This window comes from Chromobacterium sinusclupearum, from assembly GCF_002902845.1.
Taxonomy (GTDB): Bacteria; Pseudomonadota; Gammaproteobacteria; order Burkholderiales; family Chromobacteriaceae; genus Chromobacterium; species Chromobacterium sinusclupearum.
This window is the reverse complement of sequence record NZ_PPTF01000073.1, coordinates 109,873-220,824: the sequence shown is the minus strand read 5'-3', so window position 1 is coordinate 220,824 and position 110,952 is coordinate 109,873. Positions and strand designations below refer to the sequence as shown.

Genomic DNA, 110,952 nt, shown 5'->3' with positions numbered 1-110,952 from the left:
TGATGACTTGGCCTGTTTTCACGTCTGGCCCGGTGTGGCCGTAGCCTATGGTCCAGACGCCCACCATGTCCTGGTAGGCGATCAGTCTGAGGCCTTCGAACTGCTTGATCAGCGCCAGGCCGGCGGCATTGGTTTTCATGGAGCTTCCTTTGCGCATGGTAGGGTTTGCCGCACCGGGTTTGCGCGGCGAGGATGGGATGGGCGCAGTGTGCGCGGCGGCCGGTCTTCAGGCCGCCGGCGCCTCATCCGGCGGCGGCGTCAGCCATTGGCGCAGGCATTGCGCCAGCGCCGGCGGCAGCTCGCTCAGCGTTTGCTGCAATGACTCCATGCGCTCGTCCCACAGCTGGCGGCCTTCTTGGCTGGCGGCGTTTAGGGCGAGCAAGGCGTCGCCGTCGCCGCGCGCCTCTTGCAGCGCCTGCTGCAGCTTGTAGCCTTGTCCACGCCAGGCGGCGGCCCATTGCAGCTGCCACAGCAGGCATTGCCGAGCGTATTCGGTCCAGGTGTCGTCGCACTGGCGGCCCAGCTCCAGCCAGGACGCCGCGCCGGCGCGCTGTTGCCAGGCCTCCCGCCATTGCTGTAAGGCCTGTTGCTGCCATTCGCTCAGTTTCTCGCCTCCGTTCAGCCCAGCCAGCAGCCAGGCTTTCCATTGTCCTTCTTCCGGCAGACCGGCGAAAACGAGCCGGCTCCAGTCATCGGGGGTGTTCGCGCTCATGGCGGTCTCCTTTGAGGCGTGGGCTGTTCAAGCGGTCCACCATCGCGCGGATCGCGGCCATCTGCGGCGCTTTTTTGACGTAGTAGTCCGGGTTGACCGGGTCTTTGCTGCTATAGCCCCAGAAGTCCCAGCAGCCTTGCGGATTACGGTTGGGGTCGCTGCGGATTTGCGGATACAGCACCACGATGCGGTTGCTGTCGGCGATCTCGTTGTAGCCGGTGGAGGTGTAAAAGCGGTTGCCCATGCCTATGCTTTTGTCGTTGCCGTTGTCTTGCTGGGTACAGCCATGGAACACCACGTGCGCGCGGCAGCTTTCCTTGCGGCAGGCGGCTGGGATATAGATATGGCCGATATCGGACAGCCCGGTATAGCCCTTCTTGGAGAACTCCGTCTGATCGAAGTCTCGCAACTCGCCGGACAGCTTGGCGACGGGCGGTTTCAATTGTCCGTACAGCTGGCGCAGGATGTCCTGCGACTGGAAAAAGCCGCAGTTGTTGAGATTGGGCGCGGCATTGGCCGGACAGGCCAAATCGTCCTCATTGGCGGTGAGCAGCGCGTGGCCGGCGTTGACGTTGTCCACGTAGCGGATCTGGGCGTCCGGCACCCCGGCGTTTTGATAGAAGGCGCGGGTCTGCGCCACCACCTTGGACAGCACAATGCTGTCCGACGCGCCGGTGAAGATGTACAGCCGCTGGCGCTGGATATTGGCCACCGGGTCGATCAGGCCTTGGCCGGCGAACTTCTGCGCCGCCTGCCAGGCCGCCGCGCCGGAGGGGACCGGACCAAGCGGGCGCATGCATAGGGTGGTGGCGGTGGTCAGGAAACGCTCCGCACCATTCAGGCTGCCCAAACCGGCGCAATAGAACGGCCCGCCGGCCACGATGCCGGCGCCGGACACCGCGGCCGAGTTGGCCACGCTGAACTGCGCCGCCATGAAGGCGCCGGACGACAAGCCGGACACGGTGTTCTGTTTGGCGTCGGTTCCCAGGGCCGGCAGCGGCGCGGCGGCATGGGCCAGGCTGCCTGCGGCCAGCCACAGCGCGGCCAGCAAAGCGGATTTGAGGAAGGTGAGGCGCATGGTGGTTCTCCTTATGTGAGTTTCACTGGTTCAGTTTTTGCAGCTCATTGATGCCGGACCAGCCAACAAAGATCAGTCCCAATTCCGTGGCGCCGAACGAGTAAGGCAGCCCTACCAGAATGCCCATCGCCAGCCCCTTGGCCAGCGCCATGCCGGCATCGTCCATCTGCGTCAGCGCGGCGCTGGCCGTGGTGAGCAGCAGCAACAGCAGCCCGGCCAGCAGGAAGAAACGGATCTTCTCCTGCAGGGCCATGGCCTTGGCCATGTCCAGCAGCATCACGTCCCACAGCTTGTCCGACGCCAGCGCCACGATGGCGGACAGCAAATGCACCGGGCTCTTACCCAGCTCCGGGATGCTGCCGCGCAAGAGGCCCGCGGGCTGGGCGGCGCTGCTGTCCTGATCGGCGTTGTCCATGGCGTGGCGTCTCTATTCATGAAAGGCGGGGCGCAAGCGGCGGCCTGGCCGCGCCGTGGATGTTGATGGGACGGCGATTAGGCCTTGTCGTGAATGGCGCGGGACCCGTAGCGCGGGTTGGCCGGAGGCCATACCTGCGAACCCTATTTCATGTCATCGCATGCGGCGCTGTGGCATCTGATTGTGTGTATGGCCTAGCGGGCCAAGCCGCTCGACGGGCTGAGAATGGATCGCTTGCGTCCGCAGACAAAAGCCAGGCGTCAATATTGCAGGGAGTCGTTGGCAATGGCCGCCATGGCCTGCCGGTAAGCCCCGTAGTTGACGGCTACCTGTTCATCGGCAAGGTAAGGGGTGTCATAGATCAGAATCACCACCAGGGTGATGGAGATGGATACCGCCAGCGCGGCAATCATCACAAATTGCAACGCAGGCCTGGAGAAGTGCAGCAGCCAGGCCAATACGACAATCAGCACTTCACCAATCAGCGAAATGATCCAGGCTTCCGGCGGCACGGCCATAGTCTGGTGGCTGAGTCGGGCATGGCGCGCAGCGTAAAGCGATTCGAGTTGTTGTGATGCTTGCTGTTTTGCCGCCAACTGCCCGGCGGTGTCGGGATGGATATTGCGCAGTGCGGCGCTGATTTGTGCCAGTTCTTCGGATTGCATCGAGAGAATGGCTCCGTTCATTTGCTGAGGCGCCTCCTTTTCAACGACGGTCCTTAAATAATTCAGTAGCGGCGGTTTGAGCTGAGGTGCCAAAGCCGCATCGCCGTTCAGAGCTGCTCGGTAAAAAGAGGTGCTGACTTGCGCTTCCTGTTCCACGGCTTCCGACGCAATATCGAAATGGGCTATCGCTCTCATCAGCAAGGCTGCGATGATCAATCCGTAGAACACGCCTATCACGGCGATGATGACGCCCAGTTCGTCGTTTTTGTCATGCTCCAGCCAGGGTCTGAGCGGTCGTAACAATAGCCCGACGCAGGCTGTCAAAAGCAGGCCATGCAAACTTCCCACGTAGATTTGCGTGGTAGAAGGCAGGGCATTGAACACATCAAATAGCGACATGGGAAGTTCTCCAATGCAAAGTCCGGTATTGGATGTACGGCCATCGCGGATGTGGGTGAGGAGTGTTGGCTGGCCTGGATGCAAGTGCGTGAAAGGGGACGCAGGCCTGAGGCTATCTTGCGATGGGCATGATGCGATGACGACGGATCGCGTGAATGGTCAGGCAGGCTACTCCGCGCTACCTGGCTGGCCTATCGGCCCGGCGCGCCGGCGCATATGGCGTGCAAGAGTGGGCTTTTTTGCCGAGACCAATATATGGCCCGTTTTCGGCGAGACCGCCTGCTCGGCGGCTGCTATTTCTTCACCGTGGTGACCGAGCGCTGGCAACGCATCCTGCTGGAGCCTGATGTGCGGGGCGCCTTGCGCGAGGCTATCCTGGCGGTGCGGCGCGAACGGCCATTCGCCATCGATGCTTAGGTGTTGTTGCCGGATCATTTGCACGCGATTTGGACTCTGCCGGACGGCGATGCCGATTACGCCATGCGATGGCGCGAGATCAAGCGGCGCGTCACCCGCGCAGTGGGGCAACGGTATTTCCGGGCCGAATGGCAGAGCGCCCGCCGCGCCGCCAAAGGATGCGGCACCTTGTGGCAGCACCGCTATTGGGAGCACCGCATCCGCGACGAAGCCGATTTCGCCGCGCATTGGGATGACGCGCATTTCAACCCGGTCAAGCATGGCCTCGCCGCCAGCGCGGCGGCGTGGCCGTATTCGACGTTTCACCGTTACGTCCAGGCCGGACGGTATCCCGCCGATTGGGGCGGAGCCACGTAGCGCGGGTTGGCCAAAGGCCATACCCGCGGAATGCGGCGGAGAAGTGGTGCGTGCGTTGTGGAAGGGGCGAGTAAGGACAATGAACAGCGGCGAGGAAATCGCGGGTATGGCCCATTGGGCCAACCCGCGCTACCTGGCTTTATCTCGGTGAACATTGAGCTTCGTGAAACTTAGACCAATCTATGGGCTAAAAATTAATCCTTTGTTTTGTAATACTGATATAACCTAGGGATTACGCCTAAGTGTACTATATTATTTAATAGATAATTTGGTGGGCCATATATTGAGGTGGTTGATTCAAAATTACCTCCTGAATCTGGCAAGTCATTTATCACATCGTTATATGTTTTTCTTATCTGATCTGTTAGGTAGTAATTGGAATATTCTTTGAGTAATCTATTAAGTCCTACTACCTTAGCATATGCCAAAATATCTGCTTTCATCCACAGGTCAGCTCCATAAGTGATATTTATGGTTTCAATTATTGGCCTGAGGACGTTGAATGTTTTGTATGATCCTGTTCCAGCTCTTGCTTTTATCAAATACCCTTTGTCTGACAATGTCGTTCGATGAAGTAGTGCTCCTTGAAGGGCATGTGATGATCTGGTGTATGCATATACTTCGGAATATGGGTTTCCATTGGAAAATCCACCGCGAAATCCATCTAAAAGTATCTCGTCACCAGAGTTTAATGTTATTTTGACTGATTTTTTTTCTGCAATGTAATGTTTAAATCCGCAAGAAAACTCAGAGAACGATGCAATGTTTTGAAAGGTAAGATGTACAATGGTTTGCCTTTTTTCTTCGCTTAGTTCCTGATCTAGCTCCATGTAATTGTTGACTATTTCTTGTGCCAATTTATATAGTTCTGTGTGATTTTTTTTTGCTTCTTCCCATTCTGCATTTGTTGGGGAGTTAAACTTAATTGAAAATACATAGTCATGGAAATGGTCGGCATACCCAGAAGAGATATCAACGATATCTTCATTGTTGGAAATGAAATCTGTTATTTCTGATACTTTACAACTGAGATGTTCTTTCAGATAAGCGCCTTCTAAAGAGCTCATCATGAATTCTCCAGTTCTTTCCGCTCCTCTTCTATTGTCGAATTCCTTGTAATGTTCATCTATGGCGATGGGAATTGATAATGCTTTATTAATGGACTGCTTGATTTTTTCATTCATCGCATAGTGTGTTGTGTAATTATTTTGTATTCGTGTTGTGTATTTAAAAAATTTATACATGATTCTTTCGATTTTTGGTGGCATTTTATTTCCTTCGTATTCGGTGAATTGAAGCTGATGAGAGAGGGATGTTGTGTGTAATGTTGCGGTATTAATGTTTTCGTGAATGCGATGTACATTACTCCATGGGTATGCTGGTGAGATTATTTTTGCCAATTAATTCTTGATACTTACTCAAACTCTGATCAATCTTTTCCAAGGCAAAATGCGCCGCCTCGCCTTCCATGGCGCCGGAGGCCGCTGCCACGGCGGCAGCCGTGCCGACCAATAGATCGGTGATCAAAATGCCCAGCGCGTCCTCGATGCCGCCTTTGACGTCCTCGGCGGCGAATTTTTCGGTCATGTTTTTCAGCAGCACGCTCTTGCTGGCCAGGGCCAGTTTGCTGGCGCCGTCGAAGTAGTTGGCGCCGGCCTGGGCCACCAGGCCGCCGGCCTGGGTGATCATCATGTTGGGCGCGACGGCGATCTGGTTGCCGGCGTAGGCGGCGGTTTCGCTGTTGGAGAGCTGCACCGCCTGCACGATCTGGCTGTTCAGCGCGTCGCCGCCGCCGCCGCCGGATGGCGCGGTGCTGAGTTTTTCGGTGAAGCCGCGCAGCGGGCTGGATGAGGGCGGCGGCGCGGCGGGCTGGGGCGGCGCCGCCGGGGCGGCGGCGGGCGCAGGCTGGCTGTTGGCAGCCGACGCCGCAGGGGAGGGCGGCGCGTTGTCCGTTGCCGTTGGCGTTGGGGGGGAGGCGGCTGGCGCGCTGTTGGGCGCGGGGGCGGCGCTCTCTGCGGCAGGGGCGGCGGGATTGGCGGCTGCGGCAGGCGTGTTAGCGTCCGCCGGCGGCGCGGCGTCGCCGCTGGGGCTGGGCGCGGCTTGCGCCGCCGATGAGGGGGCGGCGCCGCCGCCCAGCTTGTTTTTGATAAAGTCTGTCAGGCCCATGCTTCCATCCTCCCTGGCTTAATGGCGTCAGCTCTTGTCGCCGACGGACAGGATCATGGACACCGCTTTGGAAATCACCGCGCTGTTGATCTGGTTCAGCGCCTGCTGGCTGTGCACCGAGTTTTGCAGCGCCAGGCCGGCGGAGTGGCTGGCCACTTGGTACAGCGAGGCCATGGCCTGGGCCGGGGCTTCGGCCACGACCTTGACATTGGTCTGGGTGACGGCATCGGTGATTTGTCCGTTGACTGCGGTGTTGTCTGCCATGATTGCTCCTGGTGTCGGGATCGGTGAGAAAAACGCGCCTTATGCGCTTGCCATGTGGACGGCGGCGCCAGCCGCGTGTGAAAAAATTTTCCTCACCAGTCCAGGCTGCCGGCGTGGATGGCGCGCAGCGCTTTTTCATATGGCTCCGGCGACACGCAGATGTCGCCATAGAAAGGCGTGTCGTAGATCAGGATGATGGCCAGCACGATGGAGATAGACACGGCCATGGCGCAGGTGAGGAAGAAGTGCACGCCCTTGCTGGGCACATGCATCAGCCAGGCAAAGAACACCAGCAGCACCTCGCCTATCAGGCTGACGGTCCAGATTTCCCAGGGAATGGTCATGGCCTGGTTGAATAGCCGGGTGTGGCGGCTGGCGTAGAGTTCGTTGAGTTTGTTCTGCGCCAGCGTCAGATATTCGGCCTCGCGGTGAGTGGCGGGATGGACCGTGGCGAGGATTTTGCTCAGATGGCCTAGCTGCGATGAGGAAACCGGCACTTCTTCGCCTTTTTGCTGGCGCGGCCATTCATGCCGGATCACATTTTCCAGATAGCTTTGCAGGCCGGTTTTGACTTTATGGCTGGCTTCTGGCAGCCCTTGGGCGCTGAGGCGGTACAGCGTGCTGGAGAGGCTGGCTTCGCGTTCCGCAATTTCCATGGAGGCGTCGAAGTGGGCGATGGCTCGGACGAGCAGGGCGGCGATGATCAGGCCATAGAAGATGCCGACTACGGCGATGATGACGCCCACTTCGTCGCTCTGCATCTCCGTGATGTGTTCCGGCGCGAAACGGCGCATGACAAAATGAGTGGCAATGGCGATGGCGCAGCCGGATATGGCCCAGGCGGCGATTTGCAGCGCAGAAGGCATCGATATGAAGTGCAGCAACATAAAGTTCATCCTTGAGGTCTCCGTGGCGGGTGGGCGGGCGGCCAGGGACGATGTCCGAAGTGCAAAAGCGCTATATGGGAGCTTGCCGCCTGGCCGATGGTGGGCGGCGTTGCCGCGCGTCATGCCGGCGAGGATTTGGCTGCAAGAGGCGGCGAAGGCTGCGAGGACGGCGGAGATTCGAGCGGCCTGGTCTCCAGAGTTTTGCTGAAGGCTTGCAGCAGCAGCTTGACGCCTTCCGGCATGGCTTGTTGCTCGGCTTTGATTTCCACATGGTAGTGGGCGCTGTTGCTCTGGTTGCTGTCTTGCTTGTCTTGTCGAGTCTGGCTGGACGCGCGCGCGACCGTTCCCTTAAGCTCCACGCCAAAAACGCCCCAGCCGGCGCGCGCGTCCCAAGTGGCGTCGCCTTCCTGCTTGCTGGCGTTCTGGTCGTTGGTTTCGCGTTCGAAGCTGGACTTCACTTCCATGTCGAAGGCAATGTCCACCGATTGGATGGCAAGCGCCGGCAATTGCAGCAGTGTCATCACCGGGAGGTTGAGCGTCAGGGCCGATGAGGCGGGGCCGTTGCTGGCCGATAGCTCGATGGCGGCGGTCAGCGGCCGGTAGCCGGTCAGTTTGCCCTGGGCGTCAGTGACGCGGCTGAAGCCGGTTTCCAGCAAGGTTTGGGTTTGCGCCAGCGCCAATCCGTGCTGTGCCTGGACGGCGGCCTGTAGCGGGCCGCCTATCAGCGCTTTCATCGGCAGGCCGGAAAAGTGCTGGGCCATGCTCAGCAGTTTTTCATCGTTTGTGTCAGGCATGTTTTCTCCTTTGACGGTGAGCGGCGAGGTTTAAGTGGGCAACTGGGCGTTAAGCAGTTTTTCGTAGGCGGCGACCAGCTGCTGATAACCGGCTGGCGGCTCTTGCGCCTGAATGACGATTTTCAGCTCGGCGGTTTGTTCGTCTTGCCGGCGCATCGATACCAGCACGTCGGCAGCGTCTTCGTTTGCTTCGCTGTGCGCCTGTTCCGCCAGCGCCAGACTGAGGGTGGTCAGCACTTCCACTTTTTCAATCGCGTAGCTTTTCAGCGGCAGCAGCGCGATCAAGGGCACTTGCACTTCGTGGTGTTCTAACGTTACCGCGCCGTTGCGGCATACTTCTTTGGGCACATTCATGCCCACCATGCGCGCGGTCCAGGCGCCTTCGGGAAAGCGCAGCTTGGGGTCTTGCTCGCGGTCCGGCACGAAGAACTGGCGCAGTTCCTCAATGTGTTGATGGCTGACGCTGCGCTGCGCTTCAATCACGGCCTTTTTCAAACCGCTGATCAGATTGCTTAGCGTGGTGGTCATTTCCGGCGCTCCGGGCGTAGGGGATAGGGTGATGTAGTCAGGCTGCCCAAGCGGAAAACGCGCCGTTCTTGTTTGGGGGCGGCTTGCGACTTATTGCTTCGGGCATGCCGCAGCAGGCCGGCCAGCGCGATGATCCCTAGGGCCGTCAGGCCCGCATCCGCAGCATGGGGCAACAGCACCGGCTGCAGGGCTGCTGCGGGGGCGATTCGCAACAGCTGGCTCAGTGGGTATGCGCAGCAGAGACAGCACAGTTCAAACCAGGGAAGTGAGCTATGGGAGCGAGGCAATAACAAGGCCAGCGCTCTCTCAAGCAACAGAGCTAGTAAGGTGCACAGCGCGAAGGCGCTGGCAAACGAGGAGGGGTAGAAGTGGGTCATATGGCCTGGGTCCTTGGTTTTCAAAGGGGTTGAACCGACAGTTGATTCGAGGAACGGGCGCCGGCGGGCGGCGTGAAAGCGGTTTCCAACTGCTTGCGCAGCGCTTTGCGCAGCAATTCCACCCGCTTGCGCGCCAGCGCTTCGTTGATGCCCAGCTGTGCGGCGATTTGCGGATAGGGCAGGTCTTCCTCGAATTTCAGACGGAACAGTTGTTGCTGTTCCGGCTTGAGGGCGGCGATGGCGCTGTCCATGCGCGCGAGCTGCTGCTTCAGGGAGAGCTGCTGTTCCGGTGTGGGGGCGCTGCCGGCGTGCGCATGCACCGGATCGCTGTCCAGTTCGATGTCGGGATCGATCACCTTGCCTTCCCGACCCTTGCGGCGGACATGGTCGAGAAAGGCGTGGTTCAGCGCCAGGAACAGAAAGCCGGCCAGGTTTTGCACCTTGTCCGGCGAGTGCTGCAAATACAGGTGGACCTTGAGGGCGGTGTCCGACAGCAGCTCGTCGGCGCGGTGGACATCGCCTTTGCACAAATGGCGCGCGCGGCGTTGCAGCTTGGCGTGGACCTCGCGCCAGACTTGATCGAAACAATGGCCCAGCGGGGGCATGGGAGCGATATTTGGGTTCAGCATTTCGCCATCCGTTCATGACAATGGGGATTGCAGGATGGCGAAATGCGAGAGGCTTATCTGTTACTTCTGTGACATGTGAATGCTAATTAAATTTAAAATAGGCATTTGTCTTATCAATTCTGTCTGGCAATTTCTTGCAGTCGGGAGGGGTCGCACACTTGCAGCGCATGGCGGGATAGCTGGATCAGCCCGGCGCGCTGCCATTGCTTTAGCTGCGCGTTGAGCCGCGGCCGGCTGGCATTGAGCATGGCGGCGAGTACGGTCTGATTGACAGTCATGGGCAGGATGGGACCGCCGGGGCCGGCCCGCCCGCGTTGATCGATTTCCATCAGCAGATGGCGTGCCAGTCGCGCCTCCAGCCGGTACAGGCAGACGGTTTCAACAAAGTTGCTGACGCGCTGCAGCCGCTTGCACAATTGCTCTTGGACGCGAGCCATCAGCAAAGGCTCAGCCTGCAGCGGATGGAAATGCTGGCGGTGCAGCAGCAGCAAGCGGCAGTCGCGGCTGAGCTGGGCGGTGCAGGTGCGCCGCCCTGGGTGCAGCAGCGCGCTTTCCCCCACGATGTCGCCTGGGCCAGAGCTGTCGATGATGACTTCGTGTCCGTCAGGTTCCTGAAGCGTGTGGTAGGCGTTACCCTGCAGTACCACTCCGATGAAGTTCTCCGGATCGCCGCGCAAGAACAGCAGCCGTGTTTGTTTACCGCTGATCAGGGTGGCATGACGTTCGATGTGGCTCAGCACATCCGGGGGGAGGCTTTCGAACAGTGGAAAACTGTCCAGTCGTATTGTCGGGGTTGAGCGGCGTGAAACAGCGGGTGGGGTGTGCATCGTAATTCCGCAAAAGGTATGGCAAGTTGAGTCAGGCAGCTTGGCGGCCATGGGACGCTATCGACAAAGCGGTAGATCAAGGTTGATGGCATTGGCCATGGCTATGGCATGCACAGGGGAAACGGCGTGCGCGGACATCTGTGAATGACATGTTCATTTTGCGGTGCTGCCTGGGGCGTCCCGCTTATCGCCGCGCCTGCCGGATGCCGTGAATGGTTGACAGCTGTATTACAAGCCGATAAGATGCGCCGCTCTGGAGGGATTCCCGAGCGGTCAAAGGGATCAGACTGTAAATCTGACGGCTCTGCCTTCGAAGGTTCGAATCCTTCTCCCTCCACCAGATTCAGCAAAAAGCCAGGCCTCGCGCCTGGCTTTTTTGCGTTTTCAGCGGCGCGGTGGGCATAATCGCCGGCATTGTCTAGCGGAGTGGGAAATGAGCATGATCATTGCGGAATCGAGGGTGGAGTCCATGGTGGTGCACCGGGTGGGCAACCCGACGCGCGGCGAGCCCTTGCAACTGTCCGAACGCACCACGCTGGTGGATGAAGCGGTGTCCGGCATGCTGCTGGACGGCTATCTGAAGGGCATCGTATCTGATCGCAAAAAGCACCAGTTCGTCCACGAGACCGACCTGAATCTGAACGAGGTCTACCATTACAGCCGCCAGTTCTTCCGCGGCGAGATCGATTTTCTGGAAGTCTCGCAGCGCATCGCCAAGCATTTGTACGGCCGCTCGCAACACCCCAATATCAGCGCCGGCGACTTGCTGGTGATCCAGTTTGCCGGCCTCACCGATGGCGAGCGCGAGGTGCGGGCGCTGGGCGTGTTCAAGTCCGAGATCCGCGACGACTTCCTCACCATCATCGAAGGCGGCGGCGTGTTCGACATCAGCCATGCCTCCGGCATCAATCCGCGGCTGATCGACAAGGGCGCGCTGATCCTGGAGCACGGCCCCACGGTCTACGCGGTGGACCGCTTGAGCCGCGAGGCCAAGTTCTGGCTCGATGATTTCCTCAAGGCGCTGCGCGTGCCGGACAAGGCGTCCAGCAGCAAGATGCTGGCCAGCGTGGTGGAGCAGCTGAGCAGCGAGATCGAAGATCCCATGCAGCAGGCGCGCTTCAAGGACGAGCTGCTGACCTTGGTGGAAAGCCAGCCGGAGGAGGTGCAGGCCAAGGCGCTGACCGCCGCCGCCGAGCGCTTTGTGCCTCGCGAACAGGTGGAGGAGGCGCTGGGCAGCGCGGCGGAATCCTACGGTTTTGAGCTGGACGACGAGGCGCGGCTGCCGGCCAAAGGCGTGGCCAAGCAGCTGGAGAAGACGCTGTCGCGCTACGGCGTGGGCCACGGCATCAGCGTGCTGTTGCCGTCCGGCATCACGCTGAAGAACATCCAGTCGCAAAATGACGGTGAGGGTGGGCTGACGCTGACGCTCTTTCTGAACAAGCGCGATCACTGATTGTTGAATTGATCCGACCATAACGGCGGCTGTCTTCGGATGGCCGCCGTCTCCGCATTTAGGGTTTGCTTAGCCACAGCGCCGCCAGCGGCGCCAGGTTGAACACCAGAACCAGGATTTTATAGAGGCCGATGCCGCCGTAGTTCAGCAGATCGAAGGCCGGTTCGGACAGCCGGAACCAGCGGCTGTGCAGCCGGTACAGCCAGCCGTGGAAGCAATGAAAAACGCCAAACCAGAGGATCAGGATGGCGTAATGAAAGGCTAGGTTGATCAGCAGCAGGCGTTCGATTTGGGCGATGTCCATGGCGGCGCTCCTGAGGCGTGGGATGCTCTCACAATAGACCGGTAGGGCGGGCAAGCCGGAAGGCCTTGCCCGCGTCGCGCTTGGATTACGCCTGCAGCGCCAGCGTGCCGCTGCGGCCTGGGATTTCGCCCATGATGACGCGGCCCTTCGGCAGCGCGGCGGCATCCAGGCTGTGGAAGAGATCGACGCAGCTGACCAGCTCGTAGCCCTGGCGCGTCCAGCCAGAGAGCAGCCGGTCGAAGGTGTCCATCAGCCGCATGCCTTCCAGCTCCGCGTGCAGGGTGTAGACGTGGCCGGTTTCCGGTGTGGCTTCAGTCAGCTTCAGCAGATGCTCATGCACGTTGTCGTTGCTGAGGCCGTCCAGTCCGATCAGTTCGTCCAGCGTCGGCAGCGTGGTGGGCAGCTGCGGCACGCCCAGCGGCTGGCCGGCGGCGTCCACCGGCTGGAAGGCATGCGTGCCGCGGCCGTCGGACGCGTAGAGCATGCCCAGCTCTTTCTGGTACGCCAGCGCGGCGTCGTTGATCTGCCAGCCGGCCGCGCCGTGGGTGCGCGCCGGTTCGCCGAAGATCTCGCGGAAGCGGTGGGCGGCCTTTTTCATTTCGGCGCGGGTCCAGGCCGCGTCCTTGCCGGCCACGTAGTCCTGCCACTTGATGTGGTCCCAGCAGTGGATGCCCACTTCGAAGCCGGCGTCGCGCACCCCGCGCAGCAAGGCCGCTTCGCGCTTGCCGATGTCGGGCCCCGGCAGCACCGTGCCGTACAGCAGGGTGCGGATGCCGTAGTGCTCAACCACGGAAGTGCGCGATACCTTGGACAGAAAGCCGGGACGGAACACGCGCTTGATGGCGCGGCCGGTGTGGTCCGGGCCCAGGCTGAACAAAAAGGTGGCGCCAGCCTGGTGGCGTTTGAGCATGTCCATCAGCCGCGGCACGCCCTCGCGGGTGCCGCGCCAAGTGTCGACGTCTATTTTCAGTGCGAGTTTTTTCATGGTGTCAAAGTAGGGCGGAAGCCCGGCCATGCCGGGCGTTCCGCCAAGCTCCCGGCGGATATGGGGTGGGCAAGATGGTCTTGCCCGCAAGAATTTGCTGCGAGTTTACCGCTTTGCCGCCGCCAGCGCTGCGTTGATGAAGCCGCTTTTGGCTTCGGTGTAGCCGGCGCGGTCGTCGCCGTTTTGCTCGGCTAATTGTTGCTTCAGCGCGGCGTAGCGTTCTCGTAACGCGGAGTCGGCGCGCAGCGCGTCGCGGAACAGCAGCTTGTCCCGCCAAAAATCCGAGTCCAGCGTCACCGCATGCAGATGGACTTGGCGCGGCAGATGGGCGGGCTGGGTGAAGTAATGCCGGTCCGGCATGGCGGCGGCCATTTGCGGCTGATGATGAAAACCGGCTGCGGCCAGCGCCGGAAAATAGGGTTCGAGGTCGCTTAATCGCGGCAAGCCCAACATGATGTCGATGACGGGTTTGGCGGGCAGACCCGGCACGGCGGTGCTGCCGATGTGCTCGATGATGGCCTGATCCGCCAGTTCGCCCAGCGCGACGAGGATAGTCGCTGCCGTTTGTTCAAAACACTGCGGCCAGCCAGGGTGGTAGGGAGCGATCTGTAGGGTGTCGGCCATGTTTGGAAGTAGGGCGGAAGCCCCAAAGGGGCGTTCCGCCATCAGCGCGAGGGGCGGAACGCCCCACGGCTTGGGGGATTACACCGACAGATCGCGGCTGGCGGCCACTTGGTCGCGGTAGTAGTCGTAGATGCCGCGCAGGGCGTCGGCCATGGTCACGCTCGGCTTCCAGTCCAGATCAGCCATGGTGTTGCTGATTTTGGGCACGCGGTTTTGCACATCCTGATAGCCCTTGCCGTAATACTGGCCGGAGGTGGTTTCTTCCACTTTGACCTTGTCGGCGTTCAACTGGTATTCCGGGTAGACGCGGGCCAGGTCGATCATCATTTGCGACAGCTCGCGGATGGAATAGTTGTTGGCTGGGTTGCCGATATTGTAGATCTGGCCGGTGGCTTTGCCGTCCTTGTTCTCGATGATCTTCATCAGCGCGCTGATGCCGTCGTCCACATAGGTGAAGGCGCGCTTCTGATTGCCGCCATCCACCAGCTTGATGGTTTCGCCGCGGACGATGTGGCCCAGGAACTGGGTGATCACGCGGCTAGAGCCTTCCTTCGGCGTGTTGATGTTGTCCAGGCCGCCGCCGATCCAGTTGAAGGGGCGGAACAGGGTGTAATTCAGGCCTTCTTCCATGGCGTAGGCGTGGATCACGCGGTCCATCAGCTGCTTGGAGCAGGCGTAGATCCAGCGCGGCTTGTTGATCGGGCCGTAGATCAGCTGGGAGTTTTCCGGGTCGAACTCGGCGTCCTGGCTCATGCCGTAGACTTCCGAAGTGGACGGGAATACCAGGTGCTTCTTGTACTTCACGCACTGGCGCACGATGGGCAGGTTGGCTTCGAAGTCCAGCTCGAACACGCGCAGCGGGTTATTCACATACGTGGACGGCGTGGCGATGGCCACCAGCGGCAGCACCACATCGCACTTCTTGACGTGGTATTCGATCCACTCCTTGTTGATGGTGATGTCGCCCTCGAAGAAGTGGAAGCGCGGATGGTCTTTCCACTCGGCCACGCGGTCGGCATGCATGTCCATGCCGTAGATTTCCCAGTCGGTGGTTTCGATGATGCGTTTGGTCAGGTGGTGGCCGATGAAACCGTTCACGCCCAGGATCAGTACTTTTTTCATTGGATGTCCTCACTCGCCCATAGGCGGAATAATCGAATTCTTTTACAGCGCCAGCGCGTCGGTTCCAACGCGGCCGGCGAAGTTGTCGGCAGTCAGCGGCAGGCCTTCCAGCTCCGCTTCCAGCACCATCAGGCAGCCGCCGTCGGAGCAGCGCAGCCACAGCTGGCCGTCGGCGGCGTAAAGCTCGGCGCGCGCGGCTGGTTTGGATTCGCCTGCGCGCAGCGTTTTCCACAATAGCAGGCGGCCGGCGCGGGTGTCGGCGAAAGCGCCTGGAAACGGCCGCGTCAGCGCGCGCACGAAGTTGTGCAGTTGTTCGGCACTGGCTTGCGCATTGATGCGGCCGTCTTCCGGCTTGCGCCCGCCAAAATAGCCGCCCAGGCTTAAATCCTGCTGGATATGCGGCGCGCTGCCGGCGATCAGGCCGGGCAGGCTGCGCCACAACACTATTTCCGCCGCCAGCGTGACCTTGGCGAATACTTCGTCGGCGGTATCGTCCGGCAGGATGGGCACCGCCATCTGATCGACGATGGGGCCGTTGTCCGGCTTGACGTTCATCTGGTGCAAGGTGGCGCCGGTTTCGGTCTCGCCATGGATGATGGCCCAGTTGATCGGCACCCGGCCGCGGTACTTGGGCAGCAGCGAGCCGTGCATATTGTACGCGCCGCGACGGGCGGCTTCCAACAGCGGCGCTTTCAGCATGTGGCGGTAATAGAAGGAGAACAGGAAATCCGCCTGGCAGGCTTGGACCTGCTCCACCACTTCCGGCGTATTTGGATCGTCCGGCGTGATGACGGGAATGCCGTGTTCGCGCGCCACCTGGGCCACGCTGCCAAACCAGATGTTTTCGTTTGGGTTGTCTTGGTGGGTGACGACCAGAGAGACATCGACGCCGCGGCCGATCAGCGCCTTCAGGCAGCGCACGCCGACATTGTGGTAGGCGAAAACCACGGCCTTCATGCCTGCTCTCCCTTTTGTTCCAGCACCGCCTGAATCACATAGCGCGGGCGCGAGCGCACTTCTTGATAGATGCGGCCGATGTATTCGCCCAGCAGGCCGATGCCGAACAGCGCGATGCCGATCAGGAAGAAGGCGATGGCGAACAGCGTGAACACGCCGCCGACTTCCGGCCCCAAGATCAGCCGGCGCAGCAGCAGGTAGACCACCAGCAGGCCCGAGCCGGCGGACACCGCCATGCCCAGCAGCGAGAACCATTGCAGCGGGACGATGGAGAAGCCGGTCATCAGGTCGAAGTTCAGCCGGATCAGGCTGTACAGCGAGTACTTGGATTCGCCGGCGAAGCGCTCCTCATGGCCGACGGTCACTTCGGTCGGATTTTGCGCAAACTGGTAGGCCAGCGCCGGAATGAAGGTGTGCAGCTCATTGCATTGATTGATGGTGTCGATGATGCGGCGGCTGTAGGCGCGCATCATGCAGCCTTGGTCGGTCATTTTGATGCGGGTCAGCTTCTCGCGCAGCCGGTTCATCGCGCGGCTGGCCACGTGGCGCCACAGGCTGTCGTTACGCTGGCGGCGGATGGAGCCGACGTAGTCGTGGCCCTTGTCCATCTCGGCCAGCAGCAGGCCGATGTCTTCCGGCGGGTTCTGCAGGTCGGCGTCCAGCGTCACCACGCGTTCGCCGCGGCTGTGCTCGAAACCGGCCAGGATGGCGCGGTGCTGGCCGAAGTTGCCGTTGAACAGCACCACGCGCGTGACGTCCGGCCGCTGGGCAAACTGATCGGCCAGCATGGCGGCGCTTTTGTCGCGGCTGCCGTCGTTGACGAACACGATCTCGTAGCGCAGGTTCAGCGCATCGAGCGCGGGGTACAGGCGGTCGAACAGCGCCGGCAGCACGTCCTGTTCGTTGTAGACCGGGATGACGACGGAAAGGTTGATGGCGGTATTCATGAGTCTCAGTGTAAAACGGCGCGCAGCACGGCGCTGAAGGTTTGGCAGACGCGGATCACGTCTTCATCGCGCATGGCCGGGAACAGCGGCAGCGTGACGGTGCGCGCGCCGACGTCTTCTGCCATCGGGAACTGCCCCTCGGAGTAACCCTTCTCGCGGAACAGCGTGAACAGGTGCATGGCCGGGTAGTGCACGCCGACGCCGATGTGCTCGGCCTTCATGCGGGCGATGAACTCGCCGCGGCTGATGCTCATCCGCTGCAAGGGCAGCAGCGGCTGGAACATGTGCCAGTTGGACTGCTCGAAGTCCGCCGGCGGCAGCTCGCAGCCGAGCGAGCGGTCAAAGTGGGCGAAATACAGCTTGGCCAGTTCGCGGCGGCGGGCGTTGAAGCCATCCAGCTGTTTCAGCTGGCCGAGGCCGATCGCGGCGGCGATGTCGGTGAGGTTGGCCTTGCCGCCCAGCACGTCCACGTCCATGGTGCCGTCGGCGAAGCGAGTCACGCCCTGCAGCCGCAGCTTCTCGAACAGCCGGGCTTCCTCTGCATTGTTCAGCACCAGGCAGCCGCCTTCGCCGCTGGTCATGTTCTTGTTGGCGTGGAAGCTGAACGAGATCAAGTCTCCCTCGCTGCCGATGCGCCGGCCCTGCCAATTGGCGCCCATCGATTGAGCGGCGTCTTCCACCACGCGCAGGCCATGGCGGCGCGCGATGTCGTACAGACGGTCGCGATCCACCGGCAGGCCGGCCAGGTCCACTGGAATGATGGCCTTGCTACGCGGGGTGATAGCCGCTTCCAGCTTGGAGAGGTCGATATTGCGCGTGGCCGGATCGGCATCGACGAACACCGGCGTCGCGCCGATTTTCAGGATCACGTTGGCGGTGGCGATCCAGCTGAGCGGGCAGGTGATGACTTCGTCGCCGGGGCCGACGCCGGCGATCTGCAGCGCCATCTCCAACGCGGCGGTGGCGGACGAAACCAGCCGCACCGGACGGCCGCCGCAAAAGGCGGACAGCTCGGCTTCCAGCTGTTGGCAGCGCGGGCCGGTGGTGATCCAGCCGGAGCGCAATACTTCGCCGACGGCGGCGATGGTGTCCTCGTCTATGGCGGGACGGGTAAACGGCAGAAAATCCATAAGTGTCTTTTCAAAACCTTTTCTTATGGCCACGAAAACCACGAAATAACACGGAAAAAACTTAACGCGTAATAGTATGCGGCCATAGCTGGCGGAACCAGGCAAGACGAAGCGTTGAGATTGTGTTCGTGTGCTTTCGTGGTTTTCGTGGCAAAAAAAATCAGCTGCGCGCCACCAACACCACGCCGACAATGATCACGGCGATGCCGATCAGCTTCTGCGCGGTGAGGGCCTCGCCAAACATCCAGTAGGCCAAGAGCGCGTTGACCACATAGCCGATGGACAGCATGGGGTAGGCCACGCTGACCTCGACGCGCGACAGCGCCATGATCCACACCACCACGCTGACCACATAGCAGGACAAACCGCCGATGATGGGCAGATTGGTGGCCAGCGACCAGGCGGTCGGCCAGGCATTGGCCAGCGAAAAATCAAAGTGGCCGATCTGGCGCACGCCGGCCTTCAAGCATAGCTGCGCGGCGGCATTCAGCAGCACGCCGAACAGGATCAATCCAAATTCAATCAGTTTCATGTCTTAATCTTAATGAGCCACGAAATCCACGAAACAACACGAACAAAGTCTTTGCTGGATTTCATGGCAAAAGTCTTATTGAGCGCGTTAAGGCTTCGTCACCACCATGCGCCGCGGGTCCTGATAGATCACCTTCATCGGCAGGCCCTGTTTCAGCAGCTCCTGATAGGTATCGTCTCCCAGCATGGCCACGGCCTTGGGCGCGGCGCGCCAGCGTTCGACAAACTGCCCGATATGCGGCATCCAGCGTTGCGGCTCTTGCCCTTCGCCAAACTCGAACTCGTCGATGAACTCCACCAGCGTCACCGGCCGGCCCACGTAATACGGGAAGGTCTGATCATAGTAGCGGACGGAGTAGATTTCGCTGTCCGGCGTCAGATACGGCTGGATTTGCGCGACGATTGCCTTGCTGCCCTTGAGCCGGCCATAGCTGTCGTGGCCGCTGGCGGCCAGCGTCACCGCCAGCAGGCTGCCAAAGGACAGCGCGGCCACGGCCGCCAGCATCTGCTGGCGGCCCAGCGCGCGCCAGGCGAAGACCGCGCTGATCAGGAACAGCGCCGCGCCGGCGGCGATGAAGCGGGCAAACTGCAGGATCACGTCCAGCGGCGAATCGGCGTTGGCGAAGCGGCCGGCGAACGGCCAGGCGGCCAGCAGCGCCAGCCACAGCAGGGCCGGCGGGATGATGTGCTTTTTCAGCTCGCGCGGCGCCATCCGGCTGAAGCTGTGCGCCAGCAGCAGCGCCAGCGCCGGGAACAGCGGCAGGATGTAGGACGGCAGCTTGGAGCTGGACTTGCTGAAGAAGGCGAAGATGAACACGCTCCAGATCAGCAGCAGGCGGCCGACGCGCAGGCCGGCGGCGCGGTCGGCCCAGCCCTCCTTGACGAGGCGCGGCAGCAGCGTGGTCCACGGCAGCAGGCCCAGAATCAGGTAGGGCACGAAATACCATGGCGCGCCGGTACGTTTGTGTTCGGTGGTCAGAAAGCGTTCGAAATGTTCGCGAATGAAGAAAAAGTGGGCGAAATCCGGATTGCGTTCCGAAACCAGCACGAACCACGGCGCGGTGAGCGCGAAGAACAGCGCCAGGCCGCTGAGCCAGTGCATGCGTTTCCAGAACGCCCATTGCCAGTTGATGAGGCTGTACAGTACCAGCGTGGCGCCGGGGATCAGCAGGCCGATCAGACCCTTGCTGAGCACCGCGCCGGCCATGGCCGCCCAGGTCAGCCACATCGCCCAGCGGGTTTCCGCGCGGCTCGCGCCGTCGCGCTGGGCCAGCAGGAAGCCGCACAACGCAGCGGTCAGGAAGAAGCTGACGCCCATGTCCAAGGACAGGAAATGGCTGTTGGCGATGATCCAGGCCATGCCGCCTGCCGCCAGCGCGGCATAGCGGCCGGCGTCCACGCCCCATAGCTTGCGCGCGGTCAGCGCCACCGCCGCCACGCTGAGGAAGCCGGTCAGGCCCGGCCAGAAGCGGGCGGCGAACTCGTTGACGCCGAAGGCGGCGAAGCTCAACGCGCCCATCCAGTATTGCAGGATGGGCTTTTCGAAATACAGCAAACCGTTGAGCCGGGGCGTGATCCAGTCGCCGCTGTGCAGCATGAACAGCGAGATGGTCGCGTAGCGGCCCTCGTCGGCGTGGATCAGGCCGCGGTAGCCGAGACTGCCGAACCAGATCAGCGCGAACAGCAGCCAGAGCGCGGTTTCCAGCGCGCGGGGCAGGTCAGTGGCCTTGGAGTGGTGCATCGATGATTCCGGAGTCGTTGGTCAGAAGGCGCTTAGGCCAGCAAACCGGCTAGGATACCCGATCCCGCCGCCGCTGTGGGTTGCGCGAAGGCCAGCCCATGCTGGTTCACACCCAGTCGCGCGCTGGCAGGAAATCGGTGTACAGCTGGGCTTCCGCGCTGCCCGGCTCCGGTTGGTAGCCGTATTCCCAGCGCACCAGCGGCGGCATCGACATCAGGATGGATTCGGTGCGGCCGCCGGACTGCAGGCCAAACAGCGTGCCGCGGTCCCATACCAGATTGAATTCGACGTAACGCCCGCGGCGGTATAGCTGGAACTGGCGCTCGCGCTCGCCCCAGGCGGTGTGCTTGCGCTTGTCCACGATGGGCAGGTAGGCATCCAGATAGCCGTTGCCCACGGCTTGCATGAAGGCGAAGCTCTGGTCGAAGCCCCATTCGTTCAGATCATCAAAGAACAGCCCGCCGACGCCGCGCGCCTCGTTGCGGTGTTTCAAGTAGAAGTATTCGTCGCACCATTTCTTGTAGCGCGGGTAGACCTCGGGGCCGAACGGCGCGCACAGATCGCGCGCCACCGAGTGCCAATGCACCACGTCCTCCCGCGCCGGGTAGAACGGCGTCAGGTCGAAGCCGCCGCCGAACCACCACACCGGCGCCTCGCCTGCTTTCTCCGCGATGAAAAAGCGCACATTGGCGTGGCTGGTGGGGACGTGCGGATTATGCGGATGGATCACCAGCGACACGCCCATCGCCTCGAAGCGGCGGCCGGCCAGCTCGGGGCGGTGCGCGGTGGCGGAGGCGGGCAGGGCGTCGCCATGGACATGCGAGAAGTTGACGCCGGCCTGCTCGAACACTGCGCCGTTGCTGAGCACGCGGCTGCGTCCGCCGCCGCCGGCCTCGCGCTGCCAGGCATCCTCGACAAAACGCCCATCGCCGTCCGCGCCCTCCAGCGCCGCGCAGATGCGGTCTTGCAGGTCGAGCAGAAAGGCTTTTACGGCGTCGCTGTGCGGGTGGCTCATGTCGGGGTCCGTGGATCGGGGTAACAGAGGGCGATTGTAGCAGAGCCGGCGCTTATGCTGCCCGGTTGCCGCCATGGCGCGGAAATCAAAAAATTGCCCGCCTAGCGGCGGGCCGAATCGTACAAAGGGATGGAACTGAGTCCGGCGTTCAGGCCGCCACGTAGGCGGTCCAGCCGTAAGAGGGTTCTGCCGCCTTCGGTTGTGGGGCGGCGTTGAAGAATTTCAGGCTGCGCTGCAGCACCTCGGCGCGCTCGTTGTCCACCATCACCATGTGGTAGCTGTTGGACAGCGGCATGAAGTCGACCGGGCCGCCCAGGTATTGCATCAGGTAGTGGGCGGAGCGCGGGCTGGTGATGTCGTCCTCGTCGGCGTGCACGATCAGCGTCGGACAGGTGATTTCGTGCAGATGGCGCTTCAGCTGGCGGCGCAGGCGGTCCACTTCGCGGATGCAGGCCAGCGGGATATAGGCGTAGTGGAAACGATCGCCGCGCTCGAAGCGCTGCTGGATGGCCTTGCGGATGCGCACGTTCTTGATGCCGAACGGCGACACCTCCGGTACGCGCATCTTTTTGGCCAAGCGCGGGATGTGATAAACCGCGTGGCGCAGCCAGGTCAGCTTGGGCAGGCTCCAGCCGTCCAGGAACATCGGCGGTGCGTACAGCGCCAGCTTGTCCTGATGGTTTTCCCGGCGCGCCACTTCCAGCGCCACCAGGCCGCCCAGGCAGACGCCGGCCAGGTGCACCACCTTGTGCTTGGCCTTCAGCGCGCGGTATTCCTTGCGAATGCTTTCCACCCAGTCCTCCCAGCCGACGCTGAGCAGGTCTTCCGGCGAGCCGCCGTGACCGGGCAGCACCGGGGAGTGGGTAACGATGTCGGCGTCTTCCAGCGTGCGGCCCAGCGCGCCCAAATCATAAGCGGTGCCGCCTAGGCCGTGTACCAGCAACGCCGCCGGTCGAGTGGAAACCATTCTGCATAATCCCTGATGAGTTGATGATGGGATTATCCGGAATGGCCGGCAAGCGGTCTGTTGGCTTCCTGTCGGCGCTTTGTGACGGTGAGTGACTTATTGCGGCGGCAGCGACGGTTGCGCAATGATCATGCGAAAGCGCGCGCCGCCCAGATCGCTGGCGCCGGCGCTGGCCTGGCCGTGGTGGTGTTCGGCGATCAAGCGGACGAACGATAGGCCCAGGCCGTGGCCGCCGGTGGCGCGGTCGCGGCTGCGATCTAGCCGCAGGAAGGGCTCGAACACTTTGTCGCAGTCTTCCTCTGGAATGCCGCAGCCGTCATCGTCCACTTCTATGATCAACTGCTCGCCTTGGTGGTAGACCTTCATCCTGACCTGGGCGTGGGCGTACTTGAAGGCATTCAGCAGCAGATTGCGGGTGGCGATGTACATCAGCTTGCGGTCGAAGGCGCCGTCCTCGTGCGGACAGTCCAGCGTCAAGGCCAGATTGGCGGGTTTCAGGGGCGTGACCAAGTCGATCAGGTCGTCGAACCAGTCGAACAGATCGATCGTCTCCAGGTGCAGCGGAACCTCGCTGCGCCTGAGTTTGGAGAATTCCATGCTGGAATTGATCAGTTCTTCCAGCTCCTGCATATCGCGTTCCATGCCGTCGCGGTAGCGCTGCCATTCCTTGGGATCTTCCTCCTCCTCCAGCATGGTCAGGCCGAAGCGCAGCCGGGCGATGGGGGTGCGAATCTCATGGGCGATGGCGTGCGACAGCGCTTGGCGCGTTTCCATCTGTCGCTCCAGCCGCGAGGCCATGCTGTTGAAGGCCAGCGGCAGCGGCGCGAACAGCCGGCTGGTGGCGGAGCGCGCGCGGGCGCTGAAGTCGCCCTCGGCAAAGGCCTCGGCGGTGCGCCTCACTTCCAGCAGATCGGTCCACAGCGGCCGCAGAATGAAATAGAGCAGGGTGCCCAGGGTGCTGCCGGACAGCAGCATCCAGATCAGCAGCACCTGAATGTCCTCGCTGATCCAGGTGCTCTCGCTGGATTGCACATCCAGCGGGCCCAGCGCCAGCAGGCGTTTGTCGCCCGGCATCGTCACATACAGCAGCTGGTTGTCGCTGTCGAGATACGGTTTGCCCTGGCGCAACAGCGGAGCGGCGTCCTTGGCGATGTCGGCCGGTGGCTGATCGACCAGCCGCAAGGGATAGCTGAAGCGGCTGGACAGATTGGCCAGTTCGGCATCCCAGCGTTGCGGCGGTTGCTGCAGCAGCCGGTCTTGAATCAGCGCCACGGTGCCGTTCATGAAATGCACTCGGCTGGACTGGTCGCTGGTTTCATACAGCTTGGTCACCAGAAAGCCGAAGCCGATGATGATCAACAGCTCCACCAGCATGGTGATCAGGAAGTAGCGTGCGAACAGGGTGCCCAGTGTAGGCTTGAACCAGACGCGCAGCTTTTTCGGCGACATGTTTATTCCCAGTCGCTGCGCGAGAACAAATAACCCTTGCCGCGCACGGTCTTGATGCGGGCCGGGGTGTCGGGGTTGTCGCCCAGCTTGCGGCGCAGCCGCGAGATGCGGGCGTCGATCGAACGGTCCAGGCCGTCGAAGCCGATGCCGCGCAGCTCGCTCATGATGTCGTCGCGCGACAGCACCTGGCCGGCGTGAGTGGCCAACAGCCACAACAGGTCGAATTCGGCCGTGGTCAGCTCGATCTGCTCGTCGCCGAGCAGCGCCTCGCGCGTGGCCTGGCTGATGCGAAACTGGCCGAAGGTGATGCTGTCGTTCTCCACTACGACGCCGCCGCCTTCCGCTTGCGCGCCGCTGCGCCGCAGCAGGGCGCGGATGCGCGCCAACAGCCGGCGCGGCTCCACCGGCTTGGCCAGGTAATCGTCAGCGCCCAGTTCCAGGCCGAGGATTTCATCCACGTCTTCGTCGCGCGCTGTCATCATCAGAATGCGGCCGCTGTAGTGCGGGCGCACGTCGCGGCAGACGTCGAAGCCTTCACGGCCCGGCAGCATCACGTCCAGCACCACCAGGTCGGGCCGGGTGTCCAGGATGACCGCCGGCGCGGTGTCGCCGCGGCCATGCAGGCTAACCTGATAACCATGCTTGGTCAGATAGGCCGCGATCAATTCCGCCAGCCTGGCGTCGTCTTCCACGATGAGAATGTGTTGTGCCATTGCGTCCGAGTTTTTCGATCCGTTGGGCAAAAATAGTAACACGCGTTTGAATACTTGGCAGGCGGGGTTTTAGCGCCTGTGCAAAGTCGTTTTTCAAATGACGCCGATCCGCTCGCGGTTTTGAAGCCGGCCGCCGGGCGCTGGCCTATTGGCCTGGCTGCCGCGTCAGCCGTTTTGGTGGGATATAGAGTGGTGCAATTTCCCTGGCCATGGCTGGTATAGGCAGGATGTTTTCGCGTTGGGCAGGGCGCGGAAAATAAGCGCTGGCAAAATAAAGACATTCAATAGGATATTGGCTCTAATTTCTCTTGAGTTTCATTCAGCATGTCGACAAAATCAATAGTATAGAACCATACCCGGACACCGGCCGGCAGATGGGCTGCCAGTCAAGGAAAGCTGGGGGAGATAGAGAACAGGGACTCCTTATGCAACAGATCAAGCAGTGCGTCGTCTGGCTGCTGGTGGCGCTGGCGGGGGCGACGGCCTTCGCCATGATGGCGCTGAACCGCGGAGAGACGATCAACGCGGTATGGCTGGTGGTGGCCGCCTTGTCGGTCTATGCCATCGCCTACCGTTTCTACAGCCGCTTCATCGCCGACAAGGTGCTGGAGCTGGATGCGCGCCGGCTGACGCCGGCGGAAAAATTCAACGACGGGCTCGATTACGTGCCCACCAACAAATGGGTGGTGTTCGGCCACCACTTTGCCGCCATCGCCGGCGCCGGTCCGCTGGTGGGCCCCGTCCTGGCGGCGCAGATGGGCTATCTGCCCGGCACCTTATGGATTCTGGTCGGCGTCATGCTGGCCGGCGCGGTGCAGGACTTTCTGATTCTGTTCCTGTCCATGCGCCGCGACGGCAAGTCGCTGGGCGAGATGATCCGCCAGGAGCTGGGCGACATCCCTGGCGTGATCGCTTCCATCGGCGTGCTGATGATCATGGTGATTCTGCTGGCGGTGCTGGCGCTGGTGGTGGTCAAGGCGCTGGCCGACAGCCCGTGGGGCACCTTCACCATCGCCTGCACCATTCCGATCGCGCTCTTGATGGGCGTCTATAGCCGCTTCATCCGGCCGGGCAAGATCGGCGAGGTGTCGGTGCTGGGCTTCATCCTGTTGATGCTGGCCATCGTCTACGGCGGCGACGTGGCCAAGAGCGCCACCTTGGCGCCGCTGTTCACGCTGAAGGGCACCACGCTGGCCTGGGTGCTGATCGGCTACGGCTTCATCGCCTCGGTGTTGCCGGTCTGGCTGCTGCTAGCGCCGCGCGACTACCTGTCCACCTTCCTGAAGATCGGCACCATCGTCGGCCTGGCCATCGGCATCCTGATCGTGGCGCCGCCGCTGCACATGCCGTCCGTCACCAAGTTCATCGATGGCAGCGGCCCGGTGTTCGCCGGCAATCTGTTCCCCTTCCTGTTCATCACCATCGCCTGCGGCGCGGTGTCTGGCTTCCATTCGCTGGTGGCCTCCGGCACGACGCCGAAGCTGATCGAGAATGAAACCCAGGCGAGGATGATAGGTTACGGCGCCATGCTGGTGGAGAGCTTTGTCGCCATCATGGCGCTGATTGCCGCCTGCGTGCTGGATCCGGGCGTGTACTTCGCCATGAATAGCCCTGCCGCCGTGATCGGCAAAACCGCGGTCGACGCCGCGCAGGTGATTTCCGGCTGGGGCTTCGTCATCACGCCGGACGCGCTGACGCAACTGGCGACCGATGTCGGCGAGCATTCCGTGCTGTCGCGCGCCGGCGGCGCGCCGACCTTGGCGGTGGGCATGGCGCACATCCTGTCCGGCGTGATCGGCGGCAAGACCATGATGGCCTTCTGGTACCACTTCGCCATCCTGTTCGAAGCGCTGTTCATCCTGACCACGGTGGACGCCGGCACCCGCGTGCTGCGCTTCATGATTCAGGATCTGCTGGGCTTCTTTGTCAAGCCGATGGCAAATACCGAGTCGTGGGTGGCCAACTTCGTCGCCACCGGCCTGGCCGTCTCCGCCTGGGGTTACTTCCTGTACCAGGGCGTGGTCGATCCGCTGGGTGGCATCAACACCTTGTGGCCGCTGTTCGGCATCGCCAATCAGATGCTGGCCGGCATCGCGCTGATCCTGGCCACGGTGGTGCTGGTGAAAATGCAGAAGACCCGCTACGTATGGGTGACTGCGCTGCCGACGCTCTGGCTGCTGCTGGCCACGCTGACCGCCGGCTGGCAGAAGCTGTTTGACGCCAGCCCCAAGATCAGTTTCCTGGCCCATGCCGAAAAGTTCTCCGCCGCTGCGGCCAAGGGCGAGGTGCTGGCCCCGGCCAAGAATATGGCGCAAATGCAGCAGATCATCTTCAATGATTATGTGGATGCCACGCTGACAGCCATGTTCATCGCGGTGGTGGTGGCGATGCTGCTGTTCGGCCTGCATGTGATACGCAAGTCTTTGGCCGTGAAATGGGTCACCACCAAGGAAGTGCCGGCGGTATACCGGCAAGGAGAGGCAAATGGCTGAGATCTGGAAAACCTTGGCTCAAACCGCGCGCTTGATGGTGGGGGTCAAGGATTACGATGCCTATGTGGTCAGTCGGCGACGTTTCAATCCCGAGGCTGAAGTGATGAGCCGCGAGGCTTTTCTCCTCCGTTGCCAGGAAGAGCGCTACGGCGGCAAGTCCATGAAGAAATGCCCATGCTGATTTGAATGATCACAGGGTAATGCGAAAGCCGTCCGGCAATGCCGGGCGGCTTTATTTATTGGCTGGTTCAATCGGCTTGATGGCTGAGCGCCATGCCGGGGCTGCCGGCATAGAAAACCAGTAGCTCCACCGCTTCATCGCCGGTGAAGCCGCGATGCGTTTCCCCGACCATTTCCGGCAGAGTATCGCCTGCGCGCAATTGCTTTTGCAGGCCATCCGCTTTTTTCTGCACGGTCAAGGAGCCGGACAGCACATACGCGGCGTTGGGCATGGGGTGGGTATGCCAAGGCAAGCTGGTGTGAGGCGGAATGGTGATTTTGAGCAAGGTCAGCTCCGGCTTGCCTTCGGGATAGGCTGCGTAGGCCTTGCCATCCCATGACGAGCTAGTTTTGAGCAAGACCTCCGCGCGCACGGATTCTGTTCCTGCCGCGGGTTCCGTGCTGGCGGCTTGAGCCAGCGGAGCGCACAGCCAAAGCGTGCTTGTCAGGAGCAGCGCAATAAAGGGGGAGTGACTCATCGATTTTCTCCTTGGTCTACGAAAGCGATCGCGCCTCTGCTAGCAAGAAGCCCCTGACTGGCAGGGGCTTGGCGAGCGTTGTTGGGATTAGCGCAGCAGGCTTAGCACGCCCATATTGATCAATCCGCCGCCTATGATCAACCAACCGAACAGCGCGCTAGCCAGCAGCATCGGCTTGGCGCCGGCCTGGCGGATGGCGGAGACGTGGGTGGTGATGCCCAGCGCGCCCATGGCGGCCGCCAGCAGCAGGTTGTCCAGCGCGATGATCTGTTGCACCAGCGTGTGCGGCAGCAGGCTGAAGGAGTTGAAGCCGGCGACGGCGAGGAAGGCGACGGCGAACCAGGGGATGCTGATGCCGGTCTTCTCATGGGTGTTGCCGCGATGTTTCTTGGCAACCCAGGAGGACAGGGCGATCAAGAACGGCGCCAGCATCATCACGCGTATCATCTTGGTGATCACCGCGGTATTCATCGCCGCGTCGCTGACCGACTTGCCGGCGGCCACCGCTTGCGCCACTTCATGAATGGTGGAGCCGGCGAACAGGCCGTAGCTGAATTCGGAAATGCCCAGGTGGCGCACCGCCTCGAACATCATTGGCCACAGGAACATGGCGGCGGTGCCGAACACCACCACGGTGGCGACGGCGACCGCGACTTTTTCCGCGTGAGCCTTCAGCACTGGCTCGGTGGCCAGGATGGCGGCGGCGCCGCAGATCGAGCTGCCGGCGCCGATCAGGATCACGCTCTGCTCGTCCAGCCCCAGCTTCTTGCGGCCAATCCAGTACGCCAGAAGGAAGGTGGAGGTCAGCACCAGCGCGTCGATCAGCACGCCGGAGAAACCGACGGCGGCGATGTCCTGGAACGTCAGCTTGAAGCCGAACAGGATGATGCCGGCGCGCAGCAGTTTTTGCTTGGAGAAGGTAATGCCTTGATGGCTGGGCACGGCGATAAAGCGATAGACGGTATTGCCGATGATCATGCCGCCGACGATGGCGATGGTCAGGGCGGAGAAGCCCAGGCTTTTCATCGCCGGCAGATCGGCCGCCCAGATGGCGGCGCCCGCCAGACCCAGCGACAGCGCCAGGCCGGGAATAATATTGCGATAGTTAGTCATATGTTCATGCCTCTTTGCTATATGCCTAACGATACGCGCAGCTGTGTAAGTAGAAAAACGGATAAAATTAATATATACAATTAGAAAAACTGTTTTGGAGGCGGCATGAGCCTGCACATCAGCCTGCGCGAACTGGAAGTGTTCGTCGCGGTTGCGGAATGGGATACCGTCACGCGCGCCGCCGAGCAGGTGGCGCTGACGCAGTCGGCGGCCAGCCAGGCGCTGGACAAGTTGGAGCAGGGGCTGGGCGTCAAGCTGTTTGACCGCGTCGGCCGCCGGCTGCTGATCAACGAGCATGGCCGCTTGCTGCTGCCGCGCGCCCGGGCACTGCTGGATGCGGCCTGCGACGTGCAGGGGCTGTTCAGCGGCGGCGAGCTGGCGCTGCGCATCGGCGCCAGCACCACCATCGCCAACTATCTGCTGCCATCGCTGCTGGCCGCGTTCCGCAAGGACTGGCCGCAGGCGCGGCTGGAACTCGACGTCGCCAATACCCGAGACATCGTCGAAGCGGTGGCGGCGTTCCGCGTCGATTTCGGCTTGATAGAAGGCCCCTGCCATCACCCGGAGTTGCTGGCCAATGCATGGCGGCAGGATGAGCTGCTGGTGTTTGCCGCCGTCGATCATCCGCTGGCAGGGCGCAAGGTGACGGCGGATGAACTGGCCGACGCGTCGTGGATTCTGCGCGAGCCCGGTTCCGGCACCCGCGAGGAAGTGGAACGGGTGCTGCTGCCCCACTTGAAACGGCTGGCCATCGGCATGGAGCTGGGCCACTCGGAGGCGATCAAGCATGCGGTGGCGGCCGGCCTTGGCGTCAGCTGTTTGTCCCGTCACGTGGTGGCGGATTTGCTGGCGGCCGGCAGCGTGGTGGAAGTGGAAGCAAACCTTCCCTTGCTGACGCGGACGCTGTTCCGGGTGCAGCACCGCGACAAGGCGGTCAGCCGCGGGATGGAGGCGTTTGACGGATTTCTGAAGTAATGCGGAATAGCCACGAAAACCACGAAAGAACACGAACACAACTGGATCGATCCCCGTCTCGTGTTTGTGAAGACGGTTTGGAGTCGGATGTCGTTATTTCGTGTCGTTTCGTGGTTTTCGTGGCTGATCCCATGGTTTTAACGCTAATGCGCCCCGCTATCCCCGCCGGAGGCGGTAAACGGCGGTTTGGCGAACCACACCAGGGCGATCAGCAGCACGAACAGGATGCCGGACACCCAGAAAATCTCGTTGGCCGCCATGATGTAGCCCTGCTGGGTGATCTGCAGCTGAGTCAGCGCCTGCTGCTGCGTGGTGCCCAGACCCAGCTTGCTCATCGCGTCGAACCAGGAGACCGAGGCCGGATCGTATTGCGTCACATGTTCGGTCAGCTTGGAGTGGTGCAGCGCCTCGCGGCGGTCCCACATGGTGGTGGTGATCGAGGTGCCGATGCTGCCCGCCAGAATCCGCAAGAAATTCGACAGGCTGGAAGCGCTGGCGATGCGCGACGGATGCAGGCCGGACAGCGTGATCGTGGTCAATGGCATGAAGAAGCAGGCCACGCCTATGCCTTGCACCACCTGTGGCCACACCACATAGGAAAAGTCCATCTGGGTGTTGAAGTTGCTGCGCCAGAAAAAGCAGATGGCGTAGACGCTGAAGCTCAGCGTCACCAGCCAGCGCATGTCCCAGCGGTGCGCGTTCTTGCCGATGATGGGCGACAGCACCACCGGAATCAGGCCGATGGGCGCGGCGGCCAGGCCGGCCCAGGTGGCGGTGTAGCCGAGCTGGGTCTGCAGCATCAGCGGCAGCAGCACCACGGCGCCGAAGTACAGCATGAAGCCCAGGCTGATGGCGATGGTGCCGACCGTGAAGTTGCGCTCCTTGAACAGCGTCAGGTCGACGATGGGGTGGTCCTCGCCCAGCTCCCAGATCACCAGATAGACCAAGGCCAGCACGGCCACCACCGCCAAGGTGATCACCTCGGTGGAGTTGAACCAATCCAGTTCCTTGCCGCGGTCCAGCACCATCTGCAGCGAGCCGACGCCGATCACCAGCAAGGCCAGGCCTATCTTGTCGATAGGCAGGTCAAAGGTGTCGGTTTCACGGCTCTTCAGGATGCGCCAGGAGACGAAGGCGGCAGCCAGCCCCACCGGCACGTTGATGAAGAAGATCCAGCCCCAGTGCCAGTTGTCGCTGATGATCCCGCCCAGAATCGGGCCGAACACCGGCGCGACGATAACCGTCATCGCCCATAGCGCCAGCGCCATGCCTTTCTTGGCAGGCGGATAGCAGGACAGCAGCAGGCTCTGCGACAGCGGAATCATCGGGCCGGCTACCGCGCCTTGCAGCACGCGGAAGAAAATCAGCATTTCCAGGCTGCTGGACATGCCGCACAGCCAGGAGGTCAGCACAAACAGCAGGGTGGAGGCGGTGAACAGCTTCACCTCGCCGAAGCGCTTGGCCAGCCAGCCGGTCAAGGGCACCGAAATGGCGTTGGCCACGCCGAACGAGGTTATCACCCAAGTGCCCTGGCTGGTAGCGGCGCCGAGGTTGCCCGAAATGGTGGGCAGCGCCACGTTGGCGATGGTGGTGTCCAGCACCTGCATGAACACCGACATCGACAGCGCCAGCGTGATCCAGACCAGTTTCGAGCCGGTCAGTGGCGGTTGATTCATGGGCGGGCGTCCTTACTTGCCGGCATTGGCGGCCAGGATCTCGGCCACCAGCTTGTCAGCCTGCTTCAGGTCCGGCAGCGTGCCGTTATGTTCGCTCGGGGCTTGCGCCGGGGCGGCTTCGGCCAGCGATTTGCCATCCTGGTTGCTGGTGTCCACCACCACGTCCATAGACAGGCCAACGCGCAGCGGGTGATTCTTCAGATCCTGCGGGTCCAGCGCGATGCGCACCGGCACCCGCTGCACGACCTTGATCCAGTTGCCGGTGGCGTTCTGCGGCGGCAGCAGCGAGAAGGCGCTGCCCGTGCCGGCGGCCAGACCCTGCACCTTGCCGTGGTAGACCACTTTGCCGCCGTACAGGTCGGATTTCAGCTCCACCGGCTGGCCGACGCGGATCTTGGCCAGCTGGCCTTCCTTGAAGTTGGCGTCCACCCACAGGTTTTCCAGCGGCACCACGGCCATCAGCGGGGTGCCGGCGGCGATGCGCTGGCCCACCTGCACATTGCGGCGGGCGACGGTGCCGGCCAGCGGCGATTTGATTTCGGTGCGCTGCAGCGCCAGCCAGGCTTCCTTCAGGCGGCTGGCGGCGGCTTTCACCGCCGGCTGCTGCGCCAGCGCATCCTTGCCCACCAGCGCCAGGCCGGCCTTGGCCTGTTCTTGCGCGGCGGCCAACGCAGCCTGGGCGGCGGCGACGGCGTCGTTGGCGTGGCCCAGCTCCTCGGCCGACATCGCCTCGCTGCCGGCCAGCTGCTTGCGGCGCTTCAGGTCGGATTCGGCGCGGGACAGCTCGGCCTGGCGCAGCGCGACCTGGGCGTCCAGCTGCTGGCTGTTGGCCATCAACTGACGCGTTTGGCGCACGGTCTGGGCGAATTCGTTGCGGGCGCGCTCGAAGGCCAGCTCGGCGTCGCTATTGTCATAGCTGACCAGCACCTGGCCAGCTTTGACGGCCACGGTATCGTCCACCATGACTTTGGCGACGGTGCCGCCGACTTCCGGCGTGACTTGAACCAGATGGCCGCCGACATAGGCGTCATCGGTATTTTCCTGGTGGCTCAACACCAGGGTCCAGTAAGCGCCATAGGCGATGGCGACGGCGGCGAACACCGTGGAGGCGACCAGCAGATTGCGTTTGCGGCTCTTGGCGGTTTCCAGTTTCTGATCCATTTGTTTTGTGTCCTTAGCGGGTGGCGGGCTCGGTTTGGAAGCCGCCGCCCAAAGCGGTGTTCAGGGAGGCCCAGGCCAGACGATTGGCGGCCGTGGCGTCGATGTAGATGGATTGCTGGCTCAGCTGCGAGTCTTGCGCGTCCAGCAGCGACAGCTTGTTGACCAGGCCGGCGCGCAGGCGCGCGGCCATCGCGTCGCTGGCGCGCCGGCTGCTGTTCAGGGCGCGTTCGGCCTGCTGCAGCTGACGCTGGCTGCTCTGCCAGCCGGACACGCTGTCGGCGGCGTCGCGCAGCGCATCGACGACCGTCTGGTTGTATTGCTGCACTGCCATGTCGTAGCCGGCCTGTTGCTTGGCCAGGTTGGACTGCAGCTGGCCGGAATGGAAGATCGGCAGGCTGATGGCAGGCATGAAGCCCCACAGCGAGGAATTGCTCTTCCACAGTTGATCCAGCTCCAGCGAGCTCTGTCCGGCGAAAGCCGTCAGCTTGACGTTGGGGTAGAACTCGGCGCGGGCTTCCTTGACCGATTGGCTCATAGATTCCACGCGGGCGCGCTGGGCGGCGATGTCGGGACGGCGGCCCAGCAGGTCGGCATTCAGGCTGTCCAGCGCCGGGGCCGGCGGCAGCGCCAGCGGCGCGGCATCGAGGCCGGCTGCGGCCTGCGGGCCTTGGCCGGTCAGCGCGGCCAGCGCGTGGCGATTGCGTTCGATGTCGGCGTTCAGCGCGCTTTGCTGCTGCTGCAGTCGATCGATCGACACTTCATTGCCGCGTTGATTGTCGCCCGGCAACAGGCCGGCGTTGACGCGAGCCTGGGTCAGCGCGCGGCGGCTTTCGGCGATGGCCAGACGTTGGCTGATCAGCTTGGCCTGCGCTTGATTGCGCTGCAATTGGGTGTACTGGGCCAGCACCGCTTGCGTCAGCAGCAGGCGGGTTTGCTGTCCTTCAAAGGCGATGGCCTGCTGTTGGCCCAGCGCCGCGCTGACGGCCGCGTGGTTCTTGCCCCAGAAATCGAATTCCCAGCTGCCCACCAGCGCGGCGGTGTAGGCGGTCAGATGGTCTTTTTTCAGCAGCGGCTGCAGCGGATCGTAATGCAGATCAACGGCATTGGCGGTGGCATCCAGTTGCGGGCCGTCCTTGCTTTCGACGATGCCGACGGCGGCGCGGGCCTGGCGCAGACGAGCCTCGGCCAGTTTCAGCGATGGCGCGTCCTGCAGCGTGGCGTCCACCAGGCGGTTCAGGGTGGGGTCATTCAGCTGGCGCCACCAGTCGGCGCTGACACTCTGCTTGCCGGGCGCGGCCAGCTTCAGCTGTTCGGCGCTCAACGCCTGGTCAGGCGTGACGTCGGGGCCGAAACTGGCGCAGCCGCCGATCACGGCGCTAAGCAGCAGCGCCCCGGCGGTTTGTGGCCATGATTTCTTGTTCACCTTGTCGGTCTCCAATCGATGTGTGTCGGTCGCGTCATGATTTATCGCGCGATAATCACGACAGTTATTATTTGGGCAAATGAAGGCGCTTCTGGCTCAGCCGCCTAATTGGCGCAATAACTTGCGCATCAGCCGTTCCAGAATCTGTTTTTCGTCGTCGTCGAAGTCCGCCCACAATTGCTTGTGCACCTGGCGGGAGAACGGCAGCAGGCTCTCGACCAGCGCGACGCCGGACGGGGTCAGCTCCAGCACGATCTTGCGCCTGTCTTCGGCGCTGGCCGAGCGGGCTGCCCAGCCGTTCTTCACCAGTTCGTCAGCGATGCGGGTGGCGTTGGTGCGCGAGGAGTCCAGCGTTTCGCTGATGTCGGACGGGTTCAACGTTTGGTTGGGGCAGGCGTACAAGGCCAGCAACGCCATCCAGACGGTTTCGTTCAAGCCATGCTGTTTCAGGTTGTCGCACAGATGGGTGCTCAAGCGCGGCATGATGTGGAACAGCAGCCGGGTCAGGATGACTTCCTGGCGTGGCGTGCCGGGGAAGCGCGCTTCCACCCGGTTGATGGCCTGTTCGAGCTGGGAAAATGACTTGTTTGGGCTCATGTGGCGATTTTAGTAACATGAGTTACTATTTTGCAAGTGACAATAACGTTGCTGACGAGATCGCCGAGCCGCTGTGGCGGAATGTACACGGACCTGTCCTGTTTGCCGCGCCAATGCAAAAGGCCCTTTCCTGGCGGAAAGGGCCGTGAGTGTTAGCTGAACGGTTTGATGCCGTGGCCAGCGGGCTTGGCGCATCCTGCGCATGCCGCTGATGACATCGCCTATTTCTGATCCATCCCGCTGTATGGGATGGACGATCCGCGCGGCCTTAGTCGCGCAGCAGATTCAATACTTGCTCCGGCGGCCGGCCGATGACGGCTTTGTTGCCGCGGACGGCGATGGGGCGTTCGATCAGATTAGGGTTGTCCACCATCGCGGTAATCAGGTGCTTGCGCTCCAGCGTGATGTCGTCCAGATAGAGGTCGGCGTATTCCTCCTCCTTCTTGCGCATCAGCTCGCGCGGCTCCATTCCCAGCAAGTTTAACAGCTGGTCCAACTCCTCCGGGCTGGGAGGATGTTTCAGGTATTCGACAACCTCGATCTCGGCGCCGGCCTCTTCCAACAGGGCAAGCGCGGCGCGGGATTTCGAGCATTTGGGATTATGGTAGAGGCGTATCATGTGGCTTCTCCCTTGTTGTTTGGGCGGGGATCTGCGGCATGCGGTCCAGCATAACCCGCCAGTCGTGGCTTGGGAAGGGCGGCATCGTGGCATGGATTGTCAGGAATGGCCAGTGGGGACTGCTCAAACCATGGGGATTTTCCTGGGTCTGACTCGGCGGACAGGTCTCGCAGCGCGCATGCGTCAAGAGGCGACGACGCAGATAGCGCGGCCTGGCGGCGCAAGGCAGGATCAGGGGTTTTGTTCGTGGCGCTTAGCCGCTAACATGTTCGAGTTAACCCTATTCGTGTCCTCATGTCCTCTTCTTCCCCACGCAAGCATTTAGGCTTGGCGGCGTTACTGGCCGCGCTGTCCACGCTTGGCCCGTTTTCCATCGACACCTTCCTGCCGGCGATGCGCGCCATCGGCGACAGCCTGGCGGCGTCGCCGCTGGAAATGCAGCAGGCTTTGACGGTTTATTTGTTCTGCTATGCCTTGATGATGCTGTGGCACGGCTCGATTTCCGACGCGGTGGGCCGCCGTCCGGTGGTGCTGGCCACCACGCTACTGTTCGGCCTGGCGTCGATAGGCTGCGCGTTGTCGGAGAGTTTGGGCACGCTGCTGCTGTTCCGCGCCCTGCAGGGCCTTTGCGGAGGTGCCGGCCTGGTGGTGGGGCGCGCCATCATTCGCGACAAGCTGGATGGCGCGGCGGCGCAGCGGCTGATGTCGCAGGTGACCATGCTGTTCTCCTTGTCGCCGGCGATCGCGCCGGTGGTGGGGGGCTGGTTGTACGGCGCCTTCGGCTGGCATTCGATCTTCGTCTTCATGGGGCTGGTCGGCTTCGCCCTGTTTGCGCTGTCCTGGTTCTGGCTGGAGGAAACGCACCACGCGCATGCCCGCCAGCCCTTGAAAGCGCGCTATCTGCTGGCCAATTACTGGCAAGTCGGGCGCAAGCCGGATTTCCAGCTGCTGACGGCTGCGGTGTCGTTCAATTTCGCCGGTTTCTTTCTGTATATCCCGTCCGCACCAGTGTTTTTGATGCAGCATCTGCATCTAGGACCAACCCAGTTCTTGTGGCTATTCGGCCCGGCGGTGTTCGGCATCATGTTTGGCGCGTTTCTGTCAGGCCGGATGGCCGGGCATTTCAGCCAGCGCGAGATCGTCAGCCGGGGCTATTGGGTGATGTTCGTCGCGGCCGCGCTGAACCTGGGCTATAACCTGGCGGTCAGCCAGATGGCCTTGCCGTGGGCGGTGCTGCCGCTGGCGCTGTACACCACCGGTATGTCGCTGGCGGCGCCGTCGATCACGCTGAATCTGATGGACCAGTTTCCGTCGCTGCGCGGCACGGTGTCGTCTCTGCAGGGCTTCTGTCAGACCATGATGTCCAGCCTAGTGGCCGGCGTGCTGGCGCCGCTGGCTTGGGCCAGCCCCCTGCGCTTGGCCAGTGTGATGTGCGTGTTGCTGATGCTGGGGTTCGCGTGCCGGATGGGGTATCGGTTGAGGCAGACGGGGAAGGCGTAAAAACAGCCGGCCGCGAAAGGCGGCCGGCTGTTTGATCACTGGCTGCTCTTCAGCGCCAGCAGCAGTTCCCTACGCCGTTCTCGAGAACTATCGCTTAGCAGCATATCGCGCAGCAGGGCGCTGAGGATGCCGATGATTAGTCCTCCAAACAGGCCAAGCGCAACAGTCAGGGCGCGTTTCGGCTTGCTCTTGAGTTCCGGCGGCACTGCGGTGTCCAGCACCTGTATCAGCGATGAGTCCTTGGCCTCGTCGATTTTCGCCATCTCATACTGCTTGGATAGCAGCTCGAAAATCGTTTCCTGATATTTGAGCTCGCGCAGCTTGCGCATGTATTCCAGGCCGCTTTGCGCGATCTTGCCGGTCGGCACGAATAGGTTGCTGTCGCTGCCCTGGCCGCTATCCAGTTTAGCCAGTTGCTCATGCAACCCCGTCAACTCCTGTTGCGTCTTGATGTAAGCCGGGTTTTGCGGCGTGGCGAAGCTCTTCATCGCTTCCAACTGAACTTCCTTGGCTGCGATGGTGGCGCGCAGCTGGGTCACGGTGGATACAATTGCCGGCAGTTGCCCTTCCGGCAGAATCATGCCGGTGTGTTCTTGAGTCTTGCGCAAACCCATTTCGGCCGCGGACAACTGTGCCTTGGTATCCTTCAATTGCTGTTCGAAGAACAGGCGGCGTTTGGCTGCGTCGGTTACGGCCAGCGACTGGTTCAGCGCCTTCAATTCATCCACATAGGCATTGGCCAGGGTAGCGGCAAATTTCGGATCAACGTCATCGACAGCGATGCTAATCAGACCATCTTTGCCGCTGGTGATGCTGGAAACCTGTTGCAAGGATTTGCGGGTGGCATCCGCCGTGTCTTGCTCGTAGCGCTGCTGCAGTTTGAAACGGGCAATCAATTTGTCCGCCACGGTACGGCTTTGCAGCATGCCGATGTATAGATCATTGGGATTCTTCATCCCTGCGATACCGCCTGCAGCCCCTGCCAGCCCGCCCAACTGGCCGAGCATGGCGCTGATGCCGCTGCTTTGCTGCTGCGGCGGCATGATGCTGGTGCTTGCGGTAAACACCGGTTTCGCCAGCAGGGCATAGGCTAGAGCCGCGCCGCCAAACAGCACGGTGCTACCCGCGATCCAGCGCCGGTGTCTGGCTAGTCGGGACATGACCGCTACCAGATCAATCTCGTCATCGGCTTGGCTGGCAACGGTGGCGTGATTCATAGTTTGTTTCATCTCGCCATTACTCATTTCAGCACCTTCAGGCCTGCGGCGCCGAGGCCGAATTGATACAGGATGGTCGTCCATTCCTTCAGCGCCTGGGTCCAGCTGCCGGTATTCAACTCTTCCGGAACGACGATGGTGTCGCCTGGATTGATGCGCATGCCATTCACATTGGAGAACCAGCCGCTATTATTGTTGCTGGCGACCGTGCCGTCGGCACGCAGTACATAGACTGACGACTTGTCGGCGGTCGGCGAGGCACCGCCGGCCAGCGACAGGTAGTCGTTGACGTTGCGTTGGGGGCGGTAGATGAACGCATTGGCCTGGTAGACGGCACCCAGCACATCTACCGTGCCAGGACGTTGCGGAATGTCAATCTTGTCGCCGTCTTTCAGCTCTAGGTCCGGCAGGTCCTTGACCTCGGCCGAGCTGTCTTTCAACTCAAGCACCACGCGTCCTTCCGCCTTGATGGTTCGCATCTTGGCCGCTAATTTGCGCTGCCCCTCCACTTCCGAGGTAACTGCGGCGATGGTGTCTTTGTCGGTCAGTTTGGCGAGGCGAGCGGTGGCGTTCTGTTCCAGATCCTTCTCATAGCGAGTAGCGACCTCATCCAGCTTCTTCTGCTGCATCTCGCGGATGCTTTCGCGAGTCAGCGCGGTGCCGAAGACATAGCCGTATTCGGTTACGCCACCCAGTCGCATCAACAGCTGGCGCAGGGTTTCTCCCTTGCGGAGCTGGAACGTCCCAGTTGCATTCGCTTCACCGCTAACTGTGACGAATTGCTCGTCTTTCAGCACGCTAACTGGCTGAGCATTCGGCACGTTAAGCCGGAAGATGTCGCCTGCCTTGAGGCGAATTTTACTTAACGGCTGCAAATCATCCTGCACCTTAGTTTGTTTGACGAAGCGGTTGCTGACGTTCTTTTCAATCAATAGCTCCTTGCCCTCTGCCGCTGACTCAAGGCCGCCAGCCCAGTGCAAGAGATCGGCGCTGGTTTCGCCGGATTTGAATTCATAGATTGCCGGTGTCTTGACATCGCCAAGCACCGCCACGCGGGGGCCCGCCGCCGGAATCTGAATTACGTCGCCATCGCGCAGCGTTTGGTCTTCCGACTTGTCGCCATCCACCAGGATCGCGTACAGATCGACGGTAGCCACCTCCTTGCCGCCGCGCATCAGCTTGACCTTGCGCAAGCTGCCGCTGTCGCTGGGGCCGCCGGACTCCAGTAGGGCATTGATTAGCGTGCTCATGGCATTCAGGGTGTAGCTGCCGGGCTGGCGAGCATGACCAACTACGTAAATCTGCACTGAGCGGCTTTGTTGCAGGCTGACCGTCAGATCAAAGTTGTTGAATACGCGGCTGACGCTTTTTTTCAGCACGCCCTGCAAGTCGCGATAGCGGACGCCGGCGACGGAAATATTGCCGACGCGCGGCAGATAGATCGCGCCATTGCGATCCACCGTCAGGGTCAGGTCGATATCGACCATGCCCCAGCCCTTGATCTGCAACTGGTCACCACTGCCGATCACGTAGTCGGGATTAACCTGTACACTTTGTACGGCATCGAATTTTGTCGCTGGATTCTGGAACAGGCGGCTACCAAACAGCGGCAATATCTGGCCTGTCGATTTTTTCACGAACTCTGTAAAGGGAGGGAGTTTGGGATTGCCTTCCTTATCCAGCACATAGCCATGATCATCTAGCTGCGGAGCAACTTGGGTGTTTGGCGGGATAGGAGCAGGGCTTTTACTGGTCGTTATGGGCAGGTTATTGATGGATGGCAAGCCCATGCTATTGTCCATGTCATAGCTAGGCGCGGCTACGCTGGAATTGCTACCAGCCGCATGGAGGTAGGTGCTGCCTAGCAGCAGGCACATGGCTAATAACGACTTCCCAGGCATTTTCAAAATGCTCATGCTTGATCACCTACTTTTAATGCTTATTGAATAGGGACGTTGAGCTGTACCCCGACTTGCTTGGGGGTGACAACCAAATTGCTTTGATAGCGGCTATTGTCGCGCTGTGACTGCCATAGCCAATTGCCGGCGACATAACCCAGAATGCCGCCTGCCGTGACATCAGACAACCAGTGATCGCGGCTTGCTACGCGGCCTGCCGCTCCCAGCGCGGCTACGCCATACAACCAAGGCTGATCGTACTCTTTGGCGAATGGGGTGACGGTGGCGAACAATACGGCCGAGTGGTTCGAGGTGAAGCTGCTCTGCCAACGAGACGCGCCAGATGGCTGACTGCGCCAAGGCGCGTTGTCATCACTGGGACGGGCGCGGTTAACGGCGAATTTTAGCATCTCGCTACCTGCAATAGCGATGGCGCCCGACTCCAGAGCGATCAGGCCGGTATTGCTGAGACGATCATCTCCCAGCGCGAAAGCGATGCCAGATAGCGCGGCGGTGGCGATGGGAAGATCCTTGCCCAGTTTCCCCCAGTCCTTGACCAGTGTATTTTGCTGATGATTCTTGAATGCGCGGTCCACCGACTTGTCCAGCGCCGCAGCCGTGGCGACGGCAACGGTAGCCAGCCCAAGCCCAGCGGTCTTGCTGTCCATATCCAGCCACTGATTGCCAGAGTCCTCCAGGCGCATTCGGATCATGGGCCATGGCGTGTAACTGGGCAGTGGCGGAGTGACTTGCGGCAAATTCTGTTCATCGGCGCGCTCAGCGAAGTTGCCCAGGCCGTCATAGGCGTGGATATCGCGTTTGGGATTGCTGAGGATGTCGTACAGGTCACCCGGCGTCATCACCATTTGACCGACGTCGCGTGTCCAAGGAGACAGCGAGAAGCTGCCGACGGTGCGGCTGTCGAAAGTCAGCAGACTGTTGAGCGGGATGGAGAAGAACATCCCTTTGTCATTGTAAGGTTTCGATGGGGTGCCGGGCGAGGTGATGTCGTTGCCATTGGTCTTGGTATACCAGAATCCGGCTTCGACGCCTGAGCGGAAGCGCCTCGACAATTCAAAGCGCACGCCATCGTCCTTGGCCAGGAAGCGCCCGGCGCGGACGGTCGCGGTCACGCCCATCGGCAATTGGTAGTGCAGCGAAGTAATCGCCGTGACGGTTTGATAGTCGCGCTTGCCAAACCAGCCGTTGACATCTCGCTGTTGTAAGGCGTCCACTGCCAGATCCACTGCCCAGTTTTTGTTGAAACCGGGGTAATACAACACCTGGCCGCCGGCGCCGCGGAACATTTCTTCATAGATACCTGCTGAGGCCCTGGCATAGACATTCGGCGCCAATGTCATGTATTGGTTCAGCAATAGTCGATTCAGCTTGGGCGTTTTGACGCGCTTGTAGTCGGCGATGTCGGAGCGGACATGCGGCAACTCGCTGTTGGAAGGTTGCTTGACGGCTGTGATGGTATTGTACAAATCGGCGCTCAGTGCGCTGTCCAGATACAGGCCTTTGCTCAGGCGGCGCTTATAAGTCGCTTCCGCCATGATGTCATAGTGGAAGGCTCCGCTGGGGTCATTGAAATAGACCCCCATTTTCGGCGCCAGATGAAAGCGGTTGTCTTCGGTATCGTCGCTGGTGACTTGGACCCAGTCGCCATCGCGATTGGTCAGCAGGTTGACATTAATGCCCTCGCGCAGCGATTGCGCCAGGGTTTGGCTGTCTAATGGCTGTAGCTCTTCGTCGCGGCCAGGTTTGATATTGACGGTTTGCAGGAAACGCTCGCGGTTGACCTTGCCCAATAGGTAATCGTTGAGCGTGGCCATGTCGTAAAAGCTGTAGGTGGCAAGCGGTTGCTCTAGTTCGGTATACACCACCTTGATTTCACGCGTCTCCAGCGGAGCGTAATACAGTGCAGTCCGTACGGCTCGGCCGACGGCGCGGCCGACATTGGAAATCCGGCTATTGCTGAGCTCCATCACCAGCGTATCGCGTTGCATGGCAATGCGGATGTTCTTGAAATCCTGATTACCGAGTGCGGAGGCTAGCTGACGGGCACGGTCACGATCGCCTTGCCACTGTTCAAGCGTCGGCCGAGTCGGCAGCTCGGGCCCGCCGGTGAAAAAGGCGGGTTCCTGGATTTTGGGCACAAACTCCGTGATATTCAGCGGAATGTCGATATGCGCGTTGATGCTGTTGTGGGTTTTCTGGCGGGCGACCTGCAGGCCTAACCAGCCCCATTGATACTCCAGGCCAACGGCAGGGCCTTTCTTGCGATATTCGGTTGCAAAGGTCTGATCCACAAATGGATGCGGATCTTGGCTGTAATTATTGGCATCGTATTCTGCTACCACAGACCAATTCGGTAGGAAGCTAGGGGTGTAACGCAAGCCGCCGAACATCCCTTTAATACGACCAGAGCCATAGCCAAGCGTCGTCTCCAAACCTGGCATGACTTGCTTGGTAGCGATCAGGTTCGTGCCTTTCCAGAGACGATTGCCTTGGATGTCTGTCAGGCCGAGAGAAATTTCTGGTAGCCAGCGTGTTTCCTCAACTAGCCGAAATTTTGTATCAATTGCTTTGTCTTTATAGCGACCATAGCCGCCGCCGTATTGTTGGTCGGTAAAGCCCGGAACATCCGCGATGGATGTGTAGCGACCTGAAACCTCGAGCCAAGGCAACACGGTTGTCGAGGTCCAGAGAATCCCATACGGTTTGTCATAGCCATAGCCAAAGCTGAACGTGCCATCCTCGCCCACGCGTGCCGATGGCATGTTGATATAGCCAATCTGACCGTTTAACGATGGCTGGGCCAATGCTCCGCAAGCGAACAGCAGCGGAAACCCTTTTTGCAATACCCCTGTTACCAGATGACTTCTGGATTTTTTATGCATTAACACTACCCGGCTTATTTTGAGTTTTGATGTGTTAGCTATGTTTCTAGATACATGGCCTTGTGATGATACTGAACGGCTGATTTTATCTCACTGGACCACGCCAACATTATCTTAGTGATTCAGCCTAGATTGACAGGGGCTATTTCTAGTTCAACTCCCCTGTCGTTGATGTAAAAGCATGAAGATGACAACGGGCAATACGTGCTAACCGTTTGGGCGGTTGATAATCCAGCTCCGTCGTGATCTGATCGTAATAAAGCCAAACAGACGGAATCTGTCCGCCTGCTTGGCTTGTTGGAGTGGAGTCACGTTATCACGTGACAGCCGCTCTTAGTGGTGAGTTGCAGCAGAGTGGCTCGAGGAAGAGTTGCTGTTGCTGGATACGGCAACAGCGGCAGCGACGGCGGCGCCGATGGCGGCGATGGTGCCGACGCTCAGGCCGGCGATGCCAGCGGTGGTACCGGCGGCGCCGGCCGCTGCGGCCGATGTGGTGCCCGCTGCAGAGGAGCCTGCGGCAGAGGTCGCAGCAGCTTCTTCAGCGGCGAAGGCCGGGGAAGCGAGGGCAGCGGCGAGGGCAATGGCGATGATTTTTTTCAGCAGCATATTGTGTTCCTTTATGCGAAATTTAAACTCAAAAAACGGCATACAGCTTGCACTTCTCTCACATGATAAGCCAGTCAGCAGGATATTCAAGTAGCTTTAGATGACGCTGGCGTGAAAATTATGCTAAGTGTCTCGCCCATGATGCACTCAGCCTAGCCAGAATTCGGACCGACAGCGATGTGCCAGCAGCAATTGGCGGAAGGCTGCCGGGTCCTTGGTATAGGTCAGCTCACCGCTAATCGGCTGGTATAGGTCCTGCAGCCGCGATACCCAAAAACGCAGCGCCGCCGCGCGCAGCATGACAGGCCAGCAGTCTCGCTCCGCTTGGCTCAGAGGCCTTTCCGACTGGTAGCCGGCAAGAAACGCTCGCGCCAGCTCATCATCGAGTTCCCCATCATCCCTTCGTGCCCAATCGTTGACTGCGATGGCGATGTCGTACAGCAGAATGTCATTGCAGGCGTAATAGAAGTCGATGAAGCCGCTGATGCTGTCTCCATCCAACAAGACATTGTCGCGGAAGAGGTCGGCATGGATGACGCCGCTGGGCAGATGATCGAAACGGTGGCCGTCCTGGAAGTGGATTTCCTCTGCCAAGGTTTCGGCAATGTCTGTCGGCAGTTGCGGATAGAGCTGCTGCGCGGTAAGACTCCACCAGTGAGGGCCGCGTGGGTTATGCATTTTCCGCGGGAAAGTGGCGCCGGCCTTGTGCATTTGCGCCAGCATCTCGCCGACGGCGCGGCATTGCGCCGCCGTCGGATGGCTGACGTCAGTGCCCGTCAGGCAGCTGACCAGGCAGGCCGGCTTGCCTGCGAGCAGGGAGGCGAAGCGGTCGGAATGGTCGGCGATGGGCGCCGGACAGGCGACGCCGTGGCGCGCCAGGTGGCTCATCAAGGACAGGTAGTACGGCAACTCGTCCAGGCGCAGCGTTTCGAACAGCGTCAACACATAGCGGCCGTGCGTGGTAGTCACGAAGTAATTGGTATTGGTGATGCCTGCTGCAATGCCCTGGAAGTCAATCAGCTGGCCTAGCGCATAGCCTTGCAGCCACTGCTGCAGACTATCGCGGCTGACCGTGGTGTAAACCGACATGCGACCTCCGTCAGAAACGCACCAGCACCCAACGCGGGATGACGATGCGGTTGGCCGGGTCCACCTGTTTCATGGTGCCGGAGCCATTATCGTCGACCAGATAATAGGGCACGCCGTGCGCCGGCGTGACCTTGACCATGTACAGTTTGCCGTTCAGTCGATATTCCTCGATTTTTTCATCGCCTTTTTGGATCAGGCGCACTTCCGGCTCCGGTTCGGCGGCGTTTTGCGGGCTGATCACCGGCGGCGGCGGCACCACGGCCTTGGCCGGCGCGGATGCGTCGGCGGCGAAGGCCGGGGCCAGCGGCAGGAGTAGGAGCAGGGCGATGAGGCGGCGCATGGAGTTTCCTTGTATTTGAGTGTGGCGATTATAGGTTGAGCAACTGTTCGCGTTCTTCCGGCAACGCTTCGAAGCCGCGGGTTTCGTAGTGCTTGAAAATGGTGTCGACGATTTGTTGCGGGTCGTCTATCAGCTGGATCAGGTTCAGATCGTCCGGATTGATCATGCCCTCGCTGACCAGGCGGTCCTTCACCCAATCCAGGAGGCCGGCCCAGAATTCGTGGCAGCACAGGATGATGGGTATCTTGCGGCTCTTGCCGGTCTGGATCAACGTCAGCGCCTCGAACATTTCGTCCAGCGTGCCAAAGCCGCCGGGCATCACCACGTAGGCGATGGCGTGCTTGACGAACATCACCTTGCGGCTGAAGAAGTGGTTGAACTTGACCGACAGATCCTGGTACTCGTTGGGTTTCTGTTCGTGCGGCAGCACGATGTTGAGGGCAACCGACGGGCTTCTGCCGTAGAATGCGCCTTTGTTGGCGGCCTCCATGATGCCTGGGCCGCCGCCGGATATCACTGAGAAGCCGGAGTCGGACAGACGCCGCGCCACTTCCTCGGTCAATTTGTAGTATTTGTGATCGCGCGGCGTGCGCGCGCTGCCAAATATGCTCACTGCCGGAGTGATGCCTTGCAGTTCCTCGGCCGACTCGACAAACTCCGACAGGATCTTCATCACGTGCCAGGCTTCGCGCGAACGGAAGCGCTGCATCATGGCGTGACGGTCGCTGGTCTGCGGTAACTTATCGGACAAGCTCATATTCTGCCTCTTATGAAAACATTGTTATTGATCGACGGCTCTTCTTATTTGTACCGCGCCTTTCACGCGATGCCCGATTTACGCTCTCCGGATGGCCGCCCGGTGGGGGCTGTCTATGGCATGGTGAACATGCTCAGGCGGCTGGAGAAGGAGGTTGAATTCGATTATAGCGCCTGCGTCTTCGACGCGAAGGGCAAGACTTTCCGCGATGATCTGTACCCCGAATACAAGGCCAATCGCCCGTCCATGCCCGAGGAGCTTGCCTCCCAGATTACGGCGGTCCACGACGTGGTGCAAGCCTCCGGCTGGCCGATGCTGGTGGTGCCGGGCGTGGAAGCGGACGACGTGATCGGCACGCTGGCGCGCGCCGCGGCGGCGGCGGGCATGAAGGTGATCGTCTCCACCGGCGACAAGGACATGGCGCAGCTGGTCACGCCGGACATCACGCTGGTCAACACCATGACCAACGAGCTGCTGGACGAGGCCGGCGTGAAGGAGAAGTTCGGCGTGCCGCCGAGTCTCATCATCGACTACCTGACCCTGATCGGCGACAAGGTCGACAACGTGCCCGGCGTGGATAAATGCGGCCCGAAGACGGCAGTGAAGTGGCTGGAGGAGTACGGCAGCCTGGACGCCATCATCGCCCAGGCCGACAGCGTCGGCGGCAAGGTGGGCGAAAACCTGCGCGCCGCGCTGGACTGGCTGCCGATGGGCAAGCGCCTGATCACTATCGATTGCGCGGTCGATTTAAGCAATGATCTGCCGCACGGGCTGCCGGGCCTGCAGCATGGCCAGAAGGACAAGCCGCGCCTGGCCGAGCTGTTCCAGGACCTGGGCTTCCGCACTTTCTACCGCGAGGTGACCGAGGGCGCGGAGATGCCGGCCGTGGTCCAGCGCAGCGAGGAGGCTCCCGCCGCGCAAAGCGATCTGTTTGGCGCGGACGAGCCTGCCGCGGCGCAGCCGCAACCGGGCCATATCGAGCGCCATTACGAAACCATCCTCACCGAGGCGCAACTGGACGCCTGGCTGGCCAAGCTGGCCGCGGCCAAGGTGACCTCGTTCGACACCGAAACCACCAGCCTGGAGCCGCTGCAGGCGCGCATCGTCGGCATCAGTTTCTCGGTGGAGGCGGGCAAAGCCGCCTATCTGCCGCTGGCGCATCATTACGCCGGCGCGCCGGAGCAATTGCCGCTGGATGCCGCCCTGGCCAAGCTCAAGCCGTGGCTGGAAGATGCCGGCAAGAAGAAATGCGGCCAGAATCTGAAGTACGACTGTCACGTGCTGGCCAATCATGGCATCACGCTGCGCGGCATCGCCGACGACTCGATGCTGGCTTCCTACGTGCTGGAGAGCCACCAGCGCCACAATATGGATGATCTGGCGCGCCGCCATCTGGGCGAGAACACCGTCAGCTACGAGGACATCTGCGGCAAAGGCGCCAAGCAGATCGGCTTTGCCGAAGTGGATGTCGCCACCGCGGCCAATTATTCTGCCGAAGACGCCGACATCACCCTGCGGCTGAACCAGTTCTTCGCCGGGCAGCTCTCCGGCGATTTGGAAAAGGTCTACCGCGATATCGAGCTGCCGGTGGCCGAGGTGCTGTTCAAGATGGAGCGCCACGGCGTGCTGATCGACCGCGATAAGCTGAATGCCCAGAGCCACCAGCTGGGCAGCCAGATGCTGGAGCTCGAACAGCAGGCGTATGAGCTGGCCGGCCAGCCTTTCAACTTGAACTCGCCCAAGCAGCTGCAGGAAATCCTGTTCGGCAAGCTGGCCATCCCGACCAAGGGCGTGAAGAAGACGCCGTCGGGCGGCTACTCCACCGACGAGTCGGTGCTGGAGCAACTGGCGCTGGATCACCCGCTGCCCAAGCGCATTCTGGAGTACCGCGGGCTGGCCAAGCTGAAGTCCACTTACACCGACAAACTGCCGACGCTGATTTATCCACAGACTGGCCGCGTCCACACCACTTATTCACAGGCGGTGGCGATTACCGGCCGGCTGTCCAGCAATGATCCCAATCTGCAGAACATTCCGGTGCGCACCGCCGAGGGCCGCCGCGTGCGCGAAGCCTTCATCGCGCCAGCCGGCTGGCAGATCGTGTCGGCCGACTATTCGCAGATCGAGCTGCGCATCATGGCGCATCTGTCCGACGACGAGGGCATGCTGAAGGCTTTCGCCAGCGGCGAGGACATCCACCGCGCCACGGCTGCGGAAGTGTTCGGCGTCGACCTGTCCGCCGTCACATCCGATCAGCGCCGCGCCGCCAAGGCGATCAACTTCGGCCTGATCTACGGCATGAGCGCCTTCGGCCTGGCCGCCCAGCTGGACATCGAGCGCAGCGCCGCCCAGCAGTACATCGACCGCTACTTCATGCGCTACCCGGGCGTGGCCGAGTACATGCAGACCACGCGCGAGAAGGCGCGCGAGCAGGGTTACGTCGAAACCGTGTTCGGCCGCCGGCTGTATCTGCCGGACATCAAATTGTCCAATCCAGCCCGCCGCGCCGGCGCAGAGCGCGCGGCGATCAACGCGCCGATGCAGGGCACGGCCGCCGATCTGATCAAGCTGGCGATGATCGCGGTGCAGGGCTGGCTGGAGCGCGACGGCCTCTCAAGCAAGCTGATCATGCAGGTGCACGACGAACTGGTGCTGGAAGTGCCGCAGGCCGAGCTCGACTTGGTCAAGCAGAAGCTGCCGGCTATCATGGCAGGCGTGGCTGAGCTGAAAGTACCGCTGCTGGCCGAAGTGGGCGCCGGAGACAGCTGGGAAGCCGCGCACTGATTCGTCTGTGAACCATCCCATTCAACGGCGCCCTGAGGCGCCGTTTTCGCATCCGCGACGTTGCACCTGAACTAAGGTCGGGGCCTGGCATGGTTGGCTCCGGCTTTTGGACAGGCGGAGCTTGGTTGCCGCGCCCCGCTTTTCCAGACTGGAAACTCTTGAATGGCGACGGAGGCGATATGGGCCGACCAGCCCAACAAGGCATGACGCTGGCGGAGCTGATGGCAGCAGTCGGCATCGCGGTGATTCTTTCCCTGCTGGCCGTTCCGCTGCTGGGCGCGGGGCGGGACAGACAGCGCCTGCTCAGCCACGGCCTGCTGTTGCTGAACAGCGTCCATCAGGCCAGGGCCGAGGCCTTGCGCCGCAACCAGCCGGTTTTCCTGTGCGCCGCCAATCTCAAAACTAACCTCGAATTGCAGGGCTGTCAGCCGGCGCAGCCAGGTTCGCAACAGGTCTGGCGCGAGGGGGGATTGGTTTATGCCGACAAAGGCATGGACAACGCCAGTTACGACGGCGGCGAGCGCTTGCGGCTGGCGATGTTCGACCATGAGAAGGTGCGCGTGCAGGCACCGGTGCGGCAATTGACGCTGCTGCCGGAGGGACGAGTGGAGCCGGAGGGCGGCTTGGTTTTTCAGCTGCGTTCTGGCAGCCGTTGCCTGGCCGTGTCGGTGGCGGCGGACGGCCGCGCTGCGTTGGGGGGCATCGCAGATGATTGTGCGTGAATCCGGGTTCAGTCTCTTGGAAACCATGGTGGCGCTGTCGATCTGGCTGGCGGCGCTACTGGCGCTGGCCAGCATGCAGGCGCGATCATTGCACCATGCGCGGGAGGCGGAGCTGCGCGCCCGCATCGACCTGGCGGTCAGCAATCTGGCCAGCGCCATCCAGGCCCGGCCGGAGGCGCATTGGATTCATTATCTGGAAAGCGGTTACGACGATCACCTGTCGGGGCCAGACTGCGCAGCCGGCTGCGATCCGGCGCAACAGGCGGCGGCGGATTTATCGCGCTTCAAGCAAACCTTGCGCGCCAGCGGCAACCCGGCGGAGCGGGCCCGCGCCGCGGTGTGCCGCGGCGATGTCAAAAACAAGCCCACGCTGCACGCGCCCGGTTGCGGCGGCAACGGGCCTTTGGCGATACGCGTGGCCTGGCGCAGCCGCCAAGGGCAGGGCTGGCAGGAGCATGCCGATGTCTGGCCGTTGCGGCCTTAACGTCCAGCACGGCGGGGCGCTGCTCGGCATCTTGCTGGCCACCGCGCTGGGCGCGCTGGTGACGGCTTTGGCGCTGACCGCGCTCACGGCGACCAACCAATCCGTGAAAGACGCCGCAAGGCATTTGGAGGGGCGGCAGCAGGCCCTCTGGGTGATGGGGCAACTGGCGAGAGACGTGGTGAAGCACCGCCATTTTGGTTGCGGCGCGCAGCCGTGGACGGCGCAGGACTTTGCCGTCGGCCATTGGCGACTATGGCTGCCCGGCCGCGGGCTGCCGCATCGTAAATTGCTGAGCGACGATAAGCAACAACTGGCCGGAATCGAACTGGAACCGCTGGCGAGCAGCAATAGCCAGTCGTGGCCGCAGAGTCTGTTGAGTAGCTGCGCGGCAACATGGGCGTTGACGGGCGCGTCGGCGCAGTGGTTGGGCGGGGCCAATGCGCCCATATTGCAACTGACGCCGCCCTTGCCATTGCAAACGGCGGAGCAGACGGACGGCCTGCATGCGCCTTCGCTGCAGCTGTGGTTGCCGCTGGAGCGCCACTACGAACTGCGCGATCACCGCTTGCTGGCGCGCGACCGTCTGGGCGGCCTGCCGCTTGGCGCAGAGCGCTTGCTGCTCGATAACGTCGAGCATTTGTCGATCAGCGTGCAGTTGCGCTCCAGTTGTGGCGATGGGACGGCATGGCAATGGCGCGCGGCGGAGGCGCTGGACGGCAGCGGCGCTCAGCGGTTGGCGGCGGCGCGGCTGGAGCTGGCGTGGCGGCTGGATAGCCGTCGGGCGCGGGTGGAGCGTTTGAGCCAGGACTTGCCGTTGATGTCGACTTCGTCATGCGGGGATAAAACATGAATCATTCTGCACAGCGCGGCGGTACCTTGCTGATGGTAATGGGGCTGTTGTCGCTGCTGGCCATGCTGGTGTTGTCTTCGTCGCAGCTTATCCTCAGCGCGCGCTTGCTGGCGGCCAATGCGCAGGAGCGCCGCCGCGCCGAAGGATTGGCGCGGCAGGCTTTGCGCGGCGCGGAGCAATGGGTGTGGCAATGGGACCTGAAAAACGATATGGCCAGCCGAGCAAGCGATCCCGGCAAGTTGTATGGCCACGAGTCTGTGTTCTCGCCCACCTGCCATGGGACGCAAGGCAAGGGCCTGTGCGAGCCGACGACGCCGCCGGAGAAACAGAGCCTGAACGGCGTGCCTCTGCTGCATCCCTGCGGCAACAGCCGGGAGTACGAACTGGAACCATCGGTCAAGCAATGGCAATGCCCGCAGGGCGTGCGGGCGGGCAGCCTGTCGTGGGCGAATCCGCGTTATGTGGTGGAATTGATCGACCCGCGCTTCGGTTCCGGGCAGAACGGCCCGGCGCGTTTGTACCGGATCACGGTGCGCGCCTGGGGACATAGCCGCTTCAGCGCGGTGACGCTGCAGAGCTGGTATCGAGTGGACAATGGCGGCGAAGGACGGCGGCTGGGTTGGGAGGAGAAAGCGCGATGAACGGAAGCGGACTGCGTGGTTTCACTCTGCTGGAAATGATGATCTGCCTGGCGATTGCCGCCTTGCTGCTGTCTTTGGCGGTGCCGGGCTATCAGCAATACATGCAGCGGGCGCGGCTGGCGGAGGCGAAGGCGGCGCTGCTGGAAAACAGCCACTTCATGCAGCGCTGGTATCACGAATACGGTGTCTACTACCAGGATGGTCCGCTGGCCTGGCCCGCCTTGCCGGCTAGCGGAACGGCCGCCTTCGCCATAGGCTTCAGCAGCGCAACGCCTTCGGCCGACAATGTCGAGCAGGCCAGCTTCATCATCGAGGCGCGGCCCAAGCCGGGTTCCGGCCTCGATGAGTGGCTGCTGAAAGTCGATCAGGACGGATCGATCAAGCAGTGCAGGCTAGAGGGCGGCAGCGAGCAGTGCCAGCTCTGAGCCGCGCCTGGTTCAGGGCGCGATCAGGCCTGTTGCGGCGCCGGATCGTCCCCCCATGGCGCCACCTTGACCAGCAGCATCATGCCGGGAATCGCCAGCGCCGTGCACAGGAAAAAGAACGAGGTCCAGCCGATGGACTCCACGATGTAGCCGGTGGCGGCGTTGGCCAGCGTGCGCGGCACCGCCGCCAGGCTGGTGAACAGGGCGAACTGGGTAGCGGTGTAGGCGGGATGGGTGCTGCGGGCGATGAAGGCGACAAAAGCCGCGGTGCCGAGACCGACGCCCAGGGCCTCGAAGCCGATGACCACCGCCAGCATCGCCAATTGCTCCGCGCCCACGCTGTCGAAGCGTCCATAGCTGGCCAGCCAGGCAAATCCCAGGATGGACACCACCTGCACCACGCCGAAGGCCCACAAGGCGCGGTTGATGCCCAGCTTGATCATCCACACGCCGCCCAGCAAGCCGCCGATCACCGCCGGCCACAGCCCGGCGTGCTTGGCCACCAGGCCGATCTGCGATTTGGCGTAACCCATGTCCAGATAAAACGGCGTGGCCAGCGAGGTGGCCATGCTGTCGCCGAGCTTGTACAGGAAGATGAAGCCCAGTATCCACAGCGCGCCCTGCCAACCCTGGCGGGTGACGAATTCATGGAACGGTTCCACCACCGCCTGGCGCAGGGTTTTCGGGCTGCCGGAGGCCAGCTTGGGCTCTTTGACCATCAGCGTCATCAGCGCGCCGGGCAGCATGAACAGGGCGGTAATGACGAAAACGCTGCCCCAGGGCATCCGGTCGGCCAGGATCAGCGACAGCGAGCCCGGCACCAGGCCGGCCAGCCGGTAGGCATTGATATGCACGGTGTTGCCGAGGCCGAGTTCGGCGTCGCTGAGGATTTCGCGGCGAAAGGCGTCCAGCACGATATCCTGGCTGGCGGAGAAGAAGGCCACCGTCAGCGCCAAGCCGGCGATGCTCCAGATGTCTTGTTTGGGATCGAACAGGCCGAATACCGCCAAGCTGGCCAGCAGCGCCAGCTGGCTGGCCAGCATCCAGCCGCGGCGGCGGCCCAAGAGCGGCAGCGCGTAGCGGTCCATCAGCGGCGACCACAGGAATTTCCAGGTGTAGGGCAGGCCGATCAAGGCGAACAGGCCGATCGACTTCAGGTCTACGCCCTCGCTGCGCAGCCATGCCGGCAGCAGATTGATCAGCGCGTACAGCGGCAGGCCGGAGGCGAAGCCGGTGAATACGCAGACGAGCATGGTGCGCGAAAACACGTCGCGCCGCCAGTTGATGGTGGCTAGGGTCATGGGCTGGTTGTCGTTATGGTTGGCGGGCCGCCCGCGCCGGGCGCGGACGGGAATCAGCGCCGCAGCGCCCGTTCGATTTTCTGGTCGGTCTTGTACTGGCTCAGCGCGTACACCGACCACAGCGCGGCCGGCAGCCAGCCGATGATGGTCAGTTGCAGCAGCAGGCAGAACAGGCCGGCGAAGGGCCGGCCTATGGTGAAGAACTGCAGCCATGGCAGGAAAATGGCCAGCAACAGGCGCATGTTTCTCTCCTTGTGCGGGACGGAATCAGCCGCGCGCCACCCGGTAGAAGGCCAGGCTGCCGCGCAGGTTTGGCAGCAAGGATACCCGCTTGCCCTTGTCCATGACCACCCTCTGCATCACTCGGATGCGGTTTTTGGCGCAGAGTTCCTCGAAGTCCCCCAGCATGCACCAGTGGATGTTGGGCGTGTCGTACCACTGATACGGGATGGTGTCGGACACCGGCATGTGGCCCTGCAGGATCTGCAGCCGGTTCTGCCAATAGCCGAAGTTGGGGAAGGTGACGATGGCCTCGCGACCGACGCGCAGCATCTCGTTGAGGATGGCCTCGGTGTGGCGCATCGCCTGTATCGTCTGAGACAGCACCACGTGGTCGAAGCGCGCGTCGCCGAAGTCGGCCAGGCCGGTTTCTAGGTCGCCCTGGATGGCGTTGACGCCGGAGGCGACGCAGCGCACCACATTGGCCACGTCGAAGTCCACGCCATAGCCCTGCACCTGCTTTTCCTGCTGCAGGGCGGCCAGAAGCTGGCCGTCGCCGCAGCCCAGGTCCAGCACTCGGCTGTGCGGCGCGATCCAGTCGGCTATCAGTTGCAGGTCTGGACGGAGAGTCTGGATGGCGCTCATGCGTTCACCTCCTGCGCCACGCGCTGAAGATAGGCGCGCATCAGGTCCACATACGGCTGATCCAGCATCAGGAAGGCGTCATGGCCGTGCGCCGATTCGATCTCGGCATAGCTGACGCGCTTGCCGGCGGCGATCAGCGCCTGCACCGTCTCGCGCGAGCGTTCCGGCGAGAAGCGCCAGTCGCTGGTGAAGCTGGCCAGCAGGAATTGAGCCTGCGCCGGCTTCAGCGCGGCGGCCAGGTCGCCGCCGTGTTCCCGGGCCGGGTCGAAGTAGTCGAGCGCCTTGGTCATCAATAGATAGGTGTTGCCGTCGAAGTAGTCGGAGAACTTGTCGCCCTGGTAGCGCAGATAGCTCTCGATTTCGAACTCCACATCGTAGCCGAAGCGGTATTCGCCGGAACGCAGCATGCGGCCGAATTTCTCGCCCATGCCGTCATCGGACAAATACGTGATGTGGCCCAGCATGCGGGCCAGCCGCAGGCCGCGGCGCGGCACCGTGCCCTGCTGGTAGAAGTCGCCGCCGCAGAAGTCCGGGTCGGACAGGATGGCCTGGCGCGCCACGTCGTTGAAGGCGATGTTCTGCGCCGACAGCTTGGGCGCTGAGGCGATCACCAGCGCGTGCGCCACGCGATCGGGATAAGCGATGCTCCACTGCAGCGCCTGCATGCCGCCAAGCGAGCCGCCGATCACCGCCGCCCAGCGCGTGATGCCCAGGCGGTCGGCAAGGCGGGCTTGCGAGGTCACCCAGTCCTGCACCGTCACCACCGGGAAGGCCGAACCCCAGGGCTGGCCGGAGGCCGGGTTCAGGCTGGACGGGCCGGTGCTGCCGTGGCAACCGCCAAGATTGTTGACGCCGACGACGAAGAAGCGGCGGGTGTCGATGGGTTTGCCGGGGCCGACCATATTGTCCCACCAGCCGGCAGCCTTATCGTCAGGCTGGTAACGGCCGGCGACATGATGATGGCCGGACAGGGCGTGGCAGATCAGGATGGCGTTGCTCTTGTCGGCGTTGAGCCGGCCGTAGGTTTCGAAGCGCAGCTGGTAGCTGGGCAGCACGGCGCCGCTGGCGAGCGGCAAAGGGACATCGAATACGGCGTCTTCCGCCGCGACGATGCCTACCGAACAATCGGAGTCGGTCATGGATTTGGGGGCCTCTTCTATTTTTTATCCGCGCCCGCCGCTCTCTGCCGGAGCATGTCATGGCGCGGTCTCCTGCGGCTACCGTCCGATTATATCCACAACATCGGCTTGCGCGGGAAGTGGTCGCGCCGGGATAATCGGCCGTTCTCCGTCACCGGTGCCGCCATGTTCGGACGCCTGTTCAAATTCTTCGCGCTGTGCCTGATCCTGTGGGCCGTCGCCCGCTGGCTGCTGGGGCCGCGGCAGCGCCGCACGCTGCATGAGTTGTTCTCCGCGCTGGCCATCGCCCTGCTGATCAGCGCCGGACTGTTCTGCGTGTTGTATTGGCTGGGCTGGCACACTATCTGAATCGGCAAGCCCTTGATCCCGCTCAGCTTGTCTGCGGCCGCATCGCGCTAGACTGCGCGCTTTTGCCGGCAACGCGATGGACCTGACCCGCCACCTTCATACCTTTGGCTATTACCTGAAACAGCGCTTCGGCCAGACCGTGCATAAGCTGTCTCTGGCCGGCGATTTCACCTGTCCCAACCGCGACGGCACGCTGGGGCGCGGCGGCTGCACGTTCTGCAATGTCCGCAGCTTTGGCCGCGATGCCGCCGCGCTTTCCATCAGCCAGCAACTGGCGCGGGAGAAGGCCAAGACCGACCGCGCCCGGCTATACCTGGCTTATTTCCAGGCCTACACCAGCACCTATGCCGAAGTGGAAACGCTGCGCGCGTTGTACGACGAGGCGATGGCGGCCGCCGACGTGGCCGGGCTGTGCGTCGGCACCCGGCCTGATTGCGTGCCGGATGCGGCGCTGGATTTGCTGGCGGCTTACCGCGACGCGGGCAACGAAGTGTGGCTGGAGCTGGGCCTGCAGACCGCGCACGACCGCACCCAGGCCTTGATTCGGCGCGGCCACACGCTGGCCGATTACCGCGATGCCGTCCGCCGCGCCCACGCGCGCGGACTCAAGGTGTGCGCTCATCTGATCGTCGGCTTGCCGGGCGAGGGAAAGGATGATGCGCGGGCGACGCTGGACACGGTGCTGGATATCGGCGTCGAGGGCCTGAAGCTGCACCCGCTGATGATCGTCCGCGGCAGCCGGATGGCGGCGCAGTATCGGCGCGGCGAAGTGTCGCCCATGGCTTTGGAGGATTACGCAGACCTGGCGGCATGCCTGATCCGCCACACGCCGCCGGAGGTGGTGTATCACCGGATTTCCGCCACTGCCCAGGCGCCGACGCTGATTGCGCCGGACTGGTGCGGCCCGCGCTGGGCCGCCTTGCAAGCCATAGGCGAGCGGCTGGCGCGGGAGGGCGGGCAGGGTAGCGCGCTCGGCCGAAGCTGGAGGCCTGAATAACACGGGCTGGAAAAACTGTTTGCATGCGCTACTGTCAGAATCCGGAGGATGGTCCGACCAAATGGAAACGACAGGAGAGCCGCCATGCTGATCAGAAAACCCGCCGACTATTTGCCGTCGGACATCACCAGCGAATCGGTCTATTTCAACCGCCGCGCTTTCATGCTGGGTGCCGCCGGCCTGTTGCTGTCGGCGGAAACGCTGGCCGGCCTGAACGCCAAGAAAAGTCCGTTGTCGCAGCTTGCCGCCAACGACAAGCCCAACAGCTTGAAAGAGATCACCAGCTACAACAATTTCTATGAGTTCGGCACCGACAAGTCCGATCCGGGCCAGAACGCCGGCAGCCTGAAGACGCGGCCCTGGAGCGTGCTGGTGGATGGCGAGGTGGCCAAGCCGCGCCGTTTCGCCATTGAGGATTTGCTGAAGTTTCCCTTGGAAGAGCGGGTTTACCGGCTGCGTTGCGTCGAAGGCTGGAGCATGGTGATTCCGTGGGTGGGGTTTCCGCTGGCCAGCCTGCTCAAGCAGATGAATCCGACTTCGCGCGCCAAGTATGTGTCGTTCGAAACCTTGCAGCGGCCCAGCGAAATGCCGGGCCAGCGCGATGCGGTGCTGGAGTGGCCGTATCGCGAAGGCCTGCGCATCGACGAGGCGATGCATTCGCTGACCATACTGGCGGTGGGCCTGTACGGCAATGTGCTGCCGAATCAGAACGGCGCGCCGATCCGCCTGGTGGTGCCGTGGAAGTACGGATTCAAGAGCATCAAGTCCATCGTGCGCATCCGGCTGCAGGAAACGATGCCGGCCACCAGCTGGAATCTGGCCAATGCCCATGAATACGGCTTCTATTCAAACGTGAACCCGGAAGTTGACCATCCGCGCTGGAGCCAGGCGTCGGAGCGGCGCATCGGCGAATTCTTCAAGCGCAAGACGTTGATGTTCAACGGCTATGCCGACCAGGTGGCCGGGCTGTATCGCGGCATGGATTTGAGAAGGAACTACTGATGACGACGCTGCGCATGAAATCCCCTGTTTCCGCGGCCGACCGCCGGCTCGCCATCGGCAAGGCATTGTTGTTCATCGTCTGCCTGCTGCCGCTATCGCGCGCCGCCTGGATCGTCTTGTCCGGCGAGGCGGTCAACCCCGTGGAGTTCATCACCCGCTCCACCGGCACCTGGACGCTGGTGTGGCTGCTGGCCACGCTGTCCATGACGCCGCTGCGCCGTTTCACTGGCCAGGCTTGGCCGCTGAAATGCCGGCGCATGCTGGGCTTGTTCGCGTTTTTCTACGCCAGTCTGCATTTCACCACCTATATCTGGCTGGACCAGTTTTTCGACTGGCACCACATCCTGAAGGACATCGTCAAACGTCCGTTCATCACCGTCGGCTTCGCCGCCATCGTGTTGATGTCGCCGCTGGCGTTGACCTCCACCCAGGGCTGGATGCGCCGGCTCAAGCGCAACTGGGGCAAGCTGCATCGGCTGGTGTATCCGGTGGCCATCCTGGCGGTGACGCATTACTGGTGGCTGGTGAAGAAAGACATCACCCAACCCTTGATCTACGCCGCGGTGCTGACCCTGCTGCTGGGGCTGAGGCTGTGGTGGCGCGCGCGCAAAGCTTGATCCCCCTGCTTGGCACAGACGGGCCGGCGTTTTAAAGTCGGGTGTTTTGTCTTAGCCGCAAGCGAATCATCATGTCGAAGGAAAAAGCCCCGGTCACCCAGGCCATCCGCGTGCTGCGCGAGCACAAGGTCGATTACACCGAGCATTTGTACAAGTACGAGGAAAAGGGCGGCACCACGGTGTCGGCGCGCGAACTGGGCGTGGACGAGCACGCCGTGGTCAAGACGCTGATCATGGAGGATGAAAACAAGCATCCGCTGATCGTGTTGATGCACGGCGATTGCGAGGTGGGCACCGGCATGCTGGCCAAGCAGGTCGGCGTCAAGAAAATCCATCCCTGCGATCCGAAAACGGCCGACAAGCACAGCGGCTATCAGGTGGGCGGCACCAGCCCATTCGGCACCCGCCACGCCATGCCGGTGTATATGGAGGCCAGCATCGCGGACCTCCCGGTCATCTACATCAACGGCGGCAAGCGTGGTTTCCTGGTCGGCGTCAGCCCGCAGGACGTCATCCGCGTGCTGCAGCCGACGCTGGTCAACGCGGCGGCATAGCCTCGGGGAAGTTGCGCTGGTAGATGGCTTTCAGCGTGCCATCCTTTTCCATCTGTTCCAGCGCGCGGGCAACCTCCTCGCGGATGCGCGCCACCTGCGGGTAAGTGCGCGAGAACATCAGCGTCAGCGGCGTTTCCTTATCCAGCGGGGTGGGGATGTAGCCGAACTCTTTCTCATGCTCCGGCATGGTGCTGTGTATCTGGTACAAGCCGCGTTCCAGCGTCATCGGCGCCAAGTCCAGATGTCCCAATTGCAATTGCCGCAGCGCGTGGACTTCGTCGTTGGTCAGCAGCGTGTTCAGCTTGTGCTGCTGGAATAACGGGATATACCAATAGCCAAGCTGAATGGCGATGCGGTAGCCGCGCAATTCGTCCAGCGATTTGAATTGCAGCGGCGGATGCGGCATATGCGGCTTGTAGTAGAACAGATAGCTGGTGGAGCGCATGAACGGGGCGGAGAAGTCGAACTCGGTCTCCCGCTCTTGCGTCGGGCGGTAGGGGAAGGCGGCGGCGGCTTTGCCCGTCCGTATCATCGCCTCGGCCTTCGGCCAGCTCAGATAATTGAGATGGACCTGATAGCCGGCGCGCAGGAAGGCTTGGCGCACCATTTGCGAGAAAACGCCGTCTTGCTGCAGGCTTTGCGAGACGAAAGGCGGCCATTCGCCGGTGGCCAGCTCGACGGTGGGCTCCGCCGCGGCCAGGCTGCAGCGGAGCGACAACGCGAAAACGAGCAATAGCAAACGCCGCATGGCCATTCCTTGAATGTGGGGCTTACTGTGTTATCGCACAGCGCCTTCCGCCAACCAAGTATTAGCCGGATGCGGCTAGCCCAGACGCCGCCGCGCGCCTAGGCGCTTACCACCACCAGAACATGAAGCCCCAGGCGCAGTCCACCAGCGCCAGCGCGCCGCAGAACGGCAGCAAAGCCAGATAGCGGGCAGGGCGGCCGCTCCAGCGCGCCAGGATGCCCCCGGCCAGGCGCAAGGCCCATAGATTGGCGCCGGCCAGCAGCGCCAGACGGGCGTCGTTGACCCAGTGCATGCCATAGCCTTCGGCCTTCAGCAGCGTCACCGTCAAGGCCGACAAACCCAGAAACACGCCGCAGCCGGCCAGCGGGATCAGCGCCTGCGCCAGATGGTGCAGACGCTGCGTCTGCCATTGGCCGGCGGTGCGCACGGCCAGCGCCAGCGAAAGCAGAATGCCGCTGCCCAGCGCCAGCGCGGTGGCGGCCACATAGGCGATCAAGGACGCGCCATCCAGCCAGGAGAACACGTCGTTGTGCATCGGGTAGTGGGTGAGCAGCCACCATGGCGCATCGGTGTCCAGCGGCCACATGATGTCATGGTCCACCAGCCATTCCGCCGTGGTCTGCTTGAGCCAGACGAACCACGGGCTGACGGTCCAGTGGAAGGCGCCCATCGCCACGCCCAGCAGGCCATAGACGATCAAGGCGGTCTGCCAGCCGTCGGCCTCTTTTTCCGCCACTCGCACCACTTCGTCGCTCATGGGGCGCGAAGCCAGGGTGATGGCCGAGCGGTGATCGCTGCAGCGGCCGCACATATGGCAGCCGCTGCCGCCCTGCATGTGGCGCAGCGGCTGCAATGGGGCGCAATCGACGCTGGCGACGCGCTGTCGCTGGTCTTGGGAGCGCTTCCAGGCGGCTTCGTCCACGCGGTAATGCATGGGCGCCAGCTTGGACAAGAGGCCGAACACGCCGTTGACCGGGCACAGATGGCGGCACCATGCGCGCTTGCCGCGGGTGTAGATGAAGCCGACGATGACCGCCGCCACCGTGGAGCCGCCCAGCACCAAGAGGGCGGCCTTAGGGTACTGATAGACGCTGACCAGCTGGCCGTAGACCGTGGTCAGTACGAAAGCGACGAAAGGCCAGCCGCCCCAGCGCATCCAGCGCGGAATCGGCCGTCCCATGCCCTTGCGCGCGGCCCATTCCGACAACGCGCCTTCCGGGCACAGCACGCCGCACCACAGCCGGCCGAACAGCACCATGGACAGCAGCACAAAAGGCCACCAGATGCCCCAGAACACGAATTGGGCGAAGATGGTCAGGTTGTTCCACATCCGCGCCGCGTCGTCAGGCAAGTCCAGGCAGGCGGGGACGATCAGCAGGAAGCCGTAGACCAGCACCACCGCCCATTGCAGCTTGCGCAGCAGGCCGCCGTGGTCGCGCAGCCAGTTCCCCGTGAGCGCCAGCAGGCCGCGCGGCTGCCGCTCGGGGGGACAGGAAGCGCCGCCGGACGGGGCGGCGACGATGGGAATCACCCGCTGCGGCGGGCGTTGCGGGCTGCCGGTTTTCATGCCGCAGCCTGGCGACGATTGCGCCACTGGAACAGCGCCCAAATGCCCGCCCAGAACAGCGCGTAGGCGATCAGGCTCATCAGGGCCGGTTGCGCGCGGTAGCCGGTCAGCGAGGCCAGCAGCCCGCCAAACGGACTCGTATCGTCCAGCAGCGCCGAGCTGTCCCATACCGGGTCCACCAGCGTCGGCAGCACGTCCATCGAGATCAGCTTTTCCACGCCGTTCAGGAACAGCGAGGCGCCCAGCAGCAGCAGCATGACTTCGGTGACGCGGAAGAATAGCCGCCATGACAGCACCTTGCCGCCCAGTTGCAGCAGATAGAAAGTCAGCAGCGCCAGCGCCAGGCCGATCAGCCCGGCCAGGCCCAGCTTGGCCAGCTCCATGCCCTGGGCTTCGGCCAGCGAGCCGTACAGGAACACCACCGTTTCGCTGCCTTCGCGGGCGATGGCCAGCGCGGACAGGATGGTCACGCCCCACCAGTTGTTGCTGGCGGCCTTTTCCGACAGGCCGCTTTCCAGCTCTTTCTTCAGCGTGCGGCCGTGCTCGCGCATCCACAGCACCATCTGCACGATCAGCGCCGAGGCGATGAACACCATGCCGGTCTGGAAGTAATCCTGCGCGCCGGCCATCAGCGTGCCGGCGGCGAACAGCGCCACGGCCAGCGCCACCGCGATGACCAGGCCCAGCGCCACGCCGCCCCACAGATACGGCTTGCCGGCGCGGCCGGACGCGTTATGGTTCATCCAGGCATTCAGGATGCCCACCACCAGCAGCGCCTCGACGCTTTCGCGCCAGACGATGAAGAGTACCTGTCCCATTGCTTGTTCCTTGTCTTACTTGGCGACGATCACGCCCTGGCCGGTTTTGGGATGGAAATCGTCAAAGAATTTGTACTCGCCGGGAGACAGCGGCTGGAACACCAGAAACGATTCCGCGCCGGGGCCCAGCACTTTTTCCTTGCGCAGCGTGATGCTTTCGAACTCCGCCGGCGTCTTGCCGACATTCATCACTTCGATCTTGAACTTCTTGCCGGCCGGCACCACCAGTCGGGCGGGAATCAGCTGGCCGTCCTTCATTTGCAGCTTGTAAACCGGCATCTCATCGGCAAGGACGGGCGCGGCAAGCAGGGTGGCCACCAGGGCGGCGGCGATCAGGCGCAGAGTGGTCATCGGTTCATCATTCCGGAATGAGAAACAGCGCGGATCGAGTGTCCGCGCCGTCTGGTGTCGAAATCGGGCATTTTCCAGGAGGGTGCCCGCGATGCGGCTTAGTAGCCGCCCTTCTTGCCGATGCCGGCGAAGGTGAACTCGTAGTTCACTTCAAACGGCTTGAACCACGGGCCCACGCCGGTTTCCTTGTCGGTATGGCGGCCGAAGTGGGCGTGCTCATTGGCCGACGGCGGCATGATGGTGTATTTCAGCTTGTACTTGCCGGGGCCTTGCAGCTTGACGTTGTCGCCGTAGTGCGGGCCGTCGTTGGCTACCATGGGCATCAGGTCGCCCTTCTGGGTCTTGCCGCCCACCTTGGTCAGTTCGTACTTGACCACCAGATAGGGCATCCAGGCGCCTTCTTCGAAGCCGTTCGGGTTGTTCTTGGTGGCGTGGATGTCGGCTTCCAGGTGGATGTCGGACGCTTCCGGCTTCAGCATCATGCCTTCCGGTTCCATCTTGGTCGGCTGCAGGTAGACGGCGCCGATCTCCATGCCGTTCTTCAGGGCCGGCTTGCCGATCGGGTATTCCTTGGCCATGGCGGCGAAGGAGGCGGACAGGGCGACGCTGGCGATGGCCAGCTGGCAGACAAAGCGACGCATTATTTTTCCCTTATGGTTTTCGCCTGGCGGGCAGGACGTAGAAGAGTATGATAATGCTAGTAATTATCGTTTGCAAACCCGCCCATGCTTAATGCGAGCGATTATGCAATGCCATATGAATGCTTTTTGCATCGCGCAATGGCGGCAGGCATCGCTACCGCCATTGGCTTTATCCGTTCAGGCGCAGGCGCTGCAGTTGGGCCAGGCTCTCATCCAGGATCAGCAGCTGCAGCATCTGTTCGGCCAGATGGCCGGCGCCGTGGCGATAGGCCTGGGCGAAGGCATCCACCGCCTTGGCGTCCAGTTGGCCGCCAGTGGCGGCGGCCAGCCGCGCGCCCAAGCCGTCGAAACGCGGCGCCAGGCTGGTTTGCAGCCAGCCGGACAGCGGCGGGTTGAAGCCGCGCTTCTTGCGCTGGAAGAAATCGGCCGGCAGCGCCGGATGGATGGCGCGGCGGAAGATCAGCTTGGCCGGCTGGGTGTAGCGCTCGGCGGAGGAGGTGGCCAGCAGCCGTTGGTAGAAATGGTGGTCCAGCAGCGGCGCTCGGCCTTCCAGGCCATGCGCCATGGTGCATAGATCGGACTTCTGCAAGATGTAGTCGGGCAGGTAATTGGCGAAGTCCAGTTCCAATAGCTGGTGCAGGCCGGGCTGGCCGTCCTGCGGCTCCGGGCCGATGTCGTCAGGCTTGCGCCAATGGCACAGTTTTTCCAGCGGGCGTCCGCCTTGCAGAAAGCTGCGCTGGCCCGGCGTGAAGCCGGAGAAGCGCAGCGAATAGGCGCTTTGCCAGTCCATCGCCAGTTCGGTGGCCAGCTTGCCGCGCTTGCTGTCCAGTTGCGGTTGGATCGGCAGCGGCAGGCGGATGTTGCGCCGCCAGCGGGTGCGCAGGTGCTTGCCCATGCGCTTGTAGCCGGCCAGCAGCTCATCGCCGCCGTCGCCCACCAGCACGACTTTGACGTGCTGGGTCACTTCGCGCGCCAGATACCAGGTGGGGAAGCTGGACGGATCGGCGAACGGTTGGTCCAGGTCGGCGACGATGCGCTCGAAATCGGCCGCCAGGTTGTCCGGCATCTCCACTCGCACATTGGGCAGGCCCATGCGCTGGGCAGAGTCCGCCGCATCGCCGGATTCGTCCAGGCTGGAGCCGGGAAACGCGGCGGTGAAGCTGGAGAATTGCGTCAGTTGCTGGGTGGCCAGCCGGCTGGCGATCACGGTGGAGTCGATGCCGCCTGACAGCAGCACGCCCAGCGGCCGGTCCGCCACGGTGCGTATCGCCACCGCGCGGTCCAGCTCCTGCAGCCAGTCGCCGCTTTCCGCCTTCGGTTGCCAGTAGCGCTGCTTGCTCAACTGGCGGGTGTTCAGGTCAAACTCCAGCCGGTAGCCGTTTTCCAGCCTGTTGATATGGCTGAACAGCGTGGCCGGGGATGGAATGTAGCGGTGGGCCAGATAAGCGTCGATCGCCGCCGGGCTGAAGTCGCGCTTGTCCGCAGGCAGGAAGGGCAGCACCGCGCGCACCAGCGAGCCGAAGGCGAAGTTGCCGTCCGCCAGCGAGTAGACCAAGGGCTTCTCGCCCATGCGGTCGCGCGCCAGATGCACCTTGCCGCTGCGCTGGTCCAGAATGGCGAAGGCGAACATGCCGCGCAGCCGGTCCAGCAGGCCCTCTATGCCCCAGGCCAGATAGCCGCGCAGGATGAATTCGGTGTCGGCATGGGTGCGGAACACCGCGCCGCCGGCTTCCAGTTCGGCCTTGCCGGCCTCCCAGTCATAGACCTCGCCGTTGTAGCAAATCCACACCTGGCCGTCGTCGCTGGCCATGGGCTGGTTGGCCACCGGCCGCGGATCGATGATGGCCAGGCGGGCGTGCAGCATCGCATTGTGGATGGGGTCGTCGGCGGCCGGATTCAGCGCCGCGTCCAGCAGCAGCCGGCTGGCATCGTCCGGGCCGCGGCGATGCAGCTCGTCCAGCATGGCTTGCGGGACGGCGGGATTGACGGGACGGCGCGAGAAAAAGCCGGCGATTCCACACATGATGACGGCGCTTCCGAATGCGCAAGGCGCCGATACGGGTTCGGCGCCTTGCTTGGGTTTTCAATGCCGCGCAGTATCCGGCGCGGCGGCGGCCGATGTCAAACGCCGGGCTTGCGGTGCAAGTTAGGCAGCGCCACTGCTGCGATGCCCAGCAGCGGCAGGAAGGAGCACAGCAGGTAGACGGACTCTATGCCGTGGCTATCCGCCAACTGGCCCAGAACCGCCGCGCCGATGCCGCCTATGCCGAAGGCGAAGCCGAAGAACATGCCGGACACCATGCCCACCTTGCCTGGCAGCAGCTCCTGGGCGTAGATCAGAATCGCCGGAAAGGCCGAGGCCAGAATGAAGCCGATGGGCAGCGACAGCGCGGCGGTCCAGAACAGATTGGCGTGCGGCAGCGCCAGCGCCAGCGGCGCCACACCCAGAATGGAGAATCCGATCACCCGCTTGCGGCCGATGGCGTCGCCGATGGGACCGCCCAATACGGTGCCGGCGGCCACCGCAAACAGGAACAGGAACAGATGCAACTGCGCCGACTGCACGCCGATATGGAAGTGTTGGATCAAGTAGAAGGTGTAGTAGCTGGTGATGCTGGCTAGGTAGAAATGCTTGGAGAAGACCAGCACCAGCAGCAAGCCCAATGTCAGCTTGACGCGGGCCGGCGACAGATCCGGCATGACGATGGCGGCGGCCTTCTTGGCCTGGCGGTGCTGGTGGGCGTACCACTGGCCGACGCGGAACAGCACCCACATGGCCAGCAATGCAACTAGGCCGAACCAGGCCACGCTGCCTTGCCCCAGCGGAATCACGATCAGCGCCGCCAGCAGCGGCCCCGTGGCGCTGCCTGCGTTGCCGCCCACCTGAAACAGCGACTGCGCCAGGCCGGGGCGGCCGCCGGATGCCATGCGCGCCACGCGCGACGATTCCGGATGGAAAATCGACGAGCCAGTGCCGATCAGCGCGGCGGCCAGCAACAGCAGCGGGAAGCTGCCGGCGCTGGATAACAACAGCAGGCCGATCAGCGTGGAGCCCATGCCGAACACTAGAGAATATGGCTGCGGCTTCTTGTCGGTGTAAATGCCGACCAGCGGTTGCAGCAACGAGGCGGTGCACTGGTAGGTGAAAGTCATCAGGCCGATCTCGGCGAAGCTCAGGTGGTAGTTGCCCTTCAGCAAGGGATACAACGCCACCAGCAACGACTGCAGCATGTCGTTGAGGAAGTGCGAGAAACTGATGGCGCCGAGGACGCGGAAGCGGGTGTCTTGAGCCGGCGCGGAGATAGAGGTGCTTGAGGCCATGGTAAAGATTCTCGATACAGGTGGTCATTGCATATTAATTCAGCAATTTAGAGCCGGTCCTGCGAAAATGAGGCATTCATCTTTTTGAAAGAGGCGATATGAACCGCTTCGACGATCTGGAACTGTATGACCGGGGCGTTCTGCCGGTGGTGGGCAAGTTGCGCAACTATCCGGCAGGCCTCGAATCGCCGCGGCATCAGCATCCCACCGCGCAGTTGCTGTATTCCGTGGAGGGGCTGATGTGGGTGGGCACTGAGCGCGGGCAGTGGATTGTGCCGCCGACTCGGGCGATTTGGCTGCCCATCGGCACCTGGCACCAAGTCAAAATGGTCAGCCCGGTGCGGATGCGGAATATCTTCGTGCGCCAGGACATGCTGGGCGGTCTGCCGGAGCAATGCTGCGTGCTGGAGGTGACGCCGCTGCTGCGCGAACTGGTGCTGGCGGCGGTGGATGTGGCGCTGCCCTGCGAGCCGGGATCGCGCGACGAGCGGGTGATGATGCTAGCGCTGGATGAAATCCGCCGCGCCAAAGTGCTGCCGCTGTCCTTGCCCCAGCCAGCCTCGCCGGCGCTGCAGCGGTTGTGCGCAGTATGGCTGGACCATCCCGACGACGCGCGCGGCGCCGCGGAATGGGCGCGCGAGCTGGCGCTGGACCCGCGCACCTTGCAGCGCCGCTTCCGCCGCGAAACGGGCCTGAGCTTCGGCCAGTGGCGGCGCCAGGCGCGGCTGATGCAGGCTCTGCAGCGGCTGGCCTGCGGCGACAGCGTGCTGAAAGTGGCGCTGGACTTGGGCTACGCCAGTCCCAGCGCCTTCGCCACCATGTTCAAGCGCGAGCTGGGCGCGCCGCCGAGCAGCTTCTTCACGCTTTCGTAAACCGCGCTTTGGTCCTGTCGACGTAAGAACGGTAGCGGCTCGGATGTCGTCAATGGAGGGTTATATAGATGTCCTTGCTGCGGTATCGTCCCAGCGGATTCTGGCCGTAGCCGCCCACATAAGGTTTTACCAGGCGGGAGTCGGAATACTGCAGCAAGGGAATGATGGTGTAGTCCTGCATGATCAGGCGATTGGCTTCTGTTAGCAGCGTGCTTCTCTGCTCTGGATCCGGCGACAGGTTGGCGCGCTCTATTAGGGCTTCGGCGGCTTGGTTGCAACTGCCGGAAACATTCTCGGCGTCGTCGCAGCGCACGATGCTGAGCATGGAAATCGCATCGTTATAATCCGCTGTCCAGCCATTGCGGGCGATTTGGAATTGTCCTTGATGCCGCTTCTGCATCAGGGTGGGGTAGTCGGTGGATTCCAGCGTGGCATCCAGATCCAGCTTGGTTCGCCATTCGCTGGCGAGATACTCGCTTAAGGTTTTCTGGTATTCGCTGGTATTGTAAATCATCCTCAATGGGGCATGCGGCGCCACGCCTGCATCTCGCAGCAACTGTTTGGCTGCCGCCACTCTTTGGGCCATAGGCCATGATTGCCAGTCGTAGCGCGATGGCGTTGCGCCTCTTAGTCCTTGCAAGATCACGCTATAAGCAGGTGACTGGCCATCGACGGTGATCGATTCTGCCAGTTTGTCGCGGTCCACCACCATGGACAGCGCCTGCCGCACTCGCGCATCGCGGAGTAGCGGGTCGCGTAGATTGAGGCTGAAATAGCGCAAGCTCAGCAACGGGCTGTTCTTGACTTCATCGGGATGGGATCGTCGCAACTTATTGAACTCGCCTGGCGGCAGCTGGAAAACGAAATCGGTTTTGCCTGCGAAATAGAGCGCGACATCTTGGTTAAGGTCCTCCACCGGCAGATAGTTCACACGTTGCAATACGACCGATGCGGCATCCCAGTATTGCCGATTCTTTTCCAGAACGATGCTTTGCCCTGGCGTCCATGCGGTTAGCCGGAAGGCTCCGCTGGAAACCAGTTTGCCTGGATTGAGCCAGTCTTTGCCCCATTGTTGGATCGTATGCCGGGGCACCGGTCCCCACTGCGCATTGGCCAGCAACTCGGGGAAGATCGCCACGGGATAAGCGGTAACCCACTCAACGGTATTGTCATCCAGTGCCCGCACGCCGAGGGCATCCAGCGGCATTTTTCCGTCCGCTACCGCCTGGCCGTTCTTCAGCACACTGCCAAAGCCGCTGGCGTAAGGCGAGTGCAAGGCCGGGTCCAGCAATCGTCGGACACTGTAGACGCAGTCGGAGGCACGAATGGGAACGCCGTCGCTCCAGCGCGCGTCCGGACGCAGATGGAATATCCAAGTGTTCGAATCTTTGCGCTCCCATGACGTCGCCAAGCCGGCTTGCAGATGGCCGGCATTGTCTATTGAGGTCAGTCCTTCGAATAAGTCGTGGGTGATCATATTGTCAGGCAGGGCTTCCGCCAGTTGCGGATCCAACGTAGCAGGGTCCGATCCATTGCTGCGAGTCAGCTCTTGGCGCTCAGCCAAGCTAATGCCAAGAGGAATGACAGCGGCTGGCGTTGGCATAGCGATGAGCGTAATGAGAAAAAACAGAGACGGCGAGGCCTTCATATGGGGGCTCCTGTCAGGGTGCGGGTGCCGGGGAGAGTTTCGCGATTCCCCAATTTTTAAATGGAAGCCATGCGAACAGGATATAAAAATCAACAATGTGGGCGAGCAAATTTTGGTTTTATTGATCGTGTATTGTTGCGATATGGAATGTGATGAAATTGATTTTGAAGTTGAATTCGCTAAGCCTTGTCATAGAGCATGCTTTTACAAGGGTGTGGTCTTGCTAGTCTGTCCGATGTTCATATTCTCATTTCGATGAAATTTATTTGGATTTGATTCTGGCGCGATCAGCACTGCCTGCCAAAGATGCTGGTTGGAATGGTTTTGTGGATCGCTATGTAGTTTTAGGCGCGTATAGGTTGGAATCGGTAGGCAACCCATAGCGATAGCATGAAAAAGCACGCCATGATTAGCGCGCATCCTTGCAGAGCGAAGGTGAAGGACACATGCGACATACTGCTGACCAAGGGCATGGATACAGCAGTTCCCATCCCGATTGAAAGCAAACGCAATGAGGCCATTTTCCCTTTGTCGCTTTCCGAGGCTTGCCGTTGCAGGGTGGTTAAAAGCCATGTGATGCTATTCAGACTGGCGAAACCAATGATGAAGAAAGCGGCGAAATGCCACGGCGGAGTAGTCGCTAACGATAGTAGAAAAGTCGAGCCGGCTTGCAGAAATAACCAGATTGGGAGCAATTTTTGTGCCAAAGTGTGGCGAGTAAAGAAGGAGGCAGCGATCATGCCGATCGCCATCGTTCCTTCCATGGCAGAAATAGGCCAGCTCGTGCCGGCGTAATATTTCGCCACCAAGGGCACGACCAATACGTTTAGGCTGTATGACAAAATAAAGTCTGCAGAGCAAAGAACCAGCATGATCAGCACGGTCGTTTGTTTTGCTGCTTGTCTCAACAGGCGCAGCCAGCCATGCAGCGCTTGCTGAAACAACTTGCCAGGCCGCCAGCTAGATTGTGTTGTGTTGTGCCGGGTAGCAGCCAAAATAGACTGTTGTCGGGACATGATCCATGCGGAAATCAGCGAGCCAAGGACATCAAAAATCAGCGCGTAAATAGGGCTGGAGCGATACAAGATGATCCCTAGCAATGCCATGCCGCTCAATACGCCAATTTGAAACATTACCCCTATCTTGGCGTTTAAATCCCCCTGTAATTCATCTGGAATGTTCAGCGCCGTGAATTTGAATAAGGCACTGCGATGGACGTTGTCTATCAATGCGAGAAAGATAGCAGCTATGGTGATCAGTAGGACCATGCCATCTATTTTGGAGGCGGCTAGAAGAATGATGATGGCCATAGTAGCAGCGCGGGAAAGATCGCACCCCAGATAAACCTTTTTAGCATCCAGGTGATCGACCAGCGGGCCGGAAAAAGGCAAAACGCAGATGGCCCCCAGCCCCTGGAAACTCAAAATCGTTGCCATGGCGGTAATGCTGCCAGTTAGTTCGAATAATAACTGTCCCATTGCGAGAATATGCACACCAACACCAATGCTGGAGCACAAAATCGCGAATAAAAGGTTCTTTGCCGCACGGTTTTTGAATATCGACATAATTTATACGTTTGATGCTATTTGCATTTCGCGAAGTGTATCCATGCAAAGAAGGTCCGTCAAGAGAATTATCTAATACAAATTTTATATTTGACTGTACTTGCATTTGTCATTATCGTGGCGCCGTCAATCAGGAAACGCATGATCGGCAATCCAAAAATCCATATGACGGGAGTCTGTGATGAGCACTGACAACGCTACGATTGAGCTGAACTTAGACCGGGAACTGCGCGTCCTTTTTGAAAATCGACTGACGCAACTTAAGTCGGAAGGCCTGTACCGCAGTTTCATGCCCTGCGAGCACGATGCGGGTCATCCAGGCACTACGCGCTACCAGCAACGTCAGGTTGAGGTTTGGTGCAGCAATGACTATCTCGGGCTGAGCCAGGACCCGCAGGTGATTGATAGTTTGCGCGAATCCGCGGCATTGCACGGTTCGGGTACTGGCGGCTCCCGCAATATAGCCGGCACCAGCATTTCCCATGTCGAGCTGGAGCGTCAGCTGGCGCAATGGCACGGCAAGGAGCAGGCATTGGTTTTCAATGGAGGCTATACCGCCAATTTCGAGTTCTTGAGCACCTTGATCGCTGCCGTGCCTGACTTGGCGATATTTTCGGACAGCTTGAATCACCGCTCGCTGATCGAGGGCATACGCCGCCACCCGTGCCAGAAATACATTTTCCCGCATAACGATGTGGAGACGCTGGAGAAGCAGTTGGCCAGCGTGCCGCTATCGCAACCCAAGCTGATCGTTTTCGAGTCCATCTATTCGATGGACGGCGATATCGCGCCAATTCAGGTCATTCTCGATCTGGCGGATCGTTACCAAGCCTGGACCTTCCTGGACGAAACCCATGCCATCGGCCTGTATGGCGCAAGCGGCGCCGGTCTTTGCGAGGAGATAGAGGAAACTAGGGCCACATTCATTCAGGGCGTATTCGGCAAGGCCATGGGCACCTTGGGCGGCTATATTGCCGGCCCGGCCTCGGTGGTCGATTTTGTTCGTTCCAGCGCGCCTGGATTCATCTTTACCACCGCGCTGCCTCAAGCGCTGCTGGACGCGACGCTGTGCAGCTTCGACAGAGTACGGACAGATCGGCAACTGGTGCAGGACTTGCACAGCAACGTCATTTTCTTCCGCGCGCAGCTGGATTTGGCGGGAATCCCGTATTTGCCGGCTCAAAGCCACTTGGTGTTGGTGCCGGTGGCAGGGGCTGAGCGTATCAAAACAGTCGCTCGACGCCTGCTTGATGAGTTTGATATCTATGTGCAACCGATCAACTACCCTTCCGTGCCGCGCGGCGGGGAGCGTTTCCGTCTGACTGTCGGGCCTCGCCGCAGTCATGAAGAGATTCAGCGATTTGTTGCGGCCCTGAAACATTGCCTGGCTTGACAGCTTTTGGAGACACGACACCATGCGATTCAATCCGCTTTCCCCGACTATCGGCACTGAACTGACCGGCGCAACTTTCAACGATATTCTGTCTGATGCATTGTTTCCCGAGGCGGAGCAGGCTCTGCAGCAGCATCAATTGCTGGTGATCCGCGGTTTGCAGCTGACGCCGGCGCAGCAGCTAGCCCTGGCGCGGAAGTTCGGCCATCCGGTGCCGTTTGTGATGAGCCGTTATCACCACCCGGATCATCCCGAGTTGATGATCTCGTCTAATGAAGTGCAAGACGGCAAGCCGCTGGGCGTGGCGCGTGTCGGCAATTTCTGGCACCAGGATTCTTCTTTCACTCAGAACCCAGCAGCCTACACCATGTTGTATGGCATCAATATCCCGCCGCGTAGCGGCGACACTTTGTTTGCCAATGCCATTGATGTGTATCGCCGCCTTCCCGAGGAATGGAAGCAACGCATCGCCGGCCTGCAAGCGCGCCATACCGTCAGCAAGCGTTTCCGCATCCGCGCCGAGCATGTCGGTTTGTCGGTTGCAGAACTGCAGGAGGTGATCGCCCAAGAGCACCCTAATGTGTTGCATCCCCTGGTGCAGATCGATCAGGACACCAGCCGCCCTTATCTCTACGCCTCCAAGGAATATGTGGATGCGGTTGTAGGACTGGATCGGCCCAGTAGCGACGAGTTTCTCGATCTGATCGATCAATTGACGCAAGATCCTGAACATGTATACGTCCATCGCTGGCTGCCGGGCGACCTGCTGATCTGGAAGACCCGCATTGCGCTGCATGCCGCCACGGCTATTGAGCCTGGGCTCAGTCGCACGGTTCACCGGGCCAGCATCGAGGCGCGCGGCTGATGCCGGGTATTGTTACGCCGGCCATACGCTATCCGCAGGGCCGCGTCGAGGCCAAACAGTTGCATCTGTCCAGCGGAGCGCCGTTGGAAGAAGTGCTGAACATCACCCGTTGCGATGGATTTCCGGCCTTGGCCGCCGCAGAGCAAAGCTGGGAGCTGGCTGCTGAAGCGGCTGGCGACCTGCTGCGGAGAGAGGGCATCGTGCCTGATCAGATCAGCCATGTCATTTATGCCGGCACCGGCTGTTGGGATCAGCCGTTTTGGTCTCCGGCGGCCAAAATCGCCCAGGCCATAGGCATTCAAGGCGCCCACTGTTTCGAAGTCACCAATTTTTGCAATGCCGCCTGGACGGCGATCAGTCTGGCTTGCGACAAGCTGGAGGCCGGGCGCGCCGATCTGGTGCTGGTGGTCACCGCTGATCAGCTCAGCCGTCTAGTGGACCGCGACAGCGTGGATTCGCTGTCGTTGTTCAACTTTGGCGATGCGGCGGCGGCAGTATTGGTGAAACGGAGCGAAGGGCGATATCGCCTGTTGCATAGCGCTATGCGCACCGATCCAGAGTGGGTGGATTACTACGCCGGCGTTTGGCGGGACGGCAAGGTACGGATCGAGCGGCAGCCGCATCGCCGCGGGCTGGCCCAGGCCTATCTTGATAATTTCGCGGCTTTGGTTCAGCGCACCCTGGAAGCGCTGGGAAGGTCTCTGTCCGAGGTGCGTTATCTGCTCATCAACCATGGCGACGAAGACATGCATCGCAGCTTGTTGGAGCGGCTGGGCTTGAGCGAGGAGCGCACCGTTTTCAATTATCACCGGCTGGGCCACATGGGGAGCGCCGATACCTTGATCGCGCTGGAACAACTTGAGCGGGAGCAGCGACTGCGGGCCGGAGATCTGATTCTGTTGGCCAGCAGCGCGATGGGCTTTAGCTGGGGCATTAGCGCAGTGGAGTACCAAGCATGAAGATTCTGATCATCCATCAGGTGCCTTATCCTAAGATGCAATACCACTTGGGGCTGGATCATCAGCAACATGAGATCACGTATATCGGTTATCCGGCGCGGATGGCCGAGCTCCCCGGCTCATTGCGGGCGCAGCGCCTGTTGTTGAATGACGATGAGGACTTGGCCGACGGCATCATCCGGCAGACTTCGCCGCAGGATGGCTACCAGGCGGTGCTGTCTTTGTCGGAGTTCGGCATTCTGCAGGCGCATCGGGTACGCCTGCATCTGGGGGTGCCGGGGGACGATCTCGCCATGCTGCAGCGCGTGCGTGACAAGGTAGAGATGAAAGCCGCGCTGCGGGGTTCCGGTATTGACTTTCCGCGTTTCTTTCCCGCGCCGGATCTGTCCGCGCCGGACTGGCAAGGCCGAACTGTGCTCAAACCACGGCAAGGCGCCTCCAGCGAGGGAGTGAGGATTTACCCTGAATTGGATCAGGCTTGGGCCGCGTTTGCTGAGCTGCCAGATGGCGACGACTGGCAGTTGGAGGAATACATAGAGGGTGGCATTCATCATGCGGATGGCTTGGTGCAAGCTGGCCAACTGATCGATCTGACCGTCAGCCGCTATCTCAACAAGCCTGTCGACTTTGCCAAGGGCTGCCCGCTCGGTTCCTATCAATTGCCTACCGATCCACGCCATTCCGCCTTTGCTGCCGATGTAGTGCAGGCTTTGGGCATACGCGACGGTTGCTTGCATCTGGAGTTTTTTGAAACCACTGATCAGCGGCTGATCTTTCTGGAAGTGGCGAATCGAATGGGAGGGGCCGGTGTGGTCGACGCGCATTGGCGGCATGGCGGCATCCATTTGCCCAGCCATGAGATAGCCATCCGCCTTGGGCTACCCAGACCGCAGCCGCAACCAGGCAGCGGCCGCTTTCATGGCTGGCTGGTTTTTCCCGGCCATCATCTGGGAGAGGGCGAAGCGGATCTGCGTGTGCCAGAGGACTTGGCTACCGATCGCCGGTTGGATCGCTTGCACGCCCTGCCTGCCGGCCAAGCGCTGAACCAGAACATCACTTACCACGAGTGGCAGGTGCCGGCATTTGTTGAAGCCTCGGCAGAAACCCCCCAGGCCCTGGCGGCTTTTCTTAGCGATTGCATGCAACGCATCCAAATAAACAGGAAACCGACATGATTTATTTCCCAAGCGATCTGCTGCTGGCGCTGGGCTCGCTCGACCGTCAGCGCCCAGATTGGGAAGGCTTGCTGGCCAGCCATCGACTCACAGACCTCGACCCGCTGCTGGATGTCGCGGCCTTCCATGACGCGCTAGATGCTTTGCTGGATGGCGTCGCGCAATATCCATTTCAGGCCCATCCGTACAGCAACGATGTATCCGAATGGTTGCCGGCTGGACGCGTCTTGCTGGAGGATGGAGTGGCCGCCAGCACGCTGCGTGGCTTGATTTGGGCGCTTGCTTTCGGCAATGAAGTATACATCCGCAGCCAACGGCCGGCTTTCTGGCAGGGGCTGGCCGGTTTGTTGAACGCGGGAGGTTGGCCATTGCCGCGCATCGATTCCGGGACGGATGCTGCGGCGACGCCGGCTGTTGCGGTGAGCGTGCCGGTTCTGGCCCTGGAGGGCGAGTCTCTGGCCGATCGCTGGCGCGAGATCGCCGCGCCTGCCGGCGAGGAGGGGCGGCAATTGGTTTTGGCCGGAGTGGCGCAGGCGTTGCCTGCGGATTGCTTGTCCCGAGTCTGGCAACTGGATAGCCACGATGTGTGGCTGGGCCAGCTTTACCGTCGCCGCCACCGCCCCGGGGTGACCTTGGCGCGCGCGCGCGCTGAACAAGGGGAGGCGGGGTCGCGCGCGAGGCTGGACGCGAAATTGCGCTATCTGGTGCAACGGGCCAAGCGCACGCCGCATTACCTGGCTTTGCCCGATATTCAGGGCGCGTACGCTTTGCGAGAATTGCCCATTCTGGACAAGGCCGCGCTGGAGGCGCAGTCGCTGCCATTCAGCCGAAATTTGTGCAGCGGCGCAGCGCCCAGCGGTGAGGTGCTGCGCAGCGGCGCTACTTCCAGCCAGCCGCGTTATATCGTTTATTCGCAGACGGACTGGAACAATATGATCCGCGAAGCGATTCCCTTGTTTTATTCCTTGGGACTACGGCGCGGGGATAGGCTGATCAATACGCTGTATGGCGGTGCCATGTACGGAGGGCTCACGACAACCATCTGCGAATTTTCGCGTATGCCGCTGGAAACCTACAGCACCGGCCAGGCGATTACGCTGGACACTTTGCTGATGCTTACCGACTGCTTCCAGGCCAATGCTATCATCGGCATTCCCGCGTTGATCCTGCCTTTGCTGCGCGAGGCCAAGGCGCATCGTCCGCAGTTGCGGCTGGAAAAAATACTTTACGGCGGCACGCCGATGGCGGAGGTGGATAAACAATGGCTGCGTGAAGAATTGGGCGCGCAAATCATCACCAGCGTTTTGGCGGCCAACGACGGCGCGCAGATCGGCTACCAGTGCGGCCACTTGCAAGGCAGCCTTCATCATTTGTGCGACGATTACAATCTGCTTGAGATCGTCGACGACGACGGCCAGCCGCTGCCGGATGGCCAGCCGGGCCATATCCTCATCACCAGCCTGCAGAAGCAGGAAGGTCCGCTGATCCGCTACCGCATTGGTGATTACGGCCGCATCGTCCACCATGACTGCTCATGCGGGGCGTCGGGGCGAGTGCTGGACTACATCGGTCGCAGCGATGGCTTGATCAAGGTTCAGACCAACACGGTGCTCTACAGTGAACTGCTCGAGTCATTACAGCCGTTTGGCGTTTCTCTATTGCAAGTTGAGATTGCGAGCGTCGCGCACAGCGAATCGCTGATCCTCCGCACGGAGTCGCCACAGCGTGCCGACGCGGACGCTATGCGCCGGCATCTGCTGGAGTGTTTCGAGACCTTGCGCGGCGATGCCGACATCCATGCCCAGCTGGAAGTGATTGTCGAGTCGCTCGGAGAGGGAGAACTGCCGCGCAACAGCGTCAGCGGCAAGGTGAAGCCGGTAATCGATACCCGGGTGTGAGCAAACGCCATGACTAGAGCCGCGCTGCGCACCGAGACCGGGGCGAGGCGCGGCGTTTTGCATCAGGCCAGTTTGATCAGCATTTTGCCCTGATTCGATCCGGCCAGCATATCTACAAAGGCTTGCGCCATATTCTCCAGTCCTTCGTGGACGGTCTGTTGCGGCTGCAGCCGGCCCGACTGCAGATGTGGGACGACAAAGGCCTCCAGTTCGTCCTGTAGGTGGCGGTAGTTTCGCACCAGAAAGCCTTCCAGCCGCAAGCTCTTGCCTACGATGTCGTAGAGATTGCGCGCGAGTTCAGGCGACGCTGCATGGTTGTATTGTCCCACCGCGCCGACCCAGGCGATGCGGCCATGTTCGCGGATATGCCGGATCGCCGCCTCTTGGTGTTTGCCGCCGACATTATCGATGTAAATATCGAAGCCTTCCGGAGCAGCCTCTCCCAGAGCTTGGGACAGATCTTGGCTGTTGTAGTTAATGGCAAAGTCATAGTTTAGCGTGTCCGTCAGGTAGCGGACCTTGGCGGCAGAGCCGGTGCTGCCGATCAAGCGGCCGGCCCCCATCAGCCTCGCCAACTGCGCGATCGCGCTGCCGACGCCGCCTGCGGCCGCCGAGACGAAAATATCTTCCCCGGCTTGCAGTTTGGCGATTCGGGTTAGCGCCACATAGGCGGTGAGTCCGGTACCGCCGAGAATGCTCAAAAATGCGCTGGGGTCGACGCCGCGGTACTCTTTCAATATTCGCAGCTCGTTGGGTGCTACGGCCGCATGGCTGCGCCAGCCTTCGCGATGAAAGACCAGCTCGCCGACATTCAGGCCGCTGCTGCCGGCATCGATGACTCGGCCTATGCTGCGGCCCTCCAGCGGGGCATGCAATGGCCATTCCTCTTCTAAGTCCATGCATTCCCGCATATAAGGGTCGACGGATAAGTACAGGTTTTCAATCAGTGCTTGGCCGGCTTGAAGTTTGGGGAGCGTAACTTCTTCGAGAGCGAATAGATCGGCGGTGGGCGTGCCTGTAGGGCGGCGAATTAGGTGGATTTCCAAGCTCTTCATGCGGTTGGCTTTCACATTTTAATGAAATATAACAATATCATAAAATGTCTCGCTCTCGATCCGAAAGTTATGATTTCCCTCCAGCGAGTACGCAGGCGGGATGCCGACGGCAGACCGGCCTGCTGGCTATGTTGTCCGCCAAGAATTTGTCCTCTCGCAGACCCAAATACTGGATCCGGCGTAGCGGCATGACACTATTTTTTTGCCAGTTTCACCGCCAACTCCGCCAACCGCTTTCCCTGCGCCATCGCCAGCGCCTTCTCATGCTCGCTGATCGGCTGCCTGTCATCCATGCCTGCCACATGACTCACGCCATACGGCGTGCCGCCGGTTTGCGTCGCGGTTAGCGCCGCTTCGGAGTACGGCAGGCCGGCGATCACCATGCCGTGGTGCAACAGCGGGATCATCATGGTCAGCAACGTCGATTCCTGGCCGCCGTGCAGGGAGGCCGAGCTGGTGAACACGCAGGCTGGCTTGCCCGCCAGCGTGCCCTGCATCCATTCGCCGCCGGTGCCGTCGATGAAGTATTTCATCGCCGACGCCATATTGCCGAAGCGGGTAGGGCTGCCCAGCGCCAGGCCGGCGCAATCCACCAGGTCCTGCCGCTCGACATACGGCGCGCCGTCTTCCGGGATGCCCGGCGCCACGGCTTCGCATACGGTGGAGATTTTGGGCACGGTGCGCAGCCGCGCCTGGCAGCCGGGCACGCTGTCCACGCCGCGGGCGATCAGCCGGGCCAGTTCGCGGGTGGCGCCGTGCTGGCTGTAATACAGGACCAGGATGTCTAGCATGGGGGTAACCTCGCAATCACGGATAACCGACGCATGATAGGGCAAAGCGGCACGGCTTGCCTCATCGGTGCTTTGCCATTACCTTTGCGCCCATGCAAGCTCAACGATTCGAACCCTATTTCAGCTTTGCCCGCTTCATCGTCCGCCGCATGAGCTGTCTGCGAGTGCTGCAGGTGTCGGGCAGCCTGACTTTCACCACGCTGCTGGCGCTGGTGCCGCTGTTCACCATCGCGCTGACGGTGATTTCGGCGTTTCCGGTGTTTTCCGATTACAGCACCCGCTTCAAGATCATGCTGTTGTCGACGCTGGTGCCGGAATTCGCCGGCAAGGTGATTACCGTCTACATGCGGCAGTTTGCCGACAATGCGGAAAAACTCACCGCCGCCGGCATTGTGATGCTGGGCGTCACCGCGCTGATGCTGATGTCCACCATCGAACGGACCTTCAACGCCATTTGGGGCGTGCGCCGCGGCCGGCCCTGGCTGCAGCAGAGCATGGTGTACTGGACGGTGCTGACGCTGGGGCCGCTGGTGCTGGGCGGCAGCCTGCTGTCGTGGCGCTGGCTGTTCCGGGTGACCCGCTTCGAGAAGAACCTGCCGTTATTGGCCGGCGTGGTGGAAGTGGGCGGCACCATCGTGCTGACCGCGCTGGTGTTGTCGCTGCTGTACCGCATCGTGCCCAACCGCTTCGTGCCGTTCCGCCATGCGGTGGCGGGGGCGTTGGCCACTTCGCTGCTGCTGGAGGCCACCAAGGCCGGTTTCGGCTTCTACATCGGCCAGGTGGCCAACTACCAGCTGGTGTACGGCGCTTTCGCCAGTATTCCGATCTTTCTGCTGTGGGTGTATTGCCTGTGGCTGGTGGTGCTGGCCGGCGCGGTGTTCACCTCGGCGCTGTCGTATTGGGAGGGCGAGGCCTGGCGGCGGCGCAACGAGCCGCACCGCCGTTTCCTGGACGCGGTGGAAGTGCTGCTGCTGCTGGATGCCGCGCAGGTGCGCGGCGAGGCGATGACGCCGCCGCAATTGCGCCGCGAGATCAAGGTCGGCTACGACGAATTGGGCCTGGTGCTGGATAGGCTGGCGCAAAATGGCTATGTGCAGAAGGGCGGTGGCGACGCCTGGGTGTTGATGAAGCGGGCGTCGGCCATTCATCTGGCCGAGTTGTTCGAGCTGTTTGTCTATCGCCGCGAAAGCGAGCGCGACGATGCGCTGGGCAGGGCGCTGGCCGAGCTGCTAGGGCCGATGACCGACGGGCTTCAGGCGGAGACGGTGGCGGATTTCGCCCGGCGCGTGGGGCAGAAGTAAGCGGTATTGTCGTAGAAGGCCGGATCTTCATTGTCCGGCCACCAGCCCGGTATGCCCAGCAAGGGCAGCGGGCACAGCGCGCGCGGGCGGGGAAGGAAGGCGTCGTCGTCCAGCCTGGCCGCCAGCATGGCATCCAGCTGGCGCAACTGGGTGGCCTCGTCCCGCGCGAAGAAGTCCGGCGTGACGTCCAGAATCAGCGCCTTGCCGCACCAGCCGATGTGCGGCGTCAATCCCATCTCCATGACCGCATGGCCCAGCGTGAACGCCGCGATGCGGCGGCCCCAGTCGGCGCGGCGCGCGATGAACAATTCCTGCCAGCGCATATCGTCCAGCGCCTGGCCCAGCGCCGGATCGGCGGTGGCCACGATCACGCCGCATTCGTCCAGCAGCGTGGCCGCGTCGCGCAGCGGCCCGCGCCGGGTCTCGCCGCGGGCGATGGCCCGCACATGGCGGCGGTTCAGCGCCGCCTTGGCGCGCGGCCAGGCCAGCCACGCCAGCGCGTTGAACCAGTCATGCCAGTTTTGCGGACGGGTGGGCACCTCGCCGGTGGCGCCGATATGCATTTCGTAATAGGCCTCGGGCTCCAGCGCGCAGACGAAGCGCAGCGCGTCGGGCAGGGGCGCGCCGCCGTCTCGCGCAGCGGCCAGCAGGTCGTCGAAATCGGCTTGCCGCGGCCACGTCGGCCAGGCCGGGACGAAGCGGCGCACCGGCTGATAGAGCGGGTGGGCGAGGTAATCGGTATGCCAGCGGTTCATGGATCAGGCGGGAGCGGCAAAGGGCGCCATTCTAGCCGGAAACCGCCTCAGGCGGCGCAGCGCCGTCGGCAAAGACGCGGTTGCGCCCCTCGCGCTTGGCCTGGTACAGCAGTTTGTCGGCGCGGCTGAGCACTTCGTCGATATCGTTCTCGTCCGGCAAGCGCTGCGCCACGCCGATGCTGACGGTGAAGGACAGCGTGCCGCCGTCTGCCGGCAGCTTGGCCGCCGCCACGGCCGCGCGCAGCCGTTCCGCCACCAGCCGCGCGTCGTCGATGCCTGTGTCCGGCAGCAGCGCTGCGAACTCCTCGCCGCCCAGCCGGCCGCACAGGTCGCAGGCGCGCAGGGTCTCCCGGCACAGGTCGGCGAAGTGGCGGATCACCACGTCGCCCACGGCGTGGCCGTGGTGGTCGTTGATCTGCTTGAAATGATCGAGGTCCATCATCATCACCGTCAGCGGACCCTGGTGGCGCCGGCAACGCTCCAGCTCGCGGTCGGCCAGCTCGATGAACTGGCGGCGGTTGTTCAGCTCGGTCAGGCTGTCCTGCGTGGCCAGCCGGAACAGCTGTTTCTCATGGCCGTGGCGCTGCAGCGCGATGGCGATGATGTGGGTGCTGCGGTGGGCCAGCGCCAGTTCCTCCGGCGTGGGGCTGCGCGGTTCGCGGTAATAGGTGGCGAAAGTGCCGAGCAGGCGACGGTCGCTGGAGAAAATGGGCGTGGACCAGCAGGCGCGCAGGTCGAATGGACGCACCTTATCCTGCGCGTGTTGCCACAGCGGGCTGTTGAAGATGTCGTCCACCACGATGGTGCGCTTCCAGTGCGCCGAGGTGCCGCAGGAGCCGACGCTGGGGCCGATTTCCACGCGGTCTATCAGCTTGCGGTAGGCGGCGGGCAGGCTGAGCCCGGCGGCGAAGCGCAGCGACTGGCCGTCATCGTCCAGCAGCATGATGCTGCACATGCCATTGGGCTGCTGCGACTCCATCATCTGGCAGATCTGGTTCAGCGTCTGCGGCAGCGGGTGGTTGCCGGCGATCATTTCCAGCACGGCGTTTTCCTCGGCCAGCAGCTTTTCGCCCTGGCGGCTGGACGTGACTTCGCGGTCCACGGAGAGGATGGTTTTCAGCATGCCGGCGCTGTCGAATTCCGGAAACAGGCGGATTTCGAAGATATGGCGGTTGGGGCCGTTGTTCAGCTCCAGCTCGAAATTGCGCGCTTCCCAGGTATTGATGAGTTGACGGCACTCATGTTCGAAGCGGCTGCTGGCGTCTTCGTTCCAGCCTTTTTCGCGCGGCGTCTTGCCCAGGTGTTCTTCCAGCGGCAGGGGGAAATAGCGGCTGACGCTGCGGTTGATGAACAGGCAGCGCAGTTCCAGATCATAGCGGGCGACGATGTCCTCGGAATTGTCCACCAGGGTGCGGAACTGCTGCTCGCGGCGGATCATCGCCGCTTCGTGGTGCTTGCGCGCAGTCGCGACGCGGCACAGGGCGGTCAGCTTCTGCACGCGGCCGCTGCGCCAGCCGGGGCGCCAGGTGATTTCCAGCCATTCCCAATGTCCGCTGTGATGGCGGATGCGCACCTCGTAATTGGCTTCCGGCGCTTGTGGCGGCGTGGCCAGCAATTGGGCGAAGCGAGGGCGGTCTTCTGGGTGCAGCAGGCCCAGCCAGCGGCCAAAATCCATGTCCTGGGTATGGGCGGGCATGCCCAGCAGCCGCTGCAGCGATTGCGCCCGGCTGCGCACATGCTGGCGCGGCAGATGGAATTCCAGCAGGCCCAGGCAAGCGTCCTGCAGCGTGCCGCGCGCGCGGCGCTGCCGCATCAGGCCGTACAGCCACAAGCCGGTGGCGATGGCGGCCAGCAGCCAGCCGGTTTCGGCGAAGCCGCTGGGCGTGGTGGAGGCGGCCCCTGCGGGCAACGGTCCGCACCAGGGTAAGGCCAGGCCGGCTCGGCTCAGGAAGAGAATCAAACGGCTTTGCAACTGAACCATCCGGAAAAGCGAAACGTGAATTTTGACACCGACCGGCCGCTTGCCCCTGACGGGTCGCTCATCCCGCTTGGCTAGCGTCGTATTTACGCAACAAATGCAGTATGCTTGAACGCATACAATTGCGGCGCCTATATGGCGCAAGACCGGTCTGGACTGGGTGGTGAGTCTACCGGGCATGGAGCGTGAAATGGAATTCTTTCCGATCTTTTTGAAACTGCGGCAGCAGCCCTGCTTAGTGGTGGGCGGCGGGGAGGTCGCCTTGCGCAAGGCGCGCCTGCTGCTGGCGGCCGGCGCCCGGCTGCAAGTGGTGGCGCCGGAACTGGCGCCGGAGCTGGCGCAGTTGGCCAGCGAGGGCGAACTGACGCATCTGGCGGCGCGCTATGCCGCGGAGCAGCTGGACGGCCAGCGTCTGGTGGTGGTCGCCACCGATGACCGGGCCGTCAACCATCAGGTAGCGGCCGACGCCGAGGCGCGCGGCATCCTGGTGAATGTGGTGGATGATCCCGCGGCTTCGCGCTACATCAGCCCGGCCATCATAGACCGCTCGCCGTTGATGGTGGCGGTGGCCAGCGGCGGCAGCGTGCCGGTGCTGGCGCGCTCCATCCGCGCGCGGCTGGAAAGCCTGATTCCGGCCGGTTACGGCCGGCTGGCGCGTTTCGGCGCCTCGTTCCGCGACGCGGTCAAGGCGCGTTTCCCCGACGTCGACGCCCGCCGCCGCTTCTGGGAAACGGTGCTGGAAGGACCGCTGGCCGACGCGGTGATGAACGGCGACGAGGCGGCGGCGCGGGCCGAAATGGAAGCGCGCATCGCCGCCGGCGGCGCGGATCGCGCCGGCGCGGTCTATCTGGTGGGGGCCGGGCCGGGCAATCCGGATCTGTTGACCTTCCGCGCGCTGCGGCTGATGCAGCAGGCCGACGTGGTGCTGTACGACAAACTGGTGGCGCCGGGGCTGCTGAACCTGGTGCGGCGCGACGCCGAGCGCGTCTACGTGGGCAAGGCGCGCGCCAATCATGCCCTGCCGCAGGATGACATCAACCAGTTGATGGTGACCCTGGCCAAGCAGGGTAAAAGAGTGTTGCGGCTGAAGGGCGGCGATCCGTTCACCTTCGGCCGCGGCGGCGAGGAAATCGCCACGCTGGCGGAGCAGGGCATTCCGTTCGAAGTGGTGCCCGGCATCACCTCGGCCAGCGGCGCGGCGGCTTACGCCGGCATTCCGCTGACGCACCGCGACTACGCGCAGTCTGTCACCTTCGTTACCGGACACAAGCAAGACGGCACCATTCAGCTGGATTGGCCCGCGCTGACCCGGCCGCAGCAGACCGTGGTGGTATATATGGGGGTCTCGACGGCGGCGGAGTTGTGCCAGGCTTTCATCGCGCATGGCCGCGGCGCGGAGACGCCGGCGGCGGCGGTGGAATGGGCCACTACGGAAAGACAGCGCACGGTGTGCGGCACTTTATCGACTTTGCCCGGTCTGATGGCCTCGCACGGCATCGCGTCGCCGGCCTTGATCATCGTGGGTGAAGTGGTGGAATTGGCGGACAAGCTGGCCTGGTACCGCCGCAGCGAGAATTCAGCTGTTACAATTCAGGAAGATTGATCTCGCGGATGCGTGGGCCTGGCCCGCGCGAGTTCGAGCTTTGCTCATCAACGCGGCGGGCTGGTCCGGCCGCACCAACTCGAAGACTCAGGCATGGTAGGTGTTCTGATAATTGCACATGGAGACCTGGGACGGTGCCTGGCGGATTGCGCCAGACACATTCTGGGCCGGGAGCCGGAAAACCTGGCGGTCATGACCGTGGACAAGACGGAAGACCCGGAACGCAAGCTGGGCGAGGCGCAAGGCCTGGTGGACGGACTGGAGCAGGGCGACGGCGTGGTGGTGCTGACCGATATGTACGGCGGCACGCCCTCCAATATCGCCAGCAGGCTGATCCGGCCTGGCCGCGTGGAGGCGGTGGCGGGCGTCAACCTGCCTATGCTGGTGCGGGCGTTGTGCTATAGCAGCCAGCCGCTGGAGATCGTGGTCAGCAAGGCGATCACCGGCGGGCTGGAAGGCGTGCTTTACATTATTCCGGGGGAAGGAAATGCTGCGATCTGAAGTGGAAATCATCAACAAGCTGGGACTGCACGCGCGCGCGTCCAGCAAGTTCACCCAGCTGGCCAGTCGTTACAAGAGCGATATCTTCATCGCCCGCAACAGCCGCCGCGTCAACGGCAAGAGCATCATGGGCGTCATGATGCTGGCGGCGGCCAAGGGCGCCAAGGTGGAGCTGGAGGTCAGCGGCGAGGATGAGCAACAGGCGCTGGAAGCGCTGGTCGCGCTGATCAACAACCGCTTCGACGAGGCGGAATAAGGCGCGAGCGGGCGGGGGCCGGCTTTTCCCCGGCCTTTCAGGGAGTCGCCGCAATATGCGGCGGAGGTCATGGCGGGCATAGCGACAAAAACACGGCCCGCCTGGGGAGGGGCAATGAGCATCATCCTGCACGGGGTGGCCATTGGCGGGGGCATCGCCATCGGCCGGGCCCACCTGATATCGCGCAGCATGGACGATGTGGCGCACTATCTGCTGGAGGACGACGAGGTCCCGGCGGAAAAACTGCGTTTTGACGAGGCGGTGCGGGCCACCCGCAAGGAGCTGGAGATGCTGTGGGGCAGCATCCCGGAGAACGCGCCGGCGGAGCTGGGCGCTTTCCTGTCGCTGCACATCATGCTGCTGGGCGATGTCACCATCTCGCGCGAGCCGCGCGAGATCATCGAGAAACAGCGCTGCAACGCCGAATGGGCGTTGAAGCTGCAGTGCGACCATCTGATCGAGCAGTTCGACGCGATCGAGGAAGACTACCTGCGCGAGCGCAAAAACGACGTGCTGCAGGTGGTCGAGCGCATTTTCACCAATCTGGACGGCGACGCGCCGCAGTTGCCGGCGCCGGAGGATCTGGTGGAAGACCACATCCTGGTGGCGCACGACCTGTCGCCAGCCGACATGGTTTATTTCAAGGATTCCAACTTCGCCGCCTTCATCACCGATGTCGGCGGCGCCACCTCGCATACCGCCATTCTGGGCCGCAGCCTGGATTTGCCGTCGGTGATCGCCTTGCATCACGGCCGCGAGCTGATCCGCCAGGACGAGATGATCATCGTCGACGGCCAGCAGGGCGTGGTGATCATCAACCCGGACGCGCTGGTGCTGACCGAATACCGCCGCCGCTTGCGCGCCTGGCGTGGCGCGCGGCGCAAGCTGTCGTCGATCCGCAAGTCCAGCGCCGTCACCCGCGACGGCTCGGTGATCGAACTGCTGGCCAATATCGAGCGGCCGCAGGACGTGGACGACGTGCGCGAGTCCGGCGCGGTCGGCATCGGCCTGTTCCGCAGCGAATTCCTGTTCCTGGGCCGCGATACCCTGCCGACCGAGGACGAGCAATTCGAAGCCTACCGCCATGTGGCGGCGGCGATGAAGGGCATGCCGGTCACCATCCGCACCATGGACCTGGGCGCCGACAAGAGCCCGAAATGGCTGACCCACGATCAGGCCGACAATCCGGCGCTGGGACTGACCGGCATCCGGCTGTGCCTGGCCGAGCCGCTGATGTTCCGCGCCCAGCTGCGCGCCTTGCTGCGCGCCTCGGTGCACGGCAGGATCCGCGTGCTGTTCCCGATGGTGAACTCCCTGCCGGAACTGAAGCAGGCCTTGGCGCAGTTCGAATACGCCAAGGAGGAATTGCGCGACGAGGGCATAGGCTACGCAGACGACATCGAAGTGGGCGCGATGATCGAGATCCCGTCGGCCGCGCTGGTGGCCGGCAGCTTCACCAAGCACGTTGATTTCCTGTCCATCGGCACCAACGACCTGATCCAGTACACGCTGGCGATCGATCGCAACGACGACACGGTCAGCCACCTGTACGACCCGGTGCATCCGGCGGTACTGAAGCTGATCCTGCACACCATCAAGTGCGGCATCAAGGCCAATGTGCCGGTTTCGGTATGCGGCGAGATGGCGGGCGACGCCAAGCTGACCCGGCTGCTGCTGGGCATGGGCCTGCGCAAGTTCTCGATGCATCCGGCCAATCTGTTGTCGGTGAAGCAGCAGGTGCTGACCAGCCACCTGGACGAAATCGCGCCGATTGCGGCGCGCATGCTCAGATCGGAAGATCCTGATAAAATAGCGGATTTGTTGCAACTGCTGAATGCAGAGCCGGGCGAATGACCCGGCTTTTTTAATCGATGCTGAACGATCCTATAGCCCTGTCCGACGCGCGCCGCGCGCTGGTGATCAAGCTGCGCCACCACGGCGACGTGCTGCTGACCTCGCCGGTGTTTTCCGCGTTGCAGGCGGCGGCGCCGCAGCTGGAAATCGACGCGCTGGTCTACCACGACACCCGCGAGATGTTGAGCCTGCACCCCGCCATCAGCGAACTGCATACCATAGACCGCGGCTGGAAGCAGCTGGGGCTGCTGGGCCAGTTGCGCGCCGAATGGGGCCTGTTTTCTCGGTTGAAGGCGCGTCGCTACGACCTGGTGATCACGCTGACCGAGCACAACCGCGGCGCCTGGCTCGCCCGTTGGCTGAAACCGCGCTGGTCGGTGGGGCCGTCCGGTCCGTATGGCCGCTTCTTCAAGAAGAGTTTCAGCCACCGTTATCTGCAAGTGCCGGGCAACCGGCGCCACACCATCGAGATCCATCTGGACGCGCTGCGCCGCATCGGCGTCTATCCGGCGGCCGAGCAACGCGGGCTGACCTTGGTTCCGGGCGCCAACGCCGAGGCCACGCTGGCCGCCAAGCTGGCTGAGCGCGGCTTGCAGCCCGGACGTTACATCCTGGTGCATCCGACCTCGCGCTGGTCGTTCAAGAGTTGGCCGGAAGAAAAGATGGCGGCGCTGATCGACGCCTTGAGCGCCCGAGGCGAACAGGTGGTGTTGTCCGCCGCGCCCAGCGGCGAAGAGCTGGCGATGATGGCCGAGATCGAGAAACGGTTGGCGCGACCAGTGGCCAGCCTGGCGGGGCTGCTTTCCCTCAAAGAGCTGGCAGCCGCGATAGACCATGCACGGCTGTATATCGGCGTTGACTCCGTGCCGATGCACATCGCCTCTGCGATGAAGACGCCTTGCGTGGCGCTGTTCGGTCCATCCGGCGACATTGAGTGGGGACCGTGGCAGGTGCCGCATCGCATAGTCAGCGAACCGGTGCCCTGCCGTCCCTGCGGCAACGCCGGCTGCGGTGGCGGCTGGCAAAGCGAATGTCTGCAGCGGATTCCGCTTGAGCGCGTGCTGGCAGCGGTGGATGCCGTGTTGAAGGAAACGCAATGAGGCGGCTGGCTATTGTCCGCCAAAAGTATAATCCGGCTGGCGGCGCCGAACGTATCGTCAGCGCCATCCTGCGCCAGTTGCACAATAGTGATGCACTGCGCCCGATGCTGATCACCCGCAATTGGGAGTCGTTGGACTGCGTTGAGGCCGTCCGCGTCAAACCGTTCTATCTGGGCAGCGTCTGGCGCGACTGGAGCTTCGCTCGCGCCGCGCGGCAGGTTTGGCGAGAAAAGCAGGCGGATCTGGTGCAGTCGCATGAACGCATACCCGGCTGCGACATTTTCCGCGCCGGCGACGGCGTGCACGCGGCCTGGCTGGAGGCTCGGCTAGAGGGGCGTGGGTGGTTCGCTCGGCTGGCAACGTTCTGCAATCCCTATCATCACTACATGCTGCGCACCGAGCGGGCGATGTTCCGTCATCCGGCGCTGCGCGCGGTGATCTGCAATTCCGAACTGGTGCGCGACGATGTGACGCGCCGTTTCGGCGTGCCGCCGCAACATTGCGTAGTGATCTACAACGGTGTGGACAGCGCGTTTTTCAACCCTGCTGACGCCCGGGCGCGGCGCGGCGAGCTGCGCGAACAATACGGCATTGATCAGGATGCGCCGTTGCTGGTCTATGTTGGCTCGGGCTTCGAGCGCAAAGGGGTCGCGCAGGCAATGCGCGCCATCGCGCCGCACCCGGATGTGCAGCTGATGGTGGTGGGAGGTGATAAGAAACTGCCTCGCTACCAGCAATTGGCGGAAAGCATGGGCGTGGCAAACCGCGTGCACTTCACCGGCCCACAGCGCGACGTGCGCAGCTTTTACGGCATGGCTGACGGCTTCATTCTGCCTACTCTGTACGAGCCGTTTGGCTCGGTGGTGGTGGAGGCCATGGCCTGTGGCCTGCCCGTGTTGACCAGTACCCGCTGTGGCGGCGCCGAGCTGCTGAAGGCTGGTGAAACGGGTTGGATCGCGCCGGCAGGCGATGCCGAGCAATGGCAGCGTAATGTGGGTCTGTGGTTGGCGGCGCGGGAGCGCTGGGATGAGATGGGAACGCAAGCGCGCGCGTGCGTGCGGGATCTGAGCGAAGAAAATATGGTTGGGCAGATGCTGGCCTTGTATCAGCGTTTGCTGGCGGAAACGAAGATGAGGTCTTTGACATGAGGCCGGGACGTTTTCCCGGCCGGTTGCTGATTTTCGCTGCATTGCTGTGCCGTTTGCCATGGCAGTGGTTGCGCCGCAAACCTAGGTCCGATGCGGTGAGCAGGGTGTTGATCCTGCATCAGTTTTTGCTGGGCGACGCTTTGATGGCGACCAGCCTGCTGGCCAAGGCGCGCGAGCGCTTTCCTGAGGCCGAGATCGTATTGGCCTGCCCGCCTGGGCAGGCTGCGCTATACGACAGCCGCCCCTACGGCATCCAGACTTTTCCCTGGCATCTGCGAGACTTTGCTTCAATACGCAGGCTATTAGCAGAACCGCGTTTCGACATCGTTTATCTGATGGGTGAGAACCGACTCAGCTTCCTGGCTCGCGCCATCGGCGCGCGCTGGATCGTCGGTTTTGCTGGAGAGACGCCGACTTACAAGAACTGGCTGGTGGATGAGGCGATACCCTATGCCGATCAGCCGGAAGCCTGGACCGATACCGCAGCCCGCTTGGTGGACGGACCCGATCCCCGTCCGTTCCGGCTGGAAGATTGGCCATTGGGCACAGTGACCACGCCGACACTACCTGAACGCTATGTGGTGCTGCATGTCGGCGCGAGTTCCGCCACCCGTTTCTGGCCGGCGGCATCCTGGCGTCAAGTGGCAGACGAGGTCCGTTGCCAGGGGGCGACAGTTGTCTGGTCTTGCGGGCCTGGCGAGCAATACTTGCTGGACGAGGTCGGGCCGCAGGAAAACGAGCTGACGATGGCCGGCAATCTGTCCTTGCCGCAACTGCGCGCCGTACTGGCAAGTGCGCTGGCGTGCGTGTGTCCAGATACCGGCATCGCCCATCTGGCCAAAGTAGCGGGCTGCCCTCTGATCATGCTGTTCGGTCCGGGCAGCGAGATCTTGTTTGGCGCCAGCCGCTTCTTTGCCGGGCAGGCATGCCTTGGCGTCGGGCCCGCGTTGTTTCCGTGCCGCAACCAGCGAAGCGTGCATTACCGTGAAGTGGATTGGGCATTGCGTTGTTTCCGGCAGGCGGGCGATGCCGTGGGATGTTGCGCCATGCCCCAGTGCATGGATGCCATACTAGCTGCAGAGGTGCGAGCCGCCTTGATAAATGTGATTCGAAATTGGAAATAGCTGTGAGCGGAATGGGGAATGGAGTGAATGAGTTGAAACCGTGGCAAAGCCGTTTGCAATGGCCGCTGCTATTGTGCGTTTTCCTGTTCGGCGTAACCGGCATGACGATGAAGGGCGGTGCGAATATTTTCCTGTTTCTGATGACTTTGTTCTCTCTGCCGCTGCTGAAAGATGCGCGCGGCGACCGTTGGACTTGGGCCTTGTTCATCGTGTTATCGGCCTCGCTGCTGGTTACGGTATTGCAGCTGGCTGCAGGCATGTCATTTGTGGGACACAAAGCGTTGGATGCGCCAACGCGTTTCTTCCTGGCCGCATTGTGCCTGTTTGCGCTGAAGAGATTGCCGGCGCGGCGTCTCGCCACTGCATGTTGGGGAGTATGGCTGGGGGCGCTGGGGGTGATGGTTTGGGGGTATGTCAGTACCCATGTGGCAGTATATGCGTATGGTCTTGATGTTACTCGAGGCTGGAACCAATTTAGCAACCCGATTCCATTCGGAGTTTTTTCGGTGATGCTGGGTTTTCTCTCGCTCAGCCTGCCTATTGTGGGCTGGACAGACTTATCGCGCAAGCTTCAATGGCTGCTCTGTATTGGTGGGCTGCTGGCAGGATTGCTCGCCGGTTATTATTCCGGTTCGCGAGCGCCTTTCCTGATCGTGCCGCCGCTATTGATTGTCATGATGCTGGGAGTCACGCGCTGGCGTATTGGGCGGATATTTGTGATGCTGGCGGTGATCTTGGCTGCTACAGCCTCGTCGGTGATGATCACACCAAATAAATTGCATAGCAGGATCGATGAAGGTTTAAATGATCTGCGTGTTTATAAGCAGAATCAGAACACCTCCATGGGCTTGCGTTTGGAAATGTGGCGCGTGGCGCGCGACATCATTGCAGATCATCCCTTGACCGGTGTCGGCAAGCAGGGCTATTACGACGAGGTCAATGCACGAATCAAACAAGGCAAGGCTCCCGTCATCATCAACGCCGCGCCGCACCCGCATGGCGAGTTGTTGAACTTCGGCGTCGAAATGGGTTTGCCGGGCTTGATTCTCGGCTTGTTGATATTCGCGGTTCCGGCGGCCCTGTTCTTTCCCTTGCTGCGGGCTGATGATGCTCTGCTACGTTTTGCCGCTACCGGCGGTTCCATCGTGGTTGTGGGTCAGTTTGTCGCCGGCCTGATGGACACCTATTTCTGGATCGTATCGCAGACGGCTTTCTACGGTACCTTTGTCGTAGTGTTTGCCGCGATTATTCTGGCCAGGCGGCAGGAGCTGGCAGGGCGATGAGCGACTACATCCTGTTCACCGAGTCCTCTCCCAACGTCGGAGGCCAGGAGTTGCAATTGATGCAGCAAATGGCCATGTTGGCAGAGCGCGGTTTTCGGCCGATGCTGGCTTGCCGCCCTGGCAGCCGGGTTGAGGAGGTCGCGCTTGGCAAGGGACTGGAGGTGCTGCCATTGCGTTTTCGCAATAGCGCGCACCTACCCACTATCCTGCGTTTGCGCAGCTGGATGGCTAAACATAAGCCACGGCTGGCGATTTGCCACAGTGGCCACGACAGCAACAATCTTTCGATCGCGGCTCGCTTGCTGCGACAGCGGCCTTTCCTGCTTCGCTCCCGCACCTATCAGCCTGGTTCACCGTCAGCTTGGTCATATAACCAGTTGGTTGATGCGACTATGCTGCCCAGCCGTTATTTGAAGGACTGCCTGCTGGATAATCCGGAAATACATGCGGAGCGTTTGCATGTGGTCTACCCCGGCATCGACTTCGCCGAGCTGGACGAAAACATGGCTAAGCCTTTGCCAACAGCGGTGGAGGCATGGCTGGCTGCCGGCGAGGGGCCGGTGCTGGCGCATGCGGCTATGCTGCGTGGCGAGAAGGGGCATATGACCCTGCTGGCCGCTTTGCATGCCTTGCGCGAGCGCTGGCCCAATGTGCGTTATGTGATCGCTGGCGAGGGCGGGGAGCGCGAGCGTATCGTCGCGGAAATCGAGCGGCTGGGTCTGCAGTCTAGGGTCTTGCTGGCCGGCATGGTCAGCCCGGTTGCAGCCGTGCTGGCGCGCGCCGACCTGGTGGTCATGCCGTCTAGTTACGAGCCCTTGGGCATGTCTCAAATCGAGGCTCTGGGGCTGGGCGTGCCGGTGGTCGTCAGCCGTACCGGCGGCATTCCGGAAACGGTGCGGGATGGCGAAACGGGTTTGCTGGCGGCGCCGGGCGATATCGATGCCTGGGCGCGCGTGCTGGATCAGGCCTTGAGCGATCCGGAGCGGATGCGGCGGATGGCGCAAGCCGGCCGAGCCGATGTGCGCGCCCGCTTCGCGCCGGAACATAATTTGCGAAGCATATTGGAATTGGCGGGGCTGGCGTCTCCGTCGCAAGGACAGACATGACGAAACATGGTTTCAAGGACAGTTGGGCTATTTACCGCCGACTGTTGGGTTATCTGCTGGGCTATTGGAAAATCCTGCTGCTGTCGATGCTGTCGATGACGGTGGCGGCGCTGACCGAGCCTGCTGTCGCCAAGCTGCTCAAGCCGCTGATCGATGGCGGCTTCGTCAACAAGGATCCACATGTGATCATGTGGGTACCGCTGGCGATTATCGGCATCTACCTGATACGCGGCGTGGCCGGCTTCGTCAATGAGTACACGGCCAGTTGGCTGACCGGCCATCTGGTGCAGACCTTGCGGCAGCAGATGTTCGCCAAGCTGGTGCGTCTGCCGGCGCATTATTATGACGAGAACCAGACCGGCCGGCTGATGTCCCGCATCACCAATGATGTCAATCAGGTGACCGAGGCCGGTTTCAATGTGATTACCGTCACGGTGCGCGATGGCGTGACGGCGCTGGCCATGCTGGGCTTGATGCTGACGACGGACTGGCAACTGACGCTGATCTGTCTGGTGGTGTTGCCGGCGGTAACCTACTGCATGAAGCTGGTGGGGCAGCGCTTGCGCGGCTTGGCGCGCCAGAATCAGCAGCATATGGCGCAGATGACCCAGGTGTTGGCGGAGAGCATTCAGTGCCAGCGCGCCATCAAAGTGTATGGCGGCGATCAGCGCGAGATGGCGCGCTTCGACCATACGGCGGGATCGGTGCGGCGCAATCAGATCAAGCAAACCGCGGCCAGCGCCGCCAATACCGGCGTCACCCAATTGATGATCGCCTGCGCGCTGGCGGCTATCTTGTACTTTGCCGGACTGCGGGCACAGCATGGCGCCCTGACGGCCGGCGACTTCATGGTGTTCCTGACGGCCATGCTGGGCCTGTTCGCCCCGGTCAAGCGGATTTCCAGCGTATCGCAGGCGCTGCAGCGCGGCTTGGCGGCGGCGGAGTCGGTGTTCGCCTTCATCGATGAGCCGGGCGAGCCGGATCATGGCTCCCATGCCTTGCCTGTGATTCGCGGCCAGCTGAGTTTCGATGCGGTCAATTTCACTTACGCCAATGCGGATAGTCCGGCGCTATATGGCATCGACCTGGCGATTCAGCCGGGCGAAACGGTGGCGCTGGTCGGGACGTCCGGCAGCGGCAAAACCACGCTGGCGAGTCTGGTGCCGCGGTTCTACGAGCCGTCTGCCGGCCGTTTGCTGTTGGATGGCGTGGCGCTGACCGATATTCCGCTGCGGCAGCTGCGGGAGCATATTGCCCTGGTCAGCCAGCAGGTGGAGCTGTTCAACGATACCGTGGCGGCCAATATCGCTTACGGCAAAGAGAATGCTTCGCGCGAAGCTATCATCGAGGCCGCGCGCGCCGCCAATGCCCTGGAGTTCATCGAAGCCTTGCCGGAAGGCCTGGACACCATCATCGGCGAGAATGGCACGCGTTTGTCAGGCGGCCAGCGCCAGCGGCTGGCGATTGCCCGCGCCTTGCTGAAGAATGCGCCGCTGCTGATTCTGGACGAGGCGACTTCGGCCTTGGATACCCAGTCGGAACGGCTGGTGCAGGCGGCCTTGGAAAATCTGATGCAAAACCGCACCACCATCGTCATCGCCCACCGGTTGTCCACCATTGAAAACGCCGATCGCATCGTCGTGATGCATCAGGGCCGGTTGGCCGAGCAGGGGCGGCATGACGAGCTGCTGGCCAAGGGCGGTTTGTATGCCAAGCTGTACAGCCTGCAGTTCAGCGAGCCGCAGCCGGAGTAGCGTGAGAAGCGCGTGAAATGACAAAGGGCCGCGTCTGCGGCCCTTTTGCTTGCCAACCAGACAAGGCTTACATCTTGGCAAACAATGGTTCCTGCGGCGCCAGTTCGCGGCCGTTTTCCTGGATGGTGCGCCAAACCGGTTGGCCTTGCACCTGCGCCTGCACGTCCCGCGCCAGCATCACGTAGGCTTCGCTGTCGCGGGCGCTGGAGTAGGCGCGCAGCAGGGTCACCTTGGCGTGGAGATTGTTGGGATCGTCGCGCAGCGAATCCTTGAGCACGCGCACAGCTTCCCGGGTGCGGCCATAGGCCAGATACACTTCGGCTTCCCCTATTGGATCAATGCCGCGGCGCGCGGGTTTGACGTAACGAAGACGGCGCCAGAAATGGCGCAGCGTATAGTAGACGAGCATCAGGGCCAAGCTGCAGGCCAATGCCGAAAAGACATCCATTTTGTTTCTCCCCCTCGTGGTACAACATCTTATGTAGTCTGTTGATTATTCTGATGAGGAGGGCGGCGCGCAATCCGTATTATTTCGTAGCCGCCCGGACAGCCTGGAAAATCAGCTGTTTGCCCGCAGGACGCGATCCAGCAATGAGGCATCCAGACCCGGTTGTATCACAGCCTGGCCCAGTTTGCGCAATAAGATGAAGCGTATGGTGCCGGACTCCACTTTTTTGTCGTGCGCCATCAACTGCAGCCACTGCTCCAGCGGCATCTTGGGAGCTTGTGTAGGCAGGCCGGCCGCTGCCACCAGCCGGCGCACGCGTTCTACGTCTTCCTGAGCGATCCAGCCCAGCTGGGCCGAGGCCGCGGCGGCCAGCACCATGCCGGCGGCGACGGCCTCGCCGTGCAGCCAAGCGCCGTAACCCAGTCCGGCCTCGATGGCGTGGCCGAAGGTATGGCCCAGGTTCAGCAGCGCGCGCACGCCGTGTTCTTTCTCATCCTCGCCGACGATGGCGGCCTTCATCTCGCAGCTGCGCTTCACCGCATATTGCAGCGCGGCCCCGTCTCGGGCGCGCAGCGCCGGCATATTGGTTTCCAGCCAGGCCAGGAAGTCGGCGTCGCCCAACAGGCCGTATTTGATGACTTCGGCCAGGCCGGCCGACAACTCGCGGTCTGGCAGCGTGGCCAGCAGGTCCATGTCGGCGATCACCGCCTGCGGCTGATAGAAGGCGCCTATCATGTTCTTGCCCTGCGGATGGTTGATCGCGGTCTTGCCGCCGACCGACGAGTCCACCTGGGCCAGCAGGGTGGTGGGAATCTGGATGAAAGGCGCGCCGCGCTGGTAGCAGGCGGCGGCAAAGCCGGTCATGTCGCCGATCACGCCGCCGCCCAGGGCGATCAGCGTGGTCTTGCGTTCGGCGTTGCCGGACAGCAAGGCGTCGAAGATGCGGTTAAGCGTCCGCCAATCCTTATGCGCCTCGCCGTCCGGCAGCACCACGCTCAGGCAGCTCACGCCGCGCGCCTCCAGCGCCGCTTGCAGGCGGTCGAGGTAGAGCGGGGCGACGGTTTCGTTGCTGACGATGGCCGCTTTGGGAATGGGCAGATGAGGAAGCAAGAGATCGACCTGTTCCAGCAGTCCGTGGCCAATGTGTATCGGATATCGGGTATCGGGCAGGATCAGGTCGAGGGTGATCACTCTGAGCTTCCTTGTCGGGGATGTTGGTAGACGTACAGCTGTTCGATCAGATGGCTGACCAACAGATTGACGTTTTGTTGTGTGGTGTCGACCACGATGTCGGCAATCTCGCGGTACAGCGGATCGCGCTCGTTGAACAGGCTTTCCAGCTTGCCGCGCGGGTCGGCGATCTGCAGCAGCGGGCGGTTCTTGTCGTGCTGGGTGCGCAACAACAGGTCATCGATGGTGGCGCGCAGGTAGATCACGGTGCCATAGGAGGCCAGCACCCGACGGTTTTCCTCGCGCAGCACGGCGCCGCCGCCGGTGGCCAGCACAATGTCGCGTTGCTGGGCCAGATCGCGGATCACGCAGGATTCGCGATTGCGGAAGCGTTGTTCGCCTTCGATGTCGAAGATGGTGGCCACGCGCACGCCGGTGCGCGCTTCGATCTCCTGGTCGGAGTCGTAGAACGTCTTGCCGGTGCGGCGCGCCAAGGCGCGGCCGACGGTGGTCTTGCCCGCGCCCATCAGGCCAACCAGAAAAAAATTGCCTGCCAGTTTCTCCATGGCAGGCATTGTAGCCGATAGCCGCCGGCTCTGTCTCGTAGCCGGCGGGGCGGTTTGGTCGGTCTCAGTTGTTGGCGGTGATCAAGTCGTTGACCACCTTGGGCGTGATGAAGATCAGCAGCTCGCTGCGCTTGTCTATCTTCTGCGTGCTGCGGAACAAGGCGCCCAGCAAGGGGATGTCGCCAAGCAGCGGCACCTTGTTGACCACGTCATTCAGCTGCTGCTGGTAGATGCCGCCGATCACCACGGTGCCGCCGTTGTCGACCAGCACCTGGGTGACGATTTTTTCGGTATTCAGCGATGGCGTGCCGTTGACCGTTTGCTGGAAGTTGGCGGAGTCCTTGTTGACGGTGATTTCCATCAATACGCGGTTGTCCGGCGTGATCTGGGGCATGACTTTCAGACTGAGCACGGCCTTTTTGAACGACACTGAAGTGGCGCCGCTGGAGCTGGCTTCCTGGTAAGGAATTTCCGTGCCCTGCTCGACGGTGGCTTCTTGCCGGTCCGCCGTCATCACGCGCGGGCTGGAGATCACTCGGCCCTTGTCCTCGGCCTGCAGTGCCTGCAGCTCCAGGCCGATGATGCCGGACTTGCCGACGCTATACAGCGCGGTTAGGGAACTGGCGGGGTTGGCGCTGATTGGCAGGTTGACGCCGGGCTTCACTGCGTAAGGCGTCTGGGTGGCGCCCTGCACCGGCGGGATGCGGCCGTTGGCGTTGGTGATGGCATTATCCAGGCCGCTGCCGCTGATCAGGCCGTCGCTGCCTATGCGTTCATAGGCCAGCCGCACGCCCAGGTCGCGTTCCCAGTTGTCGGTGGCCTCGACGATGCGCGCTTCGATCAGCACCTGTTTTACCGGGATGTCGGTCTTGCCGATGATGTCGCGGATCTTGTCGATGACCGAGCCGATATCGTTGACGATCAGCGTATTGGTTTTTGAGTCGATCAGTACGCTGCCGCGCTCGGACAGCAGGCTTTGCTTCTTGCCGGAGGTATTGTCTCCATCCAGCACTTTCTTGAAGTCGTCGGCCGAGCGGTAGCGCAGCACGAAGGTTTCGGAGCGCAGCGGTTCCAGCGTGGCCAGCTGCTGGCGCGCTTCCTGCAATTGTTTGTCGCGGGCCAGCAGCTCGTCGCGCGGGGCGATCTGGATGATGTTGCCATTGCGGCGCTGGTCCAGGCCCTTGGTCTGCAGGATCAGGTCCAGCGCTTGATCCCACGGCACATCTTTCAGGCGCAGCGTGATGTTGCCGGTCACCGAGTCGCTGGTGACGATGTTGAGGCCGGTGAATTCGGCGATCACTTGCAGCACGGTGCGCACTTCGATGTTCTGGAAGTTCAGCGACAGCTTGTCGCCCTTGTACAGTTGCTTGCCGCCGTCGGCGACCACTTGATCCGCAGTCGGACGACGCACCTCCACCACCAGCTTGCCGTCGGTCTGGTATGACGAGTAGTCCCAGTCGCCCTGCGGCTGGATCAGGATGCGGGTGTTGTTGCCGAGGTTGCTGGCGTCCACTTTGGCCACCGGGGTGCCGAAGTCGGTGACGTCCAGCCGGCGGACCTGCTGGCGCGGCAGCGTCGCGCCGATGATGTCCACCGCCAGGTTCTTGCCGTCGCGGCGGATGTCCACCGGCGTATTGGCGTTGGGCAGGGTCAGCTCGACCCGGCCCTCGCCGTTTTTGCCGCGGCGGAAGTCCAGGGCCGCAGGTTTGCCGGCGGCGGCCAGCTGTTCGGTGGCCTGTTGCGCGGCATTGAGCGGCGAGGTTTGTTCGGTTGGCGTGGCGCCCTGGTTCGGCGACATCGAGCCATCCAGCGTGAGCAGCAGCTTGTTGCCCTGGATTTGGCTGCGGTAGGCGGCGAGCCGGCCCAGATTCAGGATCAAGCGGGAACGGCCGGTGGCCTCCACCGCGACGGCGGATTTCAGCAAGGGGCCGTCCACATTGATGGCCGGGCTGGCCAGCTTGACGGCGGTATCGGCGAAGTCCAGCGCGATGCGCGGCGGATTGGACATGGAGAAGCTGTTTGGCTTTACCGCCGGACCATCAAAGGTGATCTGCACCGTTTGCAGATTGCCGTCTATTTTTCCCGTGTCTATCGCGGTGATGGCCGGCCCGGCCAGTGCGTGCACGGCCGCCAGACTCATCGCCAGTCCCCCCAGCAGTGCGATGGATAGCTTATTCATTTATTCTGCCCTTGTTCTTCCAGGTACAGGTTGCTTTCGCGCTGTACCCATTCTCCATTTAGGTCTTCAACGGTCTCGGCCAGCTTGACGCCGGCATCGTCGATGGCGGTGACTTTGCCGTAATTGGTGCCGACATAATTGCCAGGTTGGATGCGGTAGACCGTGCCTTCCGGCGTGCGGATCAATGCATAGATTTTGCTGCCTTGGCGTATGGTCCCCACCATCGCCAGCTTGTCCATGTCATAGTTTTCCAGCGCCTCGCGTGGTCGCTTCATGTCCGGCGCATTGGCGGAATTCTGGCTCTTGCCGGCCTGCAGTTTCTGCGGATTGAACGGGTCCAGCAGATCAAAAGCCTGGTAACTGAACGGTTTGTAGGCCTGTACCTGCGGCAGCGGCTCGATCTGGCCGCGCAGGCCCTGGCTGCTGGAGACGATCCAGGCCTGAAGGTCGTCATTGCCGGCGTTGCCGCAGCCGCACAGTAGCAGAGCGGGCAGGAGGAGGGTGAATCGGTTCTTCATCGCGGCGGCCCTTTACTTAGCGGCCTGGGCTGCCGGCACGCCCATGCGCTCGCCTGGCTCCAGCGCGCGATAGGTGCGCGCCGTGGCGTCCATCGTCAGCCGGTTGCCGTTGCCGGGGGTGAGGTTGATGTCGCTGATGGTGACGATGCGCGACAGCTGCGCCACGTCGTTGACGAAGGCGGCCAGATCGTTGTAAGTGCCGGTCAAACGGATGGTGATGGGCACTTCGGCCATTTCCGTGGAGCGGATTTCGGTGCCGGGTTTGAACAGATCGAACTGCAGCCCGCGGCCGATGCCGGCCTGGTTGATTTCCGTCAGCAGCGTGTCCATGTCCGACTTGGTGGGCAATTGCTTCAGCAGCGCGCCGAAGGAGGCGTCGATTTCCTTCAGCTGCTGTTCCAGCGCGTCCAGGTTGACCGCCTGCCGTTTTTTGTCGATGAAGGTCTGCTTCAGTTGTTCTTCCTGTTGCTTGGCCTGTTGCAATTGATCCAACTGCTCGCCCAGCACGAAGAAGTAGCCCAGGCCCAGCAGCATCAGCAGCATCACGGCCAGCGCCAAGCCTTGCGCCTGCAGCGGCCAGTTGGGCATGTCCTTGGGGTCGAGGGCGCGTAGTTCGTCCAGCGTCATGGCTTGGCTCCGGATGGATTGGTATTTTTCAACTGCGTATCCGGCGGCGCTTGGCGCAGCGTGGCGTTCAGGGTGAAGGCGTTGGCCCGCTGGTTGTTGGCGATGGTGGCGGTGACCTCAACCAGCACTGGCGATTCGAAGGTTTCCGACTGGCCCAGCTGGCGCATGAAGTTGGACACCCGCGCGCCGGACTGGGCGAGTCCGGTCAGCGTCACTTGGTTGCCGGTTTGCTTGAAGGAGCGCAGATAGATGCCGTCCGGCGTTTGCCGCACCAGTTGGTCGAACAGGTGCACCGCGCCGTTGCGGCCTTCCTGTAGCCGTTCCACCAGCTGCTTGCGCGCCAGCAGGTCGTCGCGCTGCTTCTTCAGCTTGCCGATGTCCTTGATCTGCCGGTCCAGCTTGCCGATTTCGGCTTGCAGAAACTGGTTGCGCCGCTGCTGGTCCGCCTGAATATGCTCCAGCACCAGATAGGCCACGCCCAGCAGCAAGACCGCGGCGGCGATGGTCGCGCCGGTCAGCAACTGGAAACGCAGGCGATGCGCCGCTTTTTTCTGTTCGCGGTGAGGGAGGAGGTTGATCCGTATCATTCAGTCGAACCTCCTGAGCGCCAGGCCGCTGGCGATCAGCAGCGACGGTGCGTCCATCAGCAATTCCTTCAGTCGGATGGAGCCGGACTGTACCATGGTGGTGAAAGGGTTGGCGATCATGGTGCTGATCTGGGTGCGGCCGGCCACGGCGTCGTCCAGGCCGGGCAGCATGCTGCAGCCGCCGGCCAGCAGAATGTAGTCCACGCGCAGATATTGCGACACGCTGACCGTGGTGTAGAAGAACTGCAGCGCGCGCTGGATTTCCTGCGCCAGCGAGTCGATGAAGGGATGCATCAGCTCCGATTCATAGCCGTCCGGCAGCGCCATGCTGCGCTTGCTGGCCTCGGCCTCCTCGAAGCTGATGTTGTAGCGGCGCTGGATGTCGCGCGTCAGTTGATGGCCGCCGAACATCTGCTCGCGATAATAGATTTGCTGCCCGTTGCGGATGATGTTGCAGTGGATGCGCGTGGCGCCGATATCGAACAGGGCGAAGGTCTGGTTCATGCCGTGGTCCGGCAACTGCTGCTGGATCTGCTCGAACGCGGTCATCATCGCAAACGACTCCACATCCACCACCTGCGGCCGCAGGCCCGCCATTTCCACCACCGCGACGCGCTCTTCCACCTTCTCCTTGCGCGCCGCGCACAGCAGGACTTCCATGTCGTCGATGCTGGATGGCGATGGCCCCAGCACCTGGTGGTCCAGATTCACTTCCTCCAGCGGGAAAGGAATGATCTGGTGGGCCTCGTTCTCGATGATCTCGTCCATGTCATCGATCTGGCTCACCGGCACTAGGATCTTTTTGTAGATGGCCATCGGCGTAGGGATGGCGATGGCCACATTGCGGACCGGGCTGTCCAGCCGTTTCCAGGCGCGGCGTATGGTTTCGGCGATGCCTTCGATTTCCACCAGATTGCCGTCGTTGACGGCTTCCTTGGGCAGCGGTTCGATCACGTACCGCTCCACCTGGCAGTTTCTGCCGTTGCGCGACAGCTCCACCAGCTTGATGGCCGTGTTGCTGATGTCCAGCCCCAGCCGCGGCGAATTGTGGGCTTTTCCCAGTCCCAGCTGTTCGAGCCAGGGCAGCTCGAGCTTCAGTTTTTCGAATAACATCTTCGCCTCAATCCGCTTCTCTGCAACAGAATTTCGAACTGTTGCCGCCATTGTTTGTCTTGTTGGCATTCACAAGACGTTATAATCCGCTTTCCAATGAAAGCCCATCGTATATATGCTCAGACGATTTCTTGCAATCATGGCGGGTGTTTTTCTAGGCGGTGTGGTATTGCTGGCGGGCGCCGCAGCAATTGCCGTCATCATAACCTACCCCCGCTTGCAAAGCCTTGATGTAATCACGGATTACCGTCCGAAAATCCCGCTACGCGTGTATTCCGCCGACAGCCAGCTGCTGGGCGAGTTCGGCGAGGAGCGGCGGTCGTTTTCCCGCATCCACGAAGTTCCGCAGCTGATGAAGCAGGCCGTGCTGGCTGCGGAAGATGAACGATTCTACCAGCACAGCGGCATCGATTACCTAGGCATCCTGCGCGCGGCGGTCGGCAATATCGTGTCCGGCCATACGCGATCCGGCGCCAGCACCATCACCATGCAGGTGGCGCGCAATTTCTTCCTGTCCAGCGAGAAGACCTTCACCCGCAAGTTCAACGAAGCGCTGCTGGCGTTCAAGATCGAGCACACGCTGAGCAAGGACCAGATTCTGGAGCTGTATTTCAACCAGATCTATCTGGGCCAGCGCGCCTATGGTTTCGGCGCGGCCGCTCAGGCTTATTACGGCAAGTCGCTGAATGAGCTCAGCATCGCCCAGATGGCGATGCTGGCCGGCCTGCCCAAGGCGCCGTCAGCCTACAACCCGGTGGTCAACCCCGACCGCGCCAAGCTGCGCCAGCAATACGTGCTGCGCCGCATGCGCGAGCTCAACTTCATCACCGAAGACCAGTACCAGCAGGCGCTGAACGAGCCGCTGAAGCTGGCCAGCCAGGCAGCCGATACCAGCCAGCCCGGCCAGTATGTTGCGGAAATGGTACGCCAGGCCATGTACGAGCGGTACAAGGAAGCCGCGTACACCGAAGGCTTCAAGGTGTACACCACCATCGACAGCCGCCACCAGCAGTGGGCGTATGACGCGCTGCGCGCCGGCCTGACCGATTACGACCGCAAGACCGGCTACCGCGGCCCGGAAAGCTATCTGGACCTGCCCTCCGGTAGCGGCGAAGATCTGACCGAAGCGCTGGACGAGGCGATGGGCGATCTGCGCGACAGCGGCGACATGCTGCCGGCCATCGTGCTGTCGGCCAGCCCGAGCGAGGTGCAGGCCTATATGCGCGGCGGCAAGACCGCGGTGATCAAGGGCGCGGGGCTGGATTTCGCCCGTCGCGGCCTGAGCGCCAAGGCTTCCGCGCAGCAGCAGATCCGCCGCGGCGCGGTGATCCGCGTCCAGGCCAATCCCAAGGGTTACTGGGAAATCGTGCAGATGCCGGAAGTGGAAGGCGCCTTCGTGTCGCTGGATACCCGCACCGGCGCCATCAAGTCGCTGGTGGGCGGCTTCGATTTCAACCGCCGCAGCTTCAATCACGTGACCCAGGCCTGGCGTCAGCCCGGCTCCTCGTTCAAGCCGTTCATCTACTCGGCCGGCATCGAACGCGGCATCACGCCGTCCACCATGATCAACGACGCCCCGCTGTCGGTGCCCGGCGTCAACGGCCAGATGTGGGAGCCGAAGAACGATGATGGCAAATTCTCCGGCTTGATCACACTTCGCCAAGGTCTGACTCGCTCCAAGAACCTGGTGTCGGTGCGCGTGTTGATGGCCATCGGCACGGATTACGCCCAGCAGTACATCCAGCGCTTCGGCTTCTCGCCCAAGCAGCATCCGGCTTATCTGCCGATGGCGCTGGGCGCCGGCTCGGTGACGCCGCTGCAGATGGCGGAGGGGTATTCCGTGTTCGCCAACGGCGGCTACCGCACCAAGGCCTACTTCATCGACCGCATCGAAGACCAGTCCGGCCGCGTGCTGGCCAAGACCGTGCCCACCGTGGCCGGCCAGAACGCGCAGCAGGCGATCGATCCGCGCAACGCCTTCATCATGCGCTCGATGATGGGCGACGTGGTGCGCTACGGCACCGGCTTCCGCGCGATGAGCCTGGGCCGCAGCGATCTGGGCGGCAAGACTGGCACCACCTCGGATTGGAAGGACGCCTGGTTCGTCGGCTTCAATCCCAATCTGGTGGCCGCCACCTGGGTGGGCTTCGACCAGCCGCGCTCGCTGGGCCGCTACGGCTACGGCGGCACCGCCGCGCTGCCCATCTGGATCAACTACATGGGCAATGCCTTGAAGGGCCAGCCGGAAGTGGAGCTACCGGTGCCGCAGGGCATCGTGGTGAAACCGGGCGCCGGCCAGCGCGGCGGCGACGAGTATTACTACGAAGAATTCCAGAAGACCAATCCGGAACTGCGCATCGACAATAGCGGCTCCGTGCCGGGCGGCGACGTCGACGCCAGCGCGCCGGTGGACGACGGCAGCAAGCCGGCCGCGCAGGACGCGGTGGAGAACGTCAAAGACCAGCTGTTCTGATCGGTTTCCGGTCCATGCGCCAGCCCCGACGGCACCCGCCGCCGGGGCTTTTTTGTGCGTGCCGGCCAAGATGGGCATAATCGAAGCATTTGGCATGGCAAGGAGGCCGCCATGAAAATCGCGCAACTGACCGATATCCACCTGTTTGCCAGCCCGCAGGGCAGGTTGATGGGCGTGGATACCTACGCGGCGCTGCGCAAGGTGCTGGCGTCGGTGCGGGAGCAGCATGCCGATGCGGTGTTCCTGACCGGCGACATCTCGCAGGACGAGTCCGAGGCGTCGTACCGGCTGTGCGCCGAGGCGCTGGCCGGCTTGGGGCTGCCGGTGCACTGGATCGCCGGCAATCACGATAAGCCGGCTACGGCCGCCCGCGTGTTCGCCGAGTACGACTTCATGCATCCGCTGGATACGCTCAGGCTGGGCGGCTGGACTTTTCTCGGCGTCGATTGCTGCGTGGCGGGGCATGACGAAGGCCGCATCGACGACGCCAGCCTGGCCGCGTTGCGGAGCAGGCTGGCGCGAGTGGACGATGGCCCGGCGGCCGTGGTGCTGCACCACCATCCGCTGGCGGTGGGCACGCCGCTGCTGGACGACTGCATGCTGATGGACGGCGGGCGGCTGTGGGCCATGCTGGCGCAAGCCGAGCGCGCCAGATTGGCGATCTGCGGCCATGTTCACGGCGATCATCGCATCGTGCGCGATGGCCGCGTGCTGGAAGTGTGCCCGGCCACCTGCTTCCAGTGGATCAAGGGCACGCGCGAGGCGGCTATCGAAAACCGCCAGGGCTACCGCCTGTTCCGTTTCCTGCGGGATCATTACGAGGCGAAAACCCTGTTCTTGTGATCAGCCGCAGGCTTGGCCGCAAGCGGGGTCAGGGTTTATAGTCTGGCATCCTGAGGCGATGCCGCCGCGACGGCATCGCCTTGATGCAAGTTCAAGGAGAGCGGATGCCTTATTTCAAGTTGACCATTGTCGCCATTTTCATTCTGTCCACTGCCTACGTGCACCTGCGCGGCCGCGTGCGGCTGGGCTTCTGGCGCCAGTTGAGCGACCACTCCACCATCATGGCGCCGATCAACTGCTTCATGTACCTGTTCTCCAAAGTGCCGCCCAAGCCCTACCTGCCGGTGGAGCGCTTCCCGGAACTGCAGGCGCTGACGGCCAACTGGGAAAAAATCCGCGAGGAAGCGGCCGCGCTGTACGACCGGGGCAACATCAAGGCCTCGGACAAATACGACGACCTGGGCTTCAACTCCTTCTTCAAAACCGGCTGGAAACGCTTTTACCTCAAGTGGTATGGCCAGGATCACGCCTCGGCCCAAGCGCTGTGCCCATACACCACCCAGCTGCTGAAGCAGTTTCCCAATATCAAGGCCGCCATGTTCACCGCCTTGCCGCCCGGCAGCCGCCTGGTGCGCCACCGCGACCCGTTTGCCGGCTCCGTGCGCTATCACCTGGGCCTGATCACGCCCAATGACGACGGCTGCTACATCGACGTGGACGGGCAGAAATACAGCTGGCGCGACGGCGAGGCGGTGATCTTCGACGAAACCTATCTGCACTACGCCGAAAACACCACGGACCAGAACCGCATCATCCTGTTCTGCGATATCGAACGCCCCATGTGGTTCGCCCCAGCGCGCTGGATCAACCGCATCGTCAGCCGCGTGCTGGTGGGCGCGGCCAATTCCCCCAATCAGGAAGGCGACCGCACCGGCGGCCTCAACCGCGCCTTCCGCTACATCCAGCAAGTGCGCCTGTTCGGCAAGAAGATCAAGGCGCAGAGCCGCTTCACCTACTACCTGCTCAAATGGCTGCTGCTGGGCGGCCCCATCGTCCTATGGCTGTTCTGGGGCGCATGGCGCTGAGGCTGCCGTGCAGGCATTGAAAAACCGCATGTCGAGAGGCATGCGGTTTTTTGTTGCTCACACAGCTCGCCACGTTTTTATCGACCAGCACGATTTTTCTATTAAAAACAGTAACTAAGAAATGCAGTGGCTTATGAAGCCGGACAACAATGGACGGTTTTGGATCGGCTGGGAATTTTTGTTGACGGATTTAGGCGGGAAAGGGCGGGAAAGTCGCCAAGTGGGATTCATGCGAAATGGGGACTGCATGCGCAAGGCGCATGAAAACGCATGAATCGCGGCAGCAGAAAAACAACGCGCCAGGCCATACAGTGCGGGCCTAGCGCGGGTTCATGCAGGTGCATGATTCGCGGCACATGAAGCGTGGGGGCGAGGTGGGGCTTCGATAGCGCGCGCAGGGGGATAGATGCATGATTGAGCAGGGAATACTACTCTTTCGAGTATTTATTAGTCATCAAGTGTTTTTTTATATATGTAGTGGCAAGAACTGCAAAGACCATCGTTGTCTTGATCATCAATCGTTAGGCCTGTGCCACAGATTTCACACTCTGTGTAGTCTAATTCTTGTTCGCATGCTACACAGCGGCCTTCCATATTGATGAATGTTTTTTTGCTACAGTGAGGGCATTGTTCATATAAATAATCGCCGCCATCTTTAACCGATATATATTCTTCTACAGAAAGATGCTCTTCGATACACTCCTCGATTACATCAGTGAATTGAAACTCATAGTTGCATGATTTACATATCAAATGTATATCCGGATATTCGTCATCTTGGTCGGGTGCTTGGATGAGAGCTGATTTGCATTCCGGGCACCGCAAGTATTTGATAGAGCTTTCTACTGACTCATATTTCCAAGTAATTTTTTCAATGGACTCTTTGCAGTCTCTGACTTCTGCTTCATACACATCACTCACTGTTAGCAGCGTTTCCCAGCAATCTTGACCGATCAGTTCAGCTGGGTCTTCTTGTAACTCCGTATTTAGGAAATCGCGTATTAGCAAAAATGATTTGGCAATAATTTCTCGGATGGCATCTGCTGTTTTTCAGTGTAGTAATGTTCTAGATCATTTCTCACTTTTTTTATATCATCAAACCTTCGCCAATCTGTGTTTACGTTTAAGTTTGAGAATCGTTCTTTAATATTTTGGACGTCAACGGTTTTGTGCCCTTTCCCTTTAAATATGATTTCCCCATTTTCGTTGACTGTTGGGTGGATGTTTTGCTTTATTAAGAGTTCTTTGTCATAATCCGGCGATGGGCGGCAAAGTTTCTCTTTGTAAAGTAATAGTAGGCCGGCAAATATATTGCGAACTGCGGAGGCACTTTTACGTGCATCTGTTCTCTCGTAGTCTTCAACGCCGGTCTGGATGGATTCAATTGCATTTTTTAATATTGACATGACGGGCCCTCTTTTAAGTTTTGAATTTTTTTGATGCTATGCCGTCTGGTTTGTTAAAAAAATAGCCCACCACGGCATCATCTTCTTTCGATCCTCCATGTACTCAGCTCGGTTGTAGGCTGCTCTGACCTTGTTGGTTTCAATATGTGATAACTGTCGCTCAATAGCATCCGGGTTGAAGCCTTCTTCGTTCAAGATAGTCGATGCTGTCGAGCGGAAGCCGTGGACATCGGCTTTGCCTCTGAAGCCCATGCTGTGAAGCGCGCGGCGCAGGGTTTCTGGCGACATCGGCCGGCGTGGGCTGTTGCGGTTGGGGAAGATGTGTTCGCGGCCGCTGTTGATGGCGTGGAGCTGGCGCAGCACTTCCAGAGATTGCTTGGATAGCGGGACGAGATGGGGAGGCGCGGTTTTCTTGGATTTCTCCGGCAGCTTGCGATGTTCCGGTGGGATGGTCCACAGCGCCTTGTCGAAGTCGATTTCCTCCCACCTGGCCATGGCCATTTCTCCGACGCGGGTGAAGGTCAGCAGCATCAGCTTCATCATCAGCTTGGTTTGCACGCTACCGTCGTACTTCTCCAGCGCTTCCAGAAAGGCGGGGATATCCTCGCGCATTAGCGCCTTGCGCGGGGTGGATTGCTGGCTCTTGAGGGCGTCAGTCAGCGGCGCGGCCGGGTCGCTATCGCAGCGGCCGGTCAGGATGGCCAGGCGGAACACGGCTGAGCAGCGTTGCCGCAGGCGCTTGGTGGTGTCGATGTTCCCGGCGCTCTCCACCTTGCGCAACACTTCCAGCAGCTCCAGTGGGCGAATCTCGTGGATTGGCCTGTCCCCGATGTAGGGGAAGATGTGGGTCTTCATGGCGGACAAGACGCGCTCACTGTGGGCGCGGGACCATTCGTGGCTTTCTCTTGCATGCCACTCCAGCGCGATGGCTTCAAATTTGTTGGCCGTCGCTGCCTGCTTCAGCATTCATTCCAGCTTGCGCTGTTCACTTGGGTCTTCGCCATTGGCCAGCCGCCGGCGGGCGTCGTCTCGCTTCTGACGGGCCTCCTTCAGTGTGGTCTCGGGGTAGACGCCCAGGGCCAGGCGTTTTTCCTTGTCATTGAAGCGGTACTTCAGCCGCCAGTATTTGGAGCCATTGGGCATGACTTCCAGGTACATGCCTTTTTCGTCGGATAGGCGAAGCGGCTTGCCGTCCTCTCTTGGTTTGGCCGTCTTGCAGGCGGTATCGGTCAGGGGCATGGAGCTGTTCTCGGGTGCATTTGGGGGCATCAAAAAGTGCCCCCTTTGTCGATGCCCCCAAGTATGCCCCCATGTGCGCCAGGCTTTCAATGGAACTATTTGGACGGTTTCGGACGTTAAAAAACCCGCAAAGCCTTATCTGGTGCGGGTTTTATGGACTTTCTCGGACTGCTTTGGAAGTGTGGGTGGCCCGACAGGAATCGAACCTGTAACTGCCCCTTAGGAGGGGGCCGTTATATCCATTTAACTAAACACTGTGGTCTAGAAGCCCTGAAGAATATGTATGGCAAAACACGATGGGTTCTGAAGATAAGTCGAATGGCGCTACGCTTCGAATAATAATCATACTTATTCTCACTCTACCATCAAGCGATAGAATGGCTCTTGTCGTAAAGTTTGGCTCTGCATTTCGCTACCATCACGCTGGCTTCTAAATTCATTGCGATAACTGATATATTTCCAATTTTCAGGACGGATGTCTGAGTCAGGATGCTGCCCTGGATTAACCCCGTTTTCAGATAGTTTGGATTCCAAGCACTCAACAAATAGCCGTGTCTTATGGAGTGATGGTGCACTGTATTGCGAATTTTCCTGGTCCGGTTTTACATACAAAGTGAACTGAGCACCCGCGCCCACGCGGGACTTGTGATCGACACGTTCCATGTCGGTCACTTTCCATTTGTCAATTGGACTGTCCTCTGAAAACAGCATTGCGGACAGCGCATTGAATGCTTTGGGTACTTGGTCTCCCTGCACACTGATGTGGAACTTGTCTCCAGCAAACTCACCCTTGCACTGAGGATTTTCTCGACGTGCGTGCATGAAAACATCACCTCCATGGTTTTCCAGCTGAAAACCATGGCTCATGGCAAAAAAGCCACTCTGACGCATCCCTGAGTAATCTGGTGTATCCAGTGCCTCTTTGAAGTGCGAAATCGGCATCTGTTTCATTTGATTGTGTAGGGTGCTGAGATTGGTTTGTAGGCTCTCATTCGTAGAGGGCTTCTGCAGTTTCTCATCAGGGCGCCCCATATTCAAGGCAAGGAGAGGGAGTTTTAAACCGACTCGGTTGATAGGCATGACAAATGTGCTCCACAAGGCAGGTGTAGCCATGATTTCAAAGGAAAATGCAGCCTGCTTGCAAAAAACGATCATTTGCTTGAGGGGTGTTCGGGCGCTGCTGGAGCGGCGCACTCGAAATGGGTTGTCTAAATATGATAAAGCCCGCTTGTGCGGGCTTTAGTTTGGCGCTTCCGACAGGAATCGAACCTGTATCTGCCGCTTAGGAGGCGGCCGTTCTATCCGTTGAACTACGGCAGCAGTGCTATAAAAGTGCTACGCACTATTTTTTGTCTCCTGCAAGTTATTGAATTAACTGGAAAATGCAAGTAAGTCAATCCATTTAACTACGGAGACGCTTGAGAAACTTGGGCGCGCTTAGGCGCTGCGGTCCACCGACAGGCGGGCCAGCTCGATCAGGGCCTGGCAGGTTTCCGATTCGGGAATGTTCTGCAAGGAGGCAATGGCCTGTTCGGCCATTTTCACGGCTTCATTCTTGGCATATTCCAGCGCGCCGCAGGATTGTACCGCATTCAAAACGTCGTGGAAACGGTCGCGGTTGGCGTGTTCCAGCGCTTCGCGCACCAGCGTGGCCGCCTCCGGGCTGCCATTGCGCATGGTGTAGATCAGGGGCAGCGTCGGCTTGCCTTCGGCCAGGTCGTCGCCCAGGCTCTTGCCTATGGTCTCGGCGTCGCCGCTGTAGTCCAGCACGTCGTCGATGATCTGGAAGGCGGTGCCCAGGTACATGCCGTAGTCGGCCATGGCCTGCACCTGTTCCGGCGCGGCGCCGGAGATCAGCGCGCCCACGCGGGCGGCGGCTTCAAACAGCTTGGCCGTCTTGTACTGGATCACCTTCAGGTAATCGTCCTCGCTGACGTCGGTGTTGCCGATGTTCAAGAGTTGCAGCACTTCGCCTTCGGCGATGATGTTGGTGGCTTCGGCCATCACTTCCAGGATGTCCATGCTGCGCGTGGTCACCATCATCTGGAAGGCGCGGGTGTAGAGGAAGTCGCCCACCAGAACGCTGGCGGCGTTGCCGAACAGCGCATTGGCGGTTTTGCGGCCGCGGCGCAGGTCGGACTCGTCCACCACATCGTCGTGCAGCAGCGTGGCGGTGTGGATGAACTCTATCATCGCGGCGAGTTCAAACAGGTGCGCGCCCTGGTAGCCCAGCGCGCGGCCCGACAGCAGGGTCAACGCCGGGCGCAGGCGCTTGCCGCCGGCGGAGATGATGTATTCCGCCACTTGGCGGATCAGTACGACATCAGAGTGCAGACGGTCGCGGATGACGCGATCTACGGTCTGCATGTCAGCGGCTATCAGGGTTCGGAAAAGCGGGGTGGACACGTTTTCAACCAGTTTAATCGTTGCGATGGGTACGCCAAAGTGCGGAATCTTACCAGAAAAGCCCCCGCAGCCGCCATGCCGCCGTGTTCGCCGCATAAGTCGATGAAATTATTGACAAGTTGAGGGCGGGCACGTATAGTCTCGCGTTCCCTTGCGCATCAGGTGCGGGGATTCAATATTCAGGAGCTCATGCGAATGTATGCGGTCATAAAAACCGGCGGCAAGCAGTACAAGGTTGCCATCGGTGAAAAACTTAAAGTAGAACAGATACCTGCAGACATCGACAGCCAGATCGTACTTGAAGAAGTGCTGATGATTGCTGACGGTGAACAGGTTGTTGTAGGCGCCCCGCTGGTAGCCGGTGCCACCGTCAAGGCTACCGTAGTTGCCCACGGTCGTGGCGACAAGATCCGCATCTTCAAGATGCGTCGTCGTAAGCACTACCAGAAGCATCAGGGTCATCGTCAGAACTTCACCGAAATCCGCATCGACGCGATTTCGAAGTAAGGATAAACAGTCATGGCACACAAAAAAGCAGGCGGTAGCTCCCGCAACGGTCGTGACTCCGAAGCCAAACGCTTGGGCGTTAAGGTTTACGGCAGCGAACTGATTCCGGCAGGTTCCATCATCGTGCGTCAGCGCGGCACCAAGTTCCACGCTGGCGAAAACGTCGGCCA

Annotated in this window: 109 protein-coding genes, 2 tRNA genes and 1 pseudogene (2 of these 112 cut by a window edge); 40 read left to right on the top strand and 72 right to left on the bottom strand. The window is 61.6% G+C overall.

Annotated features, from left to right (window positions below; translation table 11 throughout):
• The 5 genes from C2134_RS16715 to C2134_RS16695 all read right to left on the bottom strand — a co-directional run.
• A protein-coding gene (locus tag C2134_RS16715; protein ID WP_103321249.1) for a lysozyme crosses the window boundary here: on the bottom strand, window positions 1-139 show its beginning. 302 nt of this gene lie to the left of the window's left edge; 139 of the gene's 441 nt are visible here — the first part of the coding sequence; the start codon lies at window positions 137-139; its stop codon lies off the left edge, out of view.
• An 87-nt stretch (window positions 140-226) separates the two neighbouring features.
• The gene (locus tag C2134_RS16710; protein ID WP_103321248.1) at window positions 227-712 is read right to left on the bottom strand and encodes a hypothetical protein; all 486 of its coding nucleotides are present in this window, start codon (window positions 710-712) and stop codon (window positions 227-229) included.
• Window positions 690-1,790 (bottom strand): extracellular catalytic domain type 2 short-chain-length polyhydroxyalkanoate depolymerase, encoded by a 1,101-nt coding sequence (locus C2134_RS16705; protein WP_103321247.1) that lies wholly within the window; start codon window positions 1,788-1,790, stop codon window positions 690-692. Before C2134_RS16705 ends, C2134_RS16710 begins: the two co-directional genes overlap by 23 nt.
• Window positions 1,791-1,812: 22 nt before the next feature.
• Window positions 1,813-2,205, bottom strand: coding sequence for a hypothetical protein (locus tag C2134_RS16700; RefSeq protein WP_103321246.1), 393 nt, complete (start codon window positions 2,203-2,205; stop codon window positions 1,813-1,815).
• 260 nt (window positions 2,206-2,465) lie between these two features.
• Entirely contained in the window at window positions 2,466-3,269 is an 804-nt protein-coding gene (locus C2134_RS16695; RefSeq protein ID WP_103321245.1) for a bestrophin-like domain, read from the bottom strand.
• Between the two features lie 255 nt (window positions 3,270-3,524).
• Here C2134_RS16695 and C2134_RS16690 point away from each other — a divergent pair.
• Window positions 3,525-4,043 (top strand): annotated as a pseudogene (locus tag C2134_RS16690) (REP-associated tyrosine transposase).
• 194 nt (window positions 4,044-4,237) lie between these two features.
• On the opposite strand, the gene C2134_RS21330 reads toward C2134_RS16690, so the two are convergent.
• The 8 genes from C2134_RS21330 to C2134_RS16645 all read right to left on the bottom strand — a co-directional run bounded on the left by C2134_RS21330 (window position 4,238) and on the right by C2134_RS16645 (window position 10,515).
• On the bottom strand, window positions 4,238-5,311 hold the full coding sequence (locus tag C2134_RS21330; protein WP_146042191.1) for a hypothetical protein: 1,074 nt from the start codon (window positions 5,309-5,311) through the stop codon (window positions 4,238-4,240).
• A gap of 94 nt (window positions 5,312-5,405) precedes the next feature.
• Complete coding sequence (locus tag C2134_RS21750) at window positions 5,406-6,209, bottom strand: hypothetical protein (protein WP_199179965.1); 804 nt, start codon at window positions 6,207-6,209, stop codon at window positions 5,406-5,408.
• A gap of 27 nt (window positions 6,210-6,236) precedes the next feature.
• The gene (locus C2134_RS16675; RefSeq protein WP_071109869.1) at window positions 6,237-6,473 is read right to left on the bottom strand and encodes a RebB family R body protein; all 237 of its coding nucleotides are present in this window, start codon (window positions 6,471-6,473) and stop codon (window positions 6,237-6,239) included.
• Between the two features lie 92 nt (window positions 6,474-6,565).
• Window positions 6,566-7,369, bottom strand: coding sequence for a bestrophin-like domain (locus C2134_RS16670; RefSeq protein WP_158248796.1), 804 nt, complete (start codon window positions 7,367-7,369; stop codon window positions 6,566-6,568).
• A 110-nt stretch (window positions 7,370-7,479) separates the two neighbouring features.
• Window positions 7,480-8,154, bottom strand: coding sequence for a DUF2589 domain-containing protein (locus C2134_RS16665; RefSeq protein ID WP_071109871.1), 675 nt, complete (start codon window positions 8,152-8,154; stop codon window positions 7,480-7,482).
• Window positions 8,155-8,184: 30 nt separating this feature from the next.
• A complete protein-coding gene (locus tag C2134_RS16660; RefSeq protein WP_103321242.1) occupies window positions 8,185-8,682 on the bottom strand; it encodes a DUF2589 domain-containing protein in 498 nt (165 codons plus the stop codon).
• Window positions 8,683-9,079: 397 nt separating this feature from the next.
• Window positions 9,080-9,688 (bottom strand): RNA polymerase sigma factor, encoded by a 609-nt coding sequence (locus tag C2134_RS16650; protein WP_103321240.1) that lies wholly within the window; start codon window positions 9,686-9,688, stop codon window positions 9,080-9,082.
• 113 nt (window positions 9,689-9,801) lie between these two features.
• Window positions 9,802-10,515 (bottom strand): Crp/Fnr family transcriptional regulator, encoded by a 714-nt coding sequence (locus C2134_RS16645; RefSeq protein WP_083340931.1) that lies wholly within the window; start codon window positions 10,513-10,515, stop codon window positions 9,802-9,804.
• A gap of 255 nt (window positions 10,516-10,770) precedes the next feature.
• Between C2134_RS16645 and C2134_RS16640 the strand changes: the two genes are divergently transcribed.
• Window positions 10,771-10,855 (top strand) — tRNA-Tyr (locus tag C2134_RS16640).
• A 93-nt stretch (window positions 10,856-10,948) separates the two neighbouring features.
• Window positions 10,949-11,968: a nucleoid-associated protein gene (locus C2134_RS16635; protein ID WP_233196485.1), complete on the top strand. Its 1,020-nt coding sequence runs from the start codon at window positions 10,949-10,951 to the stop codon at window positions 11,966-11,968.
• A gap of 58 nt (window positions 11,969-12,026) precedes the next feature.
• Here the strand turns inward: C2134_RS16635 and C2134_RS16630 are convergent, their stop codons facing one another.
• The 13 genes from C2134_RS16630 to C2134_RS16570 all read right to left on the bottom strand — a co-directional run bounded on the left by C2134_RS16630 (window position 12,027) and on the right by C2134_RS16570 (window position 24,453).
• On the bottom strand, window positions 12,027-12,272 hold the full coding sequence (locus C2134_RS16630) for a DUF6868 family protein (protein ID WP_103321239.1): 246 nt from the start codon (window positions 12,270-12,272) through the stop codon (window positions 12,027-12,029).
• An 85-nt stretch (window positions 12,273-12,357) separates the two neighbouring features.
• Window positions 12,358-13,257 carry a 4-deoxy-4-formamido-L-arabinose-phosphoundecaprenol deformylase gene (locus C2134_RS16625; RefSeq protein WP_103321428.1) on the bottom strand — a complete coding sequence of 300 codons (900 nt, stop codon included), beginning with the start codon at window positions 13,255-13,257 and terminating at the stop codon, window positions 12,358-12,360.
• A 105-nt stretch (window positions 13,258-13,362) separates the two neighbouring features.
• The gene (locus tag C2134_RS16620) at window positions 13,363-13,881 is read right to left on the bottom strand and encodes a GrpB family protein (protein ID WP_158248795.1); all 519 of its coding nucleotides are present in this window, start codon (window positions 13,879-13,881) and stop codon (window positions 13,363-13,365) included.
• A gap of 78 nt (window positions 13,882-13,959) precedes the next feature.
• Window positions 13,960-15,003, bottom strand: coding sequence for a bifunctional UDP-4-keto-pentose/UDP-xylose synthase (locus tag C2134_RS16615; RefSeq protein WP_103321237.1), 1,044 nt, complete (start codon window positions 15,001-15,003; stop codon window positions 13,960-13,962).
• A gap of 42 nt (window positions 15,004-15,045) precedes the next feature.
• Window positions 15,046-15,960, bottom strand: a complete 915-nt coding sequence (locus C2134_RS16610) for a formyltransferase (RefSeq protein WP_103321236.1) — start codon at window positions 15,958-15,960, stop codon at window positions 15,046-15,048.
• Entirely contained in the window at window positions 15,957-16,907 is a 951-nt protein-coding gene (locus C2134_RS16605) for a glycosyltransferase (protein ID WP_103321235.1), read from the bottom strand. Before C2134_RS16605 ends, C2134_RS16610 begins: the two co-directional genes overlap by 4 nt.
• Before the next feature lie 5 nt (window positions 16,908-16,912).
• A complete protein-coding gene (locus C2134_RS16600) occupies window positions 16,913-18,037 on the bottom strand; it encodes a DegT/DnrJ/EryC1/StrS family aminotransferase (protein WP_103321234.1) in 1,125 nt (374 codons plus the stop codon).
• A 160-nt stretch (window positions 18,038-18,197) separates the two neighbouring features.
• Window positions 18,198-18,569 carry an SMR family transporter gene (locus tag C2134_RS16595; protein WP_103321233.1) on the bottom strand — a complete coding sequence of 124 codons (372 nt, stop codon included), beginning with the start codon at window positions 18,567-18,569 and terminating at the stop codon, window positions 18,198-18,200.
• 87 nt (window positions 18,570-18,656) lie between these two features.
• Window positions 18,657-20,309 carry an ArnT family glycosyltransferase gene (locus C2134_RS16590; RefSeq protein WP_103321232.1) on the bottom strand — a complete coding sequence of 551 codons (1,653 nt, stop codon included), beginning with the start codon at window positions 20,307-20,309 and terminating at the stop codon, window positions 18,657-18,659.
• 106 nt (window positions 20,310-20,415) lie between these two features.
• Entirely contained in the window at window positions 20,416-21,324 is a 909-nt protein-coding gene (gene hemF / locus C2134_RS16585) for an oxygen-dependent coproporphyrinogen oxidase (RefSeq protein ID WP_103321231.1), read from the bottom strand.
• 148 nt (window positions 21,325-21,472) lie between these two features.
• Complete coding sequence (locus C2134_RS16580) at window positions 21,473-22,291, bottom strand: alpha/beta hydrolase (protein WP_103321230.1); 819 nt, start codon at window positions 22,289-22,291, stop codon at window positions 21,473-21,475.
• Window positions 22,292-22,387: 96 nt separating this feature from the next.
• The gene (locus C2134_RS16575) at window positions 22,388-23,740 is read right to left on the bottom strand and encodes an ATP-binding protein (protein ID WP_103321229.1); all 1,353 of its coding nucleotides are present in this window, start codon (window positions 23,738-23,740) and stop codon (window positions 22,388-22,390) included.
• 2 nt (window positions 23,741-23,742) lie between these two features.
• Window positions 23,743-24,453: a winged helix-turn-helix domain-containing protein gene (locus C2134_RS16570; protein WP_103321228.1), complete on the bottom strand. Its 711-nt coding sequence runs from the start codon at window positions 24,451-24,453 to the stop codon at window positions 23,743-23,745.
• Between the two features lie 425 nt (window positions 24,454-24,878).
• Here C2134_RS16570 and C2134_RS16565 point away from each other — a divergent pair, with 425 nt between their 5' ends.
• Entirely contained in the window at window positions 24,879-26,945 is a 2,067-nt protein-coding gene (locus C2134_RS16565) for a carbon starvation CstA family protein (protein ID WP_103321227.1), read from the top strand.
• Window positions 26,938-27,126 (top strand): YbdD/YjiX family protein, encoded by a 189-nt coding sequence (locus C2134_RS16560; RefSeq protein WP_103321226.1) that lies wholly within the window; start codon window positions 26,938-26,940, stop codon window positions 27,124-27,126. Before C2134_RS16565 ends, C2134_RS16560 begins: the two co-directional genes overlap by 8 nt.
• A 67-nt stretch (window positions 27,127-27,193) precedes the next feature.
• Here the strand turns inward: C2134_RS16560 and C2134_RS16555 are convergent, their stop codons facing one another.
• Entirely contained in the window at window positions 27,194-27,643 is a 450-nt protein-coding gene (locus C2134_RS16555) for a cupin domain-containing protein (RefSeq protein WP_103321225.1), read from the bottom strand.
• An 87-nt stretch (window positions 27,644-27,730) separates the two neighbouring features.
• Window positions 27,731-28,756, bottom strand: coding sequence for a YeiH family protein (locus C2134_RS16550; protein WP_103321224.1), 1,026 nt, complete (start codon window positions 28,754-28,756; stop codon window positions 27,731-27,733).
• A gap of 105 nt (window positions 28,757-28,861) precedes the next feature.
• On the opposite strand from C2134_RS16550, the gene C2134_RS16545 reads away from it, so the two are divergent.
• On the top strand, window positions 28,862-29,731 hold the full coding sequence (locus C2134_RS16545; protein ID WP_103321223.1) for a LysR family transcriptional regulator: 870 nt from the start codon (window positions 28,862-28,864) through the stop codon (window positions 29,729-29,731).
• A 143-nt stretch (window positions 29,732-29,874) separates the two neighbouring features.
• On the opposite strand, the gene C2134_RS16540 is transcribed toward C2134_RS16545, so the two are convergent.
• From C2134_RS16540 to arsC, 5 genes are all read right to left on the bottom strand, one after another.
• Window positions 29,875-31,407: a DHA2 family efflux MFS transporter permease subunit gene (locus tag C2134_RS16540; protein WP_103321222.1), complete on the bottom strand. Its 1,533-nt coding sequence runs from the start codon at window positions 31,405-31,407 to the stop codon at window positions 29,875-29,877.
• A 12-nt stretch (window positions 31,408-31,419) separates the two neighbouring features.
• Window positions 31,420-32,568: an EmrA/EmrK family multidrug efflux transporter periplasmic adaptor subunit gene (locus C2134_RS16535; protein WP_103321221.1), complete on the bottom strand. Its 1,149-nt coding sequence runs from the start codon at window positions 32,566-32,568 to the stop codon at window positions 31,420-31,422.
• 13 nt (window positions 32,569-32,581) lie between these two features.
• Window positions 32,582-33,991 carry an efflux transporter outer membrane subunit gene (locus tag C2134_RS16530; RefSeq protein WP_103321427.1) on the bottom strand — a complete coding sequence of 470 codons (1,410 nt, stop codon included), beginning with the start codon at window positions 33,989-33,991 and terminating at the stop codon, window positions 32,582-32,584.
• Window positions 33,992-34,087: 96 nt separating this feature from the next.
• Entirely contained in the window at window positions 34,088-34,588 is a 501-nt protein-coding gene (locus tag C2134_RS16525; protein ID WP_103321220.1) for a MarR family transcriptional regulator, read from the bottom strand.
• A gap of 268 nt (window positions 34,589-34,856) precedes the next feature.
• On the bottom strand, window positions 34,857-35,207 hold the full coding sequence (arsC, locus tag C2134_RS16520; protein WP_103321219.1) for an arsenate reductase (glutaredoxin): 351 nt from the start codon (window positions 35,205-35,207) through the stop codon (window positions 34,857-34,859).
• Between the two features lie 327 nt (window positions 35,208-35,534).
• On the opposite strand from arsC, the gene C2134_RS16515 reads away from it, so the two are divergent.
• Entirely contained in the window at window positions 35,535-36,707 is a 1,173-nt protein-coding gene (locus C2134_RS16515; protein WP_233196484.1) for a multidrug effflux MFS transporter, read from the top strand.
• A gap of 35 nt (window positions 36,708-36,742) precedes the next feature.
• Here C2134_RS16515 and C2134_RS16510 read toward each other — a convergent pair whose 3' ends face one another.
• The 7 genes from C2134_RS16510 to C2134_RS16480 form a co-directional block, all read right to left on the bottom strand.
• Window positions 36,743-37,924: a GumC family protein gene (locus C2134_RS16510; protein WP_233196483.1), complete on the bottom strand. Its 1,182-nt coding sequence runs from the start codon at window positions 37,922-37,924 to the stop codon at window positions 36,743-36,745.
• A 23-nt stretch (window positions 37,925-37,947) separates the two neighbouring features.
• The gene (locus C2134_RS16505) at window positions 37,948-39,840 is read right to left on the bottom strand and encodes an SLBB domain-containing protein (protein WP_103321216.1); all 1,893 of its coding nucleotides are present in this window, start codon (window positions 39,838-39,840) and stop codon (window positions 37,948-37,950) included.
• A gap of 23 nt (window positions 39,841-39,863) precedes the next feature.
• Window positions 39,864-42,725: a YjbH domain-containing protein gene (locus C2134_RS16500; RefSeq protein WP_103321215.1), complete on the bottom strand. Its 2,862-nt coding sequence runs from the start codon at window positions 42,723-42,725 to the stop codon at window positions 39,864-39,866.
• A 333-nt stretch (window positions 42,726-43,058) separates the two neighbouring features.
• A complete protein-coding gene (locus C2134_RS16495) occupies window positions 43,059-43,331 on the bottom strand; it encodes a hypothetical protein (RefSeq protein WP_199179964.1) in 273 nt (90 codons plus the stop codon).
• Window positions 43,332-43,478: 147 nt separating this feature from the next.
• A complete protein-coding gene (thrB, locus tag C2134_RS16490) occupies window positions 43,479-44,420 on the bottom strand; it encodes a homoserine kinase (protein ID WP_103321214.1) in 942 nt (313 codons plus the stop codon).
• 10 nt (window positions 44,421-44,430) lie between these two features.
• Window positions 44,431-44,760, bottom strand: a complete 330-nt coding sequence (locus C2134_RS16485) for a DUF2782 domain-containing protein (RefSeq protein WP_043628021.1) — start codon at window positions 44,758-44,760, stop codon at window positions 44,431-44,433.
• Between the two features lie 28 nt (window positions 44,761-44,788).
• Window positions 44,789-45,517 (bottom strand): LOG family protein, encoded by a 729-nt coding sequence (locus tag C2134_RS16480; RefSeq protein WP_103321213.1) that lies wholly within the window; start codon window positions 45,515-45,517, stop codon window positions 44,789-44,791.
• 12 nt (window positions 45,518-45,529) lie between these two features.
• Here C2134_RS16480 and polA point away from each other — a divergent pair, with 12 nt between their 5' ends.
• The 6 genes from polA to C2134_RS16450 all read left to right on the top strand — a co-directional run bounded on the left by polA (window position 45,530) and on the right by C2134_RS16450 (window position 51,423).
• Window positions 45,530-48,301: a DNA polymerase I gene (gene polA, locus C2134_RS16475; protein ID WP_103321212.1), complete on the top strand. Its 2,772-nt coding sequence runs from the start codon at window positions 45,530-45,532 to the stop codon at window positions 48,299-48,301.
• Between the two features lie 179 nt (window positions 48,302-48,480).
• Window positions 48,481-49,023 carry a GspH/FimT family pseudopilin gene (locus C2134_RS16470; RefSeq protein WP_158248794.1) on the top strand — a complete coding sequence of 181 codons (543 nt, stop codon included), beginning with the start codon at window positions 48,481-48,483 and terminating at the stop codon, window positions 49,021-49,023.
• Entirely contained in the window at window positions 49,016-49,507 is a 492-nt protein-coding gene (locus C2134_RS16465) for a PilV family protein (RefSeq protein ID WP_146042190.1), read from the top strand. Before C2134_RS16470 ends, C2134_RS16465 begins: the two co-directional genes overlap by 8 nt.
• Window positions 49,485-50,357: a hypothetical protein gene (locus tag C2134_RS16460; protein WP_103321209.1), complete on the top strand. Its 873-nt coding sequence runs from the start codon at window positions 49,485-49,487 to the stop codon at window positions 50,355-50,357. Before C2134_RS16465 ends, C2134_RS16460 begins: the two co-directional genes overlap by 23 nt.
• Window positions 50,354-50,998, top strand: coding sequence for a pilus assembly protein (locus C2134_RS16455; protein ID WP_103321208.1), 645 nt, complete (start codon window positions 50,354-50,356; stop codon window positions 50,996-50,998). Before C2134_RS16460 ends, C2134_RS16455 begins: the two co-directional genes overlap by 4 nt.
• Window positions 50,995-51,423 carry a type IV pilin protein gene (locus C2134_RS16450; protein WP_103321207.1) on the top strand — a complete coding sequence of 143 codons (429 nt, stop codon included), beginning with the start codon at window positions 50,995-50,997 and terminating at the stop codon, window positions 51,421-51,423. Before C2134_RS16455 ends, C2134_RS16450 begins: the two co-directional genes overlap by 4 nt.
• A gap of 23 nt (window positions 51,424-51,446) precedes the next feature.
• On the opposite strand, the gene C2134_RS16445 is transcribed toward C2134_RS16450, so the two are convergent.
• Genes C2134_RS16445 through metX form a run of 4 tightly spaced genes read right to left on the bottom strand, consistent with a single transcriptional unit; the run spans window position 51,447 to window position 54,727 of the window.
• A complete protein-coding gene (locus tag C2134_RS16445; protein ID WP_103321206.1) occupies window positions 51,447-52,724 on the bottom strand; it encodes an AmpG family muropeptide MFS transporter in 1,278 nt (425 codons plus the stop codon).
• A gap of 53 nt (window positions 52,725-52,777) precedes the next feature.
• A complete protein-coding gene (locus C2134_RS16440) occupies window positions 52,778-52,966 on the bottom strand; it encodes a YqaE/Pmp3 family membrane protein (protein ID WP_103321205.1) in 189 nt (62 codons plus the stop codon).
• A gap of 25 nt (window positions 52,967-52,991) precedes the next feature.
• On the bottom strand, window positions 52,992-53,588 hold the full coding sequence (gene metW, locus C2134_RS16435; RefSeq protein ID WP_103321204.1) for a methionine biosynthesis protein MetW: 597 nt from the start codon (window positions 53,586-53,588) through the stop codon (window positions 52,992-52,994).
• Complete coding sequence (gene metX, locus C2134_RS16430; protein ID WP_103321203.1) at window positions 53,585-54,727, bottom strand: homoserine O-succinyltransferase MetX; 1,143 nt, start codon at window positions 54,725-54,727, stop codon at window positions 53,585-53,587. The genes metW and metX overlap by 4 nt, the downstream gene beginning before the upstream one ends.
• Window positions 54,728-54,892: 165 nt before the next feature.
• Between metX and C2134_RS16425 the strand changes: the two genes are divergently transcribed.
• The 5 genes from C2134_RS16425 (at window position 54,893) to ybaK (ending at window position 58,245) form a co-directional block, all read left to right on the top strand.
• Window positions 54,893-55,075: a protein MIGRI gene (locus tag C2134_RS16425; RefSeq protein WP_103321202.1), complete on the top strand. Its 183-nt coding sequence runs from the start codon at window positions 54,893-54,895 to the stop codon at window positions 55,073-55,075.
• A 76-nt stretch (window positions 55,076-55,151) separates the two neighbouring features.
• Window positions 55,152-56,072 (top strand): tRNA modification radical SAM protein MnmL/YtqA, encoded by a 921-nt coding sequence (gene mnmL, locus C2134_RS16420; protein WP_103321201.1) that lies wholly within the window; start codon window positions 55,152-55,154, stop codon window positions 56,070-56,072.
• A gap of 84 nt (window positions 56,073-56,156) precedes the next feature.
• On the top strand, window positions 56,157-57,074 hold the full coding sequence (msrP, locus tag C2134_RS16415; protein WP_103321200.1) for a protein-methionine-sulfoxide reductase catalytic subunit MsrP: 918 nt from the start codon (window positions 56,157-56,159) through the stop codon (window positions 57,072-57,074).
• Window positions 57,074-57,691, top strand: coding sequence for a protein-methionine-sulfoxide reductase heme-binding subunit MsrQ (msrQ, locus tag C2134_RS16410; protein ID WP_103321199.1), 618 nt, complete (start codon window positions 57,074-57,076; stop codon window positions 57,689-57,691). The genes msrP and msrQ overlap by 1 nt, the downstream gene beginning before the upstream one ends.
• Window positions 57,692-57,762: 71 nt before the next feature.
• Window positions 57,763-58,245 (top strand): Cys-tRNA(Pro) deacylase, encoded by a 483-nt coding sequence (gene ybaK, locus C2134_RS16405; protein ID WP_103321198.1) that lies wholly within the window; start codon window positions 57,763-57,765, stop codon window positions 58,243-58,245.
• Here the strand turns inward: ybaK and C2134_RS16400 are convergent.
• The 7 genes from C2134_RS16400 to C2134_RS16370 form a co-directional block, all read right to left on the bottom strand.
• The gene (locus tag C2134_RS16400) at window positions 58,229-58,993 is read right to left on the bottom strand and encodes a substrate-binding periplasmic protein (RefSeq protein WP_158248793.1); all 765 of its coding nucleotides are present in this window, start codon (window positions 58,991-58,993) and stop codon (window positions 58,229-58,231) included. The two genes, ybaK and C2134_RS16400, sit on opposite strands and share 17 nt — an antisense overlap.
• A 106-nt stretch (window positions 58,994-59,099) precedes the next feature.
• A complete protein-coding gene (locus C2134_RS16395; RefSeq protein WP_103321196.1) occupies window positions 59,100-60,560 on the bottom strand; it encodes a 4Fe-4S binding protein in 1,461 nt (486 codons plus the stop codon).
• Window positions 60,557-61,378 (bottom strand): FTR1 family iron permease, encoded by an 822-nt coding sequence (locus C2134_RS16390; protein ID WP_103321195.1) that lies wholly within the window; start codon window positions 61,376-61,378, stop codon window positions 60,557-60,559. The genes C2134_RS16395 and C2134_RS16390 overlap by 4 nt, the downstream gene beginning before the upstream one ends.
• Before the next feature lie 15 nt (window positions 61,379-61,393).
• A complete protein-coding gene (locus C2134_RS16385) occupies window positions 61,394-61,729 on the bottom strand; it encodes a cupredoxin domain-containing protein (RefSeq protein WP_103321194.1) in 336 nt (111 codons plus the stop codon).
• Between the two features lie 98 nt (window positions 61,730-61,827).
• The gene (locus C2134_RS16380; protein ID WP_103321193.1) at window positions 61,828-62,370 is read right to left on the bottom strand and encodes an iron transporter; all 543 of its coding nucleotides are present in this window, start codon (window positions 62,368-62,370) and stop codon (window positions 61,828-61,830) included.
• 169 nt (window positions 62,371-62,539) lie between these two features.
• Window positions 62,540-64,393: an asparagine synthase (glutamine-hydrolyzing) gene (gene asnB / locus C2134_RS16375; protein ID WP_103321192.1), complete on the bottom strand. Its 1,854-nt coding sequence runs from the start codon at window positions 64,391-64,393 to the stop codon at window positions 62,540-62,542.
• A 98-nt stretch (window positions 64,394-64,491) separates the two neighbouring features.
• Window positions 64,492-65,691 carry an MFS transporter gene (locus C2134_RS16370; protein ID WP_103321191.1) on the bottom strand — a complete coding sequence of 400 codons (1,200 nt, stop codon included), beginning with the start codon at window positions 65,689-65,691 and terminating at the stop codon, window positions 64,492-64,494.
• A 98-nt stretch (window positions 65,692-65,789) separates the two neighbouring features.
• On the opposite strand from C2134_RS16370, the gene C2134_RS16365 reads away from it, so the two are divergent.
• Entirely contained in the window at window positions 65,790-66,563 is a 774-nt protein-coding gene (locus C2134_RS16365) for an AraC family transcriptional regulator (protein WP_103321190.1), read from the top strand.
• A 49-nt stretch (window positions 66,564-66,612) separates the two neighbouring features.
• Here the strand turns inward: C2134_RS16365 and C2134_RS16360 are convergent, their stop codons facing one another.
• On the bottom strand, window positions 66,613-68,211 hold the full coding sequence (locus tag C2134_RS16360; RefSeq protein WP_103321189.1) for a peptide ABC transporter substrate-binding protein: 1,599 nt from the start codon (window positions 68,209-68,211) through the stop codon (window positions 66,613-66,615).
• Window positions 68,212-68,555: 344 nt separating this feature from the next.
• The gene (locus C2134_RS16355) at window positions 68,556-69,776 is read right to left on the bottom strand and encodes an MFS transporter (protein ID WP_103321188.1); all 1,221 of its coding nucleotides are present in this window, start codon (window positions 69,774-69,776) and stop codon (window positions 68,556-68,558) included.
• 181 nt (window positions 69,777-69,957) lie between these two features.
• On the opposite strand from C2134_RS16355, the gene hemA reads away from it, so the two are divergent.
• The 5 genes from hemA to C2134_RS16330 are packed head-to-tail and all read left to right on the top strand — an operon-like array spanning window position 69,958 to window position 76,066.
• Entirely contained in the window at window positions 69,958-71,169 is a 1,212-nt protein-coding gene (hemA, locus tag C2134_RS16350) for a 5-aminolevulinate synthase (protein WP_103321187.1), read from the top strand.
• A 22-nt stretch (window positions 71,170-71,191) separates the two neighbouring features.
• The gene (locus C2134_RS16345; protein ID WP_103321186.1) at window positions 71,192-72,034 is read left to right on the top strand and encodes a TauD/TfdA dioxygenase family protein; all 843 of its coding nucleotides are present in this window, start codon (window positions 71,192-71,194) and stop codon (window positions 72,032-72,034) included.
• Window positions 72,034-72,993, top strand: a complete 960-nt coding sequence (locus tag C2134_RS16340; RefSeq protein WP_103321185.1) for a 3-oxoacyl-ACP synthase III family protein — start codon at window positions 72,034-72,036, stop codon at window positions 72,991-72,993. The genes C2134_RS16345 and C2134_RS16340 overlap by 1 nt, the downstream gene beginning before the upstream one ends.
• A gap of 47 nt (window positions 72,994-73,040) precedes the next feature.
• Window positions 73,041-74,168: an ATP-grasp domain-containing protein gene (locus C2134_RS16335; RefSeq protein ID WP_233196482.1), complete on the top strand. Its 1,128-nt coding sequence runs from the start codon at window positions 73,041-73,043 to the stop codon at window positions 74,166-74,168.
• Entirely contained in the window at window positions 74,165-76,066 is a 1,902-nt protein-coding gene (locus C2134_RS16330) for a phenylacetate--CoA ligase family protein (RefSeq protein ID WP_103321183.1), read from the top strand. Before C2134_RS16335 ends, C2134_RS16330 begins: the two co-directional genes overlap by 4 nt.
• Before the next feature lie 62 nt (window positions 76,067-76,128).
• Here C2134_RS16330 and C2134_RS16325 read toward each other — a convergent pair whose 3' ends face one another.
• Window positions 76,129-77,121 carry an NADP-dependent oxidoreductase gene (locus C2134_RS16325; RefSeq protein WP_103321182.1) on the bottom strand — a complete coding sequence of 331 codons (993 nt, stop codon included), beginning with the start codon at window positions 77,119-77,121 and terminating at the stop codon, window positions 76,129-76,131.
• A gap of 194 nt (window positions 77,122-77,315) precedes the next feature.
• Complete coding sequence (gene wrbA / locus C2134_RS16320) at window positions 77,316-77,912, bottom strand: NAD(P)H:quinone oxidoreductase (protein WP_103321181.1); 597 nt, start codon at window positions 77,910-77,912, stop codon at window positions 77,316-77,318.
• Between the two features lie 92 nt (window positions 77,913-78,004).
• Here wrbA and C2134_RS16315 point away from each other — a divergent pair, with 92 nt between their 5' ends.
• A complete protein-coding gene (locus tag C2134_RS16315; RefSeq protein ID WP_103321180.1) occupies window positions 78,005-79,213 on the top strand; it encodes a YihY family inner membrane protein in 1,209 nt (402 codons plus the stop codon).
• On the opposite strand, the gene C2134_RS16310 is transcribed toward C2134_RS16315, so the two are convergent.
• Together C2134_RS16310 and C2134_RS16305 are read right to left on the bottom strand one after the other, a co-directional pair.
• Complete coding sequence (locus C2134_RS16310; protein ID WP_103321179.1) at window positions 79,165-79,968, bottom strand: DUF3025 domain-containing protein; 804 nt, start codon at window positions 79,966-79,968, stop codon at window positions 79,165-79,167. The two genes, C2134_RS16315 and C2134_RS16310, sit on opposite strands and share 49 nt — an antisense overlap.
• Before the next feature lie 31 nt (window positions 79,969-79,999).
• Window positions 80,000-81,940 (bottom strand): sensor domain-containing diguanylate cyclase, encoded by a 1,941-nt coding sequence (locus C2134_RS16305; protein WP_158248792.1) that lies wholly within the window; start codon window positions 81,938-81,940, stop codon window positions 80,000-80,002.
• 196 nt (window positions 81,941-82,136) lie between these two features.
• Between C2134_RS16305 and cysG the strand changes: the two genes are divergently transcribed.
• The 10 genes from cysG (at window position 82,137) to msbA (ending at window position 93,675) form a co-directional block, all read left to right on the top strand.
• Window positions 82,137-83,549, top strand: coding sequence for a siroheme synthase CysG (gene cysG / locus C2134_RS16300; protein WP_103321177.1), 1,413 nt, complete (start codon window positions 82,137-82,139; stop codon window positions 83,547-83,549).
• 93 nt (window positions 83,550-83,642) lie between these two features.
• Window positions 83,643-84,050 carry a PTS sugar transporter subunit IIA gene (locus C2134_RS16295; RefSeq protein WP_043629499.1) on the top strand — a complete coding sequence of 136 codons (408 nt, stop codon included), beginning with the start codon at window positions 83,643-83,645 and terminating at the stop codon, window positions 84,048-84,050.
• Window positions 84,037-84,306, top strand: a complete 270-nt coding sequence (locus tag C2134_RS16290; RefSeq protein ID WP_103321176.1) for an HPr family phosphocarrier protein — start codon at window positions 84,037-84,039, stop codon at window positions 84,304-84,306. The genes C2134_RS16295 and C2134_RS16290 overlap by 14 nt, the downstream gene beginning before the upstream one ends.
• Before the next feature lie 114 nt (window positions 84,307-84,420).
• Window positions 84,421-86,160: a phosphoenolpyruvate--protein phosphotransferase gene (gene ptsP, locus C2134_RS16285; RefSeq protein WP_103321175.1), complete on the top strand. Its 1,740-nt coding sequence runs from the start codon at window positions 84,421-84,423 to the stop codon at window positions 86,158-86,160.
• Between the two features lie 17 nt (window positions 86,161-86,177).
• Window positions 86,178-87,260, top strand: coding sequence for a putative lipopolysaccharide heptosyltransferase III (gene rfaQ / locus C2134_RS16280; RefSeq protein ID WP_103321174.1), 1,083 nt, complete (start codon window positions 86,178-86,180; stop codon window positions 87,258-87,260).
• Entirely contained in the window at window positions 87,257-88,408 is a 1,152-nt protein-coding gene (locus C2134_RS16275; RefSeq protein ID WP_103321173.1) for a glycosyltransferase family 4 protein, read from the top strand. Before rfaQ ends, C2134_RS16275 begins: the two co-directional genes overlap by 4 nt.
• A gap of 104 nt (window positions 88,409-88,512) precedes the next feature.
• The gene (locus C2134_RS16270; protein ID WP_158248791.1) at window positions 88,513-89,532 is read left to right on the top strand and encodes a glycosyltransferase family 9 protein; all 1,020 of its coding nucleotides are present in this window, start codon (window positions 88,513-88,515) and stop codon (window positions 89,530-89,532) included.
• A gap of 23 nt (window positions 89,533-89,555) precedes the next feature.
• Entirely contained in the window at window positions 89,556-90,815 is a 1,260-nt protein-coding gene (locus tag C2134_RS16265) for an O-antigen ligase family protein (RefSeq protein ID WP_158248790.1), read from the top strand.
• Entirely contained in the window at window positions 90,812-91,921 is a 1,110-nt protein-coding gene (locus C2134_RS16260; RefSeq protein ID WP_103321170.1) for a glycosyltransferase family 4 protein, read from the top strand. The genes C2134_RS16265 and C2134_RS16260 overlap by 4 nt, the downstream gene beginning before the upstream one ends.
• Complete coding sequence (msbA, locus tag C2134_RS16255) at window positions 91,918-93,675, top strand: lipid A export permease/ATP-binding protein MsbA (protein ID WP_103321169.1); 1,758 nt, start codon at window positions 91,918-91,920, stop codon at window positions 93,673-93,675. Before C2134_RS16260 ends, msbA begins: the two co-directional genes overlap by 4 nt.
• Window positions 93,676-93,742: 67 nt before the next feature.
• On the opposite strand, the gene C2134_RS16250 is transcribed toward msbA, so the two are convergent.
• From C2134_RS16250 to C2134_RS16215, 8 genes are all read right to left on the bottom strand, one after another.
• Window positions 93,743-94,123: a type IV pilus assembly protein FimV gene (locus C2134_RS16250; protein ID WP_233163907.1), complete on the bottom strand. Its 381-nt coding sequence runs from the start codon at window positions 94,121-94,123 to the stop codon at window positions 93,743-93,745.
• A gap of 111 nt (window positions 94,124-94,234) precedes the next feature.
• Window positions 94,235-95,314 (bottom strand): 3-dehydroquinate synthase, encoded by a 1,080-nt coding sequence (aroB, locus tag C2134_RS16245; protein ID WP_103321168.1) that lies wholly within the window; start codon window positions 95,312-95,314, stop codon window positions 94,235-94,237.
• Complete coding sequence (gene aroK, locus C2134_RS16240; protein WP_103321167.1) at window positions 95,311-95,868, bottom strand: shikimate kinase AroK; 558 nt, start codon at window positions 95,866-95,868, stop codon at window positions 95,311-95,313. The genes aroB and aroK overlap by 4 nt, the downstream gene beginning before the upstream one ends.
• Window positions 95,869-95,923: 55 nt before the next feature.
• Window positions 95,924-98,038 carry a type IV pilus secretin PilQ gene (locus C2134_RS16235; protein ID WP_103321166.1) on the bottom strand — a complete coding sequence of 705 codons (2,115 nt, stop codon included), beginning with the start codon at window positions 98,036-98,038 and terminating at the stop codon, window positions 95,924-95,926.
• Complete coding sequence (locus C2134_RS16230) at window positions 98,035-98,556, bottom strand: pilus assembly protein PilP (RefSeq protein ID WP_043629537.1); 522 nt, start codon at window positions 98,554-98,556, stop codon at window positions 98,035-98,037. The genes C2134_RS16235 and C2134_RS16230 overlap by 4 nt, the downstream gene beginning before the upstream one ends.
• A gap of 12 nt (window positions 98,557-98,568) precedes the next feature.
• A complete protein-coding gene (locus C2134_RS16225; protein ID WP_103321165.1) occupies window positions 98,569-99,183 on the bottom strand; it encodes a type IV pilus inner membrane component PilO in 615 nt (204 codons plus the stop codon).
• A complete protein-coding gene (locus tag C2134_RS16220; RefSeq protein ID WP_103321164.1) occupies window positions 99,180-99,770 on the bottom strand; it encodes a PilN domain-containing protein in 591 nt (196 codons plus the stop codon). Before C2134_RS16220 ends, C2134_RS16225 begins: the two co-directional genes overlap by 4 nt.
• Window positions 99,771-100,883: a pilus assembly protein PilM gene (locus C2134_RS16215; RefSeq protein ID WP_103321163.1), complete on the bottom strand. Its 1,113-nt coding sequence runs from the start codon at window positions 100,881-100,883 to the stop codon at window positions 99,771-99,773.
• A gap of 217 nt (window positions 100,884-101,100) precedes the next feature.
• On the opposite strand from C2134_RS16215, the gene C2134_RS16210 reads away from it, so the two are divergent.
• The 3 genes from C2134_RS16210 to lpxO all read left to right on the top strand — a co-directional run bounded on the left by C2134_RS16210 (window position 101,101) and on the right by lpxO (window position 105,224).
• Window positions 101,101-103,356 carry a penicillin-binding protein 1A gene (locus C2134_RS16210; RefSeq protein WP_233196481.1) on the top strand — a complete coding sequence of 752 codons (2,256 nt, stop codon included), beginning with the start codon at window positions 101,101-101,103 and terminating at the stop codon, window positions 103,354-103,356.
• Window positions 103,357-103,467: 111 nt separating this feature from the next.
• The gene (locus C2134_RS16205; RefSeq protein WP_071109926.1) at window positions 103,468-104,199 is read left to right on the top strand and encodes a metallophosphoesterase; all 732 of its coding nucleotides are present in this window, start codon (window positions 103,468-103,470) and stop codon (window positions 104,197-104,199) included.
• A 104-nt stretch (window positions 104,200-104,303) separates the two neighbouring features.
• Complete coding sequence (lpxO, locus tag C2134_RS16200) at window positions 104,304-105,224, top strand: lipid A hydroxylase LpxO (protein ID WP_103321161.1); 921 nt, start codon at window positions 104,304-104,306, stop codon at window positions 105,222-105,224.
• 447 nt (window positions 105,225-105,671) lie between these two features.
• On the opposite strand, the gene C2134_RS21325 is transcribed toward lpxO, so the two are convergent.
• From C2134_RS21325 to ispB, 7 genes are all read right to left on the bottom strand, one after another.
• Complete coding sequence (locus tag C2134_RS21325; protein ID WP_146042189.1) at window positions 105,672-106,145, bottom strand: hypothetical protein; 474 nt, start codon at window positions 106,143-106,145, stop codon at window positions 105,672-105,674.
• Between the two features lie 80 nt (window positions 106,146-106,225).
• Window positions 106,226-106,630: a hypothetical protein gene (locus C2134_RS21320; RefSeq protein WP_146042188.1), complete on the bottom strand. Its 405-nt coding sequence runs from the start codon at window positions 106,628-106,630 to the stop codon at window positions 106,226-106,228.
• A 36-nt stretch (window positions 106,631-106,666) separates the two neighbouring features.
• On the bottom strand, window positions 106,667-107,596 hold the full coding sequence (locus C2134_RS16195) for a tyrosine-type recombinase/integrase (RefSeq protein ID WP_103321160.1): 930 nt from the start codon (window positions 107,594-107,596) through the stop codon (window positions 106,667-106,669).
• A complete protein-coding gene (locus tag C2134_RS16190; RefSeq protein WP_158248789.1) occupies window positions 107,597-107,869 on the bottom strand; it encodes an Arm DNA-binding domain-containing protein in 273 nt (90 codons plus the stop codon). It lies immediately after the preceding gene.
• A 354-nt stretch (window positions 107,870-108,223) separates the two neighbouring features.
• Entirely contained in the window at window positions 108,224-109,063 is an 840-nt protein-coding gene (locus C2134_RS16180; RefSeq protein ID WP_304529172.1) for a type III secretion system effector phosphothreonine lyase, read from the bottom strand.
• Between the two features lie 51 nt (window positions 109,064-109,114).
• Window positions 109,115-109,189, bottom strand: a tRNA-Arg gene (locus C2134_RS16175).
• A gap of 117 nt (window positions 109,190-109,306) precedes the next feature.
• The gene (gene ispB, locus C2134_RS16170; protein WP_103321423.1) at window positions 109,307-110,287 is read right to left on the bottom strand and encodes an octaprenyl diphosphate synthase; all 981 of its coding nucleotides are present in this window, start codon (window positions 110,285-110,287) and stop codon (window positions 109,307-109,309) included.
• A 183-nt stretch (window positions 110,288-110,470) separates the two neighbouring features.
• On the opposite strand from ispB, the gene rplU reads away from it, so the two are divergent.
• Window positions 110,471-110,782, top strand: a complete 312-nt coding sequence (gene rplU, locus C2134_RS16165) for a 50S ribosomal protein L21 (RefSeq protein WP_043621130.1) — start codon at window positions 110,471-110,473, stop codon at window positions 110,780-110,782.
• A 12-nt stretch (window positions 110,783-110,794) separates the two neighbouring features.
• Window positions 110,795-110,952, top strand: partial view of a 50S ribosomal protein L27 gene (gene rpmA / locus C2134_RS16160; protein WP_043621127.1) — the 5' portion only. Its footprint extends 118 nt past the window's final position; the window shows 158 of its 276 coding nt (coding positions 1-158); the start codon lies at window positions 110,795-110,797; its stop codon lies off the right edge, out of view.

What these genes read in the sequence shown, in the direction of transcription:
- C2134_RS16710 (WP_103321248.1), bottom strand. Translation starts at nt 712, where the DNA reads ATGAGCGCGAACACCCCCGATGACTGGAGCCGGCTCGTTTTCGCCGGT.
- C2134_RS16705 (WP_103321247.1), bottom strand. Translation starts at nt 1,790, where the DNA reads ATGCGCCTCACCTTCCTCAAATCCGCTTTGCTGGCCGCGCTGTGGCTG.
- C2134_RS16700 (WP_103321246.1), bottom strand. Translation starts at nt 2,205, where the DNA reads ATGGACAACGCCGATCAGGACAGCAGCGCCGCCCAGCCCGCGGGCCTC.
- C2134_RS16695 (WP_103321245.1), bottom strand. Translation starts at nt 3,269, where the DNA reads ATGTCGCTATTTGATGTGTTCAATGCCCTGCCTTCTACCACGCAAATC.
- C2134_RS21330 (WP_146042191.1), bottom strand. Translation starts at nt 5,311, where the DNA reads ATGCCACCAAAAATCGAAAGAATCATGTATAAATTTTTTAAATACACA.
- C2134_RS21750 (WP_199179965.1), bottom strand. Translation starts at nt 6,209, where the DNA reads ATGGGCCTGACAGACTTTATCAAAAACAAGCTGGGCGGCGGCGCCGCC.
- C2134_RS16675 (WP_071109869.1), bottom strand. Translation starts at nt 6,473, where the DNA reads ATGGCAGACAACACCGCAGTCAACGGACAAATCACCGATGCCGTCACC.
- C2134_RS16670 (WP_158248796.1), bottom strand. Translation starts at nt 7,369, where the DNA reads ATGAACTTTATGTTGCTGCACTTCATATCGATGCCTTCTGCGCTGCAA.
- C2134_RS16665 (WP_071109871.1), bottom strand. Translation starts at nt 8,154, where the DNA reads ATGCCTGACACAAACGATGAAAAACTGCTGAGCATGGCCCAGCACTTT.
- C2134_RS16660 (WP_103321242.1), bottom strand. Translation starts at nt 8,682, where the DNA reads ATGACCACCACGCTAAGCAATCTGATCAGCGGTTTGAAAAAGGCCGTG.
- C2134_RS16650 (WP_103321240.1), bottom strand. Translation starts at nt 9,688, where the DNA reads ATGCTGAACCCAAATATCGCTCCCATGCCCCCGCTGGGCCATTGTTTC.
- C2134_RS16645 (WP_083340931.1), bottom strand. Translation starts at nt 10,515, where the DNA reads ATGCACACCCCACCCGCTGTTTCACGCCGCTCAACCCCGACAATACGA.
- C2134_RS16635 (WP_233196485.1), top strand. Translation starts at nt 10,949, where the DNA reads ATGAGCATGATCATTGCGGAATCGAGGGTGGAGTCCATGGTGGTGCAC.
- C2134_RS16630 (WP_103321239.1), bottom strand. Translation starts at nt 12,272, where the DNA reads ATGGACATCGCCCAAATCGAACGCCTGCTGCTGATCAACCTAGCCTTT.
- C2134_RS16625 (WP_103321428.1), bottom strand. Translation starts at nt 13,257, where the DNA reads ATGAAAAAACTCGCACTGAAAATAGACGTCGACACTTGGCGCGGCACC.
- C2134_RS16620 (WP_158248795.1), bottom strand. Translation starts at nt 13,881, where the DNA reads ATGGCCGACACCCTACAGATCGCTCCCTACCACCCTGGCTGGCCGCAG.
- C2134_RS16615 (WP_103321237.1), bottom strand. Translation starts at nt 15,003, where the DNA reads ATGAAAAAAGTACTGATCCTGGGCGTGAACGGTTTCATCGGCCACCAC.
- C2134_RS16610 (WP_103321236.1), bottom strand. Translation starts at nt 15,960, where the DNA reads ATGAAGGCCGTGGTTTTCGCCTACCACAATGTCGGCGTGCGCTGCCTG.
- C2134_RS16605 (WP_103321235.1), bottom strand. Translation starts at nt 16,907, where the DNA reads ATGAATACCGCCATCAACCTTTCCGTCGTCATCCCGGTCTACAACGAA.
- C2134_RS16600 (WP_103321234.1), bottom strand. Translation starts at nt 18,037, where the DNA reads ATGGATTTTCTGCCGTTTACCCGTCCCGCCATAGACGAGGACACCATC.
- C2134_RS16595 (WP_103321233.1), bottom strand. Translation starts at nt 18,569, where the DNA reads ATGAAACTGATTGAATTTGGATTGATCCTGTTCGGCGTGCTGCTGAAT.
- C2134_RS16590 (WP_103321232.1), bottom strand. Translation starts at nt 20,309, where the DNA reads ATGCACCACTCCAAGGCCACTGACCTGCCCCGCGCGCTGGAAACCGCG.
- hemF (WP_103321231.1), bottom strand. Translation starts at nt 21,324, where the DNA reads ATGAGCCACCCGCACAGCGACGCCGTAAAAGCCTTTCTGCTCGACCTG.
- C2134_RS16580 (WP_103321230.1), bottom strand. Translation starts at nt 22,291, where the DNA reads ATGGTTTCCACTCGACCGGCGGCGTTGCTGGTACACGGCCTAGGCGGC.
- C2134_RS16575 (WP_103321229.1), bottom strand. Translation starts at nt 23,740, where the DNA reads ATGTCGCCGAAAAAGCTGCGCGTCTGGTTCAAGCCTACACTGGGCACC.
- C2134_RS16570 (WP_103321228.1), bottom strand. Translation starts at nt 24,453, where the DNA reads ATGGCACAACACATTCTCATCGTGGAAGACGACGCCAGGCTGGCGGAA.
- C2134_RS16565 (WP_103321227.1), top strand. Translation starts at nt 24,879, where the DNA reads ATGCAACAGATCAAGCAGTGCGTCGTCTGGCTGCTGGTGGCGCTGGCG.
- C2134_RS16560 (WP_103321226.1), top strand. Translation starts at nt 26,938, where the DNA reads ATGGCTGAGATCTGGAAAACCTTGGCTCAAACCGCGCGCTTGATGGTG.
- C2134_RS16555 (WP_103321225.1), bottom strand. Translation starts at nt 27,643, where the DNA reads ATGAGTCACTCCCCCTTTATTGCGCTGCTCCTGACAAGCACGCTTTGG.
- C2134_RS16550 (WP_103321224.1), bottom strand. Translation starts at nt 28,756, where the DNA reads ATGACTAACTATCGCAATATTATTCCCGGCCTGGCGCTGTCGCTGGGT.
- C2134_RS16545 (WP_103321223.1), top strand. Translation starts at nt 28,862, where the DNA reads ATGAGCCTGCACATCAGCCTGCGCGAACTGGAAGTGTTCGTCGCGGTT.
- C2134_RS16540 (WP_103321222.1), bottom strand. Translation starts at nt 31,407, where the DNA reads ATGAATCAACCGCCACTGACCGGCTCGAAACTGGTCTGGATCACGCTG.
- C2134_RS16535 (WP_103321221.1), bottom strand. Translation starts at nt 32,568, where the DNA reads ATGGATCAGAAACTGGAAACCGCCAAGAGCCGCAAACGCAATCTGCTG.
- C2134_RS16525 (WP_103321220.1), bottom strand. Translation starts at nt 34,588, where the DNA reads ATGAGCCCAAACAAGTCATTTTCCCAGCTCGAACAGGCCATCAACCGG.
- arsC (WP_103321219.1), bottom strand. Translation starts at nt 35,207, where the DNA reads ATGATACGCCTCTACCATAATCCCAAATGCTCGAAATCCCGCGCCGCG.
- C2134_RS16510 (WP_233196483.1), bottom strand. Translation starts at nt 37,924, where the DNA reads ATGAATCACGCCACCGTTGCCAGCCAAGCCGATGACGAGATTGATCTG.
- C2134_RS16505 (WP_103321216.1), bottom strand. Translation starts at nt 39,840, where the DNA reads ATGAGCATTTTGAAAATGCCTGGGAAGTCGTTATTAGCCATGTGCCTG.
- C2134_RS16500 (WP_103321215.1), bottom strand. Translation starts at nt 42,725, where the DNA reads ATGCATAAAAAATCCAGAAGTCATCTGGTAACAGGGGTATTGCAAAAA.
- C2134_RS16495 (WP_199179964.1), bottom strand. Translation starts at nt 43,331, where the DNA reads ATGCTGCTGAAAAAAATCATCGCCATTGCCCTCGCCGCTGCCCTCGCT.
- thrB (WP_103321214.1), bottom strand. Translation starts at nt 44,420, where the DNA reads ATGTCGGTTTACACCACGGTCAGCCGCGATAGTCTGCAGCAGTGGCTG.
- C2134_RS16485 (WP_043628021.1), bottom strand. Translation starts at nt 44,760, where the DNA reads ATGCGCCGCCTCATCGCCCTGCTCCTACTCCTGCCGCTGGCCCCGGCC.
- C2134_RS16480 (WP_103321213.1), bottom strand. Translation starts at nt 45,517, where the DNA reads ATGAGCTTGTCCGATAAGTTACCGCAGACCAGCGACCGTCACGCCATG.
- polA (WP_103321212.1), top strand. Translation starts at nt 45,530, where the DNA reads ATGAAAACATTGTTATTGATCGACGGCTCTTCTTATTTGTACCGCGCC.
- C2134_RS16470 (WP_158248794.1), top strand. Translation starts at nt 48,481, where the DNA reads ATGGGCCGACCAGCCCAACAAGGCATGACGCTGGCGGAGCTGATGGCA.
- C2134_RS16460 (WP_103321209.1), top strand. Translation starts at nt 49,485, where the DNA reads ATGTCTGGCCGTTGCGGCCTTAACGTCCAGCACGGCGGGGCGCTGCTC.
- C2134_RS16455 (WP_103321208.1), top strand. Translation starts at nt 50,354, where the DNA reads ATGAATCATTCTGCACAGCGCGGCGGTACCTTGCTGATGGTAATGGGG.
- C2134_RS16450 (WP_103321207.1), top strand. Translation starts at nt 50,995, where the DNA reads ATGAACGGAAGCGGACTGCGTGGTTTCACTCTGCTGGAAATGATGATC.
- C2134_RS16445 (WP_103321206.1), bottom strand. Translation starts at nt 52,724, where the DNA reads ATGACCCTAGCCACCATCAACTGGCGGCGCGACGTGTTTTCGCGCACC.
- C2134_RS16440 (WP_103321205.1), bottom strand. Translation starts at nt 52,966, where the DNA reads ATGCGCCTGTTGCTGGCCATTTTCCTGCCATGGCTGCAGTTCTTCACC.
- metW (WP_103321204.1), bottom strand. Translation starts at nt 53,588, where the DNA reads ATGAGCGCCATCCAGACTCTCCGTCCAGACCTGCAACTGATAGCCGAC.
- metX (WP_103321203.1), bottom strand. Translation starts at nt 54,727, where the DNA reads ATGACCGACTCCGATTGTTCGGTAGGCATCGTCGCGGCGGAAGACGCC.
- C2134_RS16425 (WP_103321202.1), top strand. Translation starts at nt 54,893, where the DNA reads ATGTTCGGACGCCTGTTCAAATTCTTCGCGCTGTGCCTGATCCTGTGG.
- mnmL (WP_103321201.1), top strand. Translation starts at nt 55,152, where the DNA reads ATGGACCTGACCCGCCACCTTCATACCTTTGGCTATTACCTGAAACAG.
- msrP (WP_103321200.1), top strand. Translation starts at nt 56,157, where the DNA reads ATGCTGATCAGAAAACCCGCCGACTATTTGCCGTCGGACATCACCAGC.
- msrQ (WP_103321199.1), top strand. Translation starts at nt 57,074, where the DNA reads ATGACGACGCTGCGCATGAAATCCCCTGTTTCCGCGGCCGACCGCCGG.
- ybaK (WP_103321198.1), top strand. Translation starts at nt 57,763, where the DNA reads ATGTCGAAGGAAAAAGCCCCGGTCACCCAGGCCATCCGCGTGCTGCGC.
- C2134_RS16400 (WP_158248793.1), bottom strand. Translation starts at nt 58,993, where the DNA reads ATGCGGCGTTTGCTATTGCTCGTTTTCGCGTTGTCGCTCCGCTGCAGC.
- C2134_RS16395 (WP_103321196.1), bottom strand. Translation starts at nt 60,560, where the DNA reads ATGAAAACCGGCAGCCCGCAACGCCCGCCGCAGCGGGTGATTCCCATC.
- C2134_RS16390 (WP_103321195.1), bottom strand. Translation starts at nt 61,378, where the DNA reads ATGGGACAGGTACTCTTCATCGTCTGGCGCGAAAGCGTCGAGGCGCTG.
- C2134_RS16385 (WP_103321194.1), bottom strand. Translation starts at nt 61,729, where the DNA reads ATGACCACTCTGCGCCTGATCGCCGCCGCCCTGGTGGCCACCCTGCTT.
- C2134_RS16380 (WP_103321193.1), bottom strand. Translation starts at nt 62,370, where the DNA reads ATGCGTCGCTTTGTCTGCCAGCTGGCCATCGCCAGCGTCGCCCTGTCC.
- asnB (WP_103321192.1), bottom strand. Translation starts at nt 64,393, where the DNA reads ATGTGTGGAATCGCCGGCTTTTTCTCGCGCCGTCCCGTCAATCCCGCC.
- C2134_RS16370 (WP_103321191.1), bottom strand. Translation starts at nt 65,691, where the DNA reads ATGGCCTCAAGCACCTCTATCTCCGCGCCGGCTCAAGACACCCGCTTC.
- C2134_RS16365 (WP_103321190.1), top strand. Translation starts at nt 65,790, where the DNA reads ATGAACCGCTTCGACGATCTGGAACTGTATGACCGGGGCGTTCTGCCG.
- C2134_RS16360 (WP_103321189.1), bottom strand. Translation starts at nt 68,211, where the DNA reads ATGAAGGCCTCGCCGTCTCTGTTTTTTCTCATTACGCTCATCGCTATG.
- C2134_RS16355 (WP_103321188.1), bottom strand. Translation starts at nt 69,776, where the DNA reads ATGTCGATATTCAAAAACCGTGCGGCAAAGAACCTTTTATTCGCGATT.
- hemA (WP_103321187.1), top strand. Translation starts at nt 69,958, where the DNA reads ATGAGCACTGACAACGCTACGATTGAGCTGAACTTAGACCGGGAACTG.
- C2134_RS16345 (WP_103321186.1), top strand. Translation starts at nt 71,192, where the DNA reads ATGCGATTCAATCCGCTTTCCCCGACTATCGGCACTGAACTGACCGGC.
- C2134_RS16340 (WP_103321185.1), top strand. Translation starts at nt 72,034, where the DNA reads ATGCCGGGTATTGTTACGCCGGCCATACGCTATCCGCAGGGCCGCGTC.
- C2134_RS16330 (WP_103321183.1), top strand. Translation starts at nt 74,165, where the DNA reads ATGATTTATTTCCCAAGCGATCTGCTGCTGGCGCTGGGCTCGCTCGAC.
- C2134_RS16325 (WP_103321182.1), bottom strand. Translation starts at nt 77,121, where the DNA reads ATGAAGAGCTTGGAAATCCACCTAATTCGCCGCCCTACAGGCACGCCC.
- wrbA (WP_103321181.1), bottom strand. Translation starts at nt 77,912, where the DNA reads ATGCTAGACATCCTGGTCCTGTATTACAGCCAGCACGGCGCCACCCGC.
- C2134_RS16315 (WP_103321180.1), top strand. Translation starts at nt 78,005, where the DNA reads ATGCAAGCTCAACGATTCGAACCCTATTTCAGCTTTGCCCGCTTCATC.
- C2134_RS16310 (WP_103321179.1), bottom strand. Translation starts at nt 79,968, where the DNA reads ATGAACCGCTGGCATACCGATTACCTCGCCCACCCGCTCTATCAGCCG.
- cysG (WP_103321177.1), top strand. Translation starts at nt 82,137, where the DNA reads ATGGAATTCTTTCCGATCTTTTTGAAACTGCGGCAGCAGCCCTGCTTA.
- C2134_RS16295 (WP_043629499.1), top strand. Translation starts at nt 83,643, where the DNA reads ATGGTAGGTGTTCTGATAATTGCACATGGAGACCTGGGACGGTGCCTG.
- C2134_RS16290 (WP_103321176.1), top strand. Translation starts at nt 84,037, where the DNA reads ATGCTGCGATCTGAAGTGGAAATCATCAACAAGCTGGGACTGCACGCG.
- ptsP (WP_103321175.1), top strand. Translation starts at nt 84,421, where the DNA reads ATGAGCATCATCCTGCACGGGGTGGCCATTGGCGGGGGCATCGCCATC.
- rfaQ (WP_103321174.1), top strand. Translation starts at nt 86,178, where the DNA reads ATGCTGAACGATCCTATAGCCCTGTCCGACGCGCGCCGCGCGCTGGTG.
- C2134_RS16275 (WP_103321173.1), top strand. Translation starts at nt 87,257, where the DNA reads ATGAGGCGGCTGGCTATTGTCCGCCAAAAGTATAATCCGGCTGGCGGC.
- C2134_RS16260 (WP_103321170.1), top strand. Translation starts at nt 90,812, where the DNA reads ATGAGCGACTACATCCTGTTCACCGAGTCCTCTCCCAACGTCGGAGGC.
- msbA (WP_103321169.1), top strand. Translation starts at nt 91,918, where the DNA reads ATGACGAAACATGGTTTCAAGGACAGTTGGGCTATTTACCGCCGACTG.
- C2134_RS16250 (WP_233163907.1), bottom strand. Translation starts at nt 94,123, where the DNA reads ATGGATGTCTTTTCGGCATTGGCCTGCAGCTTGGCCCTGATGCTCGTC.
- aroK (WP_103321167.1), bottom strand. Translation starts at nt 95,868, where the DNA reads ATGCCTGCCATGGAGAAACTGGCAGGCAATTTTTTTCTGGTTGGCCTG.
- C2134_RS16235 (WP_103321166.1), bottom strand. Translation starts at nt 98,038, where the DNA reads ATGAATAAGCTATCCATCGCACTGCTGGGGGGACTGGCGATGAGTCTG.
- C2134_RS16230 (WP_043629537.1), bottom strand. Translation starts at nt 98,556, where the DNA reads ATGAAGAACCGATTCACCCTCCTCCTGCCCGCTCTGCTACTGTGCGGC.
- C2134_RS16225 (WP_103321165.1), bottom strand. Translation starts at nt 99,183, where the DNA reads ATGACGCTGGACGAACTACGCGCCCTCGACCCCAAGGACATGCCCAAC.
- C2134_RS16220 (WP_103321164.1), bottom strand. Translation starts at nt 99,770, where the DNA reads ATGATACGGATCAACCTCCTCCCTCACCGCGAACAGAAAAAAGCGGCG.
- C2134_RS16215 (WP_103321163.1), bottom strand. Translation starts at nt 100,883, where the DNA reads ATGTTATTCGAAAAACTGAAGCTCGAGCTGCCCTGGCTCGAACAGCTG.
- C2134_RS16205 (WP_071109926.1), top strand. Translation starts at nt 103,468, where the DNA reads ATGAAAATCGCGCAACTGACCGATATCCACCTGTTTGCCAGCCCGCAG.
- lpxO (WP_103321161.1), top strand. Translation starts at nt 104,304, where the DNA reads ATGCCTTATTTCAAGTTGACCATTGTCGCCATTTTCATTCTGTCCACT.
- C2134_RS21320 (WP_146042188.1), bottom strand. Translation starts at nt 106,630, where the DNA reads ATGTCAATATTAAAAAATGCAATTGAATCCATCCAGACCGGCGTTGAA.
- C2134_RS16195 (WP_103321160.1), bottom strand. Translation starts at nt 107,596, where the DNA reads ATGCTGAAGCAGGCAGCGACGGCCAACAAATTTGAAGCCATCGCGCTG.
- C2134_RS16190 (WP_158248789.1), bottom strand. Translation starts at nt 107,869, where the DNA reads ATGCCCCTGACCGATACCGCCTGCAAGACGGCCAAACCAAGAGAGGAC.
- rplU (WP_043621130.1), top strand. Translation starts at nt 110,471, where the DNA reads ATGTATGCGGTCATAAAAACCGGCGGCAAGCAGTACAAGGTTGCCATC.